The sequence below is a fragment of the Kribbella sp. CA-247076 genome, assembly GCF_050942445.1.
In the GTDB taxonomy this organism is placed as follows: Bacteria; Actinomycetota; Actinomycetes; order Propionibacteriales; family Kribbellaceae; genus Kribbella.
In genome coordinates, this window is sequence record NZ_CP192051.1 from 2,461,472 (window position 1) to 2,576,068 (window position 114,597).

At 69.4% G+C, this 114,597-nt stretch carries 95 protein-coding genes, 2 tRNA genes and 1 riboswitch (2 of these 98 only partly in view); of the genes, 58 read left to right on the forward strand and 39 right to left on the reverse strand.

What is annotated here, in order from left to right:
* Nucleotides 1–211: the start of a G/U mismatch-specific DNA glycosylase gene (mug, locus tag ACQPYZ_RS11895; protein WP_433167536.1), read on the reverse strand. Its footprint begins 305 nt before the window's first position; only the first 211 of its 516 coding nucleotides appear in the window; the start codon lies at nt 209–211; the stop codon falls past the left edge of the window.
* A 61-nt stretch (nt 212–272) separates the two neighbouring features.
* Between mug and ACQPYZ_RS11900 the strand changes: the two genes are divergently transcribed.
* The 5 genes from ACQPYZ_RS11900 (at nt 273) to ACQPYZ_RS11920 (ending at nt 8,537) form a co-directional block, all read left to right on the forward strand.
* Nucleotides 273–1,550 (forward strand): serine hydrolase domain-containing protein, encoded by a 1,278-nt coding sequence (locus ACQPYZ_RS11900; RefSeq protein WP_433167537.1) that lies wholly within the window; start codon nt 273–275, stop codon nt 1,548–1,550.
* Nucleotides 1,551–1,593: 43 nt separating this feature from the next.
* Nucleotides 1,594–2,988, forward strand: a complete 1,395-nt coding sequence (locus tag ACQPYZ_RS11905) for a sigma 54-interacting transcriptional regulator (RefSeq protein ID WP_433167538.1) — start codon at nt 1,594–1,596, stop codon at nt 2,986–2,988.
* Nucleotides 2,985–4,940, forward strand: coding sequence for a vWA domain-containing protein (locus ACQPYZ_RS11910; RefSeq protein ID WP_433167539.1), 1,956 nt, complete (start codon nt 2,985–2,987; stop codon nt 4,938–4,940). Before ACQPYZ_RS11905 ends, ACQPYZ_RS11910 begins: the two co-directional genes overlap by 4 nt.
* A gap of 274 nt (nt 4,941–5,214) precedes the next feature.
* Nucleotides 5,215–7,872, forward strand: a complete 2,658-nt coding sequence (gene ppdK, locus ACQPYZ_RS11915) for a pyruvate, phosphate dikinase (RefSeq protein WP_433169670.1) — start codon at nt 5,215–5,217, stop codon at nt 7,870–7,872.
* A gap of 386 nt (nt 7,873–8,258) precedes the next feature.
* On the forward strand, nt 8,259–8,537 hold the full coding sequence (locus ACQPYZ_RS11920; RefSeq protein WP_433167540.1) for a YciI family protein: 279 nt from the start codon (nt 8,259–8,261) through the stop codon (nt 8,535–8,537).
* A 157-nt stretch (nt 8,538–8,694) separates the two neighbouring features.
* Here the strand turns inward: ACQPYZ_RS11920 and ACQPYZ_RS11925 are convergent, their stop codons facing one another.
* A complete protein-coding gene (locus ACQPYZ_RS11925; protein ID WP_433167541.1) occupies nt 8,695–9,912 on the reverse strand; it encodes a hypothetical protein in 1,218 nt (405 codons plus the stop codon).
* 232 nt (nt 9,913–10,144) lie between these two features.
* On the opposite strand from ACQPYZ_RS11925, the gene ACQPYZ_RS11930 reads away from it, so the two are divergent.
* The gene (locus ACQPYZ_RS11930; RefSeq protein ID WP_433167542.1) at nt 10,145–11,671 is read left to right on the forward strand and encodes a UDP-N-acetylglucosamine 1-carboxyvinyltransferase; all 1,527 of its coding nucleotides are present in this window, start codon (nt 10,145–10,147) and stop codon (nt 11,669–11,671) included.
* Here ACQPYZ_RS11930 and ACQPYZ_RS11935 read toward each other — a convergent pair.
* A complete protein-coding gene (locus ACQPYZ_RS11935; RefSeq protein WP_433167543.1) occupies nt 11,636–12,481 on the reverse strand; it encodes an alpha/beta fold hydrolase in 846 nt (281 codons plus the stop codon). The two genes, ACQPYZ_RS11930 and ACQPYZ_RS11935, sit on opposite strands and share 36 nt — an antisense overlap.
* An 85-nt stretch (nt 12,482–12,566) precedes the next feature.
* On the opposite strand from ACQPYZ_RS11935, the gene ACQPYZ_RS11940 reads away from it, so the two are divergent.
* Nucleotides 12,567–13,172 (forward strand): TetR/AcrR family transcriptional regulator, encoded by a 606-nt coding sequence (locus ACQPYZ_RS11940; protein WP_433167544.1) that lies wholly within the window; start codon nt 12,567–12,569, stop codon nt 13,170–13,172.
* Here the strand turns inward: ACQPYZ_RS11940 and ACQPYZ_RS11945 are convergent.
* Nucleotides 13,133–14,449 carry an MFS transporter gene (locus ACQPYZ_RS11945; protein WP_433167545.1) on the reverse strand — a complete coding sequence of 439 codons (1,317 nt, stop codon included), beginning with the start codon at nt 14,447–14,449 and terminating at the stop codon, nt 13,133–13,135. The two genes, ACQPYZ_RS11940 and ACQPYZ_RS11945, sit on opposite strands and share 40 nt — an antisense overlap.
* A 56-nt stretch (nt 14,450–14,505) precedes the next feature.
* Entirely contained in the window at nt 14,506–15,075 is a 570-nt protein-coding gene (locus tag ACQPYZ_RS11950; RefSeq protein WP_433167546.1) for a helix-turn-helix domain-containing protein, read from the reverse strand.
* A 76-nt stretch (nt 15,076–15,151) separates the two neighbouring features.
* Here ACQPYZ_RS11950 and ACQPYZ_RS11955 point away from each other — a divergent pair, with 76 nt between their 5' ends.
* Complete coding sequence (locus tag ACQPYZ_RS11955; protein ID WP_433167547.1) at nt 15,152–15,760, forward strand: RibD family protein; 609 nt, start codon at nt 15,152–15,154, stop codon at nt 15,758–15,760.
* On the opposite strand, the gene ACQPYZ_RS11960 is transcribed toward ACQPYZ_RS11955, so the two are convergent.
* A complete protein-coding gene (locus ACQPYZ_RS11960; RefSeq protein ID WP_433167548.1) occupies nt 15,761–16,486 on the reverse strand; it encodes a DUF899 family protein in 726 nt (241 codons plus the stop codon). It abuts the gene before it with no gap.
* A 134-nt stretch (nt 16,487–16,620) separates the two neighbouring features.
* On the opposite strand from ACQPYZ_RS11960, the gene ACQPYZ_RS11965 reads away from it, so the two are divergent.
* Nucleotides 16,621–17,847 carry a deoxyguanosinetriphosphate triphosphohydrolase gene (locus ACQPYZ_RS11965; protein WP_433167550.1) on the forward strand — a complete coding sequence of 409 codons (1,227 nt, stop codon included), beginning with the start codon at nt 16,621–16,623 and terminating at the stop codon, nt 17,845–17,847.
* A 14-nt stretch (nt 17,848–17,861) separates the two neighbouring features.
* The gene (locus tag ACQPYZ_RS11970; RefSeq protein WP_433167551.1) at nt 17,862–19,103 is read left to right on the forward strand and encodes an NAD(P)/FAD-dependent oxidoreductase; all 1,242 of its coding nucleotides are present in this window, start codon (nt 17,862–17,864) and stop codon (nt 19,101–19,103) included.
* On the opposite strand, the gene ACQPYZ_RS11975 is transcribed toward ACQPYZ_RS11970, so the two are convergent.
* Complete coding sequence (locus ACQPYZ_RS11975) at nt 19,100–19,951, reverse strand: TolB family protein (RefSeq protein WP_433167552.1); 852 nt, start codon at nt 19,949–19,951, stop codon at nt 19,100–19,102. The two genes, ACQPYZ_RS11970 and ACQPYZ_RS11975, sit on opposite strands and share 4 nt — an antisense overlap.
* 40 nt (nt 19,952–19,991) lie before the next feature.
* Here ACQPYZ_RS11975 and dnaG point away from each other — a divergent pair, with 40 nt between their 5' ends.
* A complete protein-coding gene (gene dnaG / locus ACQPYZ_RS11980) occupies nt 19,992–21,899 on the forward strand; it encodes a DNA primase (RefSeq protein WP_433167553.1) in 1,908 nt (635 codons plus the stop codon).
* 37 nt (nt 21,900–21,936) lie between these two features.
* Here dnaG and ACQPYZ_RS11985 read toward each other — a convergent pair whose 3' ends face one another.
* Nucleotides 21,937–22,254, reverse strand: a complete 318-nt coding sequence (locus ACQPYZ_RS11985) for a hypothetical protein (RefSeq protein ID WP_433167554.1) — start codon at nt 22,252–22,254, stop codon at nt 21,937–21,939.
* Nucleotides 22,255–22,424: 170 nt separating this feature from the next.
* On the opposite strand from ACQPYZ_RS11985, the gene ACQPYZ_RS11990 reads away from it, so the two are divergent.
* On the forward strand, nt 22,425–26,636 hold the full coding sequence (locus ACQPYZ_RS11990; protein ID WP_433167555.1) for a BTAD domain-containing putative transcriptional regulator: 4,212 nt from the start codon (nt 22,425–22,427) through the stop codon (nt 26,634–26,636).
* Between the two features lie 2 nt (nt 26,637–26,638).
* Here ACQPYZ_RS11990 and ACQPYZ_RS11995 read toward each other — a convergent pair whose 3' ends face one another.
* Entirely contained in the window at nt 26,639–26,926 is a 288-nt protein-coding gene (locus ACQPYZ_RS11995) for a YiaA/YiaB family inner membrane protein (RefSeq protein ID WP_433167556.1), read from the reverse strand.
* Between the two features lie 44 nt (nt 26,927–26,970).
* A complete protein-coding gene (locus ACQPYZ_RS12000) occupies nt 26,971–27,882 on the reverse strand; it encodes a LysR family transcriptional regulator (protein ID WP_433167557.1) in 912 nt (303 codons plus the stop codon).
* 84 nt (nt 27,883–27,966) lie between these two features.
* Between ACQPYZ_RS12000 and ACQPYZ_RS12005 the strand changes: the two genes are divergently transcribed.
* On the forward strand, nt 27,967–28,671 hold the full coding sequence (locus ACQPYZ_RS12005) for a class I SAM-dependent methyltransferase (protein ID WP_433167558.1): 705 nt from the start codon (nt 27,967–27,969) through the stop codon (nt 28,669–28,671).
* Between the two features lie 79 nt (nt 28,672–28,750).
* Complete coding sequence (locus ACQPYZ_RS12010; protein WP_433167559.1) at nt 28,751–29,242, forward strand: DUF1269 domain-containing protein; 492 nt, start codon at nt 28,751–28,753, stop codon at nt 29,240–29,242.
* On the opposite strand, the gene ACQPYZ_RS12015 is transcribed toward ACQPYZ_RS12010, so the two are convergent.
* Nucleotides 29,239–31,977, reverse strand: coding sequence for an ATP-binding protein (locus ACQPYZ_RS12015; RefSeq protein WP_433167560.1), 2,739 nt, complete (start codon nt 31,975–31,977; stop codon nt 29,239–29,241). The two genes, ACQPYZ_RS12010 and ACQPYZ_RS12015, sit on opposite strands and share 4 nt — an antisense overlap.
* A 131-nt stretch (nt 31,978–32,108) precedes the next feature.
* Between ACQPYZ_RS12015 and ACQPYZ_RS12020 the strand changes: the two genes are divergently transcribed.
* From ACQPYZ_RS12020 to ACQPYZ_RS12030, 3 genes are all read left to right on the forward strand, one after another.
* Entirely contained in the window at nt 32,109–33,644 is a 1,536-nt protein-coding gene (locus tag ACQPYZ_RS12020; RefSeq protein WP_433167562.1) for a PLP-dependent aminotransferase family protein, read from the forward strand.
* 95 nt (nt 33,645–33,739) lie between these two features.
* Complete coding sequence (locus ACQPYZ_RS12025; RefSeq protein ID WP_433167563.1) at nt 33,740–34,234, forward strand: hypothetical protein; 495 nt, start codon at nt 33,740–33,742, stop codon at nt 34,232–34,234.
* A gap of 63 nt (nt 34,235–34,297) precedes the next feature.
* Nucleotides 34,298–35,254, forward strand: a complete 957-nt coding sequence (locus tag ACQPYZ_RS12030) for a carbon-nitrogen hydrolase family protein (protein ID WP_433167564.1) — start codon at nt 34,298–34,300, stop codon at nt 35,252–35,254.
* Nucleotides 35,255–35,311: 57 nt separating this feature from the next.
* Here ACQPYZ_RS12030 and ACQPYZ_RS12035 read toward each other — a convergent pair whose 3' ends face one another.
* On the reverse strand, nt 35,312–38,107 hold the full coding sequence (locus ACQPYZ_RS12035) for a LuxR C-terminal-related transcriptional regulator (protein ID WP_433167565.1): 2,796 nt from the start codon (nt 38,105–38,107) through the stop codon (nt 35,312–35,314).
* A gap of 172 nt (nt 38,108–38,279) precedes the next feature.
* Here ACQPYZ_RS12035 and ACQPYZ_RS12040 point away from each other — a divergent pair, with 172 nt between their 5' ends.
* The 3 genes from ACQPYZ_RS12040 (at nt 38,280) to ACQPYZ_RS12050 (ending at nt 40,888) form a co-directional block, all read left to right on the forward strand.
* On the forward strand, nt 38,280–38,582 hold the full coding sequence (locus ACQPYZ_RS12040; protein WP_433167567.1) for a hypothetical protein: 303 nt from the start codon (nt 38,280–38,282) through the stop codon (nt 38,580–38,582).
* A gap of 450 nt (nt 38,583–39,032) precedes the next feature.
* Nucleotides 39,033–39,698, forward strand: coding sequence for a response regulator (locus ACQPYZ_RS12045; RefSeq protein WP_433167568.1), 666 nt, complete (start codon nt 39,033–39,035; stop codon nt 39,696–39,698).
* On the forward strand, nt 39,695–40,888 hold the full coding sequence (locus ACQPYZ_RS12050; RefSeq protein ID WP_433167569.1) for a sensor histidine kinase: 1,194 nt from the start codon (nt 39,695–39,697) through the stop codon (nt 40,886–40,888). The genes ACQPYZ_RS12045 and ACQPYZ_RS12050 overlap by 4 nt, the downstream gene beginning before the upstream one ends.
* Before the next feature lie 56 nt (nt 40,889–40,944).
* Here ACQPYZ_RS12050 and ACQPYZ_RS12055 read toward each other — a convergent pair whose 3' ends face one another.
* Entirely contained in the window at nt 40,945–41,415 is a 471-nt protein-coding gene (locus tag ACQPYZ_RS12055; protein WP_433167570.1) for a peptidoglycan-binding domain-containing protein, read from the reverse strand.
* A gap of 143 nt (nt 41,416–41,558) precedes the next feature.
* Nucleotides 41,559–42,395, reverse strand: a complete 837-nt coding sequence (locus ACQPYZ_RS12060) for a hypothetical protein (protein ID WP_433167571.1) — start codon at nt 42,393–42,395, stop codon at nt 41,559–41,561.
* Between the two features lie 143 nt (nt 42,396–42,538).
* Here ACQPYZ_RS12060 and lysX point away from each other — a divergent pair, with 143 nt between their 5' ends.
* The 4 genes from lysX (at nt 42,539) to ACQPYZ_RS12080 (ending at nt 49,778) form a co-directional block, all read left to right on the forward strand.
* The gene (gene lysX / locus ACQPYZ_RS12065) at nt 42,539–45,901 is read left to right on the forward strand and encodes a bifunctional lysylphosphatidylglycerol synthetase/lysine--tRNA ligase LysX (RefSeq protein ID WP_433167572.1); all 3,363 of its coding nucleotides are present in this window, start codon (nt 42,539–42,541) and stop codon (nt 45,899–45,901) included.
* A 6-nt stretch (nt 45,902–45,907) separates the two neighbouring features.
* Complete coding sequence (locus tag ACQPYZ_RS12070) at nt 45,908–47,350, forward strand: basic amino acid/polyamine antiporter (protein ID WP_433167573.1); 1,443 nt, start codon at nt 45,908–45,910, stop codon at nt 47,348–47,350.
* Nucleotides 47,351–48,118 (forward strand): hypothetical protein, encoded by a 768-nt coding sequence (locus ACQPYZ_RS12075; protein WP_433167574.1) that lies wholly within the window; start codon nt 47,351–47,353, stop codon nt 48,116–48,118. It abuts the gene before it with no gap.
* A 115-nt stretch (nt 48,119–48,233) separates the two neighbouring features.
* On the forward strand, nt 48,234–49,778 hold the full coding sequence (locus tag ACQPYZ_RS12080) for an FAD-dependent monooxygenase (protein ID WP_433167575.1): 1,545 nt from the start codon (nt 48,234–48,236) through the stop codon (nt 49,776–49,778).
* On the opposite strand, the gene ACQPYZ_RS12085 is transcribed toward ACQPYZ_RS12080, so the two are convergent.
* Together ACQPYZ_RS12085 and ACQPYZ_RS12090 are read right to left on the reverse strand one after the other, a co-directional pair.
* Nucleotides 49,756–50,724, reverse strand: coding sequence for an ArsR/SmtB family transcription factor (locus ACQPYZ_RS12085; RefSeq protein ID WP_433167576.1), 969 nt, complete (start codon nt 50,722–50,724; stop codon nt 49,756–49,758). The genes ACQPYZ_RS12080 and ACQPYZ_RS12085 overlap by 23 nt on opposite strands.
* A 139-nt stretch (nt 50,725–50,863) precedes the next feature.
* Nucleotides 50,864–50,940 (reverse strand) — tRNA-Ile (locus ACQPYZ_RS12090).
* A gap of 119 nt (nt 50,941–51,059) precedes the next feature.
* On the opposite strand from ACQPYZ_RS12090, the gene ACQPYZ_RS12095 reads away from it, so the two are divergent.
* Nucleotides 51,060–51,197, forward strand: a complete 138-nt coding sequence (locus ACQPYZ_RS12095) for a hypothetical protein (protein WP_433167577.1) — start codon at nt 51,060–51,062, stop codon at nt 51,195–51,197.
* A 201-nt stretch (nt 51,198–51,398) separates the two neighbouring features.
* Here the strand turns inward: ACQPYZ_RS12095 and ACQPYZ_RS12100 are convergent.
* The 6 genes from ACQPYZ_RS12100 to ACQPYZ_RS12125 all read right to left on the reverse strand — a co-directional run bounded on the left by ACQPYZ_RS12100 (nt 51,399) and on the right by ACQPYZ_RS12125 (nt 55,937).
* Nucleotides 51,399–51,471, reverse strand: a tRNA-Asn gene (locus ACQPYZ_RS12100).
* 105 nt (nt 51,472–51,576) lie between these two features.
* On the reverse strand, nt 51,577–52,113 hold the full coding sequence (locus ACQPYZ_RS12105) for a hypothetical protein (RefSeq protein ID WP_433167578.1): 537 nt from the start codon (nt 52,111–52,113) through the stop codon (nt 51,577–51,579).
* 37 nt (nt 52,114–52,150) lie between these two features.
* A complete protein-coding gene (locus ACQPYZ_RS12110) occupies nt 52,151–53,038 on the reverse strand; it encodes a sigma-70 family RNA polymerase sigma factor (RefSeq protein WP_433167579.1) in 888 nt (295 codons plus the stop codon).
* A gap of 134 nt (nt 53,039–53,172) precedes the next feature.
* Nucleotides 53,173–53,940, reverse strand: coding sequence for an SRPBCC family protein (locus tag ACQPYZ_RS12115; RefSeq protein WP_433167580.1), 768 nt, complete (start codon nt 53,938–53,940; stop codon nt 53,173–53,175).
* Nucleotides 53,937–54,257 carry an ArsR/SmtB family transcription factor gene (locus tag ACQPYZ_RS12120; RefSeq protein ID WP_433167581.1) on the reverse strand — a complete coding sequence of 107 codons (321 nt, stop codon included), beginning with the start codon at nt 54,255–54,257 and terminating at the stop codon, nt 53,937–53,939. Before ACQPYZ_RS12120 ends, ACQPYZ_RS12115 begins: the two co-directional genes overlap by 4 nt.
* Nucleotides 54,258–54,320: 63 nt before the next feature.
* Nucleotides 54,321–55,937 carry an amidohydrolase family protein gene (locus tag ACQPYZ_RS12125; RefSeq protein WP_433167582.1) on the reverse strand — a complete coding sequence of 539 codons (1,617 nt, stop codon included), beginning with the start codon at nt 55,935–55,937 and terminating at the stop codon, nt 54,321–54,323.
* A gap of 105 nt (nt 55,938–56,042) precedes the next feature.
* On the opposite strand from ACQPYZ_RS12125, the gene ACQPYZ_RS12130 reads away from it, so the two are divergent.
* Both ACQPYZ_RS12130 and ACQPYZ_RS12135 read left to right on the forward strand, forming a co-directional pair.
* Entirely contained in the window at nt 56,043–56,912 is an 870-nt protein-coding gene (locus tag ACQPYZ_RS12130; RefSeq protein WP_433167583.1) for an exodeoxyribonuclease III, read from the forward strand.
* The gene (locus ACQPYZ_RS12135; protein ID WP_433167584.1) at nt 56,912–58,027 is read left to right on the forward strand and encodes a hypothetical protein; all 1,116 of its coding nucleotides are present in this window, start codon (nt 56,912–56,914) and stop codon (nt 58,025–58,027) included. Before ACQPYZ_RS12130 ends, ACQPYZ_RS12135 begins: the two co-directional genes overlap by 1 nt.
* Here the strand turns inward: ACQPYZ_RS12135 and ACQPYZ_RS12140 are convergent.
* The gene (locus ACQPYZ_RS12140) at nt 58,020–58,520 is read right to left on the reverse strand and encodes a mycothiol transferase (RefSeq protein WP_433167585.1); all 501 of its coding nucleotides are present in this window, start codon (nt 58,518–58,520) and stop codon (nt 58,020–58,022) included. The genes ACQPYZ_RS12135 and ACQPYZ_RS12140 overlap by 8 nt on opposite strands.
* Before the next feature lie 75 nt (nt 58,521–58,595).
* Between ACQPYZ_RS12140 and ACQPYZ_RS12145 the strand changes: the two genes are divergently transcribed.
* Both ACQPYZ_RS12145 and ACQPYZ_RS12150 read left to right on the forward strand, forming a co-directional pair.
* A complete protein-coding gene (locus tag ACQPYZ_RS12145; RefSeq protein WP_433167586.1) occupies nt 58,596–59,627 on the forward strand; it encodes an aldo/keto reductase in 1,032 nt (343 codons plus the stop codon).
* Nucleotides 59,628–59,644: 17 nt separating this feature from the next.
* Nucleotides 59,645–60,370 (forward strand): DUF5995 family protein, encoded by a 726-nt coding sequence (locus ACQPYZ_RS12150; RefSeq protein WP_433167587.1) that lies wholly within the window; start codon nt 59,645–59,647, stop codon nt 60,368–60,370.
* Here the strand turns inward: ACQPYZ_RS12150 and ACQPYZ_RS12155 are convergent.
* Together ACQPYZ_RS12155 and ACQPYZ_RS12160 are read right to left on the reverse strand one after the other, a co-directional pair.
* Nucleotides 60,367–61,071 (reverse strand): M50 family metallopeptidase, encoded by a 705-nt coding sequence (locus tag ACQPYZ_RS12155; RefSeq protein WP_433167588.1) that lies wholly within the window; start codon nt 61,069–61,071, stop codon nt 60,367–60,369. The genes ACQPYZ_RS12150 and ACQPYZ_RS12155 overlap by 4 nt on opposite strands.
* A gap of 43 nt (nt 61,072–61,114) precedes the next feature.
* Nucleotides 61,115–61,468: a hypothetical protein gene (locus ACQPYZ_RS12160; RefSeq protein ID WP_433167589.1), complete on the reverse strand. Its 354-nt coding sequence runs from the start codon at nt 61,466–61,468 to the stop codon at nt 61,115–61,117.
* A 151-nt stretch (nt 61,469–61,619) separates the two neighbouring features.
* Here ACQPYZ_RS12160 and ACQPYZ_RS12165 point away from each other — a divergent pair, with 151 nt between their 5' ends.
* The 3 genes from ACQPYZ_RS12165 to ACQPYZ_RS12175 are packed head-to-tail and all read left to right on the forward strand — an operon-like array spanning nt 61,620 to nt 65,233.
* Nucleotides 61,620–63,548 (forward strand): S41 family peptidase, encoded by a 1,929-nt coding sequence (locus tag ACQPYZ_RS12165; protein ID WP_433167590.1) that lies wholly within the window; start codon nt 61,620–61,622, stop codon nt 63,546–63,548.
* A 21-nt stretch (nt 63,549–63,569) separates the two neighbouring features.
* Nucleotides 63,570–64,826 (forward strand): aconitase X, encoded by a 1,257-nt coding sequence (locus tag ACQPYZ_RS12170; protein ID WP_433167591.1) that lies wholly within the window; start codon nt 63,570–63,572, stop codon nt 64,824–64,826.
* Nucleotides 64,823–65,233, forward strand: coding sequence for an aconitase X swivel domain-containing protein (locus ACQPYZ_RS12175; RefSeq protein ID WP_433167592.1), 411 nt, complete (start codon nt 64,823–64,825; stop codon nt 65,231–65,233). Before ACQPYZ_RS12170 ends, ACQPYZ_RS12175 begins: the two co-directional genes overlap by 4 nt.
* Here ACQPYZ_RS12175 and ACQPYZ_RS12180 read toward each other — a convergent pair.
* Nucleotides 65,223–66,401: an MFS transporter gene (locus tag ACQPYZ_RS12180; protein ID WP_433167593.1), complete on the reverse strand. Its 1,179-nt coding sequence runs from the start codon at nt 66,399–66,401 to the stop codon at nt 65,223–65,225. The two genes, ACQPYZ_RS12175 and ACQPYZ_RS12180, sit on opposite strands and share 11 nt — an antisense overlap.
* A 219-nt stretch (nt 66,402–66,620) precedes the next feature.
* Nucleotides 66,621–68,777: a bifunctional SulP family inorganic anion transporter/carbonic anhydrase gene (locus tag ACQPYZ_RS12185; RefSeq protein ID WP_433167594.1), complete on the reverse strand. Its 2,157-nt coding sequence runs from the start codon at nt 68,775–68,777 to the stop codon at nt 66,621–66,623.
* Between the two features lie 274 nt (nt 68,778–69,051).
* Between ACQPYZ_RS12185 and ACQPYZ_RS12190 the strand changes: the two genes are divergently transcribed.
* Complete coding sequence (locus ACQPYZ_RS12190) at nt 69,052–69,825, forward strand: SDR family NAD(P)-dependent oxidoreductase (protein WP_433167595.1); 774 nt, start codon at nt 69,052–69,054, stop codon at nt 69,823–69,825.
* A gap of 35 nt (nt 69,826–69,860) precedes the next feature.
* Complete coding sequence (locus tag ACQPYZ_RS12195; protein ID WP_433169672.1) at nt 69,861–70,214, forward strand: MerR family transcriptional regulator; 354 nt, start codon at nt 69,861–69,863, stop codon at nt 70,212–70,214.
* Here the strand turns inward: ACQPYZ_RS12195 and ACQPYZ_RS12200 are convergent.
* Entirely contained in the window at nt 70,195–70,926 is a 732-nt protein-coding gene (locus ACQPYZ_RS12200) for a DUF427 domain-containing protein (RefSeq protein ID WP_433167596.1), read from the reverse strand. The genes ACQPYZ_RS12195 and ACQPYZ_RS12200 overlap by 20 nt on opposite strands.
* Nucleotides 70,927–70,995: 69 nt before the next feature.
* Entirely contained in the window at nt 70,996–73,119 is a 2,124-nt protein-coding gene (locus tag ACQPYZ_RS12205) for a fibronectin type III domain-containing protein (protein ID WP_433167597.1), read from the reverse strand.
* 170 nt (nt 73,120–73,289) lie between these two features.
* Between ACQPYZ_RS12205 and ACQPYZ_RS12210 the strand changes: the two genes are divergently transcribed.
* Nucleotides 73,290–74,102 (forward strand): endonuclease/exonuclease/phosphatase family protein, encoded by an 813-nt coding sequence (locus ACQPYZ_RS12210; RefSeq protein WP_433167598.1) that lies wholly within the window; start codon nt 73,290–73,292, stop codon nt 74,100–74,102.
* A gap of 43 nt (nt 74,103–74,145) precedes the next feature.
* Here the strand turns inward: ACQPYZ_RS12210 and ACQPYZ_RS12215 are convergent, their stop codons facing one another.
* Entirely contained in the window at nt 74,146–75,663 is a 1,518-nt protein-coding gene (locus ACQPYZ_RS12215; RefSeq protein WP_433167599.1) for an MFS transporter, read from the reverse strand.
* A 123-nt stretch (nt 75,664–75,786) separates the two neighbouring features.
* On the opposite strand from ACQPYZ_RS12215, the gene ACQPYZ_RS12220 reads away from it, so the two are divergent.
* Together ACQPYZ_RS12220 and ACQPYZ_RS12225 are read left to right on the forward strand one after the other, a co-directional pair.
* The gene (locus tag ACQPYZ_RS12220) at nt 75,787–76,659 is read left to right on the forward strand and encodes a LysR substrate-binding domain-containing protein (protein ID WP_433167600.1); all 873 of its coding nucleotides are present in this window, start codon (nt 75,787–75,789) and stop codon (nt 76,657–76,659) included.
* Nucleotides 76,660–76,707: 48 nt separating this feature from the next.
* Nucleotides 76,708–78,486 (forward strand): thiamine pyrophosphate-requiring protein, encoded by a 1,779-nt coding sequence (locus tag ACQPYZ_RS12225; protein WP_433167602.1) that lies wholly within the window; start codon nt 76,708–76,710, stop codon nt 78,484–78,486.
* Here ACQPYZ_RS12225 and ACQPYZ_RS12230 read toward each other — a convergent pair.
* Nucleotides 78,475–79,422, reverse strand: coding sequence for a UbiA family prenyltransferase (locus ACQPYZ_RS12230; RefSeq protein WP_433167603.1), 948 nt, complete (start codon nt 79,420–79,422; stop codon nt 78,475–78,477). The two genes, ACQPYZ_RS12225 and ACQPYZ_RS12230, sit on opposite strands and share 12 nt — an antisense overlap.
* Before the next feature lie 18 nt (nt 79,423–79,440).
* Here ACQPYZ_RS12230 and ACQPYZ_RS12235 point away from each other — a divergent pair, with 18 nt between their 5' ends.
* The 3 genes from ACQPYZ_RS12235 to ACQPYZ_RS12245 all read left to right on the forward strand — a co-directional run bounded on the left by ACQPYZ_RS12235 (nt 79,441) and on the right by ACQPYZ_RS12245 (nt 82,314).
* Nucleotides 79,441–80,490, forward strand: coding sequence for a type III polyketide synthase (locus ACQPYZ_RS12235; RefSeq protein WP_433167604.1), 1,050 nt, complete (start codon nt 79,441–79,443; stop codon nt 80,488–80,490).
* A gap of 115 nt (nt 80,491–80,605) precedes the next feature.
* Nucleotides 80,606–81,115, forward strand: coding sequence for an isoprenylcysteine carboxyl methyltransferase family protein (locus ACQPYZ_RS12240; protein ID WP_433167605.1), 510 nt, complete (start codon nt 80,606–80,608; stop codon nt 81,113–81,115).
* Nucleotides 81,112–82,314, forward strand: coding sequence for an NAD(P)/FAD-dependent oxidoreductase (locus ACQPYZ_RS12245; RefSeq protein WP_433167606.1), 1,203 nt, complete (start codon nt 81,112–81,114; stop codon nt 82,312–82,314). Before ACQPYZ_RS12240 ends, ACQPYZ_RS12245 begins: the two co-directional genes overlap by 4 nt.
* A 275-nt stretch (nt 82,315–82,589) precedes the next feature.
* Here ACQPYZ_RS12245 and ACQPYZ_RS12250 read toward each other — a convergent pair whose 3' ends face one another.
* Nucleotides 82,590–84,137 (reverse strand): helix-turn-helix domain-containing protein, encoded by a 1,548-nt coding sequence (locus ACQPYZ_RS12250; protein ID WP_433167607.1) that lies wholly within the window; start codon nt 84,135–84,137, stop codon nt 82,590–82,592.
* A 91-nt stretch (nt 84,138–84,228) separates the two neighbouring features.
* Between ACQPYZ_RS12250 and ACQPYZ_RS12255 the strand changes: the two genes are divergently transcribed.
* Nucleotides 84,229–85,497 carry an NAD(P)/FAD-dependent oxidoreductase gene (locus tag ACQPYZ_RS12255; RefSeq protein WP_433167608.1) on the forward strand — a complete coding sequence of 423 codons (1,269 nt, stop codon included), beginning with the start codon at nt 84,229–84,231 and terminating at the stop codon, nt 85,495–85,497.
* A gap of 269 nt (nt 85,498–85,766) precedes the next feature.
* Here the strand turns inward: ACQPYZ_RS12255 and trxA are convergent, their stop codons facing one another.
* Nucleotides 85,767–86,156, reverse strand: coding sequence for a thioredoxin (trxA, locus tag ACQPYZ_RS12260; protein WP_433167609.1), 390 nt, complete (start codon nt 86,154–86,156; stop codon nt 85,767–85,769).
* A gap of 176 nt (nt 86,157–86,332) precedes the next feature.
* A complete protein-coding gene (locus tag ACQPYZ_RS12265) occupies nt 86,333–87,208 on the reverse strand; it encodes an aldo/keto reductase (protein ID WP_433167610.1) in 876 nt (291 codons plus the stop codon).
* 706 nt (nt 87,209–87,914) lie between these two features.
* Between ACQPYZ_RS12265 and ACQPYZ_RS12270 the strand changes: the two genes are divergently transcribed.
* Genes ACQPYZ_RS12270 through ACQPYZ_RS12305 form a run of 8 tightly spaced genes read left to right on the forward strand, consistent with a single transcriptional unit; the run spans nt 87,915 to nt 98,461 of the window.
* On the forward strand, nt 87,915–88,868 hold the full coding sequence (locus tag ACQPYZ_RS12270) for a conjugal transfer protein (protein WP_433167611.1): 954 nt from the start codon (nt 87,915–87,917) through the stop codon (nt 88,866–88,868).
* A 52-nt stretch (nt 88,869–88,920) separates the two neighbouring features.
* The gene (locus tag ACQPYZ_RS12275; protein WP_433167612.1) at nt 88,921–89,205 is read left to right on the forward strand and encodes a hypothetical protein; all 285 of its coding nucleotides are present in this window, start codon (nt 88,921–88,923) and stop codon (nt 89,203–89,205) included.
* Complete coding sequence (locus tag ACQPYZ_RS12280; RefSeq protein ID WP_433167613.1) at nt 89,205–89,765, forward strand: hypothetical protein; 561 nt, start codon at nt 89,205–89,207, stop codon at nt 89,763–89,765. The genes ACQPYZ_RS12275 and ACQPYZ_RS12280 overlap by 1 nt, the downstream gene beginning before the upstream one ends.
* Nucleotides 89,762–93,160 (forward strand): ATP-binding protein, encoded by a 3,399-nt coding sequence (locus ACQPYZ_RS12285; RefSeq protein ID WP_433167614.1) that lies wholly within the window; start codon nt 89,762–89,764, stop codon nt 93,158–93,160. The genes ACQPYZ_RS12280 and ACQPYZ_RS12285 overlap by 4 nt, the downstream gene beginning before the upstream one ends.
* Nucleotides 93,157–95,166: a hypothetical protein gene (locus ACQPYZ_RS12290; protein ID WP_433167615.1), complete on the forward strand. Its 2,010-nt coding sequence runs from the start codon at nt 93,157–93,159 to the stop codon at nt 95,164–95,166. The genes ACQPYZ_RS12285 and ACQPYZ_RS12290 overlap by 4 nt, the downstream gene beginning before the upstream one ends.
* Before the next feature lie 6 nt (nt 95,167–95,172).
* Complete coding sequence (locus tag ACQPYZ_RS12295) at nt 95,173–96,174, forward strand: hypothetical protein (RefSeq protein ID WP_433167616.1); 1,002 nt, start codon at nt 95,173–95,175, stop codon at nt 96,172–96,174.
* 21 nt (nt 96,175–96,195) lie between these two features.
* On the forward strand, nt 96,196–97,338 hold the full coding sequence (locus ACQPYZ_RS12300; protein ID WP_433167618.1) for a hypothetical protein: 1,143 nt from the start codon (nt 96,196–96,198) through the stop codon (nt 97,336–97,338).
* A 55-nt stretch (nt 97,339–97,393) separates the two neighbouring features.
* Nucleotides 97,394–98,461, forward strand: a complete 1,068-nt coding sequence (locus ACQPYZ_RS12305; protein ID WP_433167619.1) for a M48 family metalloprotease — start codon at nt 97,394–97,396, stop codon at nt 98,459–98,461.
* Nucleotides 98,462–98,512: 51 nt separating this feature from the next.
* Here ACQPYZ_RS12305 and ACQPYZ_RS12310 read toward each other — a convergent pair whose 3' ends face one another.
* Complete coding sequence (locus ACQPYZ_RS12310; protein WP_433167620.1) at nt 98,513–99,613, reverse strand: winged helix DNA-binding domain-containing protein; 1,101 nt, start codon at nt 99,611–99,613, stop codon at nt 98,513–98,515.
* Between the two features lie 180 nt (nt 99,614–99,793).
* Between ACQPYZ_RS12310 and ACQPYZ_RS12315 the strand changes: the two genes are divergently transcribed.
* The 6 genes from ACQPYZ_RS12315 (at nt 99,794) to ACQPYZ_RS12340 (ending at nt 107,236) form a co-directional block, all read left to right on the forward strand.
* The gene (locus tag ACQPYZ_RS12315) at nt 99,794–101,254 is read left to right on the forward strand and encodes a M36 family metallopeptidase (RefSeq protein WP_433167621.1); all 1,461 of its coding nucleotides are present in this window, start codon (nt 99,794–99,796) and stop codon (nt 101,252–101,254) included.
* A 37-nt stretch (nt 101,255–101,291) separates the two neighbouring features.
* Nucleotides 101,292–102,224: an oxidoreductase gene (locus ACQPYZ_RS12320; protein WP_433167622.1), complete on the forward strand. Its 933-nt coding sequence runs from the start codon at nt 101,292–101,294 to the stop codon at nt 102,222–102,224.
* A gap of 58 nt (nt 102,225–102,282) precedes the next feature.
* Entirely contained in the window at nt 102,283–103,881 is a 1,599-nt protein-coding gene (locus ACQPYZ_RS12325) for a CocE/NonD family hydrolase (RefSeq protein WP_433167623.1), read from the forward strand.
* Between the two features lie 199 nt (nt 103,882–104,080).
* Entirely contained in the window at nt 104,081–105,034 is a 954-nt protein-coding gene (locus ACQPYZ_RS12330) for a lactonase family protein (RefSeq protein WP_433167624.1), read from the forward strand.
* Nucleotides 105,035–105,369: 335 nt separating this feature from the next.
* Nucleotides 105,370–106,197 (forward strand): aldo/keto reductase, encoded by an 828-nt coding sequence (locus ACQPYZ_RS12335; protein ID WP_433167625.1) that lies wholly within the window; start codon nt 105,370–105,372, stop codon nt 106,195–106,197.
* Nucleotides 106,198–106,840: 643 nt separating this feature from the next.
* Nucleotides 106,841–106,911, forward strand: a riboswitch (guanidine-III (ykkC-III) riboswitch).
* A gap of 10 nt (nt 106,912–106,921) precedes the next feature.
* Nucleotides 106,922–107,236 (forward strand): DMT family transporter, encoded by a 315-nt coding sequence (locus ACQPYZ_RS12340; protein ID WP_433167626.1) that lies wholly within the window; start codon nt 106,922–106,924, stop codon nt 107,234–107,236.
* Nucleotides 107,237–107,272: 36 nt separating this feature from the next.
* Here the strand turns inward: ACQPYZ_RS12340 and ACQPYZ_RS12345 are convergent, their stop codons facing one another.
* Nucleotides 107,273–108,136 carry a hypothetical protein gene (locus tag ACQPYZ_RS12345; protein ID WP_433167627.1) on the reverse strand — a complete coding sequence of 288 codons (864 nt, stop codon included), beginning with the start codon at nt 108,134–108,136 and terminating at the stop codon, nt 107,273–107,275.
* 471 nt (nt 108,137–108,607) lie between these two features.
* Between ACQPYZ_RS12345 and ACQPYZ_RS12350 the strand changes: the two genes are divergently transcribed.
* Genes ACQPYZ_RS12350 through ACQPYZ_RS12360 form a run of 3 tightly spaced genes read left to right on the forward strand, consistent with a single transcriptional unit; the run spans nt 108,608 to nt 111,587 of the window.
* Entirely contained in the window at nt 108,608–109,642 is a 1,035-nt protein-coding gene (locus ACQPYZ_RS12350) for an AAA family ATPase (protein ID WP_433167628.1), read from the forward strand.
* A gap of 29 nt (nt 109,643–109,671) precedes the next feature.
* Nucleotides 109,672–110,634 carry a DUF58 domain-containing protein gene (locus ACQPYZ_RS12355; protein WP_433167629.1) on the forward strand — a complete coding sequence of 321 codons (963 nt, stop codon included), beginning with the start codon at nt 109,672–109,674 and terminating at the stop codon, nt 110,632–110,634.
* A complete protein-coding gene (locus ACQPYZ_RS12360) occupies nt 110,634–111,587 on the forward strand; it encodes a VWA domain-containing protein (RefSeq protein ID WP_433167630.1) in 954 nt (317 codons plus the stop codon). Before ACQPYZ_RS12355 ends, ACQPYZ_RS12360 begins: the two co-directional genes overlap by 1 nt.
* Before the next feature lie 255 nt (nt 111,588–111,842).
* Here the strand turns inward: ACQPYZ_RS12360 and ACQPYZ_RS12365 are convergent, their stop codons facing one another.
* The 3 genes from ACQPYZ_RS12365 to fabF form a co-directional block, all read right to left on the reverse strand.
* The gene (locus ACQPYZ_RS12365; RefSeq protein ID WP_132157315.1) at nt 111,843–112,340 is read right to left on the reverse strand and encodes a DUF3145 domain-containing protein; all 498 of its coding nucleotides are present in this window, start codon (nt 112,338–112,340) and stop codon (nt 111,843–111,845) included.
* A gap of 221 nt (nt 112,341–112,561) precedes the next feature.
* On the reverse strand, nt 112,562–113,983 hold the full coding sequence (locus ACQPYZ_RS12370) for an acyl-CoA carboxylase subunit beta (RefSeq protein WP_433167631.1): 1,422 nt from the start codon (nt 113,981–113,983) through the stop codon (nt 112,562–112,564).
* Between the two features lie 2 nt (nt 113,984–113,985).
* Nucleotides 113,986–114,597, reverse strand: the 3' end of a protein-coding gene (gene fabF, locus ACQPYZ_RS12375; RefSeq protein WP_433167632.1) for a beta-ketoacyl-ACP synthase II. The gene runs 624 nt beyond the window's last position; 612 of the gene's 1,236 nt are visible here — the last part of the coding sequence; its start codon lies off the right edge, out of view; its stop codon occupies nt 113,986–113,988.

Sequence of the window (114,597 nt, forward strand, 5' to 3'; positions counted from 1 at the left end):
CGTTCGTGATCCCCAGCCGATAGGTGAGCAGCTCGGCCTGCTCCGACGGCTTGAGCTGCCGGGGCGTGAAGCCGCTCAGGTGCAGCGCCGGCCAGAACCGGTTGCCGGGCCGGGCGAAGTGGTGCCCGGTCTCCGCGGACATCAGTCCGGGATTGATCCCGCAGAACAACACCCGCAATCCGTGGTCGACGATGTCCGGAAGCGGCTGCACGCGCCACAGCCTAACCAGCCAGGTAACCGCGCAGCCGCGGCCGTCCCAGTAGGTTGGGCCCATGCCTGACTGGTCTGCGCGGTTGAGTGAGCTGGCGACGGCGGCCGAGGTCCCCGGGGCGGTGCTCGGGATCTGGTACGACGGCGAGACGACGATCGCGCCGTACGGCGTACTGAACACAGCGACCGGGGTCGAGACGACCGCCGACTCGCTGTTCCAGATCGGGTCGATCAGCAAGCCGTGGACCGCGACGATGATCGTCCAGCTGGCGGCTGAGCAGCGACTCGACCTGGACGACCCGGTGGTCAAACTGTTGCCTGAGGCCCCAATCGATCCACGGGTCACGGTCCGGCACCTGCTGACGCACACGAGCGGGATCGACGGCGACGTGTTCACCGACACCGGCCGCGGCGACGACTGCCTGCAGAAGTACGTCGGCCTCCTCGGCGACGTGGACAGTCTGTTCGAGCCCGGTACGGCGTACTCCTACTGCAACGCCGGATTCGTCCTGCTCGGCCGGATCGTCGAGGTCCTCGACGGCCGGACCTGGGACGAGTCGCTCCAGGTCAGGCTGGTCGAGCCGCTCGGCCTGACGAGGACCGTGACGTTGCCGGAGGAAGCGATCCTGCACCGGGTCGCCCGCGGTCACCTGCTGATTGACGGTACGCCGGTCAAGACCTGGCAGCTCCCGCGCAGCATCGGCCCGGCCGGCCTGATCACGCAGAGTGTGGGCGACCTGCTGGAGTTCGCCCGGATGCATCTCGACGACGAGCGGTACGCCGCGATGCAGGAGCCACAGGTCCCGTACGCCGGCGGCATCGGCGGCTTCAGCGACCTCGGTCTGGCCTGGCGGATCTACGACTGGGGCGGCCGCACCCTACTTGGCCACGACGGCATGACGATCTCCCAATTGGCGTTCCTCCGAATCGATCCCGGGGCCCGGCTGGCGATGTGTCTGCTGACCAACTCCGGCCATGGGACGCGCCTGTTCGAACCACTCGCCTCCGAGGTGTTCACGCAGTACGTCGGCGTCGCGCACCCGGAGCCGCCGCAGCCCGCCGACCTCCCGATCGATGACCGGCACGTCGGCCGGTACGAACGCGCCAGCGTGCGGCTGGACGTCGTACGGCGTGACGAGGGACTGGTGATGCGCTACCAGGCGACGGGGGAGCGGCTGGCGTTCGCGGAAGAGCCGGTGCACGAGTACGAGCTGCGTCCGGCGCTGCCTGCCGACGGCAACCACTTCGTCACCCGGGAGTCACCGACGCATCCGTGGGTCCCGGTCACCTTCACCCCGACCCACGTGTTCACATCCGGCCGGGTCACCCCCAAGCGCTGAGATCGCGTGTGCGGTTTGGGGTGACCGAGCTAACGTCGTCAGGGTGACTAGTGCACCTGCTGAACTTCCCCGTAAGGCCGGTGACCTCCGGGCCGCCGGGTACCTACCACGGTCGATCAAGACCGAGATCCGCGACAATCTGCTGAAGGAGCTCCGGGCCGGGCGTGATCCCTGGCCCGGGATCGTCGGATTCACCCGGACGGTGATTCCGCAACTCGAACGCGCCCTGCTCGCCGGGCACGACGTCGTCCTGCTGGGCGAGCGCGGTCAGGGCAAGACCCGGCTGCTGCGCACGCTCGTGGGTCTGCTGGACGAGTGGACCCCGGTAATCGAGGGCGCCGAGCTGCCCGAGCACCCGCTCGACCCGATCACCCCCGCCTCCCGCCGCCGGGCCGCCGAGCTCGGCGACGACCTCCCCGTCGCCTGGCTGCACCGCGACCTGCGGTACGCCGAGAAGCTCGCGACCCCGGACACGTCGGTCGGCGACCTGATCGGCGACGTCGACCCGGTCAAGGTGGCCGAGGGCCGCAGCCTCGGTGACCCCGAGACCATCCACTTCGGGCTGGTGCCGCGCTCGCACCGCGGGATCGTCGCGATCAACGAGCTGCCGGACCTGGCCGAGCGGATCCAGGTCGCGCTGCTGAACGTGATGGAGGAGCGCGACATCCAGGTCCGCGGGTACACGCTCCGGCTGCCGCTCGACGTGTTGCTGGTGGCCACCGCGAACCCGGAGGACTACACCAACCGCGGCCGGATCATCACCCCGCTGAAGGACCGGTTCGGCGCCGAGGTCCGGACCCACTACCCGCTCGACATCGAGGCCGAGGTGGACGTGATCCGGCAGGAGGCCGAGTTCACCGCCGAGGTCGGCGAGCCGCTGCTGGAGGTGCTGGCCCGGTTCGTCCGGCACCTGCGGGAGTCGAACGCGATCGACCAACGGTCCGGGGTGTCGGCCCGGTTCGCGGTGGCCGCGGCCGAGACGATCGCCGCGGCCGCGCTGCGCCGGAGTGCCATTACCGGCGAGGAGCCGGCCGTCGCGCGTCCGGTCGACCTGGAGGCGGTGCCGGCCGTCCTGCGCGGCAAGCTCGAGTTCGAGCCGGGTGAGGAAGGGCGCGAGATCGAGCTGCTCGAGTACCTGCTGCGCCGGTCCGTGGCGGACACCGCGCGGGAGCGGTTCGCCGGGCTCGACCTCGGTCCGCTCGCCCACGCCGTTGCCGAGGGCAACATGGTGACGACCGGTGAGCGCGTGCCCGGCCGGGACGTGCTCGCGGCGCTGCCGGAGCTGCCGGTCCTGCACGACGTGGCCGCCCGGGCCGGCGTCGAGCCGGACGAGTCGCCGGGCCGGATCGCCGCCGCGGTCGAGCTCGCGCTCGAGGCGCTGTACCTGTCCAAGCGGGTGGCGAAGGACGCCGACGACGACACCACGGTGTACGGATGACCTCGATCCCGGAAGGCTGGTCCTACGGTCCGTGGCACGACGGGCCGGATCCGCTCGCCGCGCCCGTCGACCTGCGGGACGCGCTCGACGAGATCGGCCGCGACGTCATGAACGGGTCGTCGCCGCGATCCGCGTTGGAGGAGATGCTCCGGCGCGGCACCCGTAGTACGCAGGGCCTGGACGACCTGACCCGCAGGTTGTGGGAGCGCCGGCGCGAGATCCAGCGGCGGCACAACCTCGACGGCACGCTGCGCGATGTACAGCGGCTGCTCGACGAGGCGCTCGCGGCGGAGCGCCGGGAGCTGTTCCCGAACCCGTCCGACGACGCCCGGTTCAAGGAGGCCGAGCTCGACGCCCTGCCCTCCGGTACGGCGGCCGCCGTCCGGGAGCTGGCCAACTACCAGTGGGAGTCGTCGGAGGCCCGGCAGAAGTACGAGGAGATCCGGGAGCTGCTCGGCCGGGAGCTGCTCGGGTCGCGGTTCGAGGGCATGAAAGAGGCGCTGCAGCAGACCACGCCCGAGGACGTTGCCCGGATCAACGAGATGCTGACCGACCTGAACGCCTTATTGGCCGCGCACGCGCAGGGCCGGGCGGACGTCCCGCAGCTGTTCGACGAGTTCATGGCCAAGCACGGCGAGTTCTTCCCGGAGAATCCACGGAACGTCGACGAACTGATCGACGTACTCGCGCAGCGGGCGGCCGCGGCCCAGCGGATGATGAACTCGATGACGCCCGAGCAGCGGGCCGAGCTGATGGAGCTGTCCCAGCAGGCGTTCGGGAGTTCGCAGCTGGCTCAGCAGCTGGCGCAGCTCGATTCGCAGCTGCAGTCGCTGCGGCCGGGCGAGGACTGGACCGGATCGGAGCGGATGAGTGGTGACGATCCGCTCGGTCTCGCTGAAGGCGCGCGGGCGATGTCGGATCTGGCCGAGCTGGACGCGTTGGCCGAGCAGCTCGCGCAGTCGTACCCGGGGGCACGGCTGGAGGACATCGATCTCGACGCGCTCACCCGGCAGCTCGGCGACGAGGCGACGGTCGACGCGCGTCGGTTGTCCGAGCTCGAGCGTCAGCTGCGTGACCAGGGCCTGCTGGAACGTGCGCCGGACGGGTCGCTGCGGTTGTCGCCGAAGGCCTTGCGGCAACTCGGTCAGACGGCGCTGGCCGACGTACTGCGGTCCGCGCGCGGGTCGGGTGAACGCGACGCGGCCAACGCCGGCGCGGCCGGTGAGCTGAGCGGGTCCACACGCCCGTGGCAGTTCGGCGACACCCAGCCGTGGGACGTGCCGCGGACCGTGCGGAACGCCGTACTGCGGACGGCCACGCGGAGCGGATCGGTCACGCTCGACGTGGCGGACGTGGAGATCGCCGAGACCGAGCACCGGGCCCGGGCCGCGGTCGCGTTGCTCGTGGACACGTCGTGGTCGATGGTGCAGGAGGGCCGCTGGCTGCCGATGAAGCGGACAGCGCTCGCCCTGCATCAGCTCATCTCGACCCGCTACCGCAACGACGCCCTCCAACTGATCACCTTCGGCCGGTACGCCGGGGTCGTCGAGCTCCCGCAGTTGATCGGGATGGAGGGCACCTGGGAGCAGGGGACGAACGCGCATCACGCCCTGCTGCTGGCCGGCCGTCACCTGCGCCGGCACCCGGACGCGCAGCCGGTCGTGCTGATGGTGACCGACGGCGAGCCGACCGCTCACCTGGAGCCCGACGGGATGGCGGAGTTCTCGTACCCGCCTGAGCCGGCCACCTTGCGGAAGACGATCTTCGAGGTGGACCGGTTGGCGAAGCTCGGTGCTTCGCTGACGGTGTTCCGGCTCGGCGACGACCCGCGGCTGAACGCCTTCGTCGACTTGCTCGCCCGGCGCAGCGGAGGCCGGGTGCTCGCGCCCGACCTCGACGGCCTCGGCGCGGCCGTCGTCGGCGACTACCTGAGGACGCGGCGCAAGCTGTAGCAGCAGCCCCAGAAGCAGGGTGTTACCCATCCGAAAGGTGGATAACACCCTGCTTCTGCGTTTCGTCGCCGAACGTGGCACTTGTCTCGCGTTGTCAACGGAGAAAGGGTTTTCCGGCCTTCGACCTGTGGGCAGAGTCACGTCGACAACGTGAGACCAGTGTTCAACTGGACTGGTTTTTGGGCTTACTCTGAAAGCACGCCCCCGCCACCGGAGTCGATGGGCCAGCGGGCCACCTCACCGCGCCGTTGCATCGCCTGAAACCCAGGGAGTGATCGTGCCGAAACTCGTCTACGACTTCGCCGAAGGCAACAAGGACATGAAGGAGCTGCTCGGCGGGAAGGGGGCGAACCTGGCCGAGATGACCAATCTCGGCCTGCCCGTGCCGCCCGGTTTCACCATCACCGCGGAGGCCTGCCGGGCGTACCTGGCGACGGGGTCGGTGCCGCCGGAGCTCGCGGACGAGATCGACCACCACGTCGATGCGCTGCAGCAGCGGATGGGCAAGAAGCTCGGCCAGGCCGACGACCCGCTGCTCGTCTCGGTCCGCTCCGGTGCGGCCGTGTCGATGCCCGGCATGATGGAGACCGTCCTGAACGTCGGCCTCAACGACGACTCGGTGAACGGGCTCGCGCACCAGTCCGGCAATCCGCGCTTCGCCTGGGACGCCTACCGTCGGCTCGTCCAGATGTTCGGCAAGACCGTGCTCGACATGGACGGCGACATCTTCGAGGACGCGATCGAGGCGGCCAAGGAGGCGAAGGGCACCCGCAGCGACCTCGACCTGGACGCGGACGACCTGAAGGCGCTCGTGGACACCTTCAAGAAGGCCGTGCACGACGCGACCGGCAGCGAGTTCCCGCAGGACCCGCGGACCCAGATGGACCTGGCGATCGAGGCCGTGTTCCGGTCCTGGAACGCCGACCGCGCCATCCTTTACCGCCGCCAGGAACGGATCCCGGCCGACCTCGGGACCGCGGTCAACATCTGCTCGATGGTGTTCGGCAACCTCGGCATGGATTCCGGCACCGGCGTCGCCTTCACCCGCGACCCGGCCAGCGGGCAGCCCGGCGTGTACGGCGACTACCTGCAGAACGCGCAGGGCGAGGACGTCGTGGCCGGCATCCGCAACACCGTCCCGCTGGCGGACCTCGAGCAGCTCGACAAGACGTCGTACGACGACCTGATGGCGATCATGGCCAAGCTCGAGGGGCACTACCGCGACCTGTGCGACATCGAGTTCACCGTGGAGCGCGGGAAGCTGTGGATGCTGCAGACCCGGGTCGGCAAGCGGACCGCGGCGGCCGCGTTCCGGATCGCGACCAGCCTGGTCGACGAGGGCGTGATCGACCTGGACGAGGCCCTCCAACGGGTCAAGGGTGCGCAGCTCGCGCAGCTGATGTTCCCGCGGTTCGACGCGGACGCGGACAAGGAGCGGATCACCAAGGCGATCGGCGCCTCGCCGGGCGCGGCCTCGGGCAAGGTCGTGTTCACCTCGGCCGCCGCGGTCGAGGCCGCCGAGAACGGCGACAAGGTGATCCTGGTCCGGCGGGAGACGAACCCGGACGACCTGCACGGCATGATCGCCGCCCAGGGCATCCTCACCAGCCGCGGCGGCAAGACCTCGCACGCGGCCGTGGTCGCCCGCGGCATGGGCAAGACCTGTGTCTGCGGTGCCGAGGAGCTGGACGTGAACGTTGCCCAGGGCACCATCAAGGTCAACGGAACGGTGATCGAGGCCGGCGAGACGATCTCGATCGACGGCACCACCGGCGAGGTGTTCAAGGGCGAGGTCCCGGTCGTCCCGTCCCCGGTCGTGCAGTACTTCGAGGGCACGCTGGCCGCGGACGCCGGTGACGACCTGGTCGCCTCGGTCCACCGGCTGATCACGCACGCGGACGACGTACGTCGTCTCGGCGTACGGACCAACGCGGACACCGCCGACGACGCGGCCCGGGCCCGGCGGTTCGGCGCATCGGGGATCGGCCTGTGCCGGACCGAGCACATGTTCCTCGGCGAACGGCGGGAGTCGGTCGAGCGGCTGATCCTGGCCGACAACGACGCCGACCGCGAGGCCGCGCTCGCCGAGCTGGAGCCGTTGCAGCGTGCGGACTTCCTCGAGCTGCTGTCCGCGATGGACGGACTGCCGGTGACGATCCGGCTGATCGACCCGCCGCTGCACGAGTTCCTGCCGTCGATGGAGGAGCTGGCGGTCAAGGTCGCGCTGGCCCGCGAACGCGGCGAGGAGCCGGGGCACGACGCCGCGCTGCTGACCGCGGTCGAGCGGCTGCACGAGGAGAACCCGATGCTCGGTCTGCGCGGCGTCCGGCTCGGACTCGTCATCCCCGGCCTGTTCGCGATGCAGGTCAGGGCGATCGCGTCCGCGGCGGTCGAGCTGCGCCGACAGGGCAAGGATCCGCAGCCGGAGATCATGATCCCGCTGGTCGGCGCGGTCCAGGAGCTCCACCTGGCCCGGGACGAGGTCGACGCCGTCCTCGCCGAGGTGGGCGTCGAGTGGTCGATCCCGATCGGCACGATGATCGAGCTGCCGCGGGCGGCGGTGATCGCGGACCAGATCGCCGAGGCGGCCGACTTCTTCTCGTTCGGCACCAACGACCTGACCCAGACCACCTGGGGCTTCAGCCGGGACGACGTCGAGGGCGCGTTCTTCTCCCGCTACCTGGAGAAGGGCATCTTCGCGGTGTCGCCGTTCGAGTCGATCGACCGCGAGGGCGTCGGCGCACTCGTCCGTACCGGCGTCGAGCGGGGCCGCGCGACCAAGCCGGACCTCAAGCTCGGCATCTGCGGCGAGCACGGCGGCGATCCGGACAGCATCCACTTCTTCCACGAGGTCGGGCTCGACTACGTCTCCTGCTCGCCGTTCCGGATCCCGGTCGCCCGCCTCGAGGCCGGCCGCTCCGCGCTGGACTGAGGGCGGCTCCCGGCTCGTGCTCACAGCTTTGCGAGCACGAGCCGGTTTCGCCGGTCTACGACCTCGCAGTACGTCGATGTGCTGTCGTCGTACTCGGGTCACGGGGCCTTGACAACCGAGCGGCGTGACGGACTGTACGGCGAGCTCCGCGCTCTCATCGGCGCCGACGGCGGTTCCATCACCAAGCGTTACCCGACTCAACTGTCCGCAGCAATTTCCTTAACCAACCCCTTGCATCCCGGCGCGAACTCCAGTGAAAATAACCGGGCGGGAAGGGCGATCACTCGTCGACTTTCGGGTCTGACCTGAACCAGCCGCTGTGGCGGCTCGTGACTCCCTTCCCGCACCAAATTCCCTGCTGTACTTGGCCGTGTAGGGTTTTCGGCATGGCCCTTTTTGTCGTGCAGCTGCGCTTCGATCTTGCCGAGACCGACCGCCGGTTGGAGGTCCGTCCGGCCCACCGCGAGTACCTCACGTCCCTCAAAGAAGCCGGCAAGCTCGTCGCCGCCGGGCCCTTCACCGACCAGACCGGCGCCCTGCTCGTATACGACGTCGCCGACGAGGCCGAGCTCCGCGACATCCTCGCCAAGGACCCCTACACCCCCGCCAACGTCGCCGAAATCACCACCCTCGCCGAATGGCAACCCCTCTTCCCCCTGAGCTGACCCACCCGACGCCGACTGCATGGACGTTTGAACGGATAACCCTCGAAGTTGCTCCTTCTCCAGCCGAATCAAGAGGGGAGAAGGAGCAAATCCAAGGGTTGTCCCCTCAAACGCACCACGCCGTGCGGCGCCAGGCTGGGCGGGGCAGCTGGGTAGGTCAGGCGTCGGCGGATTCCAGGTTCAGGTGGTCTACGTAGGCCCAGAGCCAGACGAGGGGCGCGAGGACCAGTTCGGGCTCGCCGTCCTCGTCGGCGACGAAGACCATGGACGCCTCGCCGTTGGAGATGTCCTCGATGACCGCGTCGCACACCTCGACCGCGGCGTCGAACGGCAGCAGCCGCGGCCCGTTCTCCCAGCGCGGCTGGGGGAGCGGTAGGACCGGCGCCTCATCGGTGCCGTCGAGCTCGACGGACACCTTCTGCAGCTCCTCGTAAAGGTCGAAGGTGATCAGCCCGGCGAGCGGCCGGCCGTCGAGGCCGATCAGGTACGGGTCGTCGGCACCGTCGCGGAAGTTGTCCCGCAGCTCCGCGAACGCCGCCTTCAGGTCGGTCGCCTCGAGGTACGGCGCCTCGGCCGGCTCCTCCTCCTCGACCTCGACCAACCCGCTGCGCATCTGGTCGAACTGGTGCAGCAGGTCGTTCAGCTCGTCGTACGCGCCACCGCCCGGCGCTTTCTCCGCGCGCGCCTCCAGGTCGCGCAGGTGCTCGACCAACTCGTCCTCGAAGTGCAGCTCGTATCGCGGCAACCCGGGCTCGCGGCCGGAGTTGATCTGCGCGACCAGCTGCGTCGCCACCGGACCGAGCCGCTCGGCGAGCACCTCGAGCGGGGTGGTCGGCTTCTCCTCGTCGTCGTGCGCGCAGGAGTCGTCCTCGACCTTCCCCTCGCTCTCCATCGCGAGCAGCACCTGGAACGCCGGGAACGCGACCAGCGCCGCGGTCGCCATCATCCCGTCGCCGATCAGCATCAGCGGGTTCCCGCCGGCCTCGGTCCGGCGCAGATGGTCGGGCATGAGTACGGCGGCCTGCTCGACGTTCACCTGGCTGGCGAGCGACGACAGCCCGTGGTCGGTGTCGACCCCGAGCAGCTCGACCAGCCGCTCGGAGCTCATGTCGAAGTGCGAGCGCAGGTAGTACCGCAGCCAGCCCGCGTCGACCGGGTTCGCGAGCAGCTCCGCGATCCGGGCCCGGAAGTCGGCCAGGTCGGCGATCGCCAGCACCACCAGGACCGGCTGGTCGCCGTCACCGATGACCAGCGGCCGGGTGTCGCCGTTCTGGAAGCCGTCGATCACCTGGTGCAGGCTGTCCGCCGCCGCCTCCAGCGGCCACGACTCCGCCTCGAACTCGTTCACCACCGCGGCGGAGGTGTCGTCTCGCATCTGCTGGTCCTCTCCGGGTGGCGGCGGGAGTTGGAGGTAACTGTAGGCCGAGAAGGTCTCGACAGTCTGTAGGGGTCTCGGACTTCACTGCACTGTCAGTGGCCAAGTCCGCGGCCCAGTCGGCGGTCCTGTGGTTGGTCGAGGGCGATTGCGGAAGTCGGCGTGACATTGGCTACGCTGGCCACGGCGGGTCGGTGCTGGGGTATCTCACATGTGAGATAAGGTCCCGCGCATGACTGATGACTACCTGAGCCGGATCGGCAATCTCATCCGGGACGCCCGCAAGCACCGCGGGTGGACGCAGGCGCAACTCGCCGACGTGCTGAACACCAGCCAGAGTGCGGTGAACCGGATCGAGAAGGGTCATCAGAACCTCACCCTCGAGATGCTCGCCCGGATCGGCGAGGCCCTCGACTCCGAAATTGTCTCTCTCGGCGGCGGCCCGGTCCACCTCCGCGTGGCCGGTGGCCGGCAGTTGTCCGGCGCGATCGACGTGAAGTCCAGCAAGAACGCCGGTGTCGCGCTGCTCTGCGCCAGCCTGCTGAACAAGGGCCGCACCACGCTGCGCAAGGTCGCCCGGATCGAGGAGGTCAACCGGCTGCTCGAGGTGCTCAACTCGATCGGCGTCCGGACCACCTGGCTGAACGACGCCGGCGACCTGGAGATCGTCCCGCCGGACCGGCTCGACCTGGCCGCGATGGATGCCGAGGCCGCCCGCCGTACCCGCTCCATCATCATGTTCCTCGGCCCGCTCGTGCACCGCGAGGACACCTTCCAGCTCCCGTACGCCGGTGGCTGCGACCTCGGCACGCGGACGGTCGAGCCGCACATGGCCGCGCTCCGGCCGTTCGGCCTGGACGTGAAGGCGACCGGCGGCGAGTACCACGCGGTGGTGAACCGGGCGGTGACGCCGGCCAAGCCGATCGTGCTGACCGAGCGCGGCGACACCGTGACCGAGAACGCGATCATGGCCGCCGCCCGGTACGACGGCGTCACGGTGATCCGCAACGCCAGCTCGAACTACATGGTCCAGGACCTGTGCTTCTACCTCGACCTGCTCGGCGTGCGGATCGACGGCGTCGGCACCACCACGCTGACCGTGCACGGCAAGGCCGAGATCGACGTGGACGTGGACTACGCGCCGTCGGAGGACCCGATCGAGGCGATGAGCCTGCTCACGGCCGCGATCGTGACCGGCTCGGAGATCACCATCCGCCGGGCGCCGATCGAGTTCCTGGAGATCGAGCTCGCGCTGCTGGAGGAGATGGGCCTGGACTACAGCCGCAGCGACGAGTATCTGGCCGAGAACGGCCGGACCCGCCTGGTCGACCTGACCACCCGGCCGTCGCGGCTGCACGCGCCGATCGACAAGATCCACCCGATGCCGTTCCCCGGCCTGAACATCGACAACCTGCCGTTCTTCGCGGTGATCGCGGCGATCGCGACCGGGCAGACGCTGATCCACGACTGGGTGTACGAGAACCGCGCGATCTACCTGACCGACCTGAACAAGCTCGGCGGCCGGGTCAAGCTGCTCGACCCGCACCGGGTGATGGTCGAGGGCCCGACGCACTTCTCCGGCGCCGAGATCATGTGCCCGCCGGCGCTCCGCCCGGCCGTGGTCACGCTGATCGCGATGATGGCCGCGAAGGGTACGTCGGTCCTGCGCAGCGTCTACGTGATCAACCGCGGCTACGAGGACCTGGCCACCCGACTCAACTCGCTAGGCGCTCAGATCGAGACCTTCCGGGACATCTGAACCCTGCAGGAAGGCGACGGCCTCGGCGATCACGTCCGGATCGGTCAGGATCCGGCTGTGGCCGAGGCCGCTGGTCGACCGGAAGCGCGCTCGTGGACCGTAGGCAGTCAGTAGCGCCCGCGCCTGCTGGGGAGTCACCACGTCGTCCTCGTCGTTGTGGATCACCAGCAGGTCGAGGTCGCCGGCGGCCACGGAGAACCTGGTCCAGATCCGGTCGTCGCCGTCGAAGTACCGGCGCTCGATGTTGCGGCGCAGGGCCCGGTTGACCTTCGGGCCCAGACCCAGCTCGTGGCAGAAGGCGTCCGCCAGGTAGCCGAACTCGGCCACGCCGCTGATCGTGACCAGCCGGCGGGCGGCAACGCCCTCGCGGACGGCGTACAGGGCGAACGGTACGCCGAGGGAGTGGGCGACCACGCCCTCGAACGGACCGTGACGATCGGCCAGGCCGCGGATGATGCGCTGGTGGCCGAGGATCGACACGATCGGCCCGGGTGAGTCGCCGTGCCCGGGCGCGTCGTACGAGACCGGGCTGTAGCCGAGGTCGAGCAGCCGGGCGACGAAACCGGCGTACCTGGAGGCGCGGGAGCGCCAGCCGTGGACGAGCAGGATCGGCCGGCGGCCGTCACCCCAGGCGTAGGTGACGGTCCCGTCGACGACCTCGACCCGGGCGGCCGCGTGGATCGCCCGCTCGGACTCGCGCAGCCGGCCGCGGGCCAGCGGACGGCGCCACAACTCGAAGGTGAGCCGGCCGGCCAGCGGCGGTGAGAACAATCCGACTGTCGACAATCCTGCGCTGACCAGCTTCTTCATGCCGCTCCTCGACTGGTAATTATACGAACGGTCGTATTATTAGTTTGGGATGGAGCCGGCGTCAACAGCATTAGGATCGGGAGTCGTGGAGAAGGTCGACGGACGGTTGGTGCGGGGTGACCAGACCCGCCGGGCGGTGCTGCGCCGGGCGGTCGACATCGCCTCGGTCGACGGACTGGAAGGGCTGTCGATCGGGCGGCTGGCCACCGAGCTCGGGATCAGCAAGAGCGGGCTGTTCGCGCACTTCGGCTCGAAGGAGGAGCTGCAGCTCGCGACCATCCGCGCCGCCCGACGCATCTACGTCGACGCCGTAGTGGCGCCCGCGCTCGATGTCGCGCCCGGTCTCGAGCGGGTGCGGGCGTTGAGCGAGCGCTGGCTCGAGTACTCACAGCAGCGGGTGTTCCCCGGCGGCTGCTTCTTCTCGAAGGTGTCCTACGAGTACGGCGCTCGCGGCGGTGCGGTCCACGAGGCAATGGCAGCCCTGCACCTGGAGTGGATGGACCTGCTCGAGACGTCCGTGCGAGAAGCCGTCGAGCTGGGCCAACTGGACGCGGATCCCGCCCAGCTCGCGTTCGATCTGAACGCGTACTACGAGTCGGCCAACCTGGCGTCGATCCTGCACGGCCAGGAGTCGGCGTACGTGCACGCGCGTCAGGCCATCCGGACCAGGCTGGAGTCGGCGGGCGCCTGAGTCGGCAGGTCGCGGTGCCGGCGCATAGGTGAACAGAGCAGGATCAGGCCGGCCAGGGGGACGCCCGCTGTGGTGATCCATAAGGCCGTGCCGAGGCCGAGGAGTTCGCCGAGGGTTCCGCCGAGCAGGGCGCCGAGCGGGATCGTCCCGTAGTTCACGAACGAGGCCGTGGCGGTGAGGCGGCCGAGGAGTTCCGGCGGGCAGTAGGACTGCTGGAACGTCGCCTTGACGACGTTCCCGCCGACGACGCCGAGGCTCACGCCGAACGCGCCGACGAGGTAGAACCACGGGCTGACGCCGCTCAGCGGGATGAGCAGGGCGAGCGTTGGCAGGCCGAGTTCGCACAGCAGTAGCGCGCGGGCGCTGCCGAGGCGCGCGGCGAGGCGGCGACCTGCGAACGCGCCGACGATGCCGCCGCTCGTGGCCGCGGCGATCAGGGCGCCGACGGTGCCGGCGGCGAGGCCGGCCTCGCGGACCAGGAAGACCACGACGATCGCCTGGTACCCCATCAGCGCGAGGTTCGAGACCGCGCCGAAGAGCGTCAGCGTGCGCAGCCAGACGTCCTTCGCGACCAGCGCGATGCCTTCGCGGATCGCGCCGGCTCGGCGGACGAGCGTCGTACGGCGTTCGCGGAAGCGGATGGCTCCGAGGCAGGCGAGGGCGACGAGGAAGGTGGTCGCGTCGATGAGCAGGGCGTTGGAGGGGCCGGCGAACTGGACTGCCAAACCGCCGCAGCCCAGGCCGGCGAGCTGCGCGGCCGAGGCGCTGCCGTGGAGCTTGGCGTTGCCCTCGGCGTGATCGGCCGGATCGAGCAGGGTCGGCAGGTAGGCGGTGTAGGCGGTCTGGAAGAGGACGGCCGCGCCGCCTGCAAGAAGGGCTGCGGTCAGCAGGAGGTGGACCGTGAGGATGCCTGCCCAGGCGGCGACCGGGACTGCGGCCGTGAGCAGGAAGGACGCGGCCGAGGTGGCCAGCAGGATCGGCCTGCGGTGGCGGCGGTCGACCCACGCCCCGGCCGGGAGGCCGATCAGCAACCAGGGCGCCCAGGCGGCCGCGGTCAGCAGGCCGACATGGAAGGTGGTTGCCTCGAGCATCGAGATCGCGATCAGCGGCAGGGCCACACTCGCGGTCGCGGTCCCGAACCGGCTGACCGTCTCGCCGACCCAGAGCAGCCGGAAGTCCCGGTGCCGGCGCAGGAGACTCGCCGCGCCCGGCCCCTGGCGCCGCGAGCCCGGAGCGTCCGGGTTCACCGGCCGGGGACCCGGAGCGTCCGGGGTCATGGGCTGGGGACCCGAAGCGACCCGGCTCGTGGGGTGGCGCCCCGGAGCGTCCGGGCTCATGAGGGATCTGGTTCTGGGGTGGGTGTGGATCGTCGGGGGAACGACTGAAGCTGGACGATGATGCGTTCGGCGGCCGGGCCGTCCGGGGTGACCTTCGTGTAGCGGTCGATCACGGTGCCGAGCTCTTCGTTGAGCGCGGTCAACTGTGCGGGGGTGAGGTGGAGGTCGCGCCAGTCGGAGAGGGAGGCGGCCTGTTGCCACTCGCCGGGCCAGTTCTCGTCGACGTACGTACGGACGCGGTCGAAGTACCGCTCGACCAGGTGCCGGAGGTAGACGTCGAGGGCGCCACTGGTGTCGGGGTCGTCGCGGAACTCGGACGGGTCGAGCACCGTCCGGCCCGGGATCCGCCACCAGCGCTCCCGCTTGGTGCCGCGCTCGACGTCCTCCTCGATGTAGCCGTGGTCGGCGAGCAGCCGCAGGTGCCAGCTGATCGTGCCGGTGCTCTCGCCCAGCCTGGCCGAGAGCGTGGTCGAGGTGGCCGGGCCGTCCAGCTCGATCGCTTCCAGGATGTCCATCCGGAGCGGGTGGGCCAGTCCGCGGAGACTGCGGGCGTCGATCCGTCGCATGGTTGCAGAGTAGTCTTTGCAGAGAACTCTCTGCAAGTGTGCGAGCTTGTCGGTGGCGTCGCCTAGCGTCATCGGCATGCGACCTCATGTGGTGGCCCAGTTGGCGGTGTCGCTCGACGGCAGGACGTCGGGATTCGACGCCGACCAGGCGCGGTTCTACGCGCTGGCGACCCTGTGGCAGGAGGACGTGACGCTGGTCGGCGCCGACACGATCCTGGTGCAGGAGCCCGCCGTACGGTCGGCGCCGCACCCGGGACCGCGGGCGGACGGCCCGTTGCTCGCCGTCGTGGACAGCCGGGCGCGCGTCCGTGAGTGGGAAGGGCTGCGCCAGCTCGGTTACTGGTCCGACGTGCTCGCCCTGTACGCCGACCAGACGCCGGCCCGGTCGCCGGACAGCACGATCCGTGAGCTCGTCACCGGCTACGACCGGGTGGACCTGGCCGAGATCCTGGACGTCCTCGGCGAGCGTGGTTCCCGGGTCGTCCGCGTCGACTCGGGCGGCGCGTTGGTCGGCGCCATGCTCGACCTGGGGCTGGTCGACGAGTTGGCACTCCTCGTCCATCCGGTCGTCGTCGGCTCCGGCCGGCCGTGGTCCGAGGGTCGTGAGCTGACCCTCGAACCAGCCGGCACGGAGGTATTCGAAGGCGGCCTCGTCTGGCTGCGGTACTGCGTGGGTCCGCCCTGATCAGTGATCGGCGAAGAGGTCGTCGTTGCGGCCGGCCTCGAGCCGGGACCACTGCGACGTCGGCCGGCCGTCGGTCGTCAGGCCACCGGGCTCCCACTCCTGCGGCCAGCCCTCGGGCGAGTCCTCGTGCGTCTCCCGGCGCCCGTACACGGTGAGGTCCATCAACGAGTAGCTGTTGTCCATCACCTCGACGCCGCGAACGGTCGTCCACCAGGTCTCGAAGACCCGGTCGCCGTCACGGACGTACGCCACCAGGTGCATGCTGTTCTTGACTCGGCCGACGAGGAGGGTGTCGAGCGAGTCGGCAGCCGAGTACCACGGCATCGTCCAGCCCATGAAGTCGCGGTAGCGGCGGCCCTCGTCGTACGGACCCTGGGCGAAGACGGCGTACGTGATGTCGCGGGAGTGCAGGTAGGACAGCTCCGAGACGTGGGTGTTGCACCAAGTGCAGCCCTGGCACTGTTCGGCGGCCGGGTGGCCCGGATACCACATGAAGTAGTAGGCGAGGAGCTGTCGGCGGCCCTCGAAGGCGTCGAGCAGGGTGACCGGTCCGTCGGGGCCGATCAATGGCGTGCTCGCGTCCACTTCGACCATCGGCAGCCGGCGCCGGGCCGCGGCGATCGCGTCGCCTTCGCGGGTGTGGGCCTTCTCCCGGACCCGCAGTTGCTCGATCTGTGCCTCGAAGGTCTCCCGGTCGACCACCTGGGGCAGGCTTGTCGTCTTCATGACTGGTTCCTGTCGGTTCTTCTTCTCGGTCATGATCGGGACGTCGGAGCCGGATCCGCGGTCTCGACCCTCTTCCCGGTTTCCTCTTGTGGTGTTCACGAAACTGTCCGTGGTGACGGCTACTGTGTGCGGTGATGAGGAAGCAGCATGAGTGGTACGACGAGCACGACGCCGAGCGATGGGTGGCCGAGCCGGTCAAGCGGCCCGGTCGGACCGCCTTCGCCCGCGACCGTGCGCGCGTGCTGCACAGCGCCGCCCTCCGCCGGCTGGCGGCCAAGACGCAGGTGGTCACCGCGGGGAGTGACGACTTCGTCCGCAACCGGCTGACGCACAGTCTCGAGGTCGCCCAGATCGGCCGGGAGCTGGCCTCGACGCTCGGTTGTGATCCCGACATCGTCGACGCGGCCTGTCTGTCGCACGACCTCGGTCATCCGCCGTTCGGGCACAACGGCGAGCGCGCCCTCGACCAGGTCGCCGCGGACATCGGCGGTTTCGAGGGGAACGCGCAGACGTTGCGCCTGCTCACCCGGCTGGAGTCGAAGACGTTCGACCCGGCCGGCCGCAGCGTCGGCCTGAACCTCAGCCGCGCGACCCTGGACGCCGCCACGAAGTATCCCTGGCCCCGGCGGCCCGGCGAGCGGAAGTTCGGGGTGTACGACGACGATCTCGCCGTCTTCGAGTGGTTGCGTCCGGGTGTCGGCGACCGTCGCTGCCTGGAGGCGCAGGTGATGGACTTCGCCGACGACGTCGCGTACTCGGTGCACGACGTCGAGGACGGGATCGTTGCCCAGCACATCGACCTGGCCGCGATCGGGGCCGACCGGACGCCGTACTGGGAGACCGTCCGGCGGATGTACTTGCCGGAGGCAACCGATGCCGAGCTGGACGAGTGCTGGCGGCGGCTGACGACCCTGCCGTACTGGCCGTCCGCGCCGTTCGACGACAGCCGCCGGGCGCTCGGCGGGCTGAAGGACCTGACCAGCCAGCTGATCGGCCGGTTCTGCACCGCCGCCGAGCAGGCGACGCACGCGGTCTTCGGCCGCTCCCGCCTGATCCGCTATGAGGCCGACCTGGTCGTCCCGGACGGGATCCGGGTCGAGATCGGGCTGCTCAAGGGCGTCGGCATGTTCCACGTGCTCAACTCGCCCGAGCGCCAGGCCCGGCGAGCGTCCCAACGAGAGCTCCTCACCGAGCTCGTCGAAGCCCTGTGGAAGACGGCGCCGCAGCACCTCGACACCGCCTTCGCCGCGGACTTCGCCGAGGCCGCCGACGACAGCGCCCGCCTGCGGGTGATCGTCGACCAGGTCGCCTCGCTCACCGACCCGTCGGCCCAGGCCTGGCACACCCACCTGGTGAAGTGACTACAGTCGTTCCTATGACTGACGCAGAGCGGATTGTCATCGTCGGCGCGAGCCTCGCGGGTGCGACCGCGGCGGAGGAGCTCCGGAACGACGGCTGGACCGGCGGCATCGTCCTGATCGGCAGCGAGACCAGACTGCCGTACGAGCGACCCCCGCTGTCCAAAGGCGTCCTGCTCGGCAAGGACCAGCCCGACGTCGCCCAACTGCACGACCAGCAGTGGTACGACGACAACTCGATCGACCTGCGCCTCGGCACGACCGTCACCGCGCTCGACCCCGCGGCGCACACGGTCACGCTCGACGACGGCTCGCAGGTCGCGTACGGCAAGCTGCTCATCGCGACCGGGAGCCGCGTCCGGCGTCTCGACGTACCAGGGGCGGACCTGCCGGGCATCCACTACCTGCGGACGGCCGAGGAGTCCCAGGCGCTGACCGACGCGTACGCCGCCAAGCCGCGGGTCGTCGTGGTCGGCGCCGGGTGGATCGGCCTCGAGGCCGCGTCGGCGGCTCGCGAACGCGGGTGCGAGGTCACCGTGGTCGAGCCGCAGTCCACCGCGCTGGCCGGCGTGCTCGGGGAGCAGGTGGGTGAGCTGTTCGCCGAGCTTCACCGGCAGCACGGCGTCACGCTGAAGTTCGGCACTGGCGTGGAGGCGTTCGAGGGCTCCGACACGGTGACCGGAGTGCGGACGTCAGCCGGCGAGGTGATCCCGGCCGAGCTGGTGATCGTCGGCGTCGGCGTACAGCCGAACGTCGAGCTCGCCGCGGAGGCCGGGATCGAGGTCGCCACCGCGGACAACGGCTCCGGGATCGTGACCGGTCCGGACCTGCAGACCTCGGCAGCGGACGTCTACGCGGCTGGAGACGTCGTGCGCTGGGACCACCCGCTGTACGGGCGGCCGGTCCGGGTCGAGCACTGGCAGAACGCGAAGGACACCGGGAAGTCGGCGGCGAAGGCGATCGTCGGGCAGGAGGTTACGCACGACGCGCTCCCGTTCTTCTTCACCGACCAGTACGACCTCGGCATGGAGTACGCCGGTGACGTCCCACCCGGCACGTCGTACCAGGTGGTCCTGCGCGGCGACCCGGCCTCGGGGGCGTACCTGGCCTTCTGGCTCGACGACGATCGGAGGCTGCTGGCCGGCATGCACGTGAACACGTGGGGCGCGATCGACGCCGTCCAGGACCTGATCCGCTCCCGCAAACAGCTCGACCCCGAGCGGCTCGCCGACCCGTCGATCGACCTCGCCGACGTCTAGAGCGGGTACGCGACGAACGCGAAGGAGGTGCTGTCCGGCGACCAGCTCGGGACGTTCATCGTGCCTTGGCCGCCGAACAGCGTGGCGATCTCGCGGATCTCGCCGTCCGCGGTCAGCAGGCGCACGCGGACGTCCTCGACGTCGGCCGGGTGCCCTTCGGTGCCGGGCGGGAAGCTGACGTAGGCGATCGCGGAGCCGTCGGGCGCCGGATGCGGGAACCAGTTGACCCGCTCGTCGACGGTCAGTTGCTCGACCTCGCCGGTACTCACCGCGATCCGGAACAGCTGCGCGTGCCCGGCCCGCTCGGAGTTGAAGTAGATCCACTTCCCGTCCGGGCCGTACTCCGACCCGTCGTCCGCATGCTCGTCGTCGGTGAGCTGTACGTCGGTCCCGCCGGCGGACGGGATCGTCCACACGTTCGTGATCCGGCGGCCGTCGACGTACTCGAGACCGATGTACGCGAGCGTCCGGCCGTCCGGCGAGACTCCGTGCAGGTAGTGGTGGAAGCCGGGGCCGCGGTCGTTGCTCACCCGGCGCGGGGATCCACCTTCGAGTGGTACGGCGTACAGGTGGCCGTCGTCCGCCGACACGTAGACCGTCGTCCCGTCCGGGCTCAGGACGTGGTCGTTGTTGATCGGCGGCACCCCGCCGAGATCGATCTCGTGCAGCTCGGCGTCCTGCAGTCGCCACAGCCGGCCGTCGCCGTTGACGACGAGGTCTCCGGTCGGCGACCAGTTCGGCGCCTCGAAGAGCAGAGTGGTCGAGCTGTGGACGAGTCGCCGGTCGCCGGTCGCGACGTCGACGACGTACAGCTCGGACCGCTGGCCTGGGCGGAGGGTTCGTGGCATGCCCGCCAACCTACGTGATCGGCCCGGCTAGACTCGCGGCGTGGCAGGCCGGATCAAGGACGAGGACATCGCGCTGGTGCGCGAGCGGGCCCGGATCGACGACATCGTCGGTTCGTACGTGACCTTGAAGAACGCCGGCGGCGGGAACCTGAAGGGCCTGTGCCCGTTCCACGACGAGAAGTCGCCGTCGTTCAACGTCACGCCGTCGCGCGGGTTCTTCTACTGCTTCGGCTGCCAAGAGGGCGGCGACGTCATCGACTTCATCCAGAAGATCGACCAGATCACCTTCCACGAGGCGGTCGAGACGCTGGCCGCGAAGGTCGGCATCCAGCTCCGGTACGACGAGTCCGGCGCGCCGCTGCAACGCGGTCCGTCGAACCAGCGGCCCCGGCTGGTCGAGGCCCACCGGGTCGCCGCCGAGTTCTACGTGGAGCAGTTGTTCGGTGCGGCCGACGCGACGCTCGGGCGGCAGTTCCTGGACAAGCGCGGCTTCGACAAGGACGCCGCGGTGCACTTCGGCGTCGGGTTCTCGCCGCGCGGCGGGGAGGCGCTGATCGGCCACCTGCGCGGCCGCGGCTTCACCAACGCCGAGCTGGTCGCGTCCGGGCTGGCCGCGGAGGGGCAGCGCGGGCTGTACGACCGGTTCCGCGGCCGGCTGATGTGGCCGATCCGGGACGCGTCGTCGGAGGTGATCGGATTCGGGGCCCGGCGCCTGTTCGACGACGACCGGATCGAAGCGAAGTACCTGAACACCCCCGAGACCCCGATCTACAAGAAGTCCAAGGTGCTGTACGGCGTCGACCTCGCCCGCCGCGAGATCGCGAAGGGCCGCCAGGCCGTCGTGGTCGAGGGGTATACCGACGTGATGGCCTGTCACCTGGCCGGTGTGCAGACCGCGGTCGCGACCTGCGGTACGTCGTTCGGCGACGACCACGCGCGGGTGCTGCGACAGTTGCTGCTCGATCACGACCAGTTCCGTGGTGAGGTGATCTTCACCTTCGACGGTGACGAGGCCGGTCAGCGGGCCGCGCTCAAGGCGTTCGCCGGCGACCAGGCGTTCGCTTCGCAGACGTACGTCGCGGTGGAGCCGGACGGGCTCGATCCGTGCGACCTGCGGCTGCAGAAGGGTGACGCCGCGGTCCGTGAGCTGATCGGCCGGCGGGTGCCGCTGTACCGGTTCGTGCTGGCCAACGTGCTGTCGAAGTACGACCTCGACCGGGCCGACACCCGGATCGACGCGCTCCGGGACGCGGCCCGGCTGGTGATCAGCATCCGCGACCGGTCGAAGGTGGACGCGTTCACCCGCGAGCTCGCCGGCCATCTGGGGATGGAGGTCGACCAGGTGCGCACGGAGGTGTACCGGGCGGCGTCGCGACCGGCCCCCGGTCCCGCGTCGAACGAGCGGTCGCAGCCGGTCGTCGTACAGGGTGAGGCGCCGCCGCCCCCGCCGCGCGTGGACGTGCCGTCGCCGCGGGACCAGCGGTTCGTGATCGAGTGGGACGTGCTCAAGGTCGCGATGCAGCACCCGGCTCTGGTCGGGGTCGCGTTCGACGAGCTGGACGACCACGACTTCACCCACCCGTGGCTGGCCGCGATCCGGGCCGCGATGGCGAAGGCGGGCGGCCCGTCGGCGGCGCCTCCCGGTGAGGCCTGGGTGGTCGCCGTACGCGATGCCGTCGGCAACGATCCCGCCGCCGCCGTGGTCGGCGCCCTGGCCGTCGACCCGCTCCGCCTCGGCCGCGAACCCGACGAGGCCTACGCCCTCGCCCTGCTCGCCCGCCTCCAGGAACTCACCTGCGCCCGCCGCATCCAGGACCTCAAGTCCAAACTCCAGCGCACCAACCCGATCGACCGAGCCGACGACTACAACCGCATGTTCGGCGAACTCATAGCCCTCGAAGCCTACCGCTCCGACCTCCGCAAAAAAGCCATCACCGGCGCCCTCTAACCCCCGACCGACTGGTCGAGCCGCTGGGCCGCTGGGGTCAGACGCCCTGGGTGGAGGCGACGTGTTCGCGGCGGTGCTGAACGACCAGGGTGATGCCGAGAGCGGCTCCGCCGAGGGTGATGCCACCGAGCGCGCCGAGGGCGATCGAGGTGGGATGCAGTGCAGTCGCTTGATTGACGGTCTCGACGGCCGGCGGTTTCGCGTCGGCCGACCCCGGGTAGCCCGAGCCTTCGTCCGGCCAATCGACCGGCTGGTGCATGGGTCGTTGTTGCCACTCAGCTGCCATCGCCGGCCCGGCCGTTGCGACGCCGAGAGCGAAGGGAATGACAGCGATCGCGGTGATGCGGTGGTTCATGATGTCTCCTTGTACGGGCGTCCGGCGGGTCCGCTCGGCTGCGGTCCAGGTACGCCGTTCGCCCGGTTGCTCCTGTTGTCGCAGTAGGCGGTATCGCGGCGCCTGATCGCGGTATCACGGCGGTAACGGAGGCGTTGACGGCGTGCGGGCCGCAGGTCGAGAGTCGAAGGGTGGGCATCGACGTACTTGGCCCGCTCACGATCGAGGGGGATCAGAAGGCTCTCGGGCGACGTGACCGGGTCGTGGTCGCTGCGCTGGCGGTGCATCCAGGGGAGGTCGTCAGCGCGGAGCAGCTTGCTGACGCCCTGTGGGGCGACCGGCTACCGCCGTCCTGGCAAAAGGTCGTCCAAGGGTGTGTCGTCCGGCTTCGCAAGGTCCTCGGCACGCCTGCGATCGAGACGCTGCCACTCGGGTATCGGCTCGTCGTACCGCTTGACGAGATCGATGCCCAACGGTTCGATCGCGCGGTGGCACGGGCTCGCGAGTTGCTCGGGAACGGTGAGCCTGAGCGGGCGGCTGTCGTCCTCGGAGATGCGCTGACGTTGTGGCGTGGCCGGCCGCTGACCGAGCTGGACGGCTGGGACGCGGCCCGGATCGAAGCCTCGCGACTGATCGAGCTGCGGCACACCGCCGACGAACTGTACGTCGAGGCGGCGCTGCGGTCAGGCCGGCACGACCAGGTGCTGGCGAAGGCGCAGGCGCTCGTCACGGAGGCCCCACTGCGCGAACGGCGTTGGGTCCTCCTCGCGACCGCGCAGTACCAGAGCGGACGCCAGGGTGAAGCATTGTCGACAATCCGACGCCTGCGGACCGTGCTCGACCGTGAACTCGGCCTCGTCCCCAGTGCCGACGTCGTGACCCTGGAGCAGGCGATCCTTCGCCAGGATCCATCCCTCGTGGCAGAGAGTGTGCTCCCCGAGCCGAGCCCGATCTGCCCGTATCCAGGCCTCAAGCCGTACGACGTAGACGACGCCGACACGTACTTCGGGCGCGACTCCGACATCACCGCCTGTCTGCGGAAGCTGACGGACACCTCGGTACTGGCGGTGGCCGGGCCCTCCGGGTGCGGCAAGTCCTCTCTGGTTCGGGCCGGAGTGGCCGCCGCACTGCGCCGTGATGGTAAGCAGGTCGTGGTGATGACACCGGGAGCGCACCCCGTCGCAGCCCTGGCGGCAGCAGCGCCCGATACGGCGGCGCTGGTCGTGGACCAGTTCGAGGAGGTGTTCTCGCTGTGCCAGGACGGTCGAGAGCGGGAGCGCTTCCTCACTGCCCTGAGCGGGCACGAGGCACCACTGATCATGTCGATCCGCGCAGATCGGCTCGGCGACGTCTCGGCTCATCCGGCTTTCGCGCGGGTTGTGGAGCGGGGTCTCTTCCTCCTGTCGGGGATGACGCAGGAGAACCTGCGAACCGCCATCGAGGAGCCGGCACGACAGTCTTCGCTGGTGGTCGAGCCCGGGCTCGTGGACCTGCTAGTCAACGAGGTGGCCGATCGACCCGGCGCGCTGCCGTTGATGTCGCACGCGCTGCGTGAGACCTGGCAACGTCGTGAGGGTCGAACCCTCACGGTCGCCGGCTACGGCGCTTCCGGCGGCATCCGCAGCGCCGTCGCCCACTCGGCGGAAGCGGTCCACGAGCGGATCTCGCCGCAGCAGCGAGTTGTCCTGCGCGACTTGTTGTTGCGGCTCGTCGTTCCAAGCCAGGACGGTGAGCCGATCCGCAGCCGACTACCGCGCCGTCTCGTGGTGACTCGGGCGGAAGACGACACGATGATCGATCTGCTCGTTGCGGCTCGGCTGGTCACGAGCGACGCCGGTGTGGTCGAGATCGCGCATGAGTCGCTCGTCCGTGCCTGGCCAAGGCTTCGCGGCTGGCTCGAGGACGACCTCGAGGGGCAGCGCATCCTGCACCACCTCGCCGTTGCGGCCGACTCCTGGCACAACCTCGGACGCCCCGACAGCGAGCTCTACCGCGGTGTCCGCCTCGCCAAGGCTCTGGAGTGGCGCGACCGGACGGATCCGACGCTCACTCCGACCGAGACCGACTTCCTTGCTGCAAGCAAACGTCTGTCCGAGGCCGAGCTGCGCGCCGCCGAGGGCCGGATTCGTCTCCAGCAACGAGTCAACCGCCGCCTGCGGGCAGCCCTCGCCACCGCGGCAGTCCTCCTCGTCGGTGCCCTGATCGCCGGCGTGGTCGCCGTACGTCAGGCCGACAAGGCCGAGCTGGCCGCCAACCGGGAACTCGCCCGGCAGGTCGGTGCCCGCGCGCTGGTGACCGACGACATCAGTCAGTCTCTTCTTCTCGCCGCCCAAGGCGTCCGCCTGGACGACGCTCGAGAGACTCGAGCCAACCTGGTAGCCGCCATCAACAAGAACCCACTCCTGCTCCGCTCGTTCCCCGCACCCCTGGGCCGTACCGAGAACCTCGACCTCTCACCCGACGGCACCCGCATCGTCTCCGGTGACAACAAAGCGACCTTCCACCTGTACGACGCCCAGTCGGGAAAGGTCCTCAACTCCTACACCTTCGCCCCAGTCACCGACGACGCGGAGGTTCTGACCCGACCACGCTTCAGCCCGGACGGTCGCCTCGTCGCCGCAGTCGCCGGTAAGCACGACGGCGCCGCGATAGATTCCGCGTGGCCGGTCAGGGTGCTGAATGCCGACACTCTCGAACCAATCGAGCCACAGCCGCACTTTCCGAAGGTCGATCTGCCGCGGGTGAAGAACCTTGCTTTCAGCGCAGACGGCCGTCATCTGGTCATCGGTCTGCAGGAGGCCACCGGCAGTTGGGGCGACGCCCCGGCATTCGCCCTGGTTTGGAACGTCGACGCGCTCGACCGGCCACCTCGAACAGTACCCTTGGGCATCGGTCCGCAGCGCGCGGTGATCAGTCCTGATGGCCGGACCGTCTACAAACCCTGGCACCTGACGGCTTTCGACGTGGCCACCGGTCAACAGAAATGGCAGCGATCAGATCTGCTTGGCGGACCGGTCGTCGACTCGACCATCGGCCTCCCAATCATCGAAGTCTCGAAACACGGCGACCTGCTCGCTTATCTACACCCGGGACCGATCCGAAACGACCGAACCACGACGACAGTCGTCAATGCTCGCACCGGGAAGACTGTTCGGGTGCTGCGCAGCACTGCGGATCCGCCACGTGACGCTGCCTTCTCGAATGACGGCAAGCTGCTGGCAACGGCCCACTTCGGCGGCGAGGTCATCGTCTGGGATCTGGCCACGGGGAAAGCCGTTCAACGCCTCCACACCGCCGAAGTCTCGTGGGCGGTCGCTTTCAGTTCGGATCAGCAGACGCTGTACACGGCCGGCGATGAGGGCGTGCTGCGTGCATATGACCTCGGAGGGCGGCAGCAGTACCTCTCCCGCACACAAACTGCCCCGCTACGTCCGTACCTCCATGTTCTGGCGTCGGATCGCGGGGAGACAATCGCGTACCTGTGGAACGAGGCAGGGACCTCGTGGGTGAGCTTCGCAGACGTGAGAAGCGGACGGATGACCGCGCCGACGAGCCTTGACCTCGAGCTGCAGGGCGAGGCGCAAGCGCCCGCCTCGTGGCATCCCAACGGTGATCGCCTCGTGATCCACGGGATCGATCTCGTCGCCGTTCTGGATGGCAGGACCGGAACGGTTCTCCAACGGGATGTCCGACGAGCAACATCAGTCGCCTACGTCAACGATGGCGAACGCATAGTCGCGGGAACAATCGAAAGCACAACCGTCTTCGACGGCCGCATGGTGCCCAAGCGAGTGAATCACGGCTGGATCGCAGACTGCTGCACGGCGGCATCCCCGGACGGTGAGCTCGCTGTGCTCTTCCAGGAGGAGCGGGGAGGCGCGACGATGTCTTGGCGGATCGTCCGGGCATCTACAGGCGAGGTCGTCAAGCAGGGTGGGCTGTCGACGTGGATCAACGCAACGGCGTTTTCGCCTGACAGCCGCCTGATTGCAGGTATCGGTACGGACGGTGTCTTCACGATGGATGTCCGGTCCGGCGCAATCAAGTTTGCTCCTCCGACCGGCCACCGAGCCCACGGTGTCAGCATCCGGTTCTCTCCCGACGGCACTCGCCTTGTCTCTGGCGCCGACGACGGCACCGCCACAGTCTGGGACGCCGCAACCTTGGAGAACCTCTTCACCATTTCGACGGCCACTGATGCCAACCTGGTGCCTGTTGCCCCCACCTTCACACGGGACGGTGACGCCATCAGCATCCCGTCGTACGACGGCAAGACCTACCGGTGGAATGTCAGCACTGCTCACATCCTCGCTCAGGCCTGCGCCATGGCCGGGCGCAATCTGACGGCTGATGAATGGCGGCAGGCATTCCCGGATCGCCCGTATCAGAAGACTTGTTCTTGAGGTCAGGTGTCGACCTTGAAGGGGTCGTGTTCGGTGAGGAGTTTGTCGAGGCGGGCCTGGTCGACCCGGGTGGTGACTTCGGCGAGTTCCTGGCGGTCGCGGATGACCTTGGAGAGCGTGATGGTCGAGGTGACGACGTACAAGAGGCCGATGGCGAGGAAGGCTCGGATCCAGCCGGACGCTGGAAGGTAGATCAGAGCGAGGCTCATCGCCGTGAGCGCGATCGCGAACGAGATGATCGCCTGGACATAGTAGGCGGCAGTGGTGGACGGCTGGATCGGTTTCCTCATGCGTCGATGGTGGATCCCCGGCCAGGTGCCGAGCATCCGCCGAACTACTCATTCAGTCGGGCGACTGCACGACCCGTGGACATGGTTGCTGCTGTTTCGGTGGCTAGTTGGATGGCTCGGTGGGTTAGGGGGGAGTGGGTTCGGTTGGCTTGCCAGATGAGGTAGATCTCGCGGCGGGGTGGGGACGGGTGAAGGTCGTGGATGGTGAGGGCCGGGTCGTCGGCGACGCTGTCGAGGACCAGGCGGGGGAGTACGGCGGAGCCGAGGCCGGAGCGGACCATCGCCAGCACGGCTTCGTTGCCGGCGGCACGGAAGACGATCCGCGGTACGACGTCCTGGGAGGCGAACAACTGCTCGACCCGCGGCTGGTCGCAGGTCGGCGGCCACGCCACCATCGGCGCGCGGTGCAGGTCGGCCACCTCGACCGGGCCGTCCGGGAAGGCGCCGCGTGGGGCGACCAGCAGGTACGGGTCGTCGAGCAGCTTGAGGTGTTCGAAGTCGCCGCGGACGCGGGCGTCGAAGAACATCAGGTCCACCTTGTCGACCGGCGGTGGATCGGACTCGTCCTCGATCAGCCGGATGTCGCAGCCCGGGTGCTCCTCGCGCAGACGGCGTACGACCTGCGGCAGCAGCACGTTCGAGATGCTCTGGAACGTGCCGATGTCGATCCGCCCCTCGCCGGCCTTGAACCGGTCGACGGCATCGGTCATCGCCTGAGTGCGATCCAGCAGGTCGCGGCCGTGGGAGAGCACGACCGCACCGAGCGGCGTGATCCGCACCGGCTTCGGACCTCCGGGCCGGTCGAACACCGAGCCGCCGACCGCCTTCTCCAACGCGGCGATGTGCTGGCTCACGGTCGATTGCGTGTACCCGAGCCGCACGGCCGCCCGGCCGAAGGTTCCCTCGTCCGCGACCGCGGCCATCGTCGCGACGTGCCGCAACTCCACCTCGGACATGGACCTAACGATAAGCGCTCGCGATGAACACCATCGAGATCTATCGCTTTCCGGTATACGCGAAACCGGCCTACCGTCTGAGTCATGTTCGACTACGACGCTGAGCTCCGCCGCTACCACGAGCGGCTGCTGACCGCGATGGACGTCCGGCCCGACGACCACGTGCTCGACATCGGCTGCGGGACCGGCCTCACCACCCGCGAGGCGGCCAAGACCGCGACGGCCGGGAGCGCGCTCGGTGTCGACGTCTCCGCCGAGATGCTCGCGATCGCCCGACAGCTCAGTGCGGGACTGCCCAACGTCCGCTTCGAGCAGGCCGACGCCCAGCTCCACCCGTTCCAGCCCGAGCACTTCTCGCTCGCGATCAGCCGCTTCGGCACGATGTTCTTCGCCGACCCGGTCGCCGCCTTCGCCAACGTCGCGCGCGCCCTGCGCCCGGGCGCGCGGCTGGTCCAACTCGTGTGGCAGGACGCGCGGCAGCAGGAGTGGTACGGCGAAATCCGAGGTACGCACGCCACCGCCGGCGAGGCAGCGTTCTCCCTGGCGGACCCGGCGACGACCGAGCGCATCCTGGCCGACGCCGGCTTCACCGACGTACAGCTCGAAGACGTCCGCGAACCCGTGTACTACGGCGCCGACGTCGAGACCGCCCTCGACGCGATCCGCACACTGCAGATGGGCTCCGACAGCGACGCCGACCGGCTGCGCCCAATGCTCGAGAAGCACGTGTCCGCGGACGGCGTCTGGTTCGACTCCCGCGCCTGGATCGTCACGGCCCAACGCCGGTAATCACCCGGACGGGGGGAGGCGGGCGGGCTGAGCCGGCGGGAGGCTGGCGGGGATCAGACGCAAGCCGAGGAGGCGCAGGATGGCGACACTGACGGTCTGGAAGTTCGAGAACTGGGACGGAGCAAATCAGGCGATCGGCACCTTGGAGTCGCTGGCCAAACAGGGGCTGATCAAGGTGCACGACGCCGCGGCGGTGTCGTGGCAGCCGGAGGCCAAACGGCCCAAGACCCGGCAGTTGCGGAACCTCGCCGGCGCCGGGGCGGTCGGCGGGATGTTCTGGGGGATGCTGTTCGGCCTGATCTTCCTGATGCCGCTGGCCGGTGCCGCGATCGGGGCCGCGTCGGGCGCGCTCGCGGGGTCGCTGACCGACGTCGGGATCGATGACGGCTTCATCAAGTCCATGCGCGACCAGCTCAAGCCGGGGACGTCGGCGCTGTTCCTGATGTCGAGTGACGCCGTACCCGACAAGGTCAAGGAGACCTTCGACGCGACCGGTCTCAAGCCCGAGCTCATCCAGTCGAACCTGTCCAACGAGCAGGAGGCGGCCCTCCGCGAGATGTTCGCCGACTAGGGCGCGAGTTGGCGGCGGGAGGTGATGCCGAGTTTGGTGAAGACCTTTCGCAGGTGCCACTCGACGGTGTGCTGGCTGAGGAACATCTGCGCGCCGATCTCCGCGTTGGTCAGCCCGGCGCCGGCGAGCTCGGCGATGTGCGCCTCCTGCGCGGTCAACGTGTCGCGCGCGCGGCCGGCTCGCTCACCGACCACCTCGCCGGTCGCCCGGAGCTCGTGCGCCGCCCGGTCGGCGAACACGTCGGCGCCTGAGGTCGCGAACAGCTTGTACGCCGTCCGCAGCTGACCGCGGGCGTCCTGGCGCCGACCCTCGCGGCGGAGCCACTCGCCGTACACCAGATGCGCCCGAGCCAGATCCATCCGCATCCGCGTCCGCCCGAGTCGCTCGATGGCTTCCTCGTACGCCGCCTCGGCCGCGGACGGATCGGCCGCGAGCAGAGCCGTCGACCGGGCGAGCAGACCCAGACCCCAGTCAGAACCGCACGCTCGAGCCATCATCCGCAGTCGATCGAGCGCCGCAGCAGCCAGGTCGTGCCGGCCGCTGCGCGCCGCGGACTCGATCAGCTCGGGAAGCGCCCAGTTCGCCCCGCAGAGCTCGACCGGGTACGCGGCCGCGTCCTGGGCCGACGTCAGCGCCTCGTCGTACCGCGCGAGCGCGTTCATCAGCACGGCATGCGTGAAGCTCGCGACGGTCACCCCCGAACCCTCGCCCCGGCTCTCGGCATCGTCGCGGCTGGCGGTGATCAGCTCACTCGCCCCGTCGGGCCCGCGGAGTGCCGCCAGCGCGATCACGCCGTACCCGGTCATGGCGGCGCCGGTCGCATCGTTGATCGTGGTGATCTCGGCGACCACGGACGCGGCCTCGGCGATCTCGCCGGCGAAGAAGTTGCGCATGATCTGGTGGCTGAGTGCGAGCGGGAGCTCGACCAGCTCGCCCCGTTCGCGGGCGATCCGGACGTTGCGTGAGGTGACGATCTCCCAGTTCTCGTCGTCCCAGAGGTCGAGCGCCAGCAGCGCCGCGTGCCCGAGCCACCGTACGTCGTCGGCGTCCGCGGGCCCCGTCTCGCGGGCGAATGCCTCGAGCGCTGCCCGCGCCGGTTCGACTGCTTCCGCGTAGCTGTCGGTGAACAGCGCGGCGGTTCCTTCGAGAATGAGGTCGCGCTTGCGGCTTCCATCGGTCCTGGGCAATGCCCGCGCCGCCTGAGCGACCTCCGCCAGGCCGGTATCACCCGCGAACCGGCCGGCGAACTGACCGGCCGACAGCGCGTCCAGGTACGTGTCGCGGGCCAGGTCGAGGTCGAGTCCTTCGAACCTCCGGGCGGCTTCGAGGAGCAGTGGCGTCGCCGCGTAGCCGCGGCCGGCCATGAACGCGAGCTGGGCCCGCAGTACGTCTGTCTGGGCTTGGCGCAGCTCGTCCGCCGGACCCTCGCTGACGGTGACGAGCATCCGTGACACCGCGGGGAAATCACCTGCCCGGAGGGACGCGCCGGCGGCGGCCAGCGCTCGCGACGCCCGTGTCTCCGGGTCCGGGGTGAGCTCGGTCGACCGCTGCAGGAACGCCGCCGTGGCCGCGTTCCCACCGCGGCGCCGGGCCCGCTCGGCCGATCCGGCGAGTTCGGCGGCGACCGCCTCGTCCGGTCCGCTCGCTCCGAGCGCGCGATGCCAGGCCCGCCGGTCGGGATCCCGCTCGGCATCGATCGCATCGGCCAGGGCCTGATGGGCGCGGCGGCGATCGCCGGGCTTCGCCGCGCGACTGACAGCCGACCGGACCAGCGGATGCCGGAAACGGACGCGCGCACCGAACTCGACCAGGCCGGCCGCCTCGGCCGGTCCGCCCGCACCGACCGGCACGTTCTGGATCGCGAGCGCCCGCAGCAGCAGGGGTACGTCGCCAACCGGTTCGACCGCCGCGGTCAGCAAGCACTGTTGTGTGTCCGACGGAAGCTCCTGCAGCCGACGGGCGAAGCTCTGCTCGAGTTGGCTCGTCAGCGGTCGAGAGTCCAGCCGCTCGAAGCCGCCGGCCAGTTCGCCTGCGGTCAGTCCAGCAGGCAGCTCCAGCAGTGCCAGCGGATTGCCTCTGGTCTCGGAGACGATGCGGTCGCGGACGTGCTCGTCCAGGCGGCCGGGGAACACCGCGTCGAGCAGGGCGCCGGCGTCGTGGTCGGTCAGGCCGCCGACGGTCAGTTCGGGGAAGCCTCGCCAGCTGGGTCCCGTGACCGGCTCGCGGACGGCGAACACGAGCCCGATGCGGTCGGCGAAGAGCCGTCGCGCCACGAAGGTGAGCGTCTGGACCGACTCCTGGTCCAGCCACTGTGCGTCGTCGACGACGCACAGCAGCGGCTTGCTGTCGGAGACCGCGGACAGCAGGCTCAACGTGGCCGCGCCGACGAGGAACCGGTCCGGCGGTCCGCCGAACTCCTGTCCCAGGGCGACCGCGAGCGCCTCGCGTTGCGGAGCCGGTAGGTGATCGGTCATCCGGAGCAGGGGTGCGCACAACTGGTGCAGACCGGCGTACGGGAGCTCCATCTCGAACTCGACGCCGGCCGCCCGCGCGACCCTGCACTCCTCGGCGCGTCCGACGAGTTGGTCGAGCAGGGCGGTCTTGCCGATGCCTGCCTCACCGCGGACGAGCAGGACCTGACCCGCGCCGGAGCGGGTCCCGGCGACCACCTGATCCAGCCGGGCCGACTCCGCCCGCCGCCCCCGGAGCTCGGGCGCCGATTCCCTGGTCGTCATGAGCACCACCCCTCAGCTGAGGCTAGACCCGAAGCGTCATCGGCGACAGCAGCCGTCTCAGCCGGGTGCTCAGCGCAATGAGCTGGGTGCCGTCGGTTCATCGTGAGCCGCGAGGTGGTGAGAATGCCGGTGTGGAGCTGCATCTGCGGTTGGACGAGAAGGGCGGGCTGGCCGCGCAGATCTACACGCAGCTTCAGGAGCGGATCAGCAGCGGCACCTTGCCTGCGGGAACGGTGCTGCCGTCCTCGCGTGAGCTCGCGGCGCGGCTGGCGGTGTCGCGGGCGACAGTGGTCGCGGCGTACGAGCGGCTCGCCGCGCACGGGCTGATCCGCTCGCGCCCCGGCGTCGGCACGGTGGTCACCGAGCTTCGGGGCTCTGCGCTCGGGCGGGCGGTCACCGAGCACCGGGGCTCCGCGATCGGGCGGGCGGTCACCGAGCACTGGGGCTCTGCGCTCGGGCCTGCGGTAGCCGGGCCGCGGGCTACTGCTGCTCAGACGCGTGGCCCTGTGACCGGCACGCCGAGTGGGTCCCCGTTGCGGCCGCGAGCGATTTGGGAGGCCGAGCAGCTCGCCGTACCGGAGCTGGCGGTGCCGGACGTCGAGTTCGACTTCGCGCCCGGCGTGCCGGCGCGGTCGCAGTTTCCGTTCGCCCGCTGGCGAGCGTTGATCAATGATCAGCTGCGGTCCCGCACCGAGGTCAACTACGCCGAGCCGGCGGGCTCGATCCGGTTGCGTACGGCGCTCGCGCACCATCTGACCGTGAGTCGTGGGGTCCGGACGACGCCGGAGCAGTTGGTGATCACGACGGGGGCGCAGCAGGCGTTCGACGTCGCGGCCCGCGTGCTGCTCGAGCCGGGTGACATGGTGGCGATCGAGGATCCTGGTTACCTGCCCGCGTACCGCGGGTTCCTCGCGCACGGTGCTCGCGTCGTCGGCGTGCCGGTGGACGGTGAGGGGTTGATGGTCGACCGGATTCCGTCCGGGACGCGGCTGGTCTACGTGACGCCGTCGCACCAGTTTCCGCTCGGCATGCCGATGTCGGCGGAGCGGCGTACCGCTCTGCTCGCCTGGGCTGCGCGGCACGACGCGGCGATCGTCGAGGACGACTACGACTCGGAGTTCCGGTTCACCGGGCGGCCGCTGACCCCGTTGCAGACAATCGACACCGAGGGTCGGGTGCTCTATGTCGGGTCCTTCTCCAAGACTTTGCTGCCGGCGTTGCGGGTCGGGTTCCTCGGCGTACCGTCGACGCTCGCCGAGGCCGCGCGACGGGCGAAGTTCGTCGCGGACTACGGCACCGGTGGGCACGTGCAGGCCGCGCTCGCGACGTTCATCGAGGATGGCGATCTCGCCCGGTACATCCGGCGGATGCGGCGATCGTACGAACGTCGACACGACCTGCTGATCAGCGCGCTGCGTGCGGACTTCGGTGGCGTGCTCGAGCCGATCGAGTCCAGCGGCGGCACGCACATGGCCGCCCTGCTCGCCCCGGACCAACCTGCGGACACCGTGCTCGCGACCCGAGCGCTCGCCGCGGGCGTCTATGTCGGCACGGTCTCGCGCTGGGGCATCGAGCGCCCCGGGCCGAACGGCTTCGTCTTCGGGTACGGCGCCGTCGCCGCCGAGCGGATCCCGGACGCGCTCGCCGCCCTACGCCGCGTTATCTGATCGAGACTGGACTGGCGCGATAGCGCGCAAATCGGCGCCTCCATCGGACGGGCGGTCTTCCTAGGCTGCCGCGGACATCCCGACTTGGAGGACCGATGAAACCCCTGCGCATCGCCGCGGTCGCCGTCGCCTGTACGGCGGCCGTCGCCGGAACGTCCCTGGCCAACGCCTCACCCCGCTGCAAGACCGTCGACGCGACGATCTACGACAAGGTCGTCGACGTCGGCTGCCCGCCGCCGAACCAGGTCTGCCTGACCGGCACCGTCCGCGGCAAGCACAGCTTCGACGGGAAGACGGTGTTCGTCCTGGGCTCACGCGGCGTCGCGCCGCCGACGGCGCCCACCTACCGCCCGGTCAGCGGGTCGATCACCTACACGTTCAAGGACGGCTCGACGCTGACGGCGCTGGAGACCGCGATCGGCAACGTCGACACCACGACCGGCACCGGCCACGCCGGCGGCACCCAGGAGTTCACCGGCGGCACCGGCCGCTACGAGGGCGCCACCGGCTACACCTACCTCAACCAGCACTGGGAGACCGACCACTTCGTCACCCGCATCCAAGGTGAGGTCTGCCGCCCCGACGACTGAGCCCACCAGGCTCACCGAGGCTTGGTCGCTGCTTCAGGCGTATCGTCGGGGCAGGGGGCCGAGATGACGACTCTGACGGTTGCCGCGGTGCAAGCGGCGTACGTGCTGATGGATCGCGAGGCGACGCTGGCCAAGGTGGAGCAGTTGCTGGCCGATCCCGCCGTACGGGCGGCCGACCTGGTGGTGTTTCCCGAGGTCTTCGTGCCCGGTACGCCGATCTGGATCGACGGACCGCCGATCTGGGACGGTGACGAGCAGTGGTTCGCGATGCTCGCCGACCAGGCTGTCGTCGTACCGAGCGACGTCACCGACCGGCTCGGTGCAGCGGCCCGGCAGGCCGGCGTCTACCTCGTCATCGGCGTCGACGAGCGCGAGGCCACCGGCAGCACGATCTACAACACGCTGTTGTACTTCGATGCCGACGGCAACCTCCTCGGCAAGCACCGCAAGCTGATGCCGACCGGACCGGAACGGACCGTGTGGGGCATGGGCGACGGCTCGATGCTGGAGACGTACCCGACTCCTTTCGGGCGCATCGGCGGCTTGATCTGCTGGGAGAACTACATGCCGCTGGCCCGTTTCTACCTGTACTCGCAGGGCGTCGACATCTGGGTGGCGCCGACGCTGGCGAGAGGTGACGCGTGGATCGCAACCATGCGCCACATCGCCCGGGAGGGGCGCTGCTACGTCATCGGCGCGAACCCGAGCCTGCACGTCGACCAGCTCCCGGCGGACTTCCCCGACCGGGACCGCGTCTGGCGCACCGACCCGGACGACCCGGACTGGATCGAACCCGGCAACACGGTCATCGTCGGACCCAACGGCGAGATCCTCGCCGGCCCCGCCCGCCACGCCGAGACCGTCCTGGTCGCCGAGGCCGACCTCACCAAGGTCCGCTCCGCCCGCCGCATGTTCGACCCCGTAGGCCACTACCACCGCCCCGACCTCTTCCGCCTGGCCGTGGACACCAACCCCCGCCCCGTCATAACCACCCTCCGCAACACCCCTACTCCCGACTGACCATCCGCGCGAGAGCGCCGGTGCGGCTCAGCTGGCCTGTGATAGAGGGCGCCGTACTCAGGTGGGCGGCGTCGAGGTGTCCACCAGGCCGAGCCGGACCGCTTCGGCGGCCGCCTGGACGCGCGAGCGAACGCCGAGCTTCTCGAGGATGTGCGTGACGTGCACGCTGGCAGTCTTGGGGCTCATGTAGAGCACCGCGCCGATCTCTCGATTCGTCCGCCCGGCCGCGACCAGGGCAAGCACCTGACGCTCACGCTCGGTCAGCGGGATGTCTGGGTCTGTGGTCGGCGCAGGCCGCTCGTGGTGCTCTGTCACCGAGTCGTCGAGCTGGATCCGGGCGACCTTTGCCAGGTCTCGAATCTGGCCGAGCAGGGGTGCCGCGCCCAGCCGCTCGGCGATGCGTCGCGCAGCTTCGAGTTCAGCCGTCGCTTGTCCGCGAGCGCCGGTTCGCCCGCGATGAGAAAGCAGCGCCTCTGCCGCACGCACTCGGGCCTGCGCCTCCCAGTACGGCCGGCCGAGTGCCGCCCATTCCTCTGCCGCGGTGAGCCAAGGCCCCGGTTCAGGTGTGCCGCGGATCCGCGATCGTTCACCGTCGACGATCGCAGCCATCGCCGCGGCCTCGATCTCGATCCCGCCCACCGCGCCCCCAAGGAGCTCCACGAGTCGATCGAACCCATCGGGTGACTGCGCAGCGACCGCCGCCTCAAGACCAACACGCAGCAGCTCCCCGGACACCAGTTCATCTTCGGTGCCGTGACTGACTTCGGCGGCATCCAGTGCAAGCGCCAAAGCCTCGTGCGGACGGTGTTGAAGGAGGCGGAGTTGCGCCTCGATCTCAGCGTAGTCGCGCTTCATCATGGGCTGGTCGTCGACCGCGAGCAACTCTTGTCCCCGGAACACCTTCACGGCGGTCCGCAGGTCTCCGCGGCCCATGTGGATCCGCGCGAGCGTCGCGTCCTTGTAGGCCGGTCCTGACGGCGGGCGGCCTCGGTCGTCGCGGCTGAGCGCCTCATCCCATCGACCGGCTACGTACAGCTCGTAGACGGCGTTGGACTCGATAATGCCCTCGCCCCAATGCTCGTTGACCATCAGGCCCCGTAGCTCGGACTGGATGGAGTCCGCCACCGCGACGACCTCGTCGCTGTCGCCGCGCAATCCGTAGATATAGGTCAACGTCATTCCGGCCACCGCCAGGTCCTCAGGTTCGGCGAGGTCTCGAGCGATCTCCATCGCAGCCAGCGTCTCCACGAGCGCCTCGTCGAGCCGGCCACCGCCGGCGGCGACCGCTCCCAGGATCTGTCTGGCCTGTCCGATCGTCCGGGTGTCGTCGGCTCGGCTCGCGTGCTCCAACGCCGCCCGGGCCGCCTCCGCCTGTTCGGACGAGCGGGCATAGAGAGCCAGGATCGTCGCGTGCGCGATGCAGACCCTGCCCAGAGTTCGATGGGCACCGGCCGGCGCCAGACGCCGAGCTCGCTCCAGGTCCGCCATCGCACCGGCGAGGTCGTCAACCAGCGCACGCAGTCTGCCTCGCATCAGCAAGGCTTCCAGCGTGCCGGTCTCGCCGTCGGAATCGGACACGGCTGCCTCGAGCAACGCAACAGCCTCAGCGCGCCGACCGGCGCCACCGAGGAGGGAGGCTGCGCGCTCGGCGAGCACGAGGCGCTCTGGTACGAGGTCGTCGTTCAGGTCGGACGGCTGCCACAGCGACGAGGCGACGCTGTACCAGTGGCCGGCCTCCGCGAACGCGCACTCCTTCTCGGCGGCACGGGCCGCCCTGAGCGCCCAGTCGAAGGTCGCGTCCCGGTCACTCGTACGGCGATACTGCTCCGCGACCTCGGCGAACTCGGCGGCGTCGCCGTTGGCGCCCACGTGATCTGCCAGGTACTTCGCGAGACGCGAATGCAAGCCTCGCCGCTCGGAGGTCAGGAGTTGTTCGTACGCCACCTCGGCGACCACGGGATGGCGCGCAGTACAGCCGATGACCGGGTCGCGAATCACCAAACCCGAGTCGCAGGCCTCTCGTACGGCGTCAGCGGCGCCGCTCACCGCGGCGAGCAGGTCGTCGTCGCCGAGTGCCCGAGCCAGCGTGCCGGTCGCAGCGACGACCGTCCGGGCCGCCGGCGAGAGCGCTTGCAATCGTGCGAGCAGGACCTCGCGCAGCGAAGCCGGTACGGTCAGGTCGCCGCGGATCAGCTCGGCGTTCAGGTAGGGGTTGCCTGCGCTGCGCTGGTAGATGGCGTCGATCGCCTCCGCCGTACATCCAGGGTGGAGAGCGCTCAACTGCTCCGACGTCTCCCGAACTGTCAGGCGGCGCAGTGGTATGTCGATCACGTCCGGGCAGCGAAGCAGTTCGGCCAGCCAGTTCAGGCGATCGGGATGCGTGGCCTCCTCCCGCCAGGTCACGAGCACGAGCAATCGTCGCTCGGGCAGGTTGCGGGTCAGATGGGCAAGGAAGTCCAACGTGGACCAGTCCGCCCAGTGAACGTCCTCGACCAGCAGAACGGTGCCTACCCCTTCCTCGCTGTCGAGCGCGTCCGCGATCGCTTGCATGGACCATGCTCGTGCCGCCGCGGCCGACGGAAACGCGCGGGCCGCCGTGGATCGGTTCAGTGCAGCCGTCACCGTGGCGTCGAGGCCGCCGTACGCGGTCGCACCGGACATCGGCGCGCAGGCTCCGCGCAGGATCCGCACACCGCTACCGGACCGCTCATCGAGGATCGACCGGACGAGCACCGTCTTACCGATACCCGCCTCGCCCCGCACCACCGCGGCACCTGAACGCTCCGGCACACCCGCGATCAGCTCTCGCAGTACCGCAGATTCCACCGCGCGTCCGACCACCAAGCCGGCCATACCCCATCATGCGCCCACAACCGCCTGATGAGCCCCAGGTAAGGCGCTGCGGACCCGAGAGACAGCGACGTAAGGCAACCGAGGGCAAATGTGCGCGCGACTGCCCGATGTCGACGGCACTCCTTGTGCGGAGAGTCATTGGCAGGTCAACCACACGGAGGAGTGAATTCCAATGACCACCAACACTGTCGCGAGAATCGCCGCCATGCTCGCAACCATCGGCATCGCCGCCGTCCCGCTGACCATCAGTGCGCCGGCCAACGCCACCACCAAACCGGAACCCGTTGGGACCGCCCCCTCAACTCCAACGCTCGCTTCGACAGACAGCGACGCCACTCTGGACCTGGCGCAGCTCGGTGCCGGCGCACTAGGCGGAATCGCCCTGAGCGGAGTCGGGCTCGCCGCAGCGAACCGGCTACGCCACCACAGGCTGTTCTCCCACTCGACCAGCACGAAGACCCCAACCGCGACCTGAGTGCGAACCTTCCGACCACCCCAACAGAGGATTCGGCGGCACAACGCCCCGGGCCACGATCCGGACTTCAGACGGCTGGCCAGAGGGTGGTTGGCTTGTTGGTTTCGTGGGGGGTGGCGGCGGTGGTGGTGTGGTGGGGCGTCGGGGCGCTTAGGGAGGTTTTGCGGTTGTGTCCGCGGTTGGGGTCGATGCCGACCACCACTAGCTCGCCGGCTACCTGCAGTCTGTTCCTGCGCTTCATCTGGACCCCTCAGTTGGTCTCCTCGGGCCGAGCTGATCTCGTCCCGCGGAACCAGGTTCGCCGTACGGCGCCGCCCGCCCCATCCGCCGATCGGGCCTTGCCCCGGGGGAGCCGCGGATCCCCCGATCGGCGGCTGCTCTGGACCGGTGCGGCGGGCGAGCGGCATGCTGGAGGTTCCCCCGCGCCGGGGGAGGGGGCTGGGAGCGGAGATGGTGGGGAGCGGGCGCAGTACCGAGGTGCGGGAGTCCACGCGCGTCGTCGTGGTGGACGATCATCCCTTCTTCCGGGACGGGCTGATCCGCGGTCTGCGGGAGTCGGGCTACGTCCAGGTGGTGGGCGAGGCCGACAACGGGCGGGAAGGCCTCGAGGTGATCGCCGCCGAGCGTCCCGACGTGGCCGTTCTCGACTACCAGATGCCGGACCTCACCGGCCTGGACGTGGTGCACGCCATCGTCCGGCAGGCGCTGCCGACACGGGCACTGATCCTGTCGGCCGTGACCGACAGCGCGATCGTCTTCAAGGCTCTGGAGGAGGGTGCGCAGGGCTACCTGTCCAAGGAGGCACGCCGCTCGGAGATCGTCGACGCCGTACGGCGGGTCGGTCAGGGCCAGACGGTGGTCCCGCCGGAGTTGGCGGCGGGGCTGGCCGAGCAGATCAGGCTGCGGGCGACCTCCGCCGGGCCGGTGCTGAGCGAACGCGAGCAGCAGGTGCTGTCCGGTTTCGCCCGCGGATTGTCGATCCCCGAGCTGGCCGCCGAGCTGTTCCTGGGTCCCAGCACGGTCAAGACGCACACCCAGCACCTCTACGAGAAGCTGGGGGTGTCGGACCGGGCCGCCGCGGTCGCCGAAGGTATGCGCCGAGGCCTGCTCGAATGACCGTCGCGGAGCAGATCGCCGGGCTGCCGCATCAAGGTGCGCGGATCCAGGCGCTGCTGCGGTTGCTGCTGGCCGCGTTCCTGGTGGCCGTCCTGGTGGCGCAGCCACCGGCCGAGCACCTCGTGCTGTGTTGGGTGATCGTCGGGTGCTATGCGGTCTGGAGTGTGACGAGCGCGGTGATCCTGCGGTTCGGCGGGCCAGGCCTGCTGCCGTACACCTGGCTGGCGTTGGCGGTCGACGTGATCGCGCTGACCGCGCTGACCCTGGTCGCGGACACGTCCGCCGACACCACGTGGACGCCGTACACCTTGCTGAACGGGTTGTTCGTGGTGCCGCTGCTGGCCGCGACGCAACTCAGTCCTCTGGTCTGTGCGCTCGCCACGGCGCCCGCGGTGGCCGCCTATCTCGTTTCCGGGCTGCTGATGCGGCCGGTCGACGATGAGCCGGTCTCGTACGTCGTACTGCGGGCACTGCTGCTGGCCGTGGTCGGACTGGCGTGTGTGCTGTTGACCGCTCTGCAACGCTCGCGGGTGCTGACGATCGCCCGGCTGCTGCAGGAGCGGAACCACCTGCTGGAGGAAATGGTCCAGATCGAGCAGCGCGAGCAGCAGAACCTCGCGGAGTCCCTGCACGACGGACCACTGCAGTACGTCCTGGCCGCGAGGCAGGAGGTCGAGCCGGCGCTCGCGGGAGACGCCGAGTGCCTCGAACGGATGGAGTTCGCGCTGGCGGAGACGACCCGGCTGCTGCGGGCAACGATGTCGCAGCTCCATCCGGCGGCGCTGGAGTCGGCCGGTCTGCTGCCGGTGCTGAAGGACGTCGCCGACGCCACCAAGTCACGCGGGCGGTTCTCGATCGACGTGGTGACACAGGACTGGGACGAGTCGACGCGTACCTCCGTCGACGAACTGCTGCTGCTGACGGTTCGTGAGCTGCTGACGAACGTGGTCAAGCACGCCGCGGCCCGCAAGGTCGTGGTCCAGCTGGCACGGACCGACGCCGTCGCCCGGCTTCGGGTGATCGACGACGGCAAGGGTCTCGGGGGAGTCGACCTCGAGGCCAGGCTGCGGGGAGGCCATCTCGGCCTGGCGTCGCGCCGGATCCGGGTGGAGGCGGCCGGCGGCTGGATGCGGCTGCGCGACGCGGAGCCGCACGGGACGGTTGCCGAGGTGGAGATCCCGCTGGTCTGAGAGACGCCGCAGCGGCCCGCACACGTCGGCGGACCGCAGGGGCGTGGTGGAGCTGGTCAGCCGGCCATCTGGTTGTTGCCGTGGACCATCATCGAGCTGAGTGCGCTGCGGGTGGCGTTGTTCAGCTGGCCGGTCTGCTGCAGGTGCGCGTCACGCTGCAGGTACTTGATGGCGTTGATCGTGCCGGTGTTCTCGTAGCCCGTGATGGGGCCGTTGTAGTAGTTGAGCTGCGCGAGCTGCTGCTGCAGCAACTTGACCGAAGCGGATGGCGCCGCCGGGGGAGTCGTGCTGCTGTGCGAGGCGGTCGACGAACCCTGGTGGCCGGTGTTCGGCTGGTTCGGCTGGTACTGCTGTCCGGACGCGGCGGCGCTGGCGGGGGCCGGGCTCGTGGAGGGGTCTGCCTGGGCAGGGCCCCTGAGACCGAGTACGGCGGCGGCGACGATCCCGGCCACCGCGAGGCAGCTGGTGGCGACGGTGGCGATGATCCAGGCCTTCGGCCGGGGCGCGGTGGCGGTCGTGCTGGGCATTTCGGTGATCCTTTCTCTTCGGTGCGGCTGTTCCGTACCGTCGAGAGCAACACTGCGCTCGTCCAGCCGTCCCCACGATCCACCGCCCGGCCCATCCGCCGGTGGAACCACCCATCCCCCGATCAGCTGACCTCAGCGAACCTTCATCGGGTGAGGTCGCCGTGTTTCGAGAGGCTGAGGGCGCCGGCTACCGCGAGAACGAAACCCAGTGCGGCGACCCAGCCCCAGCCGGGACGGGGACGATCACCCAGCAGGAGCAGGCCGACCAGGGCGGGGGCGACCGTCTCGCCTATCACCAAGGGTGCTGTCGCCTGGGTCACGGTGCCGCGTTGCAGGGCGGTCGAGTAGGTGAGGAGCGCGACCCCGGCGGCGAGAACCAGCGCGTACGTCGACGGATCGGTCAGCAACGTGCCGAGCGTGTCGACCCCGACCGGACCGGGCAGCATCCGGGCGGCTACCGCGACCGCGCCGAACGCGAGACCCGCGATGGTGCCGAGCACAGCCGCACCGCGTGCACCCTTGATCCGGCCCAGCGGAACGGCCAGGCCGCCGAGCGCGACGGCCGCCACCAGCACGCCCCACCGTTCGGCGTTGCTGACCGAGACCGTGCGATCCTCAGCCGCGGACAGCCCGACCAGAACGAGTCCGGCGATGACGACCAGCAGGGCGATCCAGTCCGGGCGGCGCAGCGGCATGCGCAGGAAGATCGCGCCGAGAACCGCGGTGACCGCGAGGAAACTCGCCACGATTGATTGCACGACGAACAGGGGCAAGGAACGCAACGCCGCGATCGACAGCAGGAAGGCGAAACCGTCGAGTCCGATCCCCAGCAGGTACGGCCAGGATGTGAACAAGCGGATGAGCAACCGCGGGTCCAGCCCGTCCGCGGCGTGTGTACGGTGCGCCGCGACAGCCTGCAGTATCGAGGCCACGCCGTAGCAGACGGCGGCAGCGAAGGCTCCCAGCAGACCGGCGACCATGTGCCGAGGCTACGCCCGTCGACGCGCGTCGATCGTCACCGAATGTGTCGGCACGGACGGTCGGCAGTCGTTCCGGACGTGTACGTCCTCAACGGTCTCCGGTACTGTCGTGAACTTGGGGGACTTGTCCAGGGGTGGGCCGGATGAACTCAACGGTTGAGACTGCTGCGTTGCCGGTGGAAACCCGTGCCCGGATTCCTTCGGCCGGTGGGCTGAAACCGCTCGACGATCGCTGGCCGGACCATTTCGCGGCCGCCATGTTCGCCGCCGCGGTTCTGGTGACGGTGGTCGCCGCGGTGACGCCTTGGCGAAACTACTTCGCCGGCGAGCAGGATGTCGTTTCGTTGCTGACGATTCCGATCGTGCCGAGCCTCGTCTACGCCGCTCTGCTCGTCGCCATGGGCGTGGCACTACGACGCCGGTTGCGGGCCGCGTGGTGGCTCCTGGTGCTGTGGTGGCTGATCGTGCCGCAGGTCGCCCGGGTCCTCTCATTGCTCGACGGCGGGTCGTTGGTGCAGATCGCCGGCCTCGTCCTGATCACCGGAGTTCTGGTGATCGCGTGGCGGGCCCGGCACCAGTTCGCGGCCAAACGTGTGCCCGGCAGCCTGCTGCAAGCGATTGCTTCGTTCCTGGTCGGCGGTGTGGCGGTGCTGCTGGGCGGCAGTTGGCTCGTCCGCCGGTTCGGCGACGCCGGTGACTTCGCGACGGCGGCGCAGTACGTCGTGGATGAGATGCTCACCGACCTCGGCCAGCTCGCGCCCGACGAGTCGGTGACGGCGCCGCTGTGGGTGCGCGGACTGATCGGCCTGGCGGGTGCGTCCGTCGTCCTGGTGTCGGCGCAACTGTTGTTCCGGGCACCCAAGCAGGCCCGGACCCTCGGCGTCGCGGACGAGGCGAGGATCCGCACGCTGCTGCGCGACTTCGGTGACACCGACTCCCTCGGGTACTTCGCCACCCGCCGGGACAAGTCGATCATCTGGGACTCCGGTGATCCGGCCGGTGCGCGCGCGGGTGTGTCGTACCGCGCGATCGGCTCGGTCAGCCTGGCCAGCGGGAATCCGGTCGGCGACGTCGAGCACTGGCCGGCCGCGATCGCGCGCTGGCGCGAGGACGCCCGGGCGAACGGCCTCTCGCTGGCGGTGATGGGCGCGGGCGAGCTCGGCGCGGCCGCGTACGCCGAGGCCGGCCTGACGGCGTACGAGATCGGCGACGAGGCGATCCTCGACCTGCGGACGTTCTCGCTGAACGGCCCGGGGATGAAGGCGGTCCGGCAGTCGGTCTCCCGGCTCCAGCGCCGTGACTACACCACCGACGTCGTCCGGCACGGGAGCCTGACCGCCGAGGAGTTCGCGGCCCTCGGCGTCGCGGCCGGCTCGTGGCGAGGCGACGGCGGTGACGAGCGGGGCTTCTCGATGGCGCTCGGCCGCCTGGAGGATCCGCTCGACGGCCAGTGCGTGCTGGTTCGCGCGTACGACGGCGACGGCAACCTGCGCGGGTTCCTCAGCTTCGTGCCGTGGGGAAGGACCGGGCTGTCGCTCGACCTGATGCGTCGCGACCCGGCCGCCGACAACGGCGTGGTCGAGCTGATGGTGTCCGCCCTCGCCGAGCGCGCGGCCGTGATCGGCGTCGGCCGGGTCTCGCTCAACTTCGCGATGTTCCGCGAGGCGTTCGAGCGCGGGGCGGAGCTCGGCGCCGGCCCGGTGGCCAGGTTGTGGCGGCAGGCGCTGCTGTTCGCGAGCCGCAACTGGCAGCTGGAGTCGCTGTACCGCTCGAACGCCAAGTACCTGCCGGTCTGGCAGCCACGCTTCATGTGTTTCGAGTACACCTCGGACCTGCCGCGCGTGGGCACGGCCGCGGGCAGTGCGGAAGGTTTCCTCACGCGTCCGAGTCTCACCATGCTTCGGGGCAAGGCCGGGAGTGCCTCACTGGACACCGCCGGCTCCGACCACGCCGCCGCGGTCAAGGCGCTGATCCCCGCGCCGCTCGACCTGCTGGCGAAGGCGATGTCGGTCGACGGACTACCCGAGCAGGTGCGGGTACGCCGGGCGAAGCTCGACCGGATCCGTGCCCAAGGCATCGATCCGTACCCGGTCACGTACCCGCGGACGCACACGCTGGAGCAGGTCAGGAGCGACGCCGGCACGCTCCCGCCCGGCACGTCGACAGGTCGCAACGTGTCGGTGACCGGACGGATCATCCTCAAACGCGACCACGGGCGACTGAGCTTCGCGAAGCTCCGCGACGGCAGCGGCGACCTGCAGCTCATGGTCGACCAGGCCGCCGTCGGCCGGGCGCCGTACGACTTCTGGCGGCACGACATCGACCTGGGAGACCAGGTGGGCGTCACCGGCGAGGTGATCACCACGCGCCGGGGAGAGCTCTCGATCCGGGTCGAGTCGCTGCAGCTGACCAGCAAGGCGATCCGCCCGCTGCCGGACAAGGTCAAAGGACTGGTCGATCCCGAGGCCCGGATCCGGGCGCGGTACGTCGACCTGATCGTTCGGCCGGCCGCACGCGACGTCGCGTACACCCGGGCGACCGTGGTCCGCAGCGTGCGTGACTCCCTGCATGCGCGGGGTTTCGTCGAGGTCGAGACGCCCGTTCTGCAACTGGTCCACGGCGGCGCGAACGCGCGCCCGTTCGAGACCCACATCAACGCCTACGACCTCGACCTGTACCTGCGGATCGCGACCGAGCTGCACCTGAAGCGGCTGCTGGTCGGCGGCATGGAGAAGGTGTTCGAGCTCGGCCGGCAGTTCCGCAACGAGGGCGTGGACTTCAAGCACAACCCGGAGTTCACGTCGCTCGAGGTCTACGAGACGTACGGCGACTACGACACCATGCGGGTGCTGACGCAGGACATCATCCAGGAGGCCGCGACCGCGGTGTACGGTTCACCGCTCGCGCGCCGTACCGATGCCGACGGCAAGACGGTCGAGTACGACCTGTCCGGGGACTGGCCGGTCAAAAGCATCTGCGTCGCGGTCTCCGAGGCTCTCGGCGAGAAAGTCACCGCGGACACGCCGATCGAGACGCTGCGCGGACATGCCGGGAAGATCGGGCTGGAACCGGCCGCCGACGCCGGCTGGGGCGGCCTGCTCGAGGAGATCTACGAAGAACTGTGCGAGCGCACCACGACGACGCCGGTCTTCTACACCGACTTCCCGAAGGAGAACGCGCCCCTGACCCGGCCGCACCGGTCGGACCCGCGGCTCGCCGAGAAGTGGGACCTGGTCATCTTCGCGGCCGAGCAGGGTACGGCGTACTCCGAGCTGATCGACCCCGTGGACCAGCGCGCGCGACTGGTCGCCCAGTCCCAGCTGGCGGCCGCGGGTGATCCGGAGGCCATGCAGGTCGACGAGGACTTCCTCGAGGCGCTGGAGTACGGCATGCCGCCGACCGGAGGGATGGGGATGGGCATCGACCGCCTGGTGATGAACCTGACCGGGTTGTCGATCCGCGACACCATCCTGTTCCCGTTGGTCCGGCCGAGCACCAGGGAGTGAAGTGGGGTGACTGTCCGCCGGCCGACCGCCGTCCAGAAGGTCTCGGGGCTCACCCTGACCGGCATGGTCGTCGGTTCGATGGTCGGCGGGGGAGTCTTCACCCTGCCCAAGGAGTTCGGTGAGGCCACCGGTGTCCTCGGTGCCGTCATCGCCTGGATCGTCGCCGGCACCGGCATGCTGATGCTCGGCCTGGTCTTCCAGTCGCTGGCCGTACGGCGGCCCGACCTGGACAGCGGGGTGTACGTCTACGCGAAGGCCGGGTTCGGCAACTACGCCGGCTTCAACTCGGCGTTCGGCTACTGGGCCAGCAACGTCGCCGGCAACGTCTTCTTCATGGTCTTCACGATGACCACGCTCGGCACGTTCTTCCCGCGTCTCGGCCAGGGCAACACGCTGCTGGCCGTCGTCCTCGCGTCCGCGCTGGTCTGGCTGTTCCACGTCCTGATCGCGCGGGGCGTGCGCCAGGCGGCCGTGGTCAACCGGATCGTCACGATCGCGAAGCTGGTCCCGATCCTCACCTTCGTCGTGATCGTCGCGGTCGCCTTCGAGACCCGCACGTTCGCAGACAACTTCTGGGGCGGCGACGAGCGCTCGGTTGGCGCAGTCTTCGACCAGGTCAAAGAGACCATGTTGGTCACCACCTTCGTGTTCCTCGGGATCGAGGGCGCGAGCGTGTACTCCCGGTACGCCCGCTGGCGCGAGGACGTCGGGCGGGCCACGATCCTCGGTTTCGCGAGCGTGCTGGCGCTGTTCGCGTCGGTGACCCTGGTGTCGTACGGCGTCCTGCCGCAAACCGACCTGGCCAAGGCCGAACAGCCGTCGATGGGCAGCGTGCTGGAGTCGGTGGTCGGGTCGTGGGGCTCGACCTTCGTCAGCATCGGGGTGATCGTCTCGGTCCAGGGCGCCTACCTGGCCTGGACCCTGATCAACGCCGAGGTGCTCTACATGCCGGCGCGTGGCGACGTGATGCCGCGCTTCCTCACCCGGGACAACGGGCACGGGACCCCGATCGCCGCGCTGCTCAGCACGACGGCCGCCGTACAACTGTTCCTGTTCCTGGTGCTGCTCGTCGACGACGCGCTGGACTTCATGCTCAAGCTCGACACCGCGTTGTCGCTGGTTCCGTACCTGCTGGCGGCGTCGTACGCGCTCAAGCTGACGGTCACCCGGCAGACCTACACCGCGGCCGACGAGCCGGAGCGGCGCAGGCAACGGGTGATCGCGGCCGTCGCGGTCGTGTACTCGCTCTTCATGCTGTACGCAGCCGGCCCGAAGTACCTGCTGCTCGCCGCGATCGTATACGCCCCAGGGACCCTGCTCTATCTCGCGGCCCGTCGCGAGCAGGGGCTGCGGGTGTTCAACCGGGCCGAGGCAGTGGCGTGTGCTGTGTTGATGCTTGCTGCGGTGCTCGGCGTCGTGCTGATCTCGACGGACGCTCTCGATGTCTGAGTGGAGCGGGTGATCCGGGTGGGTTGGTACGGGGACCTTGTCGACACCGGCCGGGCACAGGCCGCCTGGATGCTGCTCGCCTTCTTCGTGACCTTCACGGTGACGCGGGCGATCACCCGGCGCATCCGCGCCAAGCACCGGCGGAACGCCCGGCCGGAGGACGAGGGCGGCCTGTCCGACCTGTACATCGGCGGCATCCACATCCACCACCAGGTCTGGGGAATTCTGATGGTGATGCTGGCGGGGCTGCTGCAGTTCCGCTACGCCCCTGGTACGCCGTGGGCCGAGGTGCTCGCGGTGACCTTCGGGGCGGGCGCGGCGTTGACGCTCGACGAGTTCGCGCTCTGGCTGCATCTCGACGACGTCTACTGGGGTCCGGAGGGCCGCAAGTCCATCGACGCGATTTTGCTCGGCGGTGCACTGGGCGTGGTTCTGCTGACCCAGGCGAGCCCGATCGGCGCCGAGCCCGAACGGACCGGCGGCGCCCTGTCGAACTGGACGTACTTCGGCGGAATCGCCTTCCACCTCGTGATGGCCCTGCTGTGCTTCCTCAAGGGCAAACCGGCGACCGGCCTGATCGGCATCGTCGTCCCCGTGGTGGCGCTGATCGGAGCCGTCAGACTGGCCAAGCCCACCTCGCCGTGGGCCCTCCGCCGCTACGGCCAACGCAAACGCGAACGCGCCGACACCCGCTTCGGCCCCGCCTACACCACCCGCCGAAACCGCCTCCGCGACCTCCTGGGCGGCCACTTCCCGTCGGCGGAATGATCGCGACAGCCGTAGAGGACGGATCCGGACAGGGTCGTTTCGGGGTGGACCGAAATGTTGTTCGGGTGCGGCGACGGCGCGGCAGGATCGGGGCGTTGTCGTCTGAGGAGCTGTGATGGTTGTCGATGTCGTGATCGCGGGGGCCGGGCCGAACGGGTTGATGCTGGCCTGCGAGCTGAGTCTGGCCGGCGTGCGTGCCGTCGTACTGGAACGGCTGCCCGAGCCGCGGCGGAAGAACCGTGCGAACGGCCTGGTCGGCCAGGTGGTGCGGATGCTGGATCGCCGTGGTCTGTACCAGCCGTTGGCCGGAGAGCCCGGGCCGCCGCGCCCCCTGCCGGCGTTCTTCTTCGGTGCCGTGCCCATGGATCTGCAGGGGCTCGACGACAATCCGTTCTACCTGCTGTCCGTACCGCAGACCCGGATGGAGCAGGTCCTGGCCGAACGCGCCGCCGAGTTGGGCGTCGAGGTCCGCAGGGGCCACGAGCTGACCAACCTGACGCAGAACGCCGACACGGTCACCGCCGAAGTCACCGGCCCCGACGGGCAGTACGAGATCAGCAGCCGGTACCTGGTCGGCGCCGATGGCGCACACAGCTTGACCCGCAAGCTCGCCGGCATCGAGTTCCCCGGTGCGGCCAGCGAGGACATCGTGTGCCGCATCGCAGAAGTCGCCGTACCCGATGAGTACGTCGACTCGGACACCGGCGGGCTGAACGTGCCTGGCTATGGCTACATCTCGCCGATGTACCACCGCACGGAACAGGGCGTCTTCGCGTACGGGCGATTGCCGTCCCGATCGGATGTGGTGTTCACGATCGAGTGGACGACCGGCGGGTTCGGCAACGACGACTCGATGACGCTCGAGGAGATTCACGACAGCATCCACCAGGTCATGGGTATTGACTTGCCGCTTCGGCCGCCGGACGGCGAGGGTCCGCATCGGCTGGATCGGTGGATCGGTGTCAACACGCGGCTGGCCGACCGGTATCGCGAGGGCCGCGTGCTGCTGGTCGGCGACGCTGCGCACGTTCACTTCGTGATCGGCGGACCGGGCCTCAACCTCGGCCTGCAGGACGCGGTCAACCTGGGCTGGAAGCTGGCGGCGGTGCTTCGTGGCTGGGCGCCGGCAGGACTGCTGGAGAGCTACGAAACCGAGCGGCGGCCGATCGGTGAGCGAGTAGCCATGCACAGCCAGGCCCAGCTCGCTCTGGTGGCCCCCGGCGCCGAGGTGACGGCACTGCGCGAACTGTTCGCCGAGCTTCTGCGTGACCAGCACACTGTGGCGCACGTCGCGAACATGATGTCTGGCGCGGACATCTGCTACGACATGGGAGTCGAAGCTAGTCACCAGCTGGTCGGCCGGTGGTCTCCGGACCTACTCCTGGAGACGGGCACCGGCCCGGTCCGGCTCGCCGAGCTCACGACGACTGCGCGGCCATTGCTGCTCGACCTCACCGAAGATTCGTCGCTGGCGACAGCGGCGGACGGGTGGCGCAGCCGCGTCGACACCGTAACCGCCCGGACCAAGGACACCTCAGCCACCGGCCTGCTCCTGCGCCCGGACTGCTATATCGCCTGGGTCACGGATGCGCCGCACCCGGATCAGCACGATCGAGAATCTCTGCGTACGGCGCTCACTACGTGGTTCGGACCGTGTTGAGCCTGACGAGGTCCTCACCCAGGACGGTCGCGCCGTGGATCACCGCCTTGCCGTCGCGGCGGCTGGAGATCAGGCGTGCCGCCCGCAGGGCAGTGCTGTGCTCGGACGCCGACGCGGCGCTGATGCCGAGCTGACGCGCGATGTCCCCGGTGGTGTGCTCGGTGGCAAGGAGACGCAGTACCGCTGCCCGGGTCGTCCCGAGGATCGCCGCCAGGGAGTCGGACTCGGCACCAACGCGGATGCTCAGTGTGGCCGGTGCCGGGTAGGCCAGCAGAACCGGTTGATCGGGCAGTTCGCCCACCAGCGGCGGTCCCGTCCAGAACGGGCTCGGCGTGATCAGCAGTCCTCGCCCGTGCAAGTGGACCGTGCGGTCCTGCGGACTGTCGATCAGCAGACAGTCCTCGCTCCAATTGGCGCCTGGTACGACGGTGGTCAGCGCGGCACCGATCCCATGACACGCCAGTAGGCGTCCGTAGCGTGCCAATTCGGTGTGGTGGTTGGCCCGGATGTCGGCCCAGTACGGCTGCACCGCCGCCGTGAACGCGGCCTTCGTCACGTGCGCCAGCCGCCGTCCGGCCTCGCGGTTCCCTTCGAACGCGTGCCACAACGGAACACCCGAGTTGGGGGCGCTGCTGTACAGCGCCATCTCCGCCCGCAACCGCTCCACGCCGAGCTCGAGGAAGGCTTCCATCGCTTCGTCGAAGTCGTCGCTGACGGCGAACGTGGGTGACACCGTCCAGGAGAAGTGCCCGCCGAGTTGCCGCACCGCCGAGCGCGCCGGCGCCGGGACCGCACTCAGCGCAGTACGTCGCCACCGCTCGCCCCACGCCGCGCGAATCCCGCGGCGCAGTCCACGAGCCGCGAACTTCAGCTCCAGCGACGGAGCCGGCTCGGGCAGGAACCGCGTCGACGCGAGGTCGTCCGAAGTGAACAGGATGCGCAACATGCCGTCTCCCCGACAGTCCTACCACACGCAGGTACCCACTCACTCCCACGCGCACGACGCCGAAGCCCTCAACCAAGCCGGTGGAAAGCCTCAACCAAGACGGACCTGTCCAACCTCAACCGAGATCGGACATTTTGTGTGGTAGGGCGGGTGGGACTCGAACCCACGACCCAAGGATTATGAGTCCTCTGCTCTAACCGGCTGAGCTACCGCCCCGTGTGCGGGAGATGTTATCTGGTGCGGGCGGGAAACCAGGGGCGGGTCAGGGGTTCGACTGAGGGGTGGTTACCGGGGACCGGGCATGATGGGAGCAGGTCCCGACGAAGGGAAGTCCGATGGGCTGGTTCATTTTTCTCGTGCTCGTGGTGGGCGCGATCGCGGCGTACAAGTACCGCGTGCCGTTGATCGCGAAGCTGACAGGTCAGCCGCAGCACCGCATCCAACGCGCCATCGACCGCCGCAAGGAGCGTTGAGCACACGGCCACCTCAGCGTGAGCCCTCAGCCGCGACCGGCTGAGGGCTGTTCGCGTGTCGAGAGCGTTGGCGACCGCGGCTGATGTTCCGACGGCGGTGTCTGCCGTGAAGGTCTTAGTGCGCGAGGTACGTCGTACGCCGAGCCGTCGGGCCCCAGAGACGCAGAAAGCCGGTTCCTGGTGGAAACCGGCTTCGTGTTGCTCCCGCGACTGGACTCGAACCAGTAACCTGCCGGTTAACAGCCGGCTGCTCTGCCAATTGAGCTACGCGGGATCGGTGTGTATCGTGCCCCCGATCCCCGAGGACCTGAGTAGGTTAGCAGGCCCGCGACGAACTACAAAAACGGGATTCCGGGTCAGCAATCAGGCCTGGAGCGGGTCAGATGCCGAACTCGTCACGGACGGATTTGAGGGCTGCGTCGGCCGCGTCGAGGACGCCGGGCTGGTCCGGTTCGAGGCCCTTGTCGAGGACCGCGTTCCAGGTGACCGGGGCGTTCGTGTCCGAGGGGTTGCGGCGGGCCACGATGCGTACGCCGCGCTTTCCCTTCAACGGGATGTGGCGCTGGACGACGATGCTCGCGTCCACGCGTTCGCGGAGGAGTTGACCGAAGCGGCCGGGGTCGTCGAGCTTGAGCTCGGTGCCGCGGAGCGGGGTGCCGAAGGCGGTCGTTTCGTAGATGTGCATGACCGACGCCTCGGAGTCCCAGCCGGCGCGTTCGATCTGCTCCCAGCCGACGCGGCGGACCGAGTCCGGTGATTCGGCGGGGAGGTAGACGGCGGCGCGCGTACCGGCGACCCAGTTGCCGTCGGAGAGTTGGACCGCGGCGAGGATGTCTTCCTTGCCGCCGGTCTGCTTCGAGGTCGCCGTCACTGATTCGCTCAGCTCTCGGGGCCAGGTGGTACGCCTGAGTCTCACGCTCCCATCATTCCAGTCGGGCCAAGTTGGCCGTGGGTCAGGCCGCGTAGTCGCGGAGTTGGGGGATGGCTCGGCGGCGGAGGTGGCGGAGGGCTTCGCGTTCGAGGGTTCGGATCTGATCGGGAGTGAGGTTCAGAGCGGTGGCGGTCTCCTCAGGCGTGAGCGGTGTGTGGCCGTTGAGTCCGTAGCGGTGGTGGATGACCTGAACGTGCAGGTCGTCCAGGAACTGGAGTTGGTGGGCGATGTCCCGGCGGAGGGCGGCGTGGAGGATGAGGGACTCGTCGTCCACGAGGGGCTCGGTGTCGTCGAGGTCGAGGGTCTCGGGGTGGACTCGCCAGGCTTGGGCTCGCTCAACCCGGGCGGGCGTCAGGCCGGATGCGGTGGACAGCTCGGCGGTGGTTGGCTCGCGACCCAGGCGTTGGGTGAGGTCGTGACGGGTCGATGCCAGGCGGCAGGCGTCGGTGTAGGCCTGCGCCGGCATCCGCACCAGGCGCGAGCGGTCGGAGATCGCCCGGCCGATCGACTGGCGGATCCACCAGATCGCGTACGTCGAGAAGCGGTGGCCGAGGCGGTGGTCGAACCGCTCGACGGCACGCATGAGGCCGATGTTGCCCTCCTGGATCAGGTCCAGGAGGGAGATGCCTTTGCCGGTGTACCGCTTCGCCAGGGATACGACCAGGCGGAGGTTCCCTTCGATCATTCGGCGGCGCGACTGCTTTCCCAGGGCGACGACCAGTTGGAGGTCGGCCGGGTCGTGTCTGGTGGGTCTGCCGGCCTCCAGTTGCTCGGCGGCCAGCAGGCCGGCCTCGATCCAGTACGAGTGCTCGTTCATCTCCTCCAGGGTGAGTAGTTCGTGATTGCCGATGTCGCGCAGGTAGGCGATCAGTGCGGTGACGTCGGCGGGTTCGCAGTCGAGCTCGGCCATCCGTTCCCCTCTCTTCGTCAAAGAGAGTGCCGTGATCGGAGGCCCGGGAGCGGGATGACTTTCTGTCGGTGGATAACTACGGGACGTTGTCGGATCTGCCCTGTGGATAACGGCGCACGCTGTCGTGGCGGGGACTAAGATTCGCCGGCTGCTCGTGAGGTTGGCGTTTCAGGGTGGGCTCGCGGCGAGGGGCGGACTGGCGCCGGGTGGTGCGGAGGCGGGCAGGTGGGGCAGATCCGGAGGGTGGCCGGGGAAGGGCAGGTCGTGGCCGGGCAAGACGTCAGGCGTGGGGGCGGTCGGCGGGCCGGCGCGGATGGCGTGGGACGGCTGGTCAGGACCAGGCGGGGAGGTGGCGGTAGGCGGCGGGTCAGGATTAGGCGGGAGTGGGAGCGGCGGGTCAGGACCAGGTGGGGTAGGTGGCGGACAGTTCGTCGTACCGGGTGGGCCAGTGGGGGAGGGGCGTGTTGGCGAGGTGGGCGTCCAGGCGGTCCAGGAAGGCGTGGGTGCCGGGGAGGAAGCCGCGGGCGTTGGTGGGGGAGAGGCCGGTGGGTGAAGGTGAGGAGGGTGCCTTCGCCGTCGGGGGTGAGTTCGTAGCGGACGATGCTGTCCTCGACGATGCGCTGGTGCCATTCGTGCTCGAGGACGTGCGGCGGGTCCCAGACCAGGATGCGGCCGGTCAGGCGTTTGGCGTCGGGTGCGGCCGGGGGCTCGTCGGGCATCATCTCGATGGTGCCGCCGGTACGAGCGTCGATGGTGGTCTCGCCGAACCAGGCCTTGCGTTCCGCCGGGTCGGTGAGCGCGGCCCAGACAGCCTCGATCGGGTGCGGCAGGTGGCGGCGGAAGGTCATGGTCGCGCGGTCGCCGTCGATGGTGAGTACGCCGTGACGGTCGTGGGTGGTCATTCGGTGGGCTCCTTCTGGGGCTTGGCGAGGTGTTGCTCGAGGGCGTCCAGGTGACGCGGCCAGTACTTGCGGTACCGGCTGATCCAGTTCTCGATCTCGATCAGGCGGTCGGGGCGCAGCGCGTAGATCCGGCGCTGGCCGTCGGGGCGGACCTCGACGAGGCCGACCTCGCGCAAAATGCGCAGGTGGCGCGAGACCGCGGGCTGGGTGAGCCGGTGGAGGTGGTCGACGAGTTCGCCGGCCGGTCGCTCGCGTTCGGCGAGTAGGTCCAGGAGTTCCCGGCGGGTGGGTTCCGCGATCGCCTCGAAGACGTCCATGGCGAGAAGTATTACAGCAAGCGTATATACGGTTCAAGTCATATGTATGACAGAGCGACGGGATCAGGCGTACGCGCGGAGGGAGGAGAGCAGACCGTTGTGGAAGGGGTTGGCGTCCACCTGGTCGAACCAGCTGGGCCCGGTGGTCAGTGGTTCCAGGGGTGGGATGGTGACGGCGGGCGGGGTGGCGCCGGTGGGGCCTCGGCGGCGGAGTCCGGTGTCGAGCTCCGGGGCCGGCATGTCGGGAAGTAGAACGAAGCCCTCATCCGAAAAGGCGAGGGAGTCGGCGGCGAGGGGGTCGGCGGCGAGGGGGTCGGCAGCGAGGGCGTCGGCCGTCGCGGGGGAGGTGCCGGTGATCATCGCGTTGAAGGCGGCCTCGTCGGCTGCGGCCAGGGCGGCGAAGGTGGCTGCGGCTCGGGAGGCGGCGGCCGTCGGGTTGGCGCGGATGTGCTCCAGTTCGGTCAACACCGACTTCCAGGTGACCGACGGGTCGCCGTAGTCGATGGCGCGCGACAGACGCCCGACAGAGATCGCGGTCGCCGCCGGCGCCAGCGGCTTCATCAACGACCGCAGGCCGTAGCGAGCCAGTCCGCCGATGATCACCAGGCGTATGTCGGACTCGGTCGCCGCGACCAGGTTCCGGTAGACGTCGGCGTGCGTGCGCCGTACGACGATCAGGTCGGCGAGCGCACCGCGTTCGATCCGGCCGAGGGGATGCGGCCAGACGCCCGACAACGCCTCGCCCGGGTTGGACGTCGCCAACCGCACTAGTTCCTCGTCGGTGAACACCGGGGAGGCCTGTGCCCTATTCCAGATGTCCGCGACCTTCAACTCCCACAGCACGTTGCGCGTCCCCGACGGTGCCCAGTCCGACCCGATGCACAGTCGTACTCCGGCCGCTTTCGCCGCCGCGACGTCCGCGGTCGCGCCGTACAACCAGTAGTTCGAGAACGGCGACCAGACGAGAGTCGACCTCCCGGCGGTCATCCGGGCGAAGTCGTCCGCGGTCAGTGCGCCGCCGTGGATCGCGACCAGTTGGGGCGTGACCACGCCGACCTCGTCGAGCAGCTGGAACTCCTTGCGCAGCCTGGGATCCGACCCCTCGGCCGAGTGCGCGATGAACCCGCGGCCGAGCTTGACTGCGGCGGCGTACGGCGCCAGCGCTTCCTTGCTATCGGCAACGAGTGTGCTGACCCGGATGAAGTCGTCGCGGGTGCCGAGCCTCTCCGAGTCGACGTTGCGGATCAGGTCGTCGTCCGGCGGTACGGCGCCGCGCGGGTTGCCCTGGATCGATGTCGTCCCGCCGACGATCGCCCGCGTCTCGACGTACCGGAGCAGCGCACGCCCGGCGGCGGCACCGAGGAGCCGGGCCGGCTGGCTGATCCGCGCGCTGTACGTCGGTGCGCGGCCCCACTGGTTGTGCGAGGTCCACGGCACCGAGCGCGACGGCTCGGTCCACAACGGCAGGCTGTTGTACATCAGGTGGTTGTGCAGATCGATCAGACCGGGGCAGATCACCCCGCCCACGGTGATCCGCACCGCGTCGTCGAACCCGTCCGGCACGGCGTCCACGGGGGTGACAGCCGCGATCAGGCCGTCGTCACCGACGTACACCGCGCCCTGGTCGAGCACCTGTCCGTCCGGCCGCATCGTCATGACGGTCCCACGCAGTACGAACATGGCCCCTCCCGTTGACACCGCCCCTGTTCACGAGAGTAGGTCAGGAATCGTCCCCGAAGTCGGCCCGAGCTGAAATGGTCCGTGCCGGGGTCTACCGTAAGTCTGGTGCGAGTAGCGACGTGGAATGTGAACTCGGTCAAGCAGCGCCTGCCGCGGTTGCTGGGGTGGCTGGACGAGCGGCAGCCGGACGTGGTGTGCCTGCAGGAGACGAAGCTCGCGGACGACGCGTTCACCGCGTTGCTCGGTGAGGAGCTGACGGCCCGCGGGTACGAGACCGCCCTGTACGGCGAGGTGCAGTGGAACGGGGTCGCCCTGCTGTCGAAGGTCGGCATCGAGGACGTGGTGACCGGCGTCGCCGAGGCGCCCGGTTTTCCGAAGCCCGAGGCCCGCGCGGTCGCGGCGACGTGTGGCGGCATCCGTATCCACTCCCTCTACGTGCCGAACGGTCGCGTCCCGGACTCCGACCACTACCACTACAAGCTCGCCTGGCTGGCGGCGCTCAAGGAGGTCGTCGCCGCCGGTCCAGCCGACCAGATCGTCTGCGGTGACATGAACATCGCGCCGACCGACGCCGACGTGTTCGACCCGGCGGCGTACGTCGGGTCGACGCATGTGACCGCGCCGGAGCGGCAGGCGCTGGCCGACCTGATGTCGGCGAAGGGCCTGCACGACGTCGTCCGCGACCGCTGGCCGGACGAGCGCATCTTCAGCTACTGGGACTACCGCGCCGGCATGTTCCACCAGGACCTCGGGATGCGGATCGACCTCATGCTCGCGACCGAGCCGGTCGCCGACCGGGTCAAGGCCGCATGGATCGACCGCAAGGCCCGCAAGGGCACCGGGCCGAGCGACCACGCGCCGGTCATCCTCGACCTCGACGTCGCCCCGGACGGCGACATCGGCCCCGTCGTGCCGCCGCCGTCCGCGCCGCGGACCGGCCGGAAGAAGACCACCAAGCTCCCGCAGAACCGCTGATGCGCCGCCTGGTCGCGGCCGCCGTCGCGCTCGCGTGCCTTGCTGCCTGCAGTGACGACAAGCCGGCGGCCGAGACGGTCACCTGGACGAAGGTCGACGTCGGCGCGGAGCCCGTCACCTTGACCGCGTACGGCGACCAACTGCTGGTCGGACTGCGTGATCGCGGTGCCAAGGTGGTTCCGCAACTCGTCGTCCTGGACGGCGACCAACGGAAGCAGGTCAAGGTCACGCCCTCGCCGACGAGCCCGTACGCGTTCGAGGCGATCTGGTACTCGATCGCCTACGACGGCAAGCAGTTGCTCGGACTCGGCGGCGCAGCAGGTGGCGCGCACTCGAACACCCGCTGGACAGTGTGGACGGGCACAGTCGACGGCGGGCTGGTCGAGCGGCCGCAGGAGTTCAACACGTTCGGCGGACAAACCGCCGGCGGACTCTACTCCGCCGTGATCACGCCGAGCGGCCGCGCATTGCTCGGCTCCTGGGGTGGTGTCGAGACCGGGAACGACGCCGCCGTCTGGCTGCCGGAGAGCGACGCCAAGTGGGTCCGGCAGAGCCCGGCGAAGACGGTGTTGCAGAGTACGCCGTCCCTCCTGGTCGGACCCAGCTTCGGTACGACGCTCGGCGAGAGCATCGTGCTCGTCGGCTCGCAGGTGCGGTTGGCGCCCAACGTCGTCGCGCAGGAGGCGGCCGTCTGGCAATCGGCGAAGCTCAACCAGGGATGGCGGGCGATCACCCTGCCGGATCCGGGGAACCGCAGTCAGGCGATGACGGCGTCCTGTGACTCGTCGGGTTGCGTCGTCTCCGGGTACGTCGACAACCGGTTGGCGATCTGGCAGGTCCTGCGCAGCGGGCCGGCCAAGCGACTGACCGGCGTACCGGACATCCCGGTCGGGGACAAGGACAAGCTGCCGCCGCCGATGGTGATCGGCGACGAGTACGTCCAGGTCGTTGCGCAGGACAACAAGGTGAAGGTGGTCAGCGGACACGACGGCAGCTGGACCGTGCGGGAGTCCGCCGCCGGCCCGGAAGGTCCGGTCACCGCTGCTGCCCGCACCGACTCCGGCAAGCTCTACCTGATCGCCGGCAACTCGCTGTGGGAGGCCGGGCTCAGCTGATCAGTCCCTTCACGTACGCCGCCTGGCCCGCGTGCTGGTCGCAGTCGTTGATCACGCTGACCAGCCGCACGCCCAGCGTCACCGGCGGATTCCAGTTGCGGTCGACGATCCGGTCGAGGTCGTCGTCGGTCAGCGTCCGGAGGAACTCCAGCGTGCGCGCGTGCACGGCGTCGTAGTACCCGAGCAGCTGCTCGGCGGACAGCCGGACCTGCGCGACCTGCTCCGACGTGTGCGCGTACCCGGTGTCGGCGGCGTCCAGCGGGAGGCCGAGCCGCTCGTGCCAGCCGTCCGCGGTGTACACCTGCTCGTGGCCGCCGGCGTCGGCCAGGTGGTCGTCCTGGACGCGAGTCAGGTGCCAGACCAGCCACGCGATCGAGTTGGCCGTATCGCCCGGCCGGGTGGTCAGCGACTTCTCGTCGAGACCCTCCACGACGTCGTGCACGACCTCCTGGATCCGGCTGTGTGCGTCGATCAGCAGTTCACTCGTCTTCATGGACGCAAACCTAGCCAACCGCACGGACAGTTCTAAGGTGGGCTGCAAGCTTTGTCCGGACAACGAGGAGCAATTGTGGAATACCGCACTCTGGGCGCGAGCGGCGCCGTCGTCTCCACCTACGCGCTCGGCACGATGACGTTCGGCAGCGAGACCGACGAGGCCGGTTCGCACGCGCAGCTGGACCGGTACGTCGAGGCCGGTGGCAACCTCGTCGACACCGCCGACGTCTACAGCGCCGGGGTCTCCGAGGAGATCGTCGGGCGCTGGCTGGCGAAGAGCTCGGCCCGCGACGACGTGGTCCTCGCGACCAAGGGCCGGTTCCCGACCGGGGACTCGCCGAACGACGTCGGCACCTCCCGCCGGCACCTGCGCCGGGCGCTCGACCAGTCACTCAGCCGGCTCGGCGTCGACCACGTCGACCTCTACCAGTTGCACGCGTGGGACCCGGTCACCCCGCTCGAGGAGACGCTCAGCTTCCTCGAGGACGCCGTACGCGCGGGCAAGATCGGGTACGGCGGTTTGTCGAACTTCACCGGGTGGCAGCTGCAGAAGGCGTGCGACCTGATCGACCGGCGCGGGTGGTCCCGGCTGGTCACGCTGCAGCCGCAGTACAACCTGCTGGTGCGGGAGATCGAGTGGGAGATCGTCCCGGCCGCGCAGGAGAACGGGCTCGGTCTGCTGCCGTGGTCTCCGCTGGGTGGCGGCTGGCTGACCGGGAAGTACTCGTTCGACGAGGAGCCGACCGGCGCGACCCGCCTGGGCGAGAACCCGGACCGCGGCGTCGAGTCCTGGCACCGGCGCAGTCGCAACCAGCGCGTCCGCGACGTGGTCGACGCGGTGCGCGAGATCGCCGAGGCGCGCGGGATCTCGATGGCCCAGGTCGCGCTCGCGTGGCTGGTGGACCGGCCCGCGGTCACCTCGGTCATCCTCGGCGCCCGCACCCTGGAGCAGCTCGACGACAACCTCGCCGCGGCCGACCTCCACCTCACCGAGGAGGAGACGGCGAAGCTCGACCAGGCGAGCGATCCGGGCGCAGCCGACTACCCGTACGGCGGTCCCGGCGTCGCCCAGCGCGGTCGTCCGATCGCCGGCGGCCGAGCCTGAGCCTTGCGTTCAGTCCGATGACAGAGGGCATCGCCGGCGTCGTCCAGCAGTTGCAGCAACGGCTGGACGACGTACCGGCGGATCTCCAGCACCGGCGCGTGTTCCTCGCCACCTACCTCCGCACGACCCAGGCCGTGGGTACGGCGATCACGCAGGGACGGTTCGAGGATCCGGACTGGGTCGAGGAGTGGGACGTGAAGTTCGCGGAGCTCTATCTCGACGCGCACGACGCTGCCGAGGGCGCCGCTCGACCCTGGCGGCTCGCCTTCGAGGCGCCGGCGGACCTGCCACCGTTGCTGCATGTTCTGCTCGGCGTCAACGCGCATGTCAACTACGACCTTCCGCAGGCGCTGCTCGCGGTGATCAGTGACGAGGACTTCGCGGATCCACAGCTGATGGAACGGCGCCGACGCGATCACGAGCGGATCGACGGCGTACTCGCGGAGCGGGTCAGTGCGGAGGACAACGAGCTCGGAGGTGCCAGGAGTCTGCTCGACCGCGTGCTCACACCGCTCAACCGGCGGGCGTCGCAACGGTTCCTGCGCGAGTCGCGGCAGAAGGTCTGGCACAACACGGCCGAGTTGCAACGGGCACGGCTGGACGGCCCAGCGGCGTACGCGACCCGGCTTGCCGAGCTCGAACTGCTCAGCGCCGCGAAGATCGCCGACCTCCTCCGTCCCGGTCAGGTGCTGCTTCGCCTGGCCATCACCGGTTTCGGCGTGACCCTGCCGCCGCCGGCCTAGTCCGGCAAGGCGCCCGACCACACGACGCCGACCCCGAGGCACCCGAGCGTCACGAGGCCGAAGATCCCGACCCACATCAACGCAGGTACGCCGGTCAGTCGTCGAAGCTGATCCGCGTCGGAGCTGCGACCACCGCCACCGCGGCGGGAGTGCTGCAACTCGAGCACCGCACGAGGAGCGGCGAGGAGCAGGAACCACGTCAGCAGGTGCGCGAACGCGGACTGGACGGCCGCCGATCCCCACCACGACACGGCGAACACGACGCTGCCGAAGACGAGAACCGACCATAGCCCGTACAGGTTGCGGATCTGCAGCAGCAGGATCAGCAGCGCCAGCAACAGTCCCCACAGCAGCGCGACGGCGTACCCGCGGCTGAGCACGAACGCTGCCGCCAGACCGAAGAGTGCGGGGCCCGGATAACCGGCGAGCAGTACGGCGATCATGCCCGGGCCGGTCGGGTGGCCGCGGGACACGGTCACTCCGGAGGTGTCGGAGTGCAGCCGGATCCCGGCGAGCTTGCGTCCGACGAGCGCCGCGATCAGGCCGTGCGCGCCCTCGTGCGCGATCGTCACCACCTGGCGTGTGTGCCGCCAGACCGGTCGCCACGCGATCAGCAGCAGCGCGGCGATCGCGGTGCCGATCACCACCCGCAGCGACGGCTCGGGCTGCACCGACGTCAAGCTGTCCCAGACCTCGTTCACCACCCCATCCTTGCAGCCGGGCGGTCGCACCCGGCCGTTGACATCATGCGGTGGGCGGACGACGGTGGAGGGATCGCGGCCCGGGGAGGGGCTGCCGCATTGGGGGAGAGATGTCACAGCCACGCAGTACGAAGTCCACTGCCAGGAAGACGACGGCGAACCAGACCACCGCCAAGAAGACCACCACTGCCGGGAAGAAGTCGAGCGCGGCGAAGCAGACCGGTAGTGCCAAGGCGACGAGCACTACCAAGAGGACGAGCACCAGCAAGAAGACCGGTGCTGGCACTCCCAAGAAGACGAGTGCTGCCAAGAGGACGAGCACTGCCAGGAAGACCAGCACTGCCAGGAAGACCAGCACTGCCAAGAAGGCTCCGGCCAGGAAGACGACGGCCGGCAAGCGGGCAGTAAAGCAGGCGCTCGCCAGGACCACGAGCGCCGGCACAACCGGCACCGGCACCGCTAGGGCTGGCACCGCCAAGGCCGAGACCGCTCGGGCTGGTACCGCCAACGCCGGGACCGCTCGGGCTAGCACCGCCAGCGCCGGTGCGGTGGGGGCTCGGTCCGGTCGGGGTGGGGTTGTTGAGGGTGCGGGCGGCGTACCTCTGCCGCAGTTTCTCGGGTCGGCCGGGACGTTGACGATCGGGCAGCGGAAGCTGCTGGTCGATCAGGCGCTGCTGATCCTGGACCAGAACTACGTGCACCTCCCGCTCAAGGCCGCCATGCACGCGGTCAACCCGCTGCAGCGGCTGCGCGTGATGCGGTCGCGGATGGAACGCCAGACGGCCGAGACGATGGAACCCGAATGGATGTTCCACCGGCAGATGTCGAGCATCTTCCACTCGGTCCGCGACCTGCACACCAACTACCTGCTGCCGGCGCCGTTCGCCGGCCAGATCGCGTACCTGCCGTTCATGATCGAGAAGTGCTACGACGCCGCCGGCAAGGAGCAGTACCTGATCACCCGGACCGTCACCGGCTACTCGGCTCCGCAGTTCGGTCCCGGTGCCGAGGTGACGCACTGGAACGGTACGCCGATCGCCCGCGCCGTCGCCCTGAACGGCGCGCAGTTCGCCGGCAGCAACGACGCGGCCAACCTCGCCCGCGGTCTGGAGTCGCTCACCCTGCGCCCGTTGGTGATCCAGTCGCCGCCGGACGAGGACTGGGTCAACCTCACGTACGTCGGGCTGGACGGCTTGACCCAGGAACTGCGTGAGCAGTGGAAGGTGACCGCGAACCTCCCGCCGATGACCGACCTGGACGCGATCAGCGAGACCTCCGCCTCGATGGGCCTCGACCTCGACTCGGACGAGAAGGCCCGCGCGAAGAAGGTGCTCTACGTCCGCGACGTGGTCGAGTTGGAAGGCGGCCAGAGCTCGGCCGAGCTGAGTACGCCGGCCGCGGTCGGGGGCGCGGATCTGCCGACCACGATGCCCGGCGTGTTCCGGGCCCGCGAGGTGGTCACGCCGTCCGGGACGTTCGGGCACCTGCGGATCTTCACGTTCAGCGTGCAGGACCCGGTCGCCTTCCGGAACGAATTCGTCCGGCTGGCCGGCCTGTTGCCGCAGCGCGGCCTGATCGTCGACGTCCGCGACAACGGCGGCGGGCACATCTACGCGAGCGAGTTCACCCTGCAGACGCTGACCCCGCGCGCGATCTCGCCGGAGCCGGTGCAGTTCATCAGTACGCCGCTCAACCTGCGCATCTGCCGTCGGCACAAGGACAACCCGGCCGGGATCGACCTGGGTCCGTGGTTCGACTCGCTCGACCTGGCGACCGAGACGGGTGCGGCGTACTCGGCCGCGAAGCCGATCACCCCGGAGGACGGCGCGAACGACATCGGGCAGACGTACCACGGCCCGGTCGTGCTGATCACCGACGCCCGGGTGTACTCCGCGACCGACATCTTCGCCGCCGGGTTCGCCGACCACGAGATCGGCACGATCCTCGGCGTCGACGACAACACCGGCGCGGGTGGTGCGAACGTGTGGACCCACGGCCTGCTCGCCGCGCTGCTGAACGAACCGCCGCCACCGGACCCGACCTCGCCGTACGAGGCGTTGCCGAACGGCGCGAACCTGCGCGTCTCGATCCGCCGCACCCTGCGGGTCGGCGAACTGTCCGGCACCCCGGTCGAGGACCTGGGCATCCGGCCGCACGAGACCCACAAGATGACGCGGGCCGACCTGCTCGACGGCAACGTGGACCTGCTCGCCAAGGCCGGGTCGTTGCTGGCGGCAATGCCGGTCCGCCGCCTCGGGGTGACCACGTCCATCAGCGGTACGACGCTCACCGTCACGCTGGATGTGGAGGGAATCGAACGAGTCGATCTCTACCTGGAGGGCCGGCCAATCAGTTCGGAGGACCTGACCGGTGCGCCGCTCAGCATCGACATCCTCGACGTGACGCCCGGCCAGCTGCTCCGGGCCGACGGTTACCACGACGGTGCGCTGGTGGCCTCTCGACGGCACATCATCTGAAGGGTTGTAGTTTTTCGGATTGTGAACAATCTGCACCTGACCGCCGAGGAAGAACGCCTGCTCGGCGGTCAGGACGGTGACGGGGTCGCGCTGGCGATGCGGGTGATCGTCAGCCTGGCCCGTCTCGAGCGCGCACCTCGCCTGGTCGAGATCACCTCCGCCCACGTCGACTCCTGCCTGTACCACGGCCAGGTCAGCCTCGACTTCGCCGGCAAACTCGTCAGCCTCGGCGCGCAGGTCCGCGTCCCGACCACGCTCAACGTCGGCTCGATGGACCTCCTGCATCCCGGCCTGGTCCGCACCACCACCGACGCCGAACGTGAGGTCGCCGCCCGCGGTCGCCAACTCATGGCGGCGTACGTCGACCTCGGCTGCACGCCGACGTGGACGTGCGCGCCGTACCAACTGCCGCATCGGCCGGGCCTCGGTGAGCATGTCGCGTGGGCCGAGTCGAACGCGATCGTCTTCGCGAACTCGGTGCTCGGTGCCCGGACGGACCGGTACGGCGACTTCCTCGACATCTGCGCCGCGATCACCGGACGAGTGCCGTACTCCGGACTGCAGACGACCGAGGCGCGGCGCGGGACCGTGGTGTTCGACTGCGGGCCGCTCGGTAAGAAGTTCCTGCGGTCGGACCTCGCGTATCCGCTGCTCGGCCATCACGTCGGGTCACTCGCGGGTGGCGAGATCCCTGTGCTGGTGGGGATTCCGGCGGAGGTGAGCGAGGACGACCTGAAGGCGTTCGGCGCCGCGGCCGCGTCGGCCGGAGGAGTCGCACTCTTCCACGTCGTCGGCGTCACGCCCGAGGCGCCGACCGGCCGGCTCGACCAATTGCCGCGGCATGAGGTGAACCTCGAGACGCTACGTGCTACCCGGCGTCGATTGTCGACAATCGACGAGGGTGAGCTCGACGCGATCAGTGTGGGGACGCCGCACGCGTCGTACGCCGAATGTGAACGACTCGCGGACATGCTCCGGGACGGGCCGCCGCTCACGCTGCCGTTCTACCTGTCGACCGGCCGGGCGACGCGGGCGCTGGCGGAGGAGACCGGCGTACTGCGGGAGCTCGAGGCTGCCGGTGTCACGGTGGTCGTGGACACCTGTACGTACGTGACGTCGATCCTGTCGCCGGCCTGGATGAACGTGATGACGAACTCGGGCAAGTGGGCGCACTACGCGCCGGGCAACCTCAACGTCGATGTTGTCCTCGGCTCACTCGAGGAATGCGTCACCTCAGCCCGCGAAGGCCGCGTCGTCCTGCACGAGCTCGGCGCATGATCCGCGCACGCACTCTCCATCCCGGCACCGCGTCCGGCGAGTCCATCCGGTTGACCGAGCCGTTGTCGTTCTGGGGCGGGACCGACGAGCACGGCCGGATCGTCGACGCGCACCACCCGCAGTGCGGCGCGATCCTGGCCGGCCGCGTCCTCCTGATGGAGTCCGGCCGCGGCTCCAGTTCGGCGTCCAGCGTGCTCGCCGAGCAGATCCGCGCCCACACCGCACCCGCCGCCATCATCCTCGCCCGCCCCGACGCCATCATCGCCCTGGGAGCCCTCGTAGCCCACGAGCTCTACGACCTGACCCTCCCGGTCGTAGTCGTCGACCACCTCGCGTACGACGGGCTGCCCACCAACCAGTCGTTGCACGTCCAAGCAGGCGCTCTCGACGCCTCCATCAGTTGGTGACGGCCGTCGGCTGACGCTTCATCAGGACCGCGGTGGCTGCGAAGAGGGTCGCGCACGCGCCCAGTGCCAGCGGGAGGGTTGTGAGTTGGGCGATGGCGGCGATTCCCAGGCCGCACAGGATCTCGCCCAAGTATTTGAGTTGGGCAAGGAACGAGTGCGTGGTCGCCCGGATGGCCGCCGTCGTCCGCGCGTTGACCCAGATCGTGCTCATCACCCGCGTCAGCGGCATGACGATGCCGGCGACCAGGACGACCGCGATCGCCCCGACTGCCGGGTCACGAGCCAGTGCGAGCATCAGCAGGCCGACCGCGCCGGCGAGCGCGGCCCAGGCGTAGTCCGTACGGACGTGGTCACCGTCGATGCGCCGACCGAGGATCCGGAACGTCAACGCACCAACGAGCAGGCCGACCACACCGAGGCCGGTGAACCAGACGACCGGATCCGGTTCGCGGGGCAGCCCGAGGTCGAGCAACCGCAGCTGCGTCAGCCGCCCGGCCGAGAAGGCGCCGTTGACGAGGAACGTCGCCGCGAACATCAGCAGGATCTCGCGGCTTCGCCGTACGAGCGTCAGACCGCGGCGGAACGTGGTCCACGACGACGACCAGCGCGCGGTCCGCACCGGGACGAAACGGTGCTCGGTGAACCGGATCGCGATGTAGAGGGCGAGCGACATCATCGCGGCACCCGCGACGACGATCGTGACGTCTCGTCGCGTCACCCAGGCCAGCAGACCGAGGGCGATCAGGCCGGTCGCCGCGCCGGTGAGCTGGGCACGGGCGGCTCGAGCGAGTACGGCGGAGATGCGGGCCGGCTGATCGAGTTCGTCGGTGATCCAGGCGACGTCGGAGCCGCTGGCGAACGTCCACGAGATGCCCCACAGGACCTGGGTCGCCAGGATCAGCGGGAACGACGACACCAGGCCGGTGGTGAGCATCGCCGTACCCATCAGCAACTGCGAGATCACCAGCGACCACTTGCGGCTGACCGTGTCGGCGAAGACTCCGGCCGGTACTTCGCAGAGCAAGGCGAACGCGCTCTGCACCGAGCCGATCAGGACGAGATGCGCGGGGGAGAGGCCGGCGTCGACGACCAGGTAGACGCTGGTGACGAGCCACCAGCCGTTGTGCAGCACCGCTCGCATCCAGGTCCACCGGACGAAGACGGTCACCACGGTCGCTGGGTCCTCCCTGACAGGACGGTCGAGCCCACCCTTCCGCCCCGACCACACCCAACGCCAACGGATTTCCGCCCCGCCGAAGTCAACCGAACGCCGACGCCAACGGATTTCCACCCCGCCCCGTCAACCGAACGCCGACGCCGGCGGACGCCGCTCGGCCGGCGCGTGGTCGACCGGCGGGTGCGCCCCCGTGGAGCGCACCCGCCGGGGTCAGCGTTCGGCCAAGGTGCCGGCTGTGGCCAGTTCCTCGTCGGCGCGCACCAGGTAGGGCTCACGGTCGAGGACCAGCCGCGCCGCGGCCGCGCCGATGTCGAACCACAGTCCGATCAGCTCAAGCCGACCCTCCGCTTCCGCCGTACGAACGCAGGCAAAACTGCGCAGGTTCGCCAGCTGGACGCCGACGTTCGCGACGGACAGCTTGTCGGCCGGGGACAGCGGTACGCCGGTCGCCGGGTCGATGATGTCGGGCAGTCCGACGGCCCGGCGTACCGACGGCTCGAGGTGGCGCAGCCAGTTCTGCAGGCCGGAGCCGGACGGGACGTTGGCCTCCAGCGCGGCCGCGGCGGCACCGCAGTGCGAGTGACCGCAGACCACGATCGACTTCACGCCGAGTACGTCGACGGCGTACTCGATCGCGGCGTCGACGGAGTTGCTGTTCGATCCCTTCGGCGGGACCAGGTTGCCGATGTTGCGGACGCAGAACTGGTCGCCCGGGCCACTGGTGGTGATCAGGTTCGGGACGATTCGCGAGTCCGCGCAGGTGATGAACAGGTGAGCCGGCCGCTGCCCGTCCGCCGCGAGTTTCGCCAGCATCGGCCGGAGCTCGTCGGCCGACGCCTCGAACTCGCGGACCCCGTCGAGCATCGACACCCGCTGGTCCGGCGCCGGGATGACGTGTCGTTGCCAGGGCAGCAGCCGGCGGACCGGGTCCGTACGCATCGCAGCCCGGACGGCGACCCGGTTGAGCTCTACCGAACCGCCGCGTGCCAGGTGACCACGCCGCCAGTCCTCGATCGCCTCGTACGCCGCGTGGTCGAGATGATCCACCTCGAGGTCGACGCGGACCCGGGCACCCGCGGGGATCGTCCGCAAGGTCCGGACGAGTGATGCGACCCCGAGGAACACGAGCGTGCCGCGGATCCGCACGGTCCACAGCCCGTCCTCCTCGGTCGTGGTCACGGTCGCCCGCGCCAGCCGGTAGAGCACGCGGGCCACCGCCAGCACCAGACCGATCAGGACCCCCTCGGCCAGCCCGAGTACGGCGACGCCGGCCGCGGTCACGACGTACACGAGAAGCTCGTCGTGGCGGCGCAACGTGCGGATGTGGGCGAGCTGGACCAGGCGCAACCCGATCACGAGCAGTACGCCGGCCAGCGCGGCCATCGGGATGAGCTCGAGCAGCGCGCCGGCGGCGAGCACGAACGCCGCGATCCAGATGCCGTGCATGATCGTCGACGCCCGGGTGCGCGCGCCCGCGGCGACGTTGGTCGAACTGCGCACGATCACACCGGTCACCGGCATGCCACCGAGTACGCCGGAGACCGCGTTGGCGGCGCCCTGGCCGATCAGCTCGCGGTCCAGGTTGCTCCGTTTGCCGCGATGAAGCTTGTCCACGGCAACGGCCGACAGCAGCGACTCGACACTCGCGACCAGCGCGACGGTCAGCACCGCGGTGATGATCTCGAGCGGGGCGCCCGCGGGCATGGCGGGCAGCACCAGCTCCTGCAACGGCTGGTCCGGCAGGTCGACGCGGGTGACGTCGGCCATGAAGACGGCGGCGAGCGCGGTCACCGCGACGACGGCGACGAGCGGCGCCGGAATCACCTTCACCTTGGGCAGTCTGGGCCAGATCAGCAGGATGACGACGGTCAGTACGCCGACCAGGACCGAGTGCGGGTGGTGGGCGACGAGCTGGCCCGGCAGCTCGGCCAGGTTGGCGATCAAGGAGCTCTGCGCCTGTCCGCCGAGCACCACATGCAACTGCTGGACGGCGATGGTGACGCCGATCCCCGCGAGCATGCCGTGCACCACGGCGGGAGAAAGAGAGAGGGCGAGCCGCCCGATCCGGGTGACGCCCAGCAGGATCTGCAACAGGCCGGCGGCGCAGGTAATGCCGGCGGTCGCGGCCCAGCCGAACTGGCTGACGAGGCCGGCGACGACAACGGTCAGGCCGGCGGCCGGGCCGCTGACCTGCAGCGGGGCGCCACCGAGGGCGCCGGCGACCACGCCGCCGACCACTGCGGCCACCAGGCCGGCGATCAGCGGGGCGCCGGACGCGGCGGCGATCCCCAACGAGAGTGGGATCGCGATCAGGAAGACCACCAGCGAGGCCGGCAGGTCATGGTGGAGGACATGCTTCCAGCGCACGGCAGACTCGCTGGAAGGCGGGGAATGGGAAGTAGACATGGTCGGCACGGATCCCTCCGGCGTCGGTGCTCAGGGCAAGCAGCTCGGGCATCAGGCGTCGAAACAAAGAGTGTCGATCTGGTTACCCACTGTACTGGGCTGTTCAAGGCCGGAACAGCGAAAGTTCCAATTCGTTGCCGACGGCCCCGACGTCCGAAAGATGACGATTGCTCAGGGCATCCGAGACCGCGTCGTAGACTTCCGGGGGCGAGTGAGGACGCGAAGGAGTCAGCGAGTGGACCTGCAACTGTCCGGCCGGAGCGCGATCGTCACCGGCGCCAGCAAGGGCATCGGCCTGGCCTGCGCCGAGGCCCTGGCCCGCGAGGGTGTGAGCGTCACCGGAATCTCCCGCGACCCCGGCAATCTCGCGAAGGCGCAGGAGGAGCTCGCGGCCAAGGGACTGCGGTACGACGTAGAGGCGGTCGACCTCACCGACTCCCACGCGACCCGAGCGGCGTTCGCGCGGATCGGCGTACCGGACATCCTGATCAACTGCGCCGGGGCGGCCCGACGGACACCGGTCGACGAGCTCGACAGCAAGGCGTTGCACGCGGCGATGGAAGCGAAGTACTTCACCTACATGCACGCCACCGAGGCGGTCATCCGGCAGATGGCGGAGCGCGGCCGCGGTGCGATCGTGAACGTCGTCGGCCAGGGCGGCCGGGCGGCGAACCCGCTGCACATCGGTGGCGGCGCGGCCAACGCGGCGCTGATGCTGGCGTCGGTCGGCTACGCCAAGGCGTACGCCGGTCAGGGTGTCCGGGTGAACGTGATCAACCCCGGCATGACCCGGACCGCGCGGGTCGACGAGGGGCTCGAGGCTGCGGTCCGGGCGAGCGGCCGGCCCAAGGACGAACTGCTCGCCGAGATGGTCGCCGAGATCCCGATGGGCCGCGCCGGCGAGCCCGCCGAGGTCGCCAACGTCGCGGTCTTCCTCGCCTCCCCGCTCGCCAGCTACGTCACCGGCGCCATCATCACCATGGACGGCGGCGTGACATCGGCGATCTGACGTTCGGCATCGGCGAGCTCGCGGCCCGCTTCGGTCTGGCCACCCATGTCCTCCGGCACTGGGAGGACCAGGGCTTGCTCACCCCGGCCGCCCGCGTCGGCGGCCAACGCAGGTACGACGAGTCGCACGTCGCCCGCGTGGTGATGATCCAGCGGGCCAAGGCGGCCGGTCTCAGCCTCGAGCAGCTCCGCCGGATGTTCGACGCGCCCGACGGGCCTGAGCGGCGGCGGATCCTGGCCGAGCAGGACGCCGCGCTCGACGAGCAGATCCGTCAGGCTCGCGAGTCCAAACGGCTGATCGAGCACGCGCTGACCTGCGAGGCCCCCGATTTCCTCGAGTGCCCGCGGTTCCAGCGGCTCGTGGCCGAGCTCAGTCCGAGAACGGGGTGATCGGGCGGTCCTGCGAGACGCCGTCGAGGGTGAGGTCGACCTTCTCGTTGAAGAAGGCGACCAGGCCGGCGATCGGCAGCAGCGGGGCGGTGGGGAAGTCGTACGACCAGGCGAGATCCGGCCGGTCGCCGACGTTCCAGTACGCCGAGGTCCGGCCCTTGTACGGGCACGCCGTCCGGGTGTCGCTCGGCGTGAGGTGGTCGAAGTTCACCTCGGTCCGCGGGAAGTAGTACCGCGGCGGCAGGCCGGTCTCGAAGACGATGACGGTCGAGTGGGACTCGGCCAGCATCTTGCCGTCGACCTCCACCTTGACGTGCCGGCCGGACCGGATCGCGTCGCAGCGGGCGTACGGGTTGCGCGGGTGGACGAACACCTCCTCGTCCTCCTCGAACCAGCTGTCCAGCGCGTCCCACTGGAACCGGACCCGGTCCTTCGCGATCCCGTCGTCGTACACCCACGCCTTCCCCGACCCGGCGGTGTGCACGCGGGCGACCCCGTGGTCGAAGGTCTTCGTCTCGCCGGTGTCGGTCAGCACCCCGTCGGCCACGTCGGCGAGCGGGATGTAGAACTGCGGGTACGGCGGGAACTCCCACAGGTAGATCGCATCGGTCGTGTCGACGACGACGCGGCCGTCGAGCGTCGCCCGGACCCGTCGCGGGACGGGAGCCGTGGAGCCGGGCGGGACCAGGACGTCGGGGTAGCTGCTGCTCATTGGTCCAGTAAAGGCGTGGGGCCGGTCTCAGGGAAGACCGACCCCACGGACATCAACCGCCCACGGACCTCAGATCGTGATCCAGTCGATGTCGGCGATGTAGCCGCTCGGGTTGTGCACCTTGATCGAGTTCGCACCGGCCTGGAGCTTCATCGGCAGGTAGGTGACCTGCGGCGTGCCCCAGTCGTTGTCACCGAGACCGTGGTAGTTGACCCAGTAGCTGTCGGCGTCGTTGACGGTCAGCATGCTCTGCCGGCTGGTGTCGCCGTCGGTGTAGGCGATCTTCACCAGGTACGTCCCGGTCGTCGGCACGGTGATCCCGTGCAGCGTGACCGAGGCGTCGTACCCGATGTTGCCGATCTTCGCGCCGCCCGAGCACAGGGTGCAGTCGGAGACGCCGGCGTTCCCGGTGAGCGTGCTGGTGGACGCCTCGGCCTCGTACTTCACCGGTCCGCCCGACTTCGAGGTGAACATGGTGATCGGCGCGCTCGCGTCCGACGTACGGCCGCCCTTCACCCCCTTCACCGTGAAGGTGTACTGCGTCTGCGGCAGCAGCCCGGTCACGACTACGCTCGTCCCCGCGCTGGTCGCCACCCGCTTGCCGTTCGCGAAGACGTCGTACGACGAGGCGCCGGTGCTCGGCTGCCAGACCAACGAGACCGTCGTCCGGCTGACGTCGGTCGCGGTGAGGTCGGCCGGCTTGCCCGGGTTGCTGTGCTTGTTCGGGAAGATCTTGTAGAGCTTCGAGCCGTGGGCCGGCAGGGCCGCGCTGACCTGGCCGGAGACGTTCCGGGTGTTCTGGTTCGCCCAGACGTCGCGGACGGTCGCCTTGCCGGTAATGCCGAGCCGGTCGAAGCTCCCGGTCACGGTCGCCGGGGTCTCGGCCAGGTTGAACAGGCCGACCGTGACGCTGCCGTCGGCGTTCTTCGCGTACCAGACCTGCTGCAGCTGGTCCTGGTCGAGCGGGCGGGCCGGGTTGCCGGCCTGGTTGATCGCGATCACCTCGCGGTTGGTGAGCAGCTTCAGGCCGTACGCGTCCAGCTTGGTCATGTCGTCACCGACGAACAGCGGGGCCGCGTTGATCGCCCAGAACGTCATGTAGCTCTGCCGCTCGGCCTCGTTCAGGCCGTCCATCTCGCCGACGCCGACGTTGATCGCGTCCAGGTTGTTCCAGTGACCCGGCCCGGCGTCGTCGATCCACTGCGGCAGGTCCCACCAGCGCTGCTTCACCGAGCCGTCCCAGCGGACGATCGTGTCGCAGTAGCACTCCACGTCGGTGTCGATCCGCCAGCCGTTCGAGTTCTGCTTCCAGACGTCGGCGTACCGGTGACTGAGCGACCACGACAGCGTGTACATCATCGGCCGGCCGGCGTTCTGCACCGCGCGCCACCAGGCCTCGACGTCCTCGGTGTTGTTGTGGTTCGGGTCGTCCGGCGCACCTTTCCACGAGCCCGGGCCGACACCGTCCATCTTGATGAAGTCGACTCCCCACTCGGCGAACAGGTTCGCGATCGAGTCGGCGTACTTCTGCGCGCACGGGCTCTCGTAGTTGATCTTGTACGCCTGGTCCCAGCCGTTCGTGGTGCGCAGGTCCGGGTAGACGATGTCGCGGGTGAAACAGCCGGGCGCGTCGTAGATCGGCGTGTTGCCGTCGCGGTAGACGTCGAAGCCGAGGCCGACCACGGTGTAGATGCCGAACTTCAGGCCGAGCTTGTGCAGGTCGTCGCCGACCGCCTTCATCCCGCGCGGGAACCGCTTCGGGTTCGCGACCGGCCGGCCGTACTCGTCACCGCCGAGCTGCCAGCCGGCGTCGATGTTGAGGTACTCGTAGCCGTACGGCTTGAGCTTGGTCGCCATCGCGTGCGCCTGGGTGAGGATGTTCTTCTCGTTGATGAAGCTGCCCGGGCCGTCCGGGTTCACACCCGGGTAGTTGGTCGACTGCAGGCTCCAGCTGCTCCAGCCCATGTACGGCTTGGCCGCGACCTGCGGGTACTTCGCCGGCGTCTTGGCAGACGTGGTCAGGTCTGGAGTGCCTTGGAATGCGGAGTCGGGCTCGACCAGCGTCGGCTTCGGGCCGGGCTGGACGGCGGTCGGGCGGGCCGCGTCGGCCGGTGCGATCGCGGCGGCCGTCGACACCAGGGCGACGGAAGCCAGCACGGCCGCGGCGGTACGGCGTCTGGGGAGGTTGAGCACGATGAAGTCCCTCGGGGGAGGAGTGAGCGGACCTCGCCGAGCCTAGGTGCGCTTAATTTACACCGTCAAGTATTCAGACCTCACTGGATCCAGAACAGACTGATTGCCCGGGCAGCGCCAAGGGCACATGCCTGACACCTCCAGCTGAACGGATCGTGATGCGCGTACTCATGCAGAATCCCGAGGCTCTGTACGGCGATTGGCCGCGGCGCCGGAAAGCTCTCGCCGCGGTGCTCGACGAGGCGAACCCAGATCTTGTCGGGCTGGTCGAGGCCGTCGTGACGGACGAGTACGACCAGCCGCGGGATCTGCTCGGACCGGACTACCACCTGGCTCACGGGTCGGCTCGCGGCGCGGACGGGGCCGGCATCACCATCGCGAGCCGCTGGCCGATCGCCCGGGTCCATGAGCTGGATCTGCACGTGACGCCGCGGGTCGACCCGGACTTCCCGGCGGCGACGGTCGTTGCCGAGATCGACCTACCCGACCCGATCGGTCCCACCGTGTTCGCCTGCACCAATCCGAGCTGGCAGTTGCCTCTCGAGTTCGAGCGACAACTGCAGGCAGTCGCATCGGCCAGGTTCCTCGAGACCCTGGCCGACGACCGGCACGTCGTACTCGCCGGAGATTTCGACGCCACCCCAGAAGCAACCAGCATGCGCTTCTGGCGCGGCCTGCACGCACTCGACGGGATGAGTGTGTGCTACCGCGATGCCTGGGAGACGGCGCATCCCGATGATCCCGGACACACCTTCACCCGCGAGAACGGACGAGTCGCCGAGGGCCCGGTGGCCTGGGATGTGGGCCGCCGGATCGACTACATCATGGTGCGGTGCGGCGAGCGCGGCCCATCCCTGGACGTCACCAGCTGCGAACGCACCTTCGACGACGCCATCGACGGTGTCTGGGCAAGCGACCACTTCGGAGTAGTCGCCACCTTCGAACCGCGTGCCTCGCCGGAGCCATCCGAACCGACCGGATAATCCGCGCCGACCCTCGATGTGTATCGGTGAGCTCTCGCGGGATCTAGTGGTGTTGCGGGCGGCGGCGGGGGCGGGTCGGGCGGGTGTGGGGGTCGGTCCGCTGGTGCTGGCGGCGGCCGATGAGGAAGGGGCGCGACGTGCGGGTCACCGGGACGCTCGTCGGAGCCGACAGCTGGATCGCGGACTGCTCGAGATCGAGCCGGACCGGCGGCTGGTGCCAGGGTGAACGGGTCCGGACCAGGACCAGCCGGAAGCGGCCGTCGCGACGGAGCCGGAGGGCGATCGCGACCGTCGCCACCGCCGGGATCAGACCGGACAGCAACAGGCTGCTGCGCGCGCCCCACGTCTGCGCGAGGAAGCCGACCAGCGGTCCGCCGATCGCGCCGCCGCCGATGAACACGAGGTTGTAGATGCCGGACACCCGTCCGCGAAGGCCGTCCGGTGTGGTCAGCTGGACCATCGACTGCGCCGCGGTGAGGAACATCAGCGTGGCCATGCCGAGCGCGGCCAGCAGCGGGATGAAGGTCCACAGCGACGGCTGGATGGCCGCCAGGATCTGCATCGCGGCCAGGAACGAGGCGATGCCGACCAGGTTCCGCAACCGCGGCGTCCGGATCCGCCGGGCCGACAGCAGTGCGCCGGTCAGGGCCCCGACCGCGACCACCGAGTTCAGTACGCCGTACCCGCTGGCACCGATGTGGAAGACGCGGTCGGCGAACGCCGTCAGCGTCACCGGCAGGCTGATCGCGAACATGCCGTAGATGCCGACCAACGCGATCGCCCAGCGGACGGCCGGCTCGTCGAGCGCGTACCGCACGCCGTCCCGCAACCCGTCCCGGATCCGCATCCCGGCACTCGCCGTACGGGCGGCCTGCAGCCCGGGCATCTCGCTCTCCCGCATCCTGATCAGCGCGGAGATCGAGGCGAAGAAGGTGATCGCATTGATCGCGAAGGCCCAGCCGGCGCCGAGCGTGCCGAGCAGCACGCCACCGAGGGCCGGGCCGACCATGCTGCCGAGCTGGAACGTCGACGAGACCATGCTGATCGCGTTCCGGACCCGCTCCTTGCCGACCAGCTCGGGGACGAAGGACTGCCTGGTCGGGTTGTCGACCGCGGTCGCGAGGCCGAGGAACAAGGCCATCAGATAGACCTGCCACACCTGCACCGAGCCGGCGAAGGCCAGCACGGCGAGGACGGCGGCGCCCGTGCCCATCGTCGTCTGGGTGACCAGCAGGACCTTCCGCTTCGGGAAGCGGTCCGCGATCACGCCGCCGTACAGGCCGAGCAGGAGGGTCGGGAGGAACTGCAGCGCGGTGGTGATGCCGACCGCGGTGGCGCTGCCGGTGATCGTGAGCACCAGCCAGTCCTGGGCGATGCGCTGGATCCAGCCGCCGGTGGAACTGACCAGGAGTCCGCTGACCAGGAGGCGGAAGTTGCGAACCTCGAGTGCGCTGAACGTCTCCCGGAACCCGGGGCGGCGCTGCGGTTCGGCTGGTCTCGTACTGCGGTGGGTGTGGAAGTCGGGGACGGATGGGACAGAACCGGTGGCCCGGGAGGTCAAGAGCGTTCCCTACGCGAGTGGACTGGTCAGGGGAGGACAGCTCCATCCTCACAGTTCGATGCTGAATTCCGACACCGAATTACTCCTATTAGTCTTATTGCGTCGCGCTATGAGAGGGGATCGATGTACGACCCGGACCAGTTGCGGACGTTCCTGGCGGTGGCGCAGTCGCTCAGCTTCACCCAGGCGGCCGAGCGGCTGGGTATCCGGCAGCCGACGGTCAGCCAACATGTCCGTAAACTCGAGGCGGCGGTCGGGCGGCCGTTGTTCGTCCGCGACACGCGGACGGTCACGCTGACCGCGGACGGCGAGGCGATGGCCGGGTTCGCCCGGACCATCCTGGCCGCGCACGAGGAGGCGGCCGGCTACTTCACCGGCTCGGAGCTCCGCGGCCGGCTGCGCTTCGGCGTCACCGACGACCTGGCGCTCACCCCGCTGCCGAAGATCCTGCGCGACTTCCGGCAGCTGTACCCGCGGATCGACCTCGAGCTCACGGTTGCCCAGAGCCCCAACCTGCTCCGCCGGGTCGAGTCCGGTCACCTCGACCTCGCCTACGTGAAGCACAGCGTCGGCACCAGCTACGAGCCGAGTGGACGGCTGGTACGGCGGGATCCGCTCGTCTGGGCCGGCATTGCCGGGACCCGGATCGCGCCGGACGGTCCGGTGCCGCTGGTCGCGTACCAGGCGCCGAGCCTGAGCCGGTCGCTCGGTGTTCAGACGCTGGAGCAGGCGGGCCGGTCCTGCCGGATCACGTGCATCGTCCGTGGCGTGAACGGCGTACTCGCGGCCGTCCGGGCCGGCCTCGGGATCGCGATCTTCGCCCGCTCGCTGATGCCGGCCGATCTGGTCGAGCCACCGCCGAGCGCCGGGCTGCCCGAGCTGCCGGCGATCGATCTGGTGCTGATCACCAACCCGCGGGCCGCCAAGGAGCCCGCCGAGGCGCTCACCGCCGCGATCCTCGGCAGCAACGCACCGCTCAAACCGGACGCTGCATAAAGGAGAGGTCGTGGGGCACCCGAGGGGTTGACTCTTGGGAGGTCTCGTATGGCGACCACGGTTGGCGACTACCTGCTCGAGCGACTCCGGGACTGGGAGGTCGACACGGTCTTCGGCTATCCGGGCGACGGCATCAACGGCATCCTCTCCGCCTGGACCGAGGCCAAGGACGGCCCGCGATTCGTCCAGTCGCGGCACGAGGAGATGAGCGCCTTCGAGGCGGTCGGGTACGCCAAGTTCACCGGCCGGGTCGGCGTCTGCATGGCCACCTCCGGCCCCGGCGCCATCCACCTGCTGAACGGTCTGTACGACGCCAAGCTCGACCACGTCCCCGTGGTCGCGATCGTCGGCCAGACCAGCCGGACCGCGATGGGCGGGTCGTACCAACAGGAGGTCGACCTGCACTCGCTGTTCAAGGACGTCGCGAGCGAGTTCGTCGAGACCGTGACCGTGCCCGAGCAGCTGCCGAACGTCCTCGACCGGGCGATCCGGACCGCGCTGTCCCGCTCGGCGCCGACCGCGATCATCGTGCCCTCTGACGTGCAGGAGCTCGAGTACTCGGCGCCGGAGCATGCGTTCAAGATGGTTCCGTCGAGTCTCGGGTTCGCGCCGGGTGTCCAGGTGCCGGACGAGGAGGGGCTGCTGCAGGCGGCCGACGTACTGAACAGTGGGGAGAAGGTCGCGATCCTGGTTGGCCAGGGTGCGCGGGGCGCCCGGCAGGAGATCGAGACGATCGCCGAGGTGCTCGGTGCGGGAGTGGCCAAGGCGCTGCTCGGGAAGGACGTGCTGAGCGACCACCTGCCGTACGTCACCGGCTCGATCGGGCTGCTCGGGACGCGCCCGAGCTGGGAGCTGATGCAGGGCTGCGACACGCTGCTCACGATCGGCTCGAGCTTCCCGTACTCGCAGTTCCTGCCGGAGTTCGGTACGGCGCGTGCCGTCCAGATCGACGTCGATCCGACCATGATCGGGATGCGGTACCCGTACGAGGTCAACCTGGTCGGCGACGCCGGCGCCACGCTGCGCGAGCTCACGCCGTACCTGCTGCGGAAGGAGGACCGGTCCTGGCGGTCCGGGATCGAGGACGGCGTACGCCGCTGGTGGGACGTGATGGCCGCGGCGGCGAAGGTCGAGGGCGATCCGGTGAACCCGCAACGGCTATTCTACGAGTTCTCCGAGCGGCTGCCGGACGACTGTGTCGTGGTCGCGGACTCGGGCTCGGCGGCCGACTGGTACGCGCGGCAACTGCGGTTCAACGACACCACCCACGGCTCACTGTCCGGGACGCTGGCCACGATGGGGTCGGCGGTGCCCTATGCGATCGGCGCGAAGATCGCGCACCCCGCGAAGCCGGTGGTCGCGTTCTCCGGTGACGGCGCGATGCAGATGAACGGGCTGGCCGAGCTGATCACGATCAAGCGGTACTGGCAGGAGTGGACCGATCCGCGGCTGGTGATCGCCGTCCTGCACAACAACGACCTCAACCAGGTCACCTGGGAGATGCGGTCGATGCAGGGGGCACCGAAGTTCACCGACTCGCAGAGCCTGCCCGAGGTCGACTACGCCGCGTTCGCCCGCTCCGTAGGATTGTCGGCAATCAGCGTCCGGGACGGCGACGACCTCGGGATGGCGTGGGACACCGCGCTCTCCGCCGACCGGCCGACGCTGCTCGACGTGTACTGCGACCCCGACGTACCGCCGATCCCGCCGCACGCGAGCTGGGACGAGATCCAGAAGATGGCCAAGTCGCTGTGGCGCGGCGACGAGGACCGGTGGGGTGTGCTCAAGCAAGGCGTGAAGACCAAGCTCCAGGAGCTACGGCACTAGGGCGTCGCCCCGGATGACGAGCGCTGCCACGCTGACCGCGGCGACCGCGATGGTGACCACGAACGGTGCGTTCTTCCAGAACAGGATGACGCCGAGCAGTACGGCGACCAGACCAAGCGTGACCCACCCGACCACACCGACCGCGCCGGGCGGACCGACGACGAGGAGGATCGTGGCCGCGGCCAACGGGACCGGGGCAAGCAGTCGCGCGGCCCCGCCGAGGCGTTGCGGCCAGCCGCGGACGCCGGTCGCCAGATCGTCGGCCAGGTCGGGTACAACGTTCCCCAGATGGGCACCGACTCCGAGCAGCGCAGTCGCGGCCGTGGCCCACCAGGGCGCCCAGGTGTCCGTCGTACCGAGGGTCACGAACGACGGGAGCGCGCCGAACGCGACGGCGTACGGGAGCCAGGAGACGACCGACGACTTCAGGCCCAGGTTGTACGCCCAGGCGCAGGCGACGAACAGCAGATGCATCAGGCCGGCGGCCGTCCCGTTGGCCAGCGAGACCGGGACGGTGAGGACCAGCATGACGAGCGCGGCCACGATCAGCGTGCGGCGACTCACCAGTCCACGCACCACCGGCTTGTCCTGCCGGTTCACAATGGTGTCGCGGGCGGCATCTATCGCGTCATTGCTCCAGCCGATCGAGAGGTGGCCGGTGAGGATCGTTGCTGCGACCAGGAGACACCCGGCCGGACCGCGTCCGGCCGACCAGGCTACGGCGGTGGTGAGCGCGGTGACGGCGACGGTCGGCCCGGGGTGGCAGGCCAGCGCCAGACCCCGCGCGGTCCTGCCGACCGCGCTCCGTCTGCCACTTGCCCGGCTCGCCCGGTCGCTCGGCTGGCCGTCCGGCTGGCCGTTCGCTCGGTCGTCCGGTTGGTCGTTCGGTTGGCCGTTCGCTCGGTCGTTCGGGTTGCGGCTCGCCTCGGGGCTCACCGACGTAACGATGCCACGATGACGCGGATCGCAGCGGTCCGGCCCGCCCTGCCGCCGTACCGCTATCCGCAGTCGTCGTTGACCGAGGCCTTCGCGTCGATCTGCCTGCCGGACGGCAGCGGTACGGCGCTGCTCCGGCGGCTGCACGCGAACGCGGGCGTGTCGTACCGGCATCTCGCGCTGCCGTTGGAGCGGTACGCCGTACTCAAGGACTACGGCGAGGCGAACGACGCCTGGATCGCGGCGGCCGTGGACCTGGGCGCGGAGGCCGTCGCGGGGGCGGTGAAGGACGCGGGGTTGACGCTGGACGACGTCGATCTGCTGATGTTCACCACGGTCACCGGCGTGGCGGCGCCGTCCATCGATGCGCGGGTCGCTGTGCGGTTGGGGTTGCGGGAGGACGTGAAGCGGCTGCCGCTGTTCGGGTTGGGATGCGTGGGTGGAGCGGCGGGGATCGCTCGAGTGCACGATTACCTGACGGCCTGGCCGACGCATGTCGCCGTACTGCTGTCCGTCGAGTTGTGCTCGTTGACGTTGCAGCGGGACGACTCGTCGCTGCCGAACCTGGTCGGTGGGGCGTTGTTCGGCGACGGTGCGGCCGCGGTGGTGATGACGGGGTCGGAGCATCCGGCGGCGTCCGGGCCGTCCGTGCTGGCGACGCGCAGCCGGCTGTATCCGGACTCCGAGCGGGTGATGGGCTGGGACGTCGGATCGGGCGGCTTTCGGATCGTCCTGGGGGCGGACGTGCCGGACGTCGTGCGGACGTATCTCGGCGGAGATGTGCGCGAGTTCCTGTCGGCCTACGGGCTGAGCGTTCCGGACATCGGCACCTGGGTGAGCCATCCCGGCGGGCCGAAGGTGCTGGAGGCGGTCGCGGAGACGCTGTCGCTGCGGCCGGGCGCGCTCGACCTGACCTGGGAATCGCTCGATGCGGTCGGCAACTTGTCCTCGTCGTCCGTGTTGCACGTCCTCGGTGAGACCCTCCGGCGAGATCCTGTCGGCATGGGACTACTTCTGGCCATGGGCCCCGGCTTCTGCTCCGAACTCGTCCTGCTGGAGTGGCAATGACAGTGCTGATGCCACGCCTCCGGCGCGGCGGATCATGGGGCTCTGACTCCCGGCCTTCCCTCGTCGCTCCGGTCGCTGCGCTCCCTCCGCTCCCCAGTCCAGGCCGGGAGGCCCCATGACCGGGTACGTCGTGCTCGTGGTGCTCGTCGGCCTCGAGCGGGTTGCCGAGTTGGTGGTGTCGCTGCGGAACGCGCGGTGGAGTTTCGCGCAGGGCGGCGTGGAGTCGGGTCGCGGGCACTACCCGTTCATGGTCGTCCTGCACACCGGGTTGCTGGCCGGGTGCCTGGTGGAGGCGGCGCACAGGCCGTTCGTGCCGTGGCTCGGGTGGACCATGTTCGCCGTGGTGCTGCTGTCGCAGGGGCTGCGGTGGTGGTGCATCACGGTGCTCGGACGCCAGTGGAACACGCGGGTGATCGTCGTACCCGGGCTGCAACTGGTTGCGCGTGGCCCGTACCGATGGCTGCGCCACCCGAACTACGTCGCGGTGGTTGCCGAGGGCATCGCACTGCCGCTGGTCCACACGGCGTGGATCACGGCCGTGGTGTTCACCGTGCTGAACATCCCGTTGCTCGCGGTCCGGATCCGGGCCGAGGAAGCCGCCCTGAACGCCGCGCTGGTCAAGTGATCGACCTCCTCGTCGCCGGTTGCGGCCCCGCTGGTGCCGCGACCGCGGTCCGCGCCGCGCTGGCCGGCCTGTCCGTCGTGGTCGTCGAGCCCCGGTCCGCGCCGATCGACAAGGCGTGCGGCGAGGGCGTCGCCCACAGCGCGGTGTCCTACCTGGAGCGGCTGGGCGTCGAGCTGACCGGCCGCCCGTTCTACGGCATCCGCTACCTCGATGCCGACCACCAGGTGGACGCCCGTTTCCGCGCCGGGCCCGGTCTCGGCGTACGTCGTACGACGCTGCACCAAGCGCTCGTCGACCGCCTGGAATCGCTCGGCGTGCCGATTGTCAACAATCGGATTGGCGCCATCACCCAGAACACCACGTCCGTCACCGCCGCCGGCCATACCGCCCGCTACCTCGCCGCCGCCGACGGCCTCCACTCCACCATCCGCCGCCAACTCGGCCTCACAATCGCCCCACACGAGGCACGCGCCGGCATCCGCGGCCAGCTCGACCCCGCAGTCCCTCCAGGCGCGGCTCGCGCCGGCACCTGCGGCCAGCCCGGCCCTGCAGTCCCCCCAGGCGCGCCTCGCGCCGGCATCCGCGGCCAGCTCGGCCTCACCGCCCTTTCACGCGCGGCTCGCGCCGGCGCCAGCCCCGGTGCTGCCCCCGCCGTTCGGCGGGGATTGCGCCGGCATTTCTCTGTCTCGCCCTGGACCGACCTTGTTGAGGTCTACTGGTCCCGGCTAGGCGAGGCCTACGTCACTCCTGTCGCCGACGACCTGGTCGGGGTCGCGATCCTCACCTCGGAGCGTGGCACCTTCGACTCTCACCTCGACGCGTTCCCGGCGTTGAAACGGCGGTTGAGCGGCGCCAACCCGGCGAACGCGGTCATGGGCGCCGGCCCGCTACGGCAGCGAGTCCGCGCACGGGTGGCTGGTCGCGTGCTGCTGGTGGGCGATGCGGCCGGGTACGTCGACGCGTTGACCGGTGAAGGGATCGCAGTCGCGCTGCGAACGTCGGCGGAGTTGGTCGAGTGCATTGTCGACAATCGACCGGAGGACTACGAGGCGGCCTGGCGCCGGGTGTCGTGGGAGTGCCGGCTGCTGACCGGTTCGTTGCTCTGGGCCCGCAACAGGTCGTTGCTCGCTCCCCGCATCGTCCCCGCCGCCACCCTGCTCCCCGGCGTCTACAGCCACATCGTCAACCGCCTGGCCTGAGCCCTCCCACGCCTCGGCCGGTTTCTCTTGGGGCCCGGCGATCGCTCAGACAATCGCCGGGCCCACGAGAAGCCCGAGCTTCCTGGTGAAAAGCTCGGACCGGCCGCTCCAGCCTCCTGGTGAAAGGCTGGAACGGTGCCCCAGCTTCCTGGTGAAAAGCTGGGACAGTCCTTGGGGCGTTCGCCCGGTGTTCCTGAGGAAGACTTAATCAGCCGGATGTTGCCCAGCAGTTGCCGGAATATGAAGCCTTGTTACGCAGGCCTGTGGCGAACATCTCAGTGCTCGGTCCGCACCGCCGCGATCTGCAACTGCAGCGCCAACCGTTCACGCGGATTCGACAGATCCAGTCGCGTGATCTCACCGATCCGCTTCATCCGGTGCCGCAACGTATTCGTGTGCAGATGCAGTTCCCGCGCCGCCCGCTGCGGCTGCCCCGGATACTCGAGCCAGGCCTGCAGCGTTTCCACGAACCCGGTGTCGTGCTCGATGTCGTGCCGCAGCAAGGTAGCGAGCGGACCGTCCAGCTTGCTGGTGTCCAACGACGTCACCGCTCGGTGAACGGTCAGCACATGCCACGCCGCCTCCACCGGCAACGCGGGCCCCGGCGCCGCTCCACGACGTACCAAGCCGAGTAGCTCGACTGCCTGTGCACGTGAGCTCGGCAGGTCCGCAGGGCTCCGTGCAGGACCACCTGCCGCGGCAACAGTGCCAGGAGCGGTCTTGGCCTGCTCGGTGACCAGTTTGCTCAACCAGGTCCACGAGCCGGGGCCGTCCGAGTCCGTGACTACCGCCAGCACGGTCCCGTCGAGGTCCGCGAGTTGCGGTTCGCTCCATCCATGCCGGCGACCCGTGGACTCCCACAGGTCGAGCTGCTGCGGTACGTCGTACCCGTCCGGCGACCCGAGTGCGACCACACGCCAGGGTTGCGGCGGCAGCCGTACGTCCAGTGGGTTGTCGGGGGAGAACTGCCGCAGGATCGTCCGCAGCCGATCGATCGCACTCCTGCGCGCCACGTCCGCCTGAGCCCGCAGCCGCAGCAGATGCAACGCCAGCACCGACGCAGCGTTGCTCAGCTCGGCAGTCACCTCGTCACTGACCGGACCGTCCACCACAGCCCAGATAGACCCCAGCCACTCGCCTCCAGCCCGCACAGGTACGACGAGACGCGGGCGGATCCCGTTGGGGCCGTCAGGCACGAGGAACGGCTCGCTGGACCGGGCCAGCCGCCGGAAGATGCCCCGCGCCCGGAAGTGTGCGATCACCTCGGCCGGAACACGCCGGCCGACGATGGTGGACACACGAGTCGGGTCGGTGAAGTCCTGGCCGGAGGAGTACGCCAGCACGCGGGACTGGTTGTCCTCGATCGTCACGGGCGCGTCCACGATCGCTGCGGCGGCATCTGCCAACGCAAACAACTCCTGGTGGACACCGGCGTCTCCGGCGGCAGGGGAGTCGGGTGCGGCGGCTCTGTCGATGACACCGCGCAGCAGCCAGACCACATGCGCCCAGGTCACGCTCGGCTGCAGTGCGACCAGTGTGAGCAGCCATCGCTCGGCTGCCGCGACCACGGTGGGCTCGTGGGCGAGCGACGTACGCAGAACGACACCTGACGCGTTGCCGGCTGCGCAGCGCTCCACCAGCTCCACGGCGTCCTCTGCGTCGCGCAGACCGAGCCCGAGCACCAGATCGCCCGGCTGACCGGTCGCCGGCTCCTGCGGGTCGGCCAGGAAGACGTCACGGACCTCTCCGTCGCCTTTGCCGGTCACGACGATCTCGAAGAGCGCGGGTCCAACGGCGACAACCAGGTCAGGCGCAGTAATCACCCGGGTTATTGTGCTCTAAGCACAGTCATTTGTCTCTTCTGTGGTGTGATCGCACCATGACAGCCGTTCCCGGCGGCCGCACCATCGATACATGGTCGCTGCAGGTTCTGTCACCCACATCGTTCCCGATCGCGTCGCCGTCGTCGGCGCGGGCATGGTCGGACTCTCCACCGCCTGGTTCCTCCAGGAGGCCGGCGTGGACGTCACCGTGCTCGACCGCGAAGGTGTCGGCGCGGGAGCGTCCTGGGGGAACGCCGGCTGGCTCACACCCGGCCTGGCCACCCCGCTGCCGGAACCGGCAGTCCTCAAGTACGGCGTCCGTGCGGTGCTGAGCCCCTCCTCACCGGTGTACGTTCCACCGACCGCGAGCCCGCGGCTCCTCAATTTCCTCACCCGCTTCGCTCGCAACAGCACCGCCGGACGCTGGAAGACCGCGATGGAGTCGCTGGTCCCGATCAACCGCCAGGCGCTGGCCGCGTTCGACTTCCTGGCCAAGGCCGGCGTCGAGGCGCAGACGTACGAGGCCAAGTCGTTCCTGGCCGCGTACCGGACCGAGGCCGAGCGGAGCGTGCTGCTCGAGGAGATCGAGCACATCCACGCCGCCGGCCAGGGGATCGAGTTCGAGCCGATCAGCGGTGACGACGCCCGCGAGATCGAGCCCTCGCTGTCCGACGAGATCGGGGCCGCGATCCGGCTGCACGGGCAGCGCTTCATCAACCCTGGCGACTACGTCCGGATGCTGGCCGACTCGGTGGTCGCCCGCGGCGGGCAGATCATCAGCGGGGTCGTCGTCAAGGACATCGTCGACGAGATCCGCGGGGTCCGCCTGATCACCGGCGACGGTGAGACCGACCCGTTCGACGCCGTGGTGATGGCGACGGGCGCGTGGCTCGGTGACCTGGCCCGGCAGTACGGCGTACGCACGGTCGTCCAGGCGGGCCGTGGTTACAGCTTCAGCGTGCCGATCGCGCACGTACCGGCCGGCCCGGTGTACTTCCCGGCCCAGCGGGTCGCGTGTACGCCGCTCGGCGACCGGCTGCGCGTGGCCGGGATGATGGAGTTCCGCAAGCCGGACGCCGCGCTGGACCCGCGGCGGATCGACGCGATCGTCGAGGCGGCCCGGCCGCTGCTCCGGGACGCCGACCTGGACGCTCGTACCTTCGAGTGGGTCGGCCCGCGTCCGTGTACGCCGGACGGCCTGCCGCTGATCGGCGCCACCGCATCACCGCGCGTCTTCGCCGCCGGCGGTCACGGCATGTGGGGTATCACCCTCGGGCCGATCACCGGGCAACTGCTCGCCGAGACGATCACCACCGGTCGCACCCCGAGCGAGTTGGCGCCGTTCAACCCGCTCCGCTGACACCAGTGGGAGGGACCCCGACGACGTGGTCCCTCCGCCGAGCTGACCGTGTGCCGAGCGGCGCTTCCAGGTGACCCCCGGGCGGATCTCCTCACCGCCCTGCGCCTCAACGGCTCACCTCGCCGCCCCGGTCAGCCCCGGAGCGGGCCCTGGCTGATTCCCCTGCCCAGGGCCCGCTCCGCACAGGCGGCCGCTCCGCGCAAGCGTGGCGTTGTCAGCAGCCATGACGAAGCCCCGGACCGCTTGGTCCGGGGCTTCGTGGCTGGTGCTCAGTGGGTGTGGGGCTCGGTGCCGTGCTCGGCCTCGTGGGCGGCGATCTGGGCGCGGACCTCGTCCATGTCGACCGCGCGGAGCTGACCGATCAGGTCCTCCAGGGCGGCGGCCGGGAGCGCGCCGGGCTGGGAGTAGAGGACGACGCCGTCGCGGACCGCCATCAGGGTCGGGATCGAGCGGATCTGGAACGCCTGGGCGAGCTCGACCTGCGCCTCGGTGTCGACCTTGCCGAAGGTGATGTCCGCGTGCTCCTCGGACGACTTCTCGTACACCGGTCCGAACATCTTGCACGGGCCGCACCACTCAGCCCAGAAGTCCACCAGCACGAGACCGTCACCGCTGACGACCTCGTTGAAGTTCTCCTGGGACAGCTCGACCGTTGCCACTACGACCTCCGAAGTTAGACGAATACAGTCTCTTCAACACTCCACCGGCCGCAGGTGTTCCCCGTCCGGTCCGTACGCCGAACAAGCGATTGACCGACGTACGACGTACAAGCGCTTGACCCTAGGACCGGGTGACCGGAATCCGAAAACCCGGTGTGACCTGGCACACGTCGAGGTCAGAACGGCATGTCCACGAAGGGTGACGCGTAGTCCTGGACCTCCTCGAGGATGGACGCGGCGTCCTCCGGCGTCAGGTCGGCGCGCTCGCGCTCGGCGATCACCATCTGACGCAGTAGCCGGGTCTCGCCCGCCGTGGCCAGGCCGGTGATCTCCGGGTGCCCGTTGAGCAGCCACGCGGTCGCGGCGGTGACGTAGCGCTGCTCGTCGAACGGCCGGTACCAGGTGTCGTAGTTCTTCTCCTCGCCGTCCTTCCAGTTGCGGCGGGCAATCATCTTGATCGTCATCAGCGCGGCGTCCGACGCCCTGATCGCGTCGACCAGGGCGGCGTAGTCGGCGGCGTACTGCGGATCCGTCGACAGCCTGTAGTTCAGCGGCGTCAGCACACTGTCGAAGTCGAACCGTCGCAGGCCCTCGGTGTGTACGGCCGGCGCCTGGGCGGTGTGGCCGGTGATCCCGATCGCCCGGACCATGCCTTCCTCCTTGGCCCGGACGGCCGCTTCGAGCGAACCGCCCTTGCCGGTGACGAGATCGAGGTTCTCCAGATCGCACACGGCGTGCATCTGGATGAGGTCGACGTGGTCGGTCTGCAGCCGCTCCAGCGACCGGTTGATTTCGGACCAGGCCTCCTCGTAAGTCCGCCGGCCCGTCTTGGTGGCGAGGAAGATGCGGTCGCGCAGCTGCGGCATCCACGGGCCGAGCCGGAGCTCGGCGTCGCCGTAGTCGGCCGCGACGTCGAAGTGGTTGATGCCGGCGTCGAGGGCTTCCTGGATCGAGGCGTCGGCCCGATCCTGGTCGACCCCTCCGAGCGACGCGGCGCCGTAGATCAGGACCGAACTGTCGTGCCCGAGTCTGCCCAGTCGGCGAGTTTCCATCCTGGTCCTCCAGGGGTAGCAGGGTTACTGCGACCCTATGCCCGGTAAAGCGGTTTTTGACCCCTCGCCACGGGAGAGTTTTCCACAGGCCGACCGGCTGGATCGGTTACTATGCGTGATCAGTTGATGCGTTCTTTACCATGTTGTTCGCACGGATCTTCGAAGGCTGTCCGTGGCGTGTGGCAGGGTGTGCGCTGCCCGATCGACCGGATCGGGCATGAGAGAGGAGCTATGACGACGGTCCTGAAGGTGTCACTCTTGCCCGTGGAGGGTGACACGGCCCGCAAGCGGGGTAACAGTATGGCTGCGGGGAGCGATGGAGCATCCGGATCCTGGTCCCAGGTCTCCCGGAGGGCGGTTGCTTGCCGTATTGTCCCGGCTACTGTCCGCGTAACTGCTGTCTGAGGGGCGGGTAGCGATGAGTTGGTGGCGAACGTTGCTGAACCTGCCGCCAAAAGGTGAGCACTGGTCGGACCAGCGGCGCCCGAAGAAGACGGGCAAAGGACGCCCGTCGAACACCGCACCGGAGTGGTGGGCCCACCCGGATGGACCGGTGTCACCCACCCCTCGCCAGGCACAGGGCGTAGCGGCGCAGTACTCCGCTCCACAGGGGCATCCGCCGGCCGGGGGAGTGATGGCACCACCGCGTCGTCCCTCCGGGCGTACGCCGGAGCCGGACGGCCCGGTGCACCGTACACCCGAACGTTTGAAACAGCGTTCGCCTCACGGTGCACACGCCGCTCCCGGTCCGGTCCGCGAGCCGCTCGAGACCGGTCAGCCGCCGTGGTCGACCGAGCCGGAGTCGTCGTTCTCCACCTGGGCGCGCCGGTTCTTCCGCGGGCTCGTGGTGGTCGTGCTGCTGCTGGCGGCGATCAGCGGCGTCCGCTCCTGGGTCGCGCCGAACCGTCCGCCCGAGACCGTGGTCACCAACCAGAACACCTTCCCGGCGGACGAGGCCCGCGCGGTCGCGACCCGGTACGCCGTCTCCTACCTGAACTGGGACGAGGCGAACCCGGACGCCCGGCCGGCGCGGATCGCGCTGGACCTGGCGGCCGGCCTGGACAGTCGCGCGGGGTGGAACGGACGCGGGATGCAGACTGCCGACACGGCGTACGCCGGCGAGGTCAAGGTCGACTCCGGTGGGGTCACCGCCGCGGTCGACGTACGGGTGGAGATCCGGCCGTACACCAAGCGCGGCGCCGGCTGGGTCGCCGGTCCGTACTCCTGGGCGCGGCTGTCCGTCCCCGTCGCCCGGACGGCGTCCCGCGTGGTGGCCAGCGGGCCGCCGACGTTCGTGCCGGACGAGCGGGCCGCGCTGCCGGACAACATGCCGGAGGCCGGCGTACCGGACGACGATCTGACCGCGGCGACGCTCAAAGACGCGGAGGCGTTCTTCTCGGCGTACGCCGAATCGGACAACAAGGTGTCGGCGGTGACCGCGCCGGGCTCGACCATCCGCAGCCTGAACGGCTCGGTGAAGTTCGGTGAGCTCAAGGACTGGCAGGTCTTCGCCGGCAACGACGACGAGCGGCGGGCGACCGCGGCCGTCACCTGGGACGGGGCGGGTGAGACCACCCTCGACCAGACCTACACGCTCACGTTGAGGCGAACCGTCGCCACGGACGGAGCACAACGATGGCAAGTGGCTGCCGTCGGATGACAGCAGCGACGAGCCGTCGGACGACCGAGGCAACAAGGGAGACACCGCAATGATGACGCACGAACTGGCTGCGAGCGTGGTACAGCTCGCCGTGCCGCTGGTCGACAGCAACGTCCCGACGGGCGCGGACTTCAAGGACTGGGTCCTGGTCATCGCGGGGAACATCTTCATCGCCATCCTCGTGCTCCGGGCCATCGGCCACTACTTCAAGCGCGAGTGGGGCGAGCTGTTCGGCCACATCGCGGCCGGGGTGCTGGTCGGTGGGCTGATCTACGCCAACAACCAGACCATCAACGTGCTCAAGGGCTTCTGGGGATTGCTGTCCGGAGGTAATTGATGCGTGTCGGCCGTACCCTGACCCACCACTTCGAGATCGAGACCCGGCAGTACGACCTGCTCGGCATCGACCTCGGAGAAGGCGCCCGGCGCCGGATGATCATCTTCGGAGCGGTGATCATCGTGCTCTGGATCGCGATCCTGTTCCCGTTCGTCGGCGTACCGCAGAAGCCGACCGTCAGCCTGTACGTCGTGCCGCCGTTCGTGATCACCGCGTTCGGCTGGCGATCCGGCAAGTTCCACGAACGCCGCCGCCGCGTGACCGAGTGGGCGCTCGCCGTCCGCTACGCGTTGCGTGCCCACCGCCCGATCATCGGTCTCGGCGCGCGGGCCGCCGACAAGACGGAGTACCTGCCATGGCGTGAGCGCGTCGCGACCCAGAAGGTGGCCAACCTGGCGAAGGCCAGAGTGACCCCGGAGTGGGAACGCGAGGTCGTGGTGGAGCTGGATCCGAGGGTCCGCGCGGGTGCGGACATCACCGTGAACCAGCGTGCCCGCCTGCTCGGGGCGGACCACGTGCAGCGGGTCAGTCGCAGGACTTCTGGGAAGAGGCACCGATGAAGATCGCTGACAAGCTCCTGAACCTGGTGGGCGTCGGCCGTGAGCGCGGCCTGCCGCCGCCGCGTCTGGTGGCCATCGCCGACGGTCTGCTCGTCACCGAACGCAGCGCGGAGGCGTGGTTCCTCATCTCCGTGGCGAACACGGACCTCGCGACCGAGGCCGAGCAGGACGCCGCCCTCGACGCGGCGGTCAGCGCGGCCGCGACCATCCTCGGCGACCGGCTCAGCCACCTGAAGGTGGTCTGGGGCCGCTCGACCGGTCAGGACTACATCGACTCGGTCGCCGGCCACTACCGCCTCGGCGACCACGAGGCCTGGGCCCAGACCCGGGCCGACCGGATCGACGAGATGCGGATGCCGGAGCGGTACGTCGCCCTCGGCGTGCACCTGTCCGACCGCGACCCCCGAGCGACCGCGCAGGTCCGCGGCTCCATCAGCGACGCGTTGGGTACGACGTCCTGGCGCGTCAGCGCCCGTGAGCTCGCGCACCTGGACGAGCGGGTCCGCAAGCTCGGCCGCCAGCTCGGCTCCACCGTCTGGCGGGCGCACACCGCGCCGGCCGAGGTGATCTCCTGGCTGATCAGCCGGGAGATGCACCGCGGTGCCGTCGCCGCGCCCCGCCGCGGCCTGATCACCGGTGCGTCGCTGGCCCGGCTGACGTCCGGCCGGGTGGTGCCGTACACCGACCACCTGCGCATCTACGACACCCGCGGCCAGATCGCGGCGTACACGACTGTGCTCGCGATGACCGACTTCCCCGAGGAGCTCGAGACCCCGGGTGGCGGCGAGTGGCTGCGGACGTTGTCGGAGATCAAGGCGATCGACGACGACGGCGAGGAGATCGACGTCACCGTGGAGGCGTCCGTCCGCTTCCGCGTGCTGACGAAGAAGACCGCCCGCCACCTGGTCGACGAGACCCGCAAGAGCGCCAAGGAGCAACGCCGGTCCGCCGCCAAGGGCACCGCGGAGGAGACCGCTGACGAGATCGTCGAGACCGAGCGCGTGATGCGCGAGGTCAAGCGCGACATCAACCGCAGCGGCCTGACCCTGGTCGAGGACCACCCCCGCCTGCTGGTCAGCGCGGACACCCGCGAGGACCTCGAGGCGTACGTCGACGCCGTCATCGCGCACTACGCCGACCGCGGCATCACCGTCGCCGCCGGCGCGGACGAGCAGCGCGACCTGTGGCTGGAATCCTTGCCCGGCGACCAGCTGCGCGTGCCCGACCTCGGGCATGTCCGTGAGTCGACCGCGTTCTTCGGCTCCTGGTTCTGGGGCGGTGCGTCCATCGGGGACGCGACCGGCCCGGCCATCGGCTACCTGACCGGATCGACGCCGGGTCTGGTGCGTTTCGACGCGGCCGCCGGTTCGGCGCTCGGTGACGCGACGACGACGCTGTTCCTGGGCCGATCCGGTCGAGGCAAGACCACGGCCGCCATGATGGGTGGTCTGGATTCCGCCTTCGCCGGTGCTTGGGTTCCGCTGCTGGACCTGAAGGGCGACGCGGCGGGCGTGTCCGCGGTCGCTGCCGAGTACGGCGTACCGACGGCTGTCATCGAGATCACCGCACAGTTCTCGGGTGCTGCGGACCTGCTGCGCGTCCTGCCTGTGGACGACGCGTTGCTGCAGGCGCCGTCGCAGCTCATGCTTCTGCTACCTCCGCATCTGCGTGGTGCGGCCGAGGCTCCGGTCATGGCCGCGACCCGCGCCGAGATCCAGTCGCCGGATCCCTCGTCGTGGGGCGTCATCCAGCGGTTGTGCGCTTCCGACTCGGAGACCGTCCGGACCGTCGGTTTCGCGCTGCGGGACCTGGTCGAGACCGGTCTCGGCTCGGTCGTCGCCGGCCCGCCGTCCGGCCTCTCGTCCCTGACCACGAATCCGGGCCTCTGGGTCGTCCAGATGCCCGGCCTCACCCTGCCCTCACCCGAGTCGGCGCCGGAGTCCTGGTCGCCGATCGAACGTGTCGGCATGGCCTGCCTGCGCGGCTGCCTCGCCTGGATGGTGCGTACGACCGGACGCCGCGAGTTCCGTGGACGCTCCAAGGTCGTCATCGTGCCCGAGGTCCACCTGCTGACGAAGACCCCGGACGGCGCGTCCTTCCTCGACTACATCGCCCGGGTCGGCCGTGCCCTCGGCGCCTCCCTCGTCCTCGACACCCAGGACCCGGCGTCGATCCTCAAGCTCCCCGGTCTGGTCGAGCAGATCACCACGCTGTTCGCGTTCAGCCTCCGTTCCCGCGAACAGGTCGACTCGCTGCTCGAGCTGCTCGGTCGCCCGCAGACCCCGCCGTACCAGGCCCTCGTCCGCGGCATCAACACCGCCGCCAACGGCAAGTCGATCCGCCACGGCCACTGCATCATGCGCGACCGCTGGGACGAAGTAGCCACCGTCCAGATCGACATCCCCAGCCAGCGAGTCGCCGCCCTCCTCCGCACCACCCCCGAATCCGAACACGCCAACCAACCGGCGCAGCCCGCCCCCGCCCTCACCCCCGCGGACCCCTTCGCCGACGACTACGAAGACACCCCCGAACCCGCCGCCACCGCCACAGCCCAAGCCGAAGCTCACACCACGACGCCCTCACCCGCCGAGCCGTCGTACACCCCGGAGCCAGCAGACGAGCCGTCGTACACCCCGGCCGCGGGCCCCGCAGGCGAGCCCTCGTACGCCCCGGGCCCTGCCGACCCGGCCTACGCCCAGCAGCCCGCCACAGAGCCGCATGCTGACCAGCCCGCCAAGCCGTACCCCCAGCAGCCCGCTGAGCCGTCGTACGCCCAGCAGCCTGCCGCGGCCTCCGAGCCGCCGTACGCGCCAAACCCCAACGGCCAGCCGGCGACCGCCGCGGAGCCCACCGTGGAGCCGTCGTACGCCCACCAGCAAGCGTCAGCCGCCGAGCCGCCGCACTCCCAGGAACCCACCGCCCAACCGCCGCATGCCGCGGATCCGGCGCACGCCACCCACCAGCCGACCCAGACCGCCCAAGCGACCCCGTCGGCTCACCAGCCATACGACCAGCAAACCGCCCCGCAAATCCAGCCAACTGCTCCGCACCACCAGTCAACCGTTCCGCAGCACCAGCCAGGCCCTCCGCAGCACGAGGCAACTGCTCCGCAACACCAGCCGACCCAAGCACCCCCGGCCGGCCAGCCGACCGCCGCCGCCCCGCAGCAACCCGCTGCCGGCGCCGGCGCCACCGCAGCCGCACCACACCAGAACGGCCACCACCCCAACGGCCACGACCACTCCCACCCCCTCCGCTACGAATCCCCGATCGGCCCCGACGACGTCTACGACCAAGAAGCCGACGAAGCCGCCTACAACGAAGCCATGTACCCGGCCCACACCCCGTCCCCCGACGACACCCCCACCCCAGGCAACAAGGAGCACGTCGCATGAGGTGGCGGCGCCGAACCAGCACGGCGCTCACCGTCCTCGCGATCTCCCTGGTCCTCACCAGCCAAGCAGCCCTAGCCGCCGACCCCGACCAGGGCCCAACCAACCCAACAGGTTTCGCCGACCTCCTCCCAACCCCCGACCTAACCCACGGCGACACCCGAACCCTCTTCGAGCAGTACAGCCCAATGGTGTACGGCCTGGACTTCGACAAGGGCCTGACCGACACCTTCAACATGGTCTTCAACGGCTATGCGTACCTGGTGATGATGTACATCGTCGCCATCACACGCGGGGCCATTTCGGTCGGTTGGTGGTTGTTCTCCTTCACCGACGTCAAGCCGCTCACGGACGCGACCTCGGCGACGATCGGAGCCACCGGCACGCAACTCGTCGGCTGGCTGTTGCCGTCAGCACTTGCCTTCGGCGCCGTCGCTGCCTACACGCAGCGCAGGGCGACCGGAACGGCGTTGGGTCAGTTGGTCTGGGTCTTCGTGGCTGGCGTCCTGAGCATCAGCTTTGCTCTGGCTCCAGCGACTTGGTTGCGCGGAGTGGACGGAGCACGTCAGTTGGGCGCCGGTGCGGTTATGACGGCTTCAGCGGATGCCATGGGACCGACTATGCAGTCCCCTCTGCCGTGGCCAGAGCCAGGCTTCACGGGAACGGCGAAGGACACACTCCTGCGTAAGTCCGCCGATGCAAGCTGGCGTGGATTCGCCGTGACGCCGTGGTGCATCGCGGAGTTCGGTTCGATCGCCGCGTGCCAGCGTTACGGCAAGGGGATGCTTGATACGGGCGTCGATCCTGAGGCTCGCAAGAAGTACGTCGACGACGTCATCACGCCGGCCGAAGGTGGTGGTGATGCGGCGACGGTGAAGTGGGTCAAGGGTGATAACCCGTTCGGGCGCGTTGCTGTCGTCATGCTGGCGGCGATTGCGGCCACGCTGTTCGCGTTCCTGAACATCGCGTTGGCGTTTACCGCTCTGATGGCCTTCATCGGGTGTCTCTTACTGCTTGTCGTCGGTGTGTTCTTTGCGTGTCTGTGGATCATTCCTGGTCGGCCGCGTCAGTGGGGTTTGAACTGGTTCGAGGCCTTGATCGGGTTGGTCCTTCAGTCATTTCTCGCCATGCTGGTCTTCGGTACGGCGCTGACACTCGTCACCGCCGTCTTCAGTCTGAGCGGGAGCCTTGGCTGGCTTCCGGTCAGTGGTCTTGCGATCGCGGTCCTCATCGTCGGTTTCAAACTTCGTCGGCTACTGGACAACTTGACCTCGATGATGCGTCCAGGCGCTGGCAGCGTCATGCTCGGTGGCCTCGCCCGAAGAGGCGCCATGACCGCGGTCAGGCGCGTTATGGGCGCACTGAGTGGGCGTGGTGCCGCGCCGGTCCCCGCTGAACGCAGCAGGGATCGTCAGCGACAGGCCGAGGTCAGCCCGCAGCGTGTCACGTCTGTCCGGGTGTATCGGCAGGCGCCTGCTGTAGGGTCGTTGACTCGTGCGGGTGCGGGTAGTTCGCCGTACGAACTCACGGCTGGACCTGAGCGGCGCCGTAGTGAAAGCGCAGGAATGCCCGGTGGCGGTGGGCCTGGTGGGCCTGGTGGGCAGCGTGGGGTTGCTGAGGCTGGGGGTTTGCGGGCGGCTGGGGTTGGTGGGACGGCGCGGAGTACGTCGGCGGTGAATCTGGCTCGAGCTCGCGCGCAGACGAAGGGCGAGGGGCGTCGGACGATCTCCGTTTCGGCCGCCAATGTCGTCCAAGCCAGCGGGGGATCGCGCGGTACGTCGGCCGAGGCGCAAAAGGCGCGGCATTCGCGCCGGCCTGCGCCGGCTCAGGCGGCTGTGAGCGAGACGCGGTACGAGCCGCGGGTGCACTCGCACTCGGCCAGTCTCCGCGAAGGCCCACCGAAGGTTCGCCAGCGGCGCAGGGCGCCGGCTCAGCAGCAACGACGATTCCGCGAGTACTCCGCCATCACGAAGGACGGCGTGACCGTACACGTGCCGACGCGAAGGTGATCGCCGATGGCACGCAGACACCGATCGAGCGACGATCGCCGGGAAGGTGCGGCCCAGAGTTCGCGCCGCCGCGACCGCAACACCGCTGACCCGGAGACGGAGTACGACGACTACCGCACGGACGCTGAGTACGACGACCGCCGCGCGGACGCTGAGTACGACGACCACGCCGAGTACGACCACCGGCGACGTCCGGATGCTCCGGACGGTTGGCGTTCGTTGATGAGCACGGATTACGACTATCCGGAGGAGTTGGACGACCTCAGCGGACGTGAGCGCCGCCGGGCGAAGAAGAACTGGCGGCGTGACGACCACGCGCAGCGGATGGCGTGGTTGCGCAACCAACGCCAGGCCGAGCCGACCAGCCCGGCGGTCATCGTGGCGCTCGTCGTTCTGCTCGCAATCATCATCCTCGGCCTCGGCGGCGGTTTGCCGCGTCTGTTCGGCGGCGACGGCCCGGAGGAGGGCGAGCCCGTCGGCCTGCTCACTCCTGGCCGTTCGGTCGTCCTGCCGACGGCACCGTCGAACCCACAGCCCGCACCGAACAGCCCACGCCCCACCTCGCCGTCGCTCACCACACCGCCGCCGCAGACCCAGCGACCGTCCTCCGAATCGACCGCGCTCGCCAACGACGTGGTCGGCACGTGGGCGCGCGCCTTCTACACCCGTGACCCCGCCGCCGAGACGTACGCGGCTCTGGTCGCGAAGTGTGCGAAGTACATGACCGAGGACGTCGCGTCCAGCTTCTCCGCTGCCGGCGATCCGACGTACGACGCACTCAAGAAGGACGGCGGCAAGTCGTCTGTGATCGCCGCTCCGGTCAGCGCTCCGCCGGCCAACGCGGAGGCGCCGGTGGACACGCCGGCGCGGATCACGCGATTCGTCAAGGTCACGATCGACGTCACCGGGAAGAACGCTCAGCGATTCGACGTACCCCTGCTCGTCACGCTGGTGAACCAGAACTCGCAATGGGTCATCAGCGACGTGTCCGGCGGTACCGGGCCATGACCACATTCGTGGGGGGCTTAGATGTACGACGAGCGTGATCTCGGCCGGGGACTCCTGACCGCCGCGAGCCGGGGCGTTGTCGTCAAGGCCGCGGCGGCTCTGGCAGTGGTCGGGGTCGCGAGCCTCCTCATGCTCGCGCCGTTCGGCGGGAGTGGTCAGCCGCAGGCAGCGTGCCAACCTGGCGCACCCGGTCAGGGAGGAAGGCAACAGGCCGGCGGTCCGCTGCGGGCGAGTCAGATCGCGTTCGCGAGAGTCATCGACCAAGTCGCGGTGCAGCGCGGACTCCCTGGGCAGGCGACGCTGATCGCCCTGATGACCGCTCTCGTCGAGTCCGACCTGCAGAACCTGAGCTACGGCGACCGGGACTCGGTCGGCCTGTTCCAGCAACGCCCCGGAGCCGGTTGGGGTTCGGTCGCGCAGATCATGAATCCCCAGTACGCCGCAGAGGCGTTCTTCGGCGGGTCGGCGCCGCCCAGCCCGCCCGGTCTGGTCGACATCAACGGCTGGCCCACGATGGCGTACGGCGATGCCGCTCAACGGGTCCAGGTCTCCGCGTTCCCGGATCGCTACGCGTTGAGGGAGCAGGAGGCACGACAGATCGCGGCCGCGGCCCGCATCGACCTCAAACGCACCGGCAACCCGTACGCCGGACGCTCCGATGCACCGCCCGGTGGCACGATCACCGAAGGGGTCGCCGACAACGAGGACTGCGCCGGCGAAGGCCTGATCTCTGGGCAACCGGTCAACGGCGTCTGGCCCGAAGAGCAGCAGACCATCACCGACCCGACCGGCACCGGCGGCCTGGTTACTCCGCGTACGGCGGCCTGGGTCGCCTCGGCTCGCCAGAACCTGGGCACGCTGAGCATGAGTTGCTGGGACGCCCACGTGTGGAACCCGACGAGTGACCACCCACGCGGTAAGGCCTGCGACATCATGGTCGGCGCCGACGCGAGGAGAGCGGCGCCGGCACGCATCCGCGGCGACCAGATCGCCAACTGGACGGTCAAGACCGCCGGCCAGACCGGCGTACGCTACGTCATCTGGTACGGCAAGATCTGGTCCGCCCGCCGAGGCACCTGGATCCCCTACAACGGCGGCGGCGTCTACAACCCCACCGACCCCACCGGCGGCCACTACGACCACGTCCACGTGTCCCTGTACTGATGGATACTCGAATCTGCGCCATCGCGATTGCCACCCGTCCGGAGGAACGTGATCAATGACCCACCCGACTGAGCCGAACAATCAGGGTGGTGAGTTGGGACCCGTTCCGGGACAACCCTCTGATCAGAAGCCGATGTGGCCGCCACATCAGCTACCACCTCAACCGCCGTGGAACCAGCTGCCGCCCCCTGGCGGTGACCAGAAGAACAACGCCGGCCAAGGCGGATCAGCGAAGCGTCCAGATGTATCCGCCGGCACGACGCTGCTCGTTGCTGTGCCGTGGTTCTTCTGGAGCCTAGTCATCGTCCTGTGGGTCGCCAGTGTCTTCGGCAGATGGAACTGGATTGTCGTTGGTCTGTGGGTTCTTTCCGGGGCAGTTACGTTCTTCAGTCCCGTGGAGGACCTGGTGGCCCGCTACCTCTACCGACTACGCCGACCGACGCTCGTCGAGGAGCAGCGATTGAGGCCGGCGTGGCTGCAGTTGCTCGGCCGGGCAGGAATCCAGGACAGTCGATTCTCGCTGTGGATTCAGGAATCCGATGACGTGAATGCGACTCCGACACCAGGACACACCGTGGCAGTCAGCCGGTGGGCTCTGTACACCCTGCCAACGTCGCATCTCGAGGCCGCGCTCGCACACGAGCTCAGCCATCACCTAGGTGGCCGTGCGTGGCTGAGCCTCCTCAACTTCTGGTACTCGATTCCCGCCCGCTGTGCTCTGGTCGGTGTGCGGGCATTGGTTCGCTTGATGAAGAAGGTCCCGGCGGTCGGTTGCGCCGTCGTAGGCTTCCTGGTCCTCGCCTACTCGGGCATTCTGCTTGCGGTCCTGACGTTCGGCGACGGCTATGTGACGGCGCTGCTGTTCCTCACGCCGTTCATCGCGCCCCCGATCCTCGCCTGGCTCAACCGGTGGCAGGTCAAGCAAGCCGACCGCCGGGCAGCGCAGATGGGCTACGGAACTACGCTCGTTCAAGTCCTGTACGGCTGGCAGATGCAGAACCAACAGATGTTCGGTCGTGACACGAGCCGTAGGACCCAGCTGATGTCGAGTACTCCCTCACTCGTCGAGAGAGTCCAGACTCTCGAACGCGCCACGAGCACGTTGCCTCAAGATCCGTACTGAGGGTTCGGATTCTTGCGCCTACGTCGACAGTTCGCGACGCCTGACTAGCGTTCAGCCGATGCGCCTTACCTCGTGCTTTGCTGTGGGGGAGGTGAAGGTTAGGAGGTTGTGGGCTTCGGATTCTATGGATTGCCAGGTTTGGCGGGGGAGGGGGGTGATGGGTTGGATTTCCAGGGTTGCTTCGGATTTGGTGTTTTTGGTGAGTTTCCAGAGGGCGGTGGCTTGGCCGTTGTGGAGGGTTGAGCCTCGGGTGAGGACCTCTTGGAGGGTGAGGGTCTGGCGGGTGGCGTTGTCGATCCAGCGGGTGCGGTCGGCGTGGGAGAGCAGGAGGTTGTCGTACTCGGGGAGGAACCGGACCGGGACCTCCACATCCTCGTCCGGGAGTTCGATGTCGGGGAGGTCGTACAAGGTGCGGCCGGACTCGGCGTCGGTGTAGGTGCGGAGGTCGAGGCGGTCGAAGACCTCGGCGAGGCGGGTGAGGCCGGACCAGTTCTGCGCGTCGGCGACGGAGGCGGGTCCGTAGGCGGCAAGGTAGCGGCGTACCAGGTCGTCCGGTGACGGGGCGGAGGAGACCGGGCTGCCGAGCCAGAGCTCGGCGGTGGACATCGCCGGGTTGCCGCCCTTGCCCCAGATGCCGCGCGGCGGGGTCTGGATGGTGGGGAGCAGGCAGCGTACGGCGTGGGCGAGTGCGGCCGGCTCGCGATCGGGCCAGAGCGGGGCGAGGTGGTCACGGAGCTGGACGGCGGTCGCCGGGCCTTCGGTCATGCGTTCGATCCCGGCCTTGAGTACGGCGTCGATGTCGAGCCCCTCGAGCCGGTGCCGGCCGTACGTCATGTTCTGGAACACCTCGCGCTCGAGCCGCGGCTGGATCAGCGGTCGGAACGCAAGGAAGTCCCGGCTCGACATCAGGTGGATCGTTGCCCGCATCATCGAACCGCGGACGGCCTCCCGGTTCTCGATCAGTCCGGCGAGTTCCGCGGGGTCGAAGCCGTTGAGGCGGGTCCACAGGCCGACGTACGGCGCCAGCGGCGACTGCGCCTGCATGCCGACCAGGTGCTCGATCGTCTCCAGCGCAGTGGCGTCGCGGCGCTCGATCAGCCACTGGCGGTCCAGGGTGGCGCGGTTCAGGGCTTGCAGACTCAACTTCGACATGGCTGATCCTCTCCTGGTTTACGGATCAAACGCTAGAAGGGGAAGCGGTCAGCTCCGGTCCGCCAAGCGGGGGATTTCCCTTGCGAGTCGCGTTCGCCTTCCCAGCGGCCGGCCGGCGAACTAGGGTCGACAGATCGTAGTTGTAGCGTCACACAGCTCGCCCACCTAGGAGGGGAACACATGGCGAAACGCGTGATCGCGGTCGTCACCGCCGGTCTGGCCACCGTCTCGATGGGGCTGTCCTTCACCAGCGCTGCGGGGGCGGCGCCGGAGAGCTCCGCCGCGAATCCGTCCGGCCTGAAGCTGATCAAGACCAAGACGTCGCTGCTCGGCAAGCACTACTGGTACCAGCAGACGTACAAGGGCCTGCCCGTCGTCAACGGGTACTACGCCAAGCACGTCACCAAGGCCGGTGGCGTCCAGGTCGCCGACGGCCGCGACGCCGTACCGGCGAACCTGGACGTGACCGCGAAGGTGCCGTCGGCAACGGCGACCAAGTCGGCGAACGCCGCGGTCGCCGCCCGTGCGGCCCGGGCCCGGATCGCCGGACCGGAGAAGGACGTCAACCCGGCCCCGACCGCCACCGAGGGCGCCGCTCAGCTGGCCGTCGTCGGCGGGCCGAACGCGCGCCTGGTCTGGAACGTCACCAGCCGCTCGTCGCAGGGCGTCACCCGTTCGCTGGTCGACGCCAAGTCCGGCGCCGTGGTCGAGTCGAAGGTGATCAGTGATCACGCCGACGGCCGCGGCATCGTGTTCGACCCGAACCCGGTGGTCAGCCAGCGCGACGGGTCGCTGACCGACCAGGACGACGCGGACACCGCCGAGCTGTTCCCGGCGCACAAGAACGTCGTACTGCGGAACCTGGCCGGCAACGGCAAGCTCGAGGGCACGTACGTCAACATCGTCGCGGCCAAGGGCGGCGTGGCGGAGAGCCCGACCAACCGGTTCCTGTACTACCGCGACGACGACCGGTTCGAGCAGGTGATGGCCTACTACCACGTCAACCAGACGCAGGAGTACATCCACAATCTCGGCTTCACCGAGGTCAACAACGAGTCGCAGGACTTCGAGATCAACACCTACGAAGGCGACAACTCGTTCTACGACCCGTCCACGGACACGATCACGATGGGCGAGGGGGGCGTCGACGACGCCGAGGACGCCGAGGTGATCTGGCACGAGTACGGGCACGCGATCCACGACGACGTCGTTCCGGGGTACGGCGAGTCGCTGCAGGCCGGCGCGATCGGTGAGGGCTTCGGCGACTACTGGGCGGTGACGATGTCGGTGCCGGTCAGCCGGAACTTCGACCTGCCGTGTGTGATGGACTGGGACGCGACGTCGTACACGACGGAGGAGCCGCACTGCCTGCGCCGGACCGACACCGGCAAGACGACCGACGACATCGTCAACCAGGTGCACGCGGACGGTGAGATCTGGTCGCACGCGCTCTGGGACATCCACCAGGCGCTCGGCCGGAACAAGGCCAACAAGGTGATCCTCGAGGGCACGTTCTTCTACGCGCCGGACACCTCGTTCGCCGACGCCGCCCGGGTGACCGTGCAGGCTGCCCGCCTGCTGTACGGCAAGCCCACGGCCGCGATCGTCACCGAAGCCTTCAAGGCCCGGAAGATCCTGTAGAAATGCCGGGTCATGCGCCCACCACTACTGTGGGCGCATGACCTGGAGTACGGCGGACATCCCCGACCTGGCCGGACGTCGCGCGCTCGTCACCGGCGCGACCAGCGGACTCGGGTACGAGACGGCGCTCGAGTTGCTCAGGCACGGGGCCGACGTACTGATCGCGGCGCGCGACCCGGAGAAGGCTGCGTCAGCCGCGGAAAGGCTCGCTCACGCATCGTCGAGCGAGCCGACCGTCGTCGAGCTGGATCTGGCCGACTTGACGAGCGTCGAGAAGGCGGCCGACCAGGTCGGGAAGACGTACGACCGGCTCGACCTGCTGGTGAACAACGCCGGCGTGATGGCGCCGCCGTACCGGCAGACCGCGGACGGCTTCGAGTTGCAGCTCGGCACGAATCATCTCGGGCATTTCGCGCTCACCGGCCGGCTGCTGCCGTTGTTGCTCAAGGCACCGGCTCCCCGGGTGGTGACGGTCAGCTCGTTCATGCACAAGACCGCTCGCGGGATCACGGCCGCGGACTTCCGGCAACCGCAGCGGGGCTACTCGAAGTGGGTCGCGTACGGGAAGTCCAAGCTCGCCAACCTGCTCTTCATGCTCGAGCTCGACCGCCGGGCGCGCGCCGCCGGATCCACCCTGCTGAGCGTCGGTGCGCATCCCGGGTACGCGTCCACGCACCTGCAGGCGGCCGGCCCGGAGCTGGCCGGCCGGGCGTTCGAGGCCCGCGTCTGGGAGGGCATCAACAAGGTGGTGGCCCAATCCGCGGCGGCCGGCGCGTGGCCAAGTCTCTACGCGGCGACCAGCCCGGAGGCGAGGCCCGGCGGGTACTACGGCCCGAAGTACGAGATCCGCGGTACGCCGAAGCCGGTCTCGCCGACCCGGACGGCGCAGGACCAAGCGCTGGCGGAGCGTCTCTGGACCTGGTCGGTAGAGGCGACCGGCGTCAATCCAACACTCACCGTGCCGAGGTAGTGACACACCGGCACCTTTGTGGTTACCCTCCGGTAATCCCGAGCCGGAGGTCGTCCTCGTGCGCAGAATCGCAGCCGCCCTTGCGGTCGTCCTTGCCCTGATCACGATCGGTCCGGCCGTCGGTGCCTCGGCCGGTCAGGCGGCCGCGAGCTTCAGTACGTCGTACCAGCGCATTCCCGGCGCAGGCGGGATCGAGATCGGCGCCGTCGTTCTCACACCGACCGGGCAGGGCGCGGGGCCGTTCCCGCTGGTCGTGATGCCGTCGAGTTGGGGCGTGCCGAACGTCGAGTACGTCGGTCAGGGCGCGAAGTTGGCCAGGGCCGGGTTCCAGGTGATCTCGTACTCGAGCCGCGGCTTCTGGGACACGGGCGGCGGGATCGACATCGCCGGCCCACCGACCGTCGCGGACGTCTCGAAGGTGATCGATTGGGCCGACCTGCACACGCCGGCCGACACCCAGCGGGTGGCCGCTGTCGGGATCTCGTACGGCGCCGGCACGTCGCTGCTCGCGAGTGCGCAGGACCCACGGATCAAGGCGGTCGGCGCGCTGAGCGGCTGGGCCGATCTGATCGCATCACTCAACCCGAACGAGACTGTCGCGCTGCAGTCCGTGGCCGGGCTGCTTGCTCTCGGCAACATCACCGGACGGCCCGGACCGGAGATGGCGTCGTTGCAGTCGAAGTTCCTCACCGGGAACTTCGACGGTGCGATCGCGGAGGCGAAGCAGCTCGCGCCGGTCCGGTCCGCGGCGACCGTCGTCGGTCAGATCAACGCGAACCGCCCGGCCGTCTTTCTCGCGAACGCCTTCGAGGACTCCATCTTCCCGCCGACGCAGTACACCGACTTCTTCACCCGGCTGACCGGGCCGAAGCGGCTGCTGCTCGCCCACGGCGATCACGCGACCCCGGAAGTGACCGGCGCGATCGGGTTGCCCAACGAGACCTGGGACGAGTTGGCGGCGTGGCTCGACCATTACCTCACCGGTGCCGACAACGGCGCCAACGACGAGGCGCCCGTCCAGGTGAAGTCGCAGCGCGGAGTCTGGCGCGGCTACTCGAGTTGGGCGGGTGTCGGGCAGCCGCGTACGTCGTACCTCACGAAGCCGACCGGGTTGACGCGGACGGGGGCTCTGCAGACGCGGGCGTCGACCGGGTGGAGCAGTGGAATCGCGGCCGGCGTGCCGACGCTGGCTGACAGCGGCGTCGCGCTCGTTTCCGGTGCTCTGCAAGGGCTTCTGTCGATTCCGACCGGCGTCGCGACGCTGTTGGTCGACCGGTCGTTCGCGGGTGTCTGGTCCGGTCCGGCTTATCGTGATGGGGCCGTCATCAACGGTGCGCCGGAGCTCCATCTGACGGTCAAGCCGTCGCGCTCCGACACCTCGTTGTTCGCGTACCTGTACGACGTCGACCGACTCGGTGTCGGGTCGTTGATCTCGCACAAGCCGTTCACGCTGCGCGGTGCGACGCCCGGCAAGGCAGTGCCGATCGACCTCCGGCTGGAGGCGACGAGCTGGGAGGTGCCGGCCGGTCATCACCTCGTGCTGGTGGTCGACACGGTCGATCCGCGGTACCTCGGTCGCAGCGTGATCGGCTCGACGGTGACCTTCAGTTCACCGGCCGGCGACCCGTCGTCGATCACGATCCCGGTGGCCGGATGAGCGAGCACGACCCCCCAGGTCGTTGAACGACCGGCCTTCGGGTCGCATCACCCGCCGAGCCTTCCTCGGGATCGCCGCCGCGGGCGTGGCCGCGCATCCGTCGTCAGCGAGCGCGCACCCGTCGTCGGCGAGCGCGCACGTGTCGTCCGCTGAGGCACCGCCGTCAGCCGCTGGCACGACCTCCTTGATAGCGGGCGGCGTGCTCTATATCGGGGCGTACGGCTCGGGTATTCGGATCGCGTCCTACGACGCCGACGGGAAGATCACGGCGAGCGGCGTACTCGACGGAGTCGAGGATCCGTCGTTTCTCGTCCGTCGCGGTCAGCTCCTGTACGCCGTCAACGAGCAAGCCTCCGGCGGAGTGACCGCGGCCACGATCGATGCTGCCGGCAACCTGAAGCTGCTGAATCGTCAACCCAACAAGGGATCCGCGCCCTGTCACCTGAGTATTGTCGACAATCACATTGTCAGCGCGAACTACGGATCGGGTGATCTCGCCGTCCATCCGATCCGGTCAGATGGGAGCCTCGGGCAACAAACTGATCTGGTCCGGCACGAGGGTGTGAGTCCGCACGCGCACCAGGTGGTCGTTGCCGGTGAGTACCTCCTCGCGGTCGACCTCGGGACGGACTCGATCTACACCTACACGCTCGTCGGCGGGAAGCTCGGTCTGCGGCACCGGACAGCCTTGAAGTCCGGCTCGGGTCCGCGTCACCTGGCCTTTCATCCGTCCGGCGGGTACGCGTACGTCGCCAACGAACTCGACAGCACGATCACCGTCTGCCAGTACGACGACGGGCGGCTGACTCCGACAATCACATTGTCGACAATCCCATCAGGTGCGCCGCAGAACTATCCCGGCGAGGTGATCACGTCGCTCGACGGGCGCTTCGTGTACGTCACCAACCGCGGCCACAACAGCATCGCCATCTTCGCGATCGACGGCGACGGTGCGTCGCTCCGGTTGCTCGCGACACCATCGTGCGGCGGCGACTGGCCGCGGCACTGCGCACTCGACCCGACCGGCACCCTCCTGTTCGTCTCCAACCAGCGGTCGAACACCATCACCACCTTCGCCGTCAACCCAACCACCGGCCACCTGACCCCGACCAACACCTTCCCCACCCCAACCCCCGCCTGCACAACCACCTGACACCCCAGCCCGGTGCGCGACCGCCTGACATCCCAGCCCGATGTGCGACCACCTGACACACCGGCCAGTGTGCAACCACCTGACACCCCGTCCGGTCTGCGCGACCACCTGGAACCCGATCCGGTCTGCGCGACTGCCTGAGACCCAGTCCGGTTGCGCGACCATCTGACACCCAGTCCGGTCTACGCGACCATCGGCGCCCAGTCCGGTCCGGTGACTGTCTGACGTCCCAGTTCGGTCTGCGGGATCGCCTGGGACCGGGCCGTTCGGGATGCGAAGTCGGGGCTCAGCCGTGATGCTGGTAGCAGCCGCCGACCTCGGGAGGTGACAGTGCGATGGCCGCTCCCAGTCACGCTCTCGCGCCGGTCTCGACGAGGAAGTTCCGGCCACCCCGGTTCGGCCTGAGCGGTTCGCGGCTCGGCGACCCGCCGGGTCCGGACGGCGACACGAAGGCGGTCGCGACGGTCGACGCGGCGTACCAGGCAGGCATCCGGTTCTTCGACACGTCGCCGGCGTACGGCGAGGCCGAGCGACGACTTGGCACGGCGTTGCAGCGGCGGCCCCGGGGTGAGTTCCTGGTGTCGACGAAGGTGGTTGGCGCGGACGCGCGGGATTCGGTGCGGGCGAGCATGGACCGGCTCGGGTTGGCACTGGATCTGGTGTTCGCCGGCGGGCCGGAGTTCGAGGCGGCGTACCCGGTCCTGGGCGAGTTGCGGCACGACGGGGTGATCAAGGCGATCGGCGCGGCGTCGGATAATTGGCGACTGCTCGACCGGATCGTCCGCGACGCCGAGCTGGACACGGTCCTGCTGGCCGGGCAGTACTCGTTGCTCGACCAGTCCGCGACCCCGCTGCTCGATCGTTGCCTCGCCCGCGGAGTGTCGGTGGTCGTGTCCGGCATCCTCACGCCGCTGGTGCTGCAGACCGAGCAATCGAGCGACCCGGCAACTATCCGCGCCCGCCGGATCTCCGCGATCTGCGAGCGGTACGGCGTCTCGCTGCCACAGGCCGCACTCGCGTTCCCGGCCCGGCATGCCGCGGTCACGTCGGTGCTCATCGCGGCCGCCAGCCCGGCCGAGATCCGCGCCGACGCGGCCCTCGTCAGACAGCCGGTCCCGTCCACCCTCTGGCGCGACCCGGAGTTGCTGCGTTTGGTCTCGTGAGGGCAACCGAGGCCCGTGCGGCGGGTTGTTGTCGCGCCGGAGCCCCACCCAGACTGGCGCGGCGCGGAGTTGCTGCGCTTCGTGTCGTGAGGGCAGTCGAGGCCCGTGTGGTGGGCTGTGGTGGCGCTGGAGCGCCGCTCGGATTGGCGCGGTGCGGAGTTGCAGCGCTTGGTGTCGTGAGGGAGCCGAGGCCGGTGCGGCGGGTTGTGGTGGCGCTGGAGCCCCGCGCGGACTGGCGCGGAGCGGAGTCGCTGTGCTTGGTCTCGTGAGAGCAGCGGCGGCTCGAGGGTCAGTTGTGGCGCTGGAGCCCCGCCCGGACTGGCGCGGCGCGGACCCGCTGCGCTCGGTGTCGTGAGGGCAACCGGGGTCCGTGCGGCGAGGTGTGGTGACGCTGGAGCCCTGCGCGGACTCGCGCGGCGCGGAGTTGCTGCGCCTGGTCTCATGAGGGCCGCCGAGGCTGGTGTGGCTGGTTGTGGCGCCGGTGTCCCGTCTGGACTGGCGCGGGCCGGTTCGCGGTTGATGGCTGGGCGTCGGCGGTTGGTGGCTCTGGACGTCGTACCCAGAAGGGGCTGTGGGAGGCAGGTCACCGTCGGGTGGTGATTCCGGCCACCGCGTGACGCCGCGGTGGCGGCTAGTCTGAGGATTAGGCCCACCGTTGACTGGCGGGCCCCGGACGAGCGGTGCCGTACCCGGTGTGCGACAAGACGGCGCCAAGGAGACTGAAATGTCGTGGCTCGTGTTGGTTCTGTCCGGGGTGCTCGAAGCGGTGTGGGCCGTCGCCCTGGGACGGTCGGAAGGGTTCACCCGGCTGGTGCCGTCCGTCACGTTCGCGGTGGCGCTGGTTCTCAGCATGGCCGGCCTTGCATACGCGATGCGTGAGTTGCCGGTCGGTACGTCGTACGCCGTCTGGGTTGGTATCGGCGCCGCCCTGACCGTCGGCTTCGGCATGGTGAGCGGTGGCGAGCCGATCAGCGCAGTCAAGGTTCTTCTGCTGTGCGGACTGATCGGCTGTGTTGTCGGACTGAAACTTGCGCATTGAGTTCCGGCTGGATACTCAACGCGGCGTCCTGACCGCCTAGAACCTGTCGCCGGGGTCGCCAGTGCCGGGGGAGCCCGGGGAGCCGGGGAGGTTGGTGGGGATCCCGGTGGTGGGACTGAGGGTCGGGCTCGGCGCGGTGGTCGGCGGGCCGGAGGGGGAGCCGGTGCCAGGCGGCGGCGTGGTCGGGGTGACTGTGACCGTCGTCGTACCGGTCGGGGTCGGGATGACCGGCTCCGGCTCGAGCGGCTCGGCATTACGGAACAGGAGCCACGCGAGGAACACCGCGAGCGCCATGATGATCGCCATCGCCAGCAGCGACAGCACCAGCGCCCACCGGGACGCGGCGCGCAGCGCGTTCGGCCACGGCAGCGGCCAGATGCGGAACAGGCCGGGGCGCCGGCGACTCTCCCAGTAGTGCAGGAAGTCGGGCCCGCGGAAGCGCCCGAGCTGCGGGATCCGGTCCATCAGTACTGCGGACAGCACGTCCTCACCGCGACGCTCCGCCATCAGCCGCTCGTCCGACGCCGCGCTGGACCCGTCGTCCTCGCGGATCGGCCCGATCGCGACCCACAGCGCGAGGTCGTCGTCGTCACCGTCGTTGTGCGCGAGTACGGCGTCGTCGGGCAGCTCGTCGACCGCGGTGACGAACCGGTCCCGGGCGGCCGCGTCGTCGGCGGACCCCTCGGTCATCATCGCGACGACGGCGTCCCGGCCGTTCTCGTCGCTGGCGGTGTAGAGGTAACCGGCCGCGTTCGCGCCGAGGCGGCCGCGCAACCAGAACTCGCCCACGCGGGGCGGGTCCTCCGGCATCAGCGGCAGCGCCTCCGGAATCTCCCGCGCAGGCGACTGCTCCGGCGAATCCGCCGGCCGCGCCTGGGTGTGGGATTCCGTCGCAGTCATCACCCCAATCCCACCACATCCCTGGTAGCACTGTCGCCACACCCGGATTCCAGGCCGGCCGGCGTCGGGGGCTTGAACACCGTCCGGTGCCCTTGCACACGGTATTTCCTGTTCACACCTCCGACGCCCTGTCCACTCTCCCCACGCACTGTCCACCCTCCCGACGTCCTGTGCACGCTCCCCACGTCCTGTACACCCTCTCCACGTCCTGTTCACGCCTCCGGCACACGAGCCCCGGCTGGCCGGGGGCTTACCAGGAGTGATGGCGGGGCGTGGGGGAGTGTGGGGGAGTGTGGGCTTGAGCGGGTGGGGAGGATGGGGAGGATGGGGGTGGACCTGGTGGGCCCTGCGGGCGGGGGACCCGGGGATCTGATGGAATGGCCGGTGTTGTGAGTGCGCCGGGTGACGCGGCGTTGACGGAGATTGACGGAGCTTTACCACGGTCCGAGCGCGGACCCCGGAAGGACAGGCATGACCGAAACCACTGTGCCGGCTGGATCGGTGGCCCAGCAGTCCCGGCTGATCGGCGAGGCCGTCAGCGAGATCAAGCGGGTGATCGTCGGCCAGGAGCACATGGTCGAGACCTTGATGGTCTCGCTGCTCGCGAAGGGTCACTGTCTGCTCGAGGGCGTCCCCGGCGTGGCCAAGACGCTCGCGGTCCGGACCTTCGCGTCGGTGGTCGGCGGTACGTTCGCCCGGATCCAGTTCACCCCGGACCTGGTCCCGTCCGACATCGTCGGGACGCGGATCTACCGGCAGACCCGGGAGGCGTTCGACATCGAGCTCGGCCCGACGTTCGTGAACTTCGTCCTGGCCGACGAGGTGAACCGGGCCCCGGCCAAGGTGCAGTCGGCGATGCTCGAGCTGATGGCCGAGCGGCAGGTGTCGATCGGCGGTCAGACGTTCCCGATGCCGAAGCCGTTCATCGTGATCGCGACGCAGAACCCGATCGAGTCCGAGGGTGTGTACCCGCTGCCGGAGGCGCAGCGTGACCGGTTCCTGGTGAAGATCGACGTCCCGCACCCGCGCGGGCACGAGGAGTTCGAGATCCTCCGCCGGATGAGCGTCGACCCGCCGGAGCCGCGGCAGGTCCTCAAGCCGGAGACGATCCTGGAGCTGCAGCGGTCGGCCGAGCAGGTCTTCGTCCACAACCTCGTCGCGGAGTACGCCGTACGGCTCGTCATGGCCACCCGGACGCCGTCCGACTTCCACCTGCCCGACCTGGAGCCGATCATCGAGCTCGGCGTGAGCCCGCGGGCGACGCTGGGCCTGATCTCGGCGGGTCGCGCGCTCGCGCTGATCCACGGTCGCGACTACCTGCTGCCGAGCGACATCCAGACGGTCGCGCTGGACGTGATGGGTCACCGCCTCGGCCTGACCTTCGACGCGGTTGCGGACAACATCGACCCGCGCGCCGTGATCGAGCGCATCCTCGCCACGGTCCCGCCGCCGCAGCCGGTCTGGCGCGACGGCAACGACGGCTCCGGCCGCCCGGAGTTCGTGTAGTGCCGGACCGACCAGATCCGCGGGCTGCGATGACGATCTCGCAGCTGGCGCCCGAGCGCGCGTTGCGGCGGCTCGAGCTGACCGTCGTACGGCGGCTGGAGGGTTACCTGCACGGGGAGCATCTCGGCCTGTTGCCCGGTCCCGGGACCGAGCTGGCCGAAGCCCGTGAGTACCAGGTCGGCGACGACGTACGGCGGATGGACTGGGCGGTCACCGCCCGGACGACGGTGCCGCACGTGCGCGACCTGATCGCTGACCGCGAGCTGGAGACGTGGGCCCTGGTCGACCTGTCCGCCTCGATGGACTTCGGTACGTCGCAACTCGAGAAACGGGAGCTGGCCGTCGCCGCGGTCGCCACGGTCGGGTTCCTGACCCACCGCCTCGGGGACCGGTTCGGCGGGCTGATGCTGCGGGACTCGGCGCTGCGGCGGTGGCCGGCCAGGTCCGGCCGACTGGCCCTGTACGGACTGCTGCGGGCGTTGTTGGCCGAGCAGGGCAGCGGCGACCGGGAAGCGCACCGCAGCGATCTGGCCGCGGCCCTGGAGTCGATGGCCCGGACGCAGCGTAAGCGTGGGCTGCGGGTGGTCGTCTCCGACTTCCTCACCCCGGAGGACAGCGAGATCGACCCCCGGCGGGAGCCGTCGTGGGAGCGCGCGATGCGCAAGCTGACCGCGCAGCACCAGGTGCTCGCGGTGGAGATCGTCGACCCGCGCGAGCTGGAGATGCCGAATATCGGCGTCGTACTGGTCGGTGACCCCGAGACCGGCGCGGTCCGGGAGATCGACACCCGCCGGCGCAAGGTGCGGGAGGCGTTCTCGACGGCCGCGCTCGCGCAGCGGGAACGGACCCGGACGGCTTTGCGTAGGGTAGGTGCTGGGCACCTGGTTCTCAGGACCGACCGCGACTGGGTCGCCGACACCGTGCGGTTCGTGCTCGCCTACCGGCGGGTGGCGCCCCGCCTGCACCAACCGCCGAAGGGAGTGGCGCGCTGATGGAGTTCCTGTCTCCCGGGCGGCTGTGGTTCCTGCTGATCATCCCGGTGGTGGTCGCCGGCTACATCTACCTGCAGCACCGCCGGGCGCAGTACGCGCTCCGCTTCACCAACATCGCTCTGCTCGACCGGGTCGCGCCCCGGCGTCCGCAGTGGCGGCGGCACCTGGCCGTCGTCCTCGCCCTGCTGGCCGCGACCTCGTGCATCGTGGCGTTCGCCCAGCCGAAGGACCAGGTGAAGGTGCCGCGCGAGCGGGCCACGATCGTGGTCGCGATCGACGTGTCGCTGTCGATGATGGCCACCGACATCGAGCCGAACCGGCTGGAGGCGGCGAAGAAGTCGGCGAAGAACTTCATCAACCAGTTGCCGTCCAAGTTCAACGTGGCGCTGGTCAACTTCGCGGGTACGGCGTCCATCATCGTGCCGCCGACGACGGACCGGGCGACCGTACTGCGGTCGGTGGACGGCCTGGAGTTGGCCGAGTCGACGGCGACCGGTGAGGGCATCTTCACCTCGCTGCAGGCGCTGACCCAGGTCCCGCCGGACCCGGACCACCCGAACGACCCGGCCCCCGCCAGGGTCGTGCTGCTGTCCGACGGCAAGCGGACGGTCGGACGGACCGCGCAGGAGGGGGCCCAGGCGGCGAAGGCGAAGAACACGCCGGTCTACACGATCTGCTTCGGCACCGACTCCGGGTTCATCGAGATGGACGGCATCCGCCAGCGCGTCCCACCGGACCGGGCCGAGCTGCGCAGCGTCGCCGAGATCAGCGGCGGCGAGGCGTACACGGCGGAGTCGGCCGGTGAGCTCGAGGACGTCTACAAGGACATCGGCTCCTCGGTCGGGTACGACGAGGTGGACAAGGAGGTCACCGCCCGGTTCGCCGGGATCGCGATGCTGTTCACGCTGGCCGCCGCCGGCGCCTGTATCGCGCTGGCCTCCCGCTTCCCCTAGCCGCTGACGAGCCCGCCGGGCACGACAGAGCAACGTGAGACCGAAGCACTAGACCACAGCACGAAGGGCGCGAACCCTGAGGTTCGCGCCCTTCACGTGGTGCGGCCGCTGTGTACGACAACCGGGGGTGTCCCGACACCCGGTGGCCCAGCGGCCACGGCCCCTCCCACCCTGGTGGAATGTCTGATGCTCAGTCTTGGCGAAAAGTTCGGCGCTGTCCGTACCTTTCACAGCTTTCTTCAGAAGTTCTCAGGTTCAGACCACCTGGTGCAGCCAGCGCACCGGCGCGCCGTCCCCGGCGTACCGGAACGGCTCGAGCTCGTCGTCCCACGGCCGGCCGAGCAGCCGCTCGACCTCCTCGGTCAGGTCCGCCTCGCCGCTGGCCGCCTTCAGCATCGCGGCCTTCAGCCGCTCCTCCGGCACCATGATGTCGCCGTGGACGCCGGTGGTCGCGTGGAAGACGCCGAGGGCGGGGGTGAACGAGTACCGCTCGCCCTCGACCCCGTTGCTCGGCTCCTCGGTCACCTCGAACCGGAGCTTCTGCCACCCGCGCAGCGCGGACGCCAGCTTCGCCGCCGTCCCGGCCTCGGCCTGCCACGACAGCTCGGCCCGGTAGGTGCCCTGCGCCGCGGGCTGCGGCGTCCAGTCCAGTTTCACGGGCACGCCGAGTACGCCGCCCGCGGCCCACTCGACATGCGGGCACAACGCTGACGGCACCGTGTGGACGTAAAGAACGCCACGAGTCGTCGCCACCGGGACCTCCTGTGCTCGAGGGGCGCCTTCCCCAGCGTTCTCGAACACCCGCTCGTCGATCCCGGCGGAACCAGCATCCCACCCGGCGCAAGGCACCGCGCGGCACACTGCGTACATCTTGCACCACGGCCCCCACCAACACCAGTAACCTCGCCGTGTCAACCACATCACGCTCGTGTCGCGACCCGGATCCGGGCATGGCGGAACTACGCCACGGTGGCTCAGAGCGGGATGTTGCCGTGGTGGCCGCGGCGGCCGGTGTCGGCGGCGGCGATCGCGGCGGCGAGGGCCGAGCGGGTCTTCGCCGGCTCGACCACCTCGTCGACCACGCCGATCTCCCGGGCGCGTTCGATGCCACCGGCAATCTTCTCGTGCTCGGCCGCGAGCTCCGCCTCGACCTGGGGACGAAGCTCCGGGTCGACGTCCGCCAGCTTGCGCCGATGCAGGACCCGGATCGCCGCCACCGCGCCCATCACCGCCACCTCGGCCCGCGGCCAGGCGAACACCCGGGTCGCGCCGAGCGACCGCGCGTTCATCGCGATGTACGCGCCGCCGTACGTCTTCCGGGTCACCAGCGTCACCCGCGGTACGACGCTCTCCGCGAACGCGTGCAGCAGTTTCGCCCCACGCCGTACGACGCCGTCCCACTCCTGACCGACTCCGGGCAGATACCCCGGTACGTCGACCAGCACGACGAGCGGCACGCCGAAGGCGTCGCACATGCGGACGAACCGGGACGCCTTCTCGGCCGACAGGGCGTCGAGGCAACCACCCAGCCGGAGCGGGTTGTTGGCGATCACGCCGACCGTCCGGCCGCCGAGCCGGCCGAGCGTGGTGACGATGTTCGGTGCCCACCGCTGATGAAGTTCGACGGCGGAGTCCTCGTCGAGCACCCCGCCGACCAGCGGATGGACGTCGTACGCACGCTTGGCCGACTCCGGCAGGAACCCGGACAGGTCGGTGTCCGGTACGTCGGCCGCGACCGACCCCTGGTTCGCCAGCAGATCCGCGAGCCGGCGCGCCTCGAGGAGCGCGGCGGCCTCGGAGTCGGTGGTGATGTGGACGACGCCGGACCGTCGTCCGTGCGGCTCGGGTCCACCGAGGCGGAGCATGTCGACGTCCTCGCCGGTGACCGAGCGGACGACGTCCGGGCCGGTGACGAAGATCCGTCCCTCGGGGCCGAGGATGACGATGTCGGTGAGCGCCGGACCGTACGCCGCGCCGCCCGCGGCCGGGCCGAGCACGACGGACAGCTGCGGGATCTTCCCGGACGCCTGCGTCATCGCGTAGAAGATCCTGCCGACGGCGTGCAGGCTGAGCACACCCTCGGCGAGCCGCGCACCGCCGGAGTGCCACAGGCCGATGATCGGCAGCCCGTCGCGGCGAGCGACGTCGTACGCCTTGACCACGACGTCGCAGCCGGCGTCACCCATCGCGCCGCCCATGACGGTGGCGTCGGAGCAGAACGCGACGACCTCCGCCCCGGCGATGGTCCCGCGCGCCGCGAGCATCCCGCAGAGGTCGTCCGGCGTGATCAGCTCCAGGCTGCCCGGGTCGAGCAACTGGGTGAGCCGGCTGACCGGGTTCCGCGGGTCCTGCTCCCGGGGCAGCTTGGCGGGCTTGGCCGGGGCGGTCGCCGTCATGACTACACCGTCTTGAAGGCGATGGCGGCGTTGTGGCCGCCGAAGCCGAACGAGTTGTTCAGCGCCGCGATGTCGCCGTCGGCCAGCGTGCGCTGCTCGGTCGCGACATCCAACTCGATCTGGTCGTCGAGCTTGTCCACGTTGATGGTGGGCGGCGACACCCGGTGGTGCAGGGCGAGCACGGTCGCGATCGACTCGACCGCGCCGGCCGCGCCGAGCAGGTGACCGATCATCGACTTCGGCGCGGTCGCGATCGCGTGGTCGGCCTCCTTGCCGAGGGCCTGCCGGATCGCCAGCGACTCCGCGATGTCGCCCTGCGGGGTCGAGGTGGCGTGCGCGTTGATGTGGAAGATGTCGGCCGGGGTCAGGTCGCCCTCGGCCAGCGCCCGCTCCATCGCCCGCCTCGCGCCCGAGCCGGTCGGGTCGGGCTGCGCGATGTCGTGGCCGTCGGCGGAGATGCCCGCACCGGCCAGCTCGGCGTAGATCTTCGCGCCGCGCGCCTTGGCGTGCTCGTACGACTCCAGCACGAGGATGCCCGCGCCCTCGCCGAGCAGGAAGCCGTCCCGGTCCACGTCCCACGGACGCGACGCCTTCTCCGGCTCGTCGTTGCGCTT

What these genes read in the sequence shown, in the direction of transcription:
- ACQPYZ_RS11900 (WP_433167537.1), top strand. Translation starts at nt 273, where the DNA reads ATGCCTGACTGGTCTGCGCGGTTGAGTGAGCTGGCGACGGCGGCCGAG.
- ACQPYZ_RS11910 (WP_433167539.1), top strand. Translation starts at nt 2,985, where the DNA reads ATGACCTCGATCCCGGAAGGCTGGTCCTACGGTCCGTGGCACGACGGG.
- ACQPYZ_RS11920 (WP_433167540.1), top strand. Translation starts at nt 8,259, where the DNA reads ATGGCCCTTTTTGTCGTGCAGCTGCGCTTCGATCTTGCCGAGACCGAC.
- ACQPYZ_RS11925 (WP_433167541.1), bottom strand. Translation starts at nt 9,912, where the DNA reads ATGCGAGACGACACCTCCGCCGCGGTGGTGAACGAGTTCGAGGCGGAG.
- ACQPYZ_RS11930 (WP_433167542.1), top strand. Translation starts at nt 10,145, where the DNA reads ATGACTGATGACTACCTGAGCCGGATCGGCAATCTCATCCGGGACGCC.
- ACQPYZ_RS11935 (WP_433167543.1), bottom strand. Translation starts at nt 12,481, where the DNA reads ATGAAGAAGCTGGTCAGCGCAGGATTGTCGACAGTCGGATTGTTCTCA.
- ACQPYZ_RS11945 (WP_433167545.1), bottom strand. Translation starts at nt 14,449, where the DNA reads ATGACCCCGGACGCTCCGGGTCCCCGGCCGGTGAACCCGGACGCTCCG.
- ACQPYZ_RS11950 (WP_433167546.1), bottom strand. Translation starts at nt 15,075, where the DNA reads ATGCGACGGATCGACGCCCGCAGTCTCCGCGGACTGGCCCACCCGCTC.
- ACQPYZ_RS11955 (WP_433167547.1), top strand. Translation starts at nt 15,152, where the DNA reads ATGCGACCTCATGTGGTGGCCCAGTTGGCGGTGTCGCTCGACGGCAGG.
- ACQPYZ_RS11960 (WP_433167548.1), bottom strand. Translation starts at nt 16,486, where the DNA reads ATGAAGACGACAAGCCTGCCCCAGGTGGTCGACCGGGAGACCTTCGAG.
- ACQPYZ_RS11965 (WP_433167550.1), top strand. Translation starts at nt 16,621, where the DNA reads ATGAGGAAGCAGCATGAGTGGTACGACGAGCACGACGCCGAGCGATGG.
- ACQPYZ_RS11970 (WP_433167551.1), top strand. Translation starts at nt 17,862, where the DNA reads ATGACTGACGCAGAGCGGATTGTCATCGTCGGCGCGAGCCTCGCGGGT.
- ACQPYZ_RS11975 (WP_433167552.1), bottom strand. Translation starts at nt 19,951, where the DNA reads ATGCCACGAACCCTCCGCCCAGGCCAGCGGTCCGAGCTGTACGTCGTC.
- ACQPYZ_RS11985 (WP_433167554.1), bottom strand. Translation starts at nt 22,254, where the DNA reads ATGAACCACCGCATCACCGCGATCGCTGTCATTCCCTTCGCTCTCGGC.
- ACQPYZ_RS11995 (WP_433167556.1), bottom strand. Translation starts at nt 26,926, where the DNA reads ATGAGGAAACCGATCCAGCCGTCCACCACTGCCGCCTACTATGTCCAG.
- ACQPYZ_RS12000 (WP_433167557.1), bottom strand. Translation starts at nt 27,882, where the DNA reads ATGTCCGAGGTGGAGTTGCGGCACGTCGCGACGATGGCCGCGGTCGCG.
- ACQPYZ_RS12005 (WP_433167558.1), top strand. Translation starts at nt 27,967, where the DNA reads ATGTTCGACTACGACGCTGAGCTCCGCCGCTACCACGAGCGGCTGCTG.
- ACQPYZ_RS12010 (WP_433167559.1), top strand. Translation starts at nt 28,751, where the DNA reads ATGGCGACACTGACGGTCTGGAAGTTCGAGAACTGGGACGGAGCAAAT.
- ACQPYZ_RS12015 (WP_433167560.1), bottom strand. Translation starts at nt 31,977, where the DNA reads ATGACGACCAGGGAATCGGCGCCCGAGCTCCGGGGGCGGCGGGCGGAG.
- ACQPYZ_RS12025 (WP_433167563.1), top strand. Translation starts at nt 33,740, where the DNA reads ATGAAACCCCTGCGCATCGCCGCGGTCGCCGTCGCCTGTACGGCGGCC.
- ACQPYZ_RS12030 (WP_433167564.1), top strand. Translation starts at nt 34,298, where the DNA reads ATGACGACTCTGACGGTTGCCGCGGTGCAAGCGGCGTACGTGCTGATG.
- ACQPYZ_RS12035 (WP_433167565.1), bottom strand. Translation starts at nt 38,107, where the DNA reads ATGGCCGGCTTGGTGGTCGGACGCGCGGTGGAATCTGCGGTACTGCGA.
- ACQPYZ_RS12040 (WP_433167567.1), top strand. Translation starts at nt 38,280, where the DNA reads ATGACCACCAACACTGTCGCGAGAATCGCCGCCATGCTCGCAACCATC.
- ACQPYZ_RS12045 (WP_433167568.1), top strand. Translation starts at nt 39,033, where the DNA reads ATGGTGGGGAGCGGGCGCAGTACCGAGGTGCGGGAGTCCACGCGCGTC.
- ACQPYZ_RS12050 (WP_433167569.1), top strand. Translation starts at nt 39,695, where the DNA reads ATGACCGTCGCGGAGCAGATCGCCGGGCTGCCGCATCAAGGTGCGCGG.
- ACQPYZ_RS12055 (WP_433167570.1), bottom strand. Translation starts at nt 41,415, where the DNA reads ATGCCCAGCACGACCGCCACCGCGCCCCGGCCGAAGGCCTGGATCATC.
- ACQPYZ_RS12060 (WP_433167571.1), bottom strand. Translation starts at nt 42,395, where the DNA reads ATGGTCGCCGGTCTGCTGGGAGCCTTCGCTGCCGCCGTCTGCTACGGC.
- lysX (WP_433167572.1), top strand. Translation starts at nt 42,539, where the DNA reads ATGAACTCAACGGTTGAGACTGCTGCGTTGCCGGTGGAAACCCGTGCC.
- ACQPYZ_RS12080 (WP_433167575.1), top strand. Translation starts at nt 48,234, where the DNA reads ATGGTTGTCGATGTCGTGATCGCGGGGGCCGGGCCGAACGGGTTGATG.
- ACQPYZ_RS12085 (WP_433167576.1), bottom strand. Translation starts at nt 50,724, where the DNA reads ATGTTGCGCATCCTGTTCACTTCGGACGACCTCGCGTCGACGCGGTTC.
- ACQPYZ_RS12095 (WP_433167577.1), top strand. Translation starts at nt 51,060, where the DNA reads ATGGGCTGGTTCATTTTTCTCGTGCTCGTGGTGGGCGCGATCGCGGCG.
- ACQPYZ_RS12110 (WP_433167579.1), bottom strand. Translation starts at nt 53,038, where the DNA reads ATGGCCGAGCTCGACTGCGAACCCGCCGACGTCACCGCACTGATCGCC.
- ACQPYZ_RS12115 (WP_433167580.1), bottom strand. Translation starts at nt 53,940, where the DNA reads ATGACCACCCACGACCGTCACGGCGTACTCACCATCGACGGCGACCGC.
- ACQPYZ_RS12120 (WP_433167581.1), bottom strand. Translation starts at nt 54,257, where the DNA reads ATGGACGTCTTCGAGGCGATCGCGGAACCCACCCGCCGGGAACTCCTG.
- ACQPYZ_RS12125 (WP_433167582.1), bottom strand. Translation starts at nt 55,937, where the DNA reads ATGTTCGTACTGCGTGGGACCGTCATGACGATGCGGCCGGACGGACAG.
- ACQPYZ_RS12135 (WP_433167584.1), top strand. Translation starts at nt 56,912, where the DNA reads ATGCGCCGCCTGGTCGCGGCCGCCGTCGCGCTCGCGTGCCTTGCTGCC.
- ACQPYZ_RS12140 (WP_433167585.1), bottom strand. Translation starts at nt 58,520, where the DNA reads ATGAAGACGAGTGAACTGCTGATCGACGCACACAGCCGGATCCAGGAG.
- ACQPYZ_RS12150 (WP_433167587.1), top strand. Translation starts at nt 59,645, where the DNA reads ATGACAGAGGGCATCGCCGGCGTCGTCCAGCAGTTGCAGCAACGGCTG.
- ACQPYZ_RS12175 (WP_433167592.1), top strand. Translation starts at nt 64,823, where the DNA reads ATGATCCGCGCACGCACTCTCCATCCCGGCACCGCGTCCGGCGAGTCC.
- ACQPYZ_RS12200 (WP_433167596.1), bottom strand. Translation starts at nt 70,926, where the DNA reads ATGAGCAGCAGCTACCCCGACGTCCTGGTCCCGCCCGGCTCCACGGCT.
- ACQPYZ_RS12210 (WP_433167598.1), top strand. Translation starts at nt 73,290, where the DNA reads ATGCAGAATCCCGAGGCTCTGTACGGCGATTGGCCGCGGCGCCGGAAA.
- ACQPYZ_RS12220 (WP_433167600.1), top strand. Translation starts at nt 75,787, where the DNA reads ATGTACGACCCGGACCAGTTGCGGACGTTCCTGGCGGTGGCGCAGTCG.
- ACQPYZ_RS12225 (WP_433167602.1), top strand. Translation starts at nt 76,708, where the DNA reads ATGGCGACCACGGTTGGCGACTACCTGCTCGAGCGACTCCGGGACTGG.
- ACQPYZ_RS12235 (WP_433167604.1), top strand. Translation starts at nt 79,441, where the DNA reads ATGACGCGGATCGCAGCGGTCCGGCCCGCCCTGCCGCCGTACCGCTAT.
- ACQPYZ_RS12240 (WP_433167605.1), top strand. Translation starts at nt 80,606, where the DNA reads ATGACCGGGTACGTCGTGCTCGTGGTGCTCGTCGGCCTCGAGCGGGTT.
- ACQPYZ_RS12255 (WP_433167608.1), top strand. Translation starts at nt 84,229, where the DNA reads ATGGTCGCTGCAGGTTCTGTCACCCACATCGTTCCCGATCGCGTCGCC.
- ACQPYZ_RS12265 (WP_433167610.1), bottom strand. Translation starts at nt 87,208, where the DNA reads ATGGAAACTCGCCGACTGGGCAGACTCGGGCACGACAGTTCGGTCCTG.
- ACQPYZ_RS12275 (WP_433167612.1), top strand. Translation starts at nt 88,921, where the DNA reads ATGACGCACGAACTGGCTGCGAGCGTGGTACAGCTCGCCGTGCCGCTG.
- ACQPYZ_RS12280 (WP_433167613.1), top strand. Translation starts at nt 89,205, where the DNA reads ATGCGTGTCGGCCGTACCCTGACCCACCACTTCGAGATCGAGACCCGG.
- ACQPYZ_RS12285 (WP_433167614.1), top strand. Translation starts at nt 89,762, where the DNA reads ATGAAGATCGCTGACAAGCTCCTGAACCTGGTGGGCGTCGGCCGTGAG.
- ACQPYZ_RS12290 (WP_433167615.1), top strand. Translation starts at nt 93,157, where the DNA reads ATGAGGTGGCGGCGCCGAACCAGCACGGCGCTCACCGTCCTCGCGATC.
- ACQPYZ_RS12295 (WP_433167616.1), top strand. Translation starts at nt 95,173, where the DNA reads ATGGCACGCAGACACCGATCGAGCGACGATCGCCGGGAAGGTGCGGCC.
- ACQPYZ_RS12300 (WP_433167618.1), top strand. Translation starts at nt 96,196, where the DNA reads ATGTACGACGAGCGTGATCTCGGCCGGGGACTCCTGACCGCCGCGAGC.
- ACQPYZ_RS12305 (WP_433167619.1), top strand. Translation starts at nt 97,394, where the DNA reads ATGACCCACCCGACTGAGCCGAACAATCAGGGTGGTGAGTTGGGACCC.
- ACQPYZ_RS12310 (WP_433167620.1), bottom strand. Translation starts at nt 99,613, where the DNA reads ATGTCGAAGTTGAGTCTGCAAGCCCTGAACCGCGCCACCCTGGACCGC.
- ACQPYZ_RS12315 (WP_433167621.1), top strand. Translation starts at nt 99,794, where the DNA reads ATGGCGAAACGCGTGATCGCGGTCGTCACCGCCGGTCTGGCCACCGTC.
- ACQPYZ_RS12320 (WP_433167622.1), top strand. Translation starts at nt 101,292, where the DNA reads ATGACCTGGAGTACGGCGGACATCCCCGACCTGGCCGGACGTCGCGCG.
- ACQPYZ_RS12335 (WP_433167625.1), top strand. Translation starts at nt 105,370, where the DNA reads ATGGCCGCTCCCAGTCACGCTCTCGCGCCGGTCTCGACGAGGAAGTTC.
- ACQPYZ_RS12340 (WP_433167626.1), top strand. Translation starts at nt 106,922, where the DNA reads ATGTCGTGGCTCGTGTTGGTTCTGTCCGGGGTGCTCGAAGCGGTGTGG.
- ACQPYZ_RS12345 (WP_433167627.1), bottom strand. Translation starts at nt 108,136, where the DNA reads ATGACTGCGACGGAATCCCACACCCAGGCGCGGCCGGCGGATTCGCCG.
- ACQPYZ_RS12350 (WP_433167628.1), top strand. Translation starts at nt 108,608, where the DNA reads ATGACCGAAACCACTGTGCCGGCTGGATCGGTGGCCCAGCAGTCCCGG.
- ACQPYZ_RS12355 (WP_433167629.1), top strand. Translation starts at nt 109,672, where the DNA reads ATGACGATCTCGCAGCTGGCGCCCGAGCGCGCGTTGCGGCGGCTCGAG.
- ACQPYZ_RS12360 (WP_433167630.1), top strand. Translation starts at nt 110,634, where the DNA reads ATGGAGTTCCTGTCTCCCGGGCGGCTGTGGTTCCTGCTGATCATCCCG.
- ACQPYZ_RS12370 (WP_433167631.1), bottom strand. Translation starts at nt 113,983, where the DNA reads ATGACGGCGACCGCCCCGGCCAAGCCCGCCAAGCTGCCCCGGGAGCAG.